Source organism: Mesorhizobium sp. WSM3864 (genome assembly GCF_002294955.1).
In the GTDB taxonomy this organism is placed as follows: Bacteria; Pseudomonadota; Alphaproteobacteria; order Rhizobiales; family Rhizobiaceae; genus Mesorhizobium.
Genome location: NZ_NSGD01000003.1, coordinates 54,103 through 169,077 on the forward strand (window position 1 = coordinate 54,103; position 114,975 = coordinate 169,077).

The window sequence follows — 114,975 nt, forward strand, 5'->3', positions numbered from 1 at the left end:
CTTTCCCGGCTGCTCCAGAGGACTGGATCAGCCGCGCCATCCTTGTGATAGTGCGGCCCGTCCTACAGCGCCGTGCATCCTCCAGGACGCGGGACGCCGTAGCACTTCAATTTGGTGCATGACCCTTACCGAACCGAAGGTCAGCGACGCAAAAATCGATTCTGATTTTCGGATCCCCGCACGAGGAACCGAACCATGTTCTACGCAATCCTTGCCTATCACGTCGAAGAGACCGTCCAGTCCTGGACGCCCGACGAGGATGCAGCCGTCATGAAAGACCTGCTCGAGATCAACGACGGGCTGACCCGCGCCGGCAAGCTGGGCCCGGCGGCAAGGCTGGGCGAGACGGCGAGAGCCGTCACGCTGCGCGGTCCGGGCGACGGCATGGTGATCGACGGCCCCTTTGCCGAGACCAAGGAGCAGTTGCTGGGCCTCTATGTGCTGGATTGCGCCAACCAGGACGAGGCGATAGCGGTGGCGCGCGATCTCAGGCGCGTCAATCCCACCGCCGTCTACGAGATCCGGCCGATTGCGCTTTATCTGCCGGGCGCGCCGCTGGCCTGAATTCCGGGAGAAGCGACGGATTCACCGCAGCGGGCGGCGCCCGGCGGTGCGGCTGCGCGCCGCAGCATCCGCGGGGGCTTCATCGGCCGGATAGCCGAAATCCTTCAGCTCCGAAATGGACAGACCGGCCAAAGCCCTGCGCTGCATGGCGTCCTGATACCGGCGCTGGAACCCGGCGAAGATTAACGCGATCTTGGCGGCGAGCGTGCCGGCAACTCGGGTGCTCGGCTGGCAGGTTCTGATATTGATGTAGGTCATTGTCATTCTCCCTCGTTCGAACTCACGAGGGCAGTGTCTCATCGGCGCGCTTTGGCAACGTTCGTCCAGGCGTGAAACCGCAGGAAAAACCCCGCAAAATCGTCGTTAAGTCGGCGGCGGGACATGGTATTCTGCTTAGCGCTGTTTCACGGGGCCCCGGATGCACATTCGATTGCTTGGCGGCATCGAGGTTGTCTCCGCAGGCGGGCAACCTCTGCACTTCGCGACGCGCAAGACGTCGCTGCTCTTTGCCGCGCTGGTTCTGGCCGGCCCGAAAGGGCTTCGCCGCGAGAAGGTGGCGGCGATGCTGTGGACCGGCAGCGGCGAGCAGCAGGCGCGAAACAGCCTGCGCCAGGCCCTGGTCGACATCAGGCGGCTGTTTCCGTCCACCGGCAACGAGGCCATTCGCATCGAAGGCAATGCCGACACCATCTGGCTGGTGGCGAATGACAACGAGGCCGACATCTGGATTTTCGACCGGAACTGCCAGGCCGATGACGGCGCGAGCCTCGCGGCAGCTGCCGACCTGTACCGGGGCGACCTGCTCGACGGACTGCCATCCCCCGGCGAAATCGACGAATGGCTTGCGCCGCTTCGGGCGAACTACACCCGCAACGCGTTGGACCTGGCCGAACGGCTGAGCCTCCTGCCGGAACTCGGTGAACGCGAGGAGCCGGCCTGCGAAAGACTGGCTGAGCGGCTAGTGACCTCCGACCCATGCGCCGAGCAGGCCCACCGCGCCCTGATCCGCGTCTTCCGCCGCCACGGCCGGACCAACGACGCCTTTCGTCAGTTCCTGGCCTGTAAGGAAGCGCTCAAGCGCGAGCTCGGTGTCGAGCCTGAGGAAGCGACGCGGGCGCTGATCGAACGCATCGAGGCGCCAATGGAGCTGAAGGGTTCGATAGCCGACTATGGCCAGCCCGAGGCCGAACTTTCCCGCCTGGAAGCGAAGGCGCCTCGCCCTGTCGTTTCGGTGCCGGAAAAGCCGTCGATTGCGGTCCTGCCGTTCCAGAACATGAGCGGCGACGCCGAGCAGGAATATTTCACTGACGGCGTTGTCGAGGAGATCACGACGGCGCTGTCGCATGTCAGCTGGCTGTTCGTGATCGCGCGGAATTCTGCCTTCGCCTACAAGGGCCAGGCGGTTGACGTCACCCGCGTGGCACGCGAGCTCGGGGTGCGCTATGTGCTGGAGGGCAGTGTCCGCAAGGCCGGCAGCCGGCTTCGGGTGGCAGGTCAGCTTATCGAGGCGTCGGCGGGAGTAAATCTCTGGGCCGACCGCTTCGAAGGCGATGTCTCGGAGGTGTTCGAACTGCAGGACCTCGTTGCCTCCAGTGTCATCGGCGCAATTTCACCCAGACTCGAACAGGCCGAGATGGCGCGCGCCAAGCGCAAGCCCACCGAGAGCCTCGACGCTTATGACCACTATCTGCGCGGCATGGCGAGCCTTTACCGCTGGACGAGAGAAGGGCTGGAGGAGGCGTTGCCACAGTTCCACAGGGCCATCCAGCTCGACCCCGATTTTGCCGCCGCGGAAGGCGCTGCCGCCTGGTGCTATTTCTGGCGCATGGCGAATGGCTGGATGATCGACCGGCAGAAGGAAACAGCCGAGGTATCCAGGCTGGTCGGCGACGTGGCTATCGCCGGCAAGGACGATGCGGTGGCGCTGGCTTTCAGCGGCCTGGCGCTGGGTTATGTCACCGGCGATTACGAGGCCGGATCGGCACTGGCCGACCGCGCGCTCGTGCTCAACCCGAACTGCGCAGCCGCCTGGAGCGCCAGCGGCTGCCTCAAGGCCTGCCATGACGACCCGGACATCGCAATCGAGCACATGTCGCGGGCAAGGCGGCTGAGCCCGCTCGATCCGCTGACCTTCTTCATGCAGACCTTCACTGCCTTCGCTCACTTCGTCGCCGGCCGCTACGATGCCGCCTGGCCGCTCGCCGAGGCGGCGTCGCGCGCGCAGCCCTATTATCTCACCGGCCTGCGTGTGGCGGCCGCCAGCAACGCCATGGCCGGCAGGCGGGATGCCGCGAGCAGGCACATCGCGCGCTCGCTGGAGCTCGACCCGCAACTGAAGCTTTCCAACCTCAAGCACCGGGTGGGGCAGATCAGGCCAGAATATTTCGCCAAATATGTCGAGGCGCTACGGCTGGCCGGCCTCCCGGAATGACATGTCTTGGCGCTCTCTCGTCAGTCTGGTAGCGCCGCGGTCTTGATTTCCAATCCGATGCGAAGCGTCTCACGCAGCAGGAGATCGAGGTCGTCGCGCCGCGTTCGGTGATTGGTGATCGCGACCCGCAGGCAGTGCTGCCCGTGCACCGTGGTGTCGGACACGGCTGCAATGCCTTCTTCCTGCAGCCTGAGCATGATTTCGGTGTTGAACGCCTTGAGCTGTTCCTCGGAGGCGCCGTCCAGGCGATGGCGGAAGCAGACGATGTTGATGGTGGTCGGCGCCGTCAGCTCGAGCGCCGGCTCGACCCGGATCAGCTCGGTCAGATAGCCGGCCTGGGCGATGTTCTGGTCGATCAGCCGCCCGAATTTCTCGATGCCATGCTCCTTGAGCGACATCCAGATCTTGAGCGCGCGAAAACCGCGCGATGTCTGCAGGCCATAGTCGTGCAGCCATTGCCCTGAGGCGAGGCCACGCGGCGTCGATTCCAGATATTCCGGCGTGACGGCGAAGGCGTTGCGGTGGGCGACGGCGTCGCGAACCAGCGCACAGCCCGCTTCGAAGGGCGCGTGCAGCCATTTGTGCGGGTCGAGCGCGATGGAATGGGCGCGTTCGATGCCGGCGACGAGCGATCTGTTTTCAGGCGCGATGGCGATCAGGGCGCCGATGCAGCCATCGACATGAAACCAGAGGTCTTCCTCTGCCGCCAACACGGCCAACGCCCGCAAGTCGTCGATCGCGCCCGTGTTGACGGTTCCTGCGGTGCCGATGATGCAAGCCGGCTTGAAACCTGCCGCGCGGTCTTCCGCGATGGCGGTCTTGAGCGCATCGACATCGATGCGCAGATCGGCGTCGGTCGAGACCCGCCGCAGCGCCCGGTTGCCGAGGCCGAGCGCTTCCATGGCCTTGCGGTGGCAGGAATGGACCTGGTCCGAGGCATAGAAGCGCAACGGTTTTGGGATCGCCCCGACACCCCTTTCGCGCACGTCGACGCCTGCTTTGGCATTGCGCGCCACGGTCAAACCGATGAGGTTGGCCATCGAGCCGCCGCTGACAAGCGTGCCGCTGGCCGAAGCCGGGAAGCCCACCATCTCCTTGCACCAGTCGACCACCTGGCTGTCCATCAGCCCGGCGGCGTGATTGCCGCCGCCGAGGTTCGAGCCCTGGATCGCCGCCAGGAAATCGCCCAGCGCGCCCGTGAAATTGCTTGACCCCATATACCAGGACCAGAAGCGCGGATGGATGTTGCCCATCGGATAGGCCATGACGTTGCGGGCGACATCGCCATAGACCTCGGCTATCGGTGCCGGCGAGCGCGGCAGCGGCGCCGAGAAGAAGGCGCGAACCTCGACCGGCATTTGGTGCCACACCGGACGGTCCCGGACATCCTTGAGATAAGCGACAGCATCCTCCACGATCCGATGCGACAGGGCCTGCATCTCGGCCCAGTCTGGCGGGTCGAGCGTCTCATCCATCACCGCTGCTTCCTGCAAAGTGTCCATTCGCTGCTCCCCCGCCATCATTCCTGGATCGTCGCGCGGCGCCGCCATCCGAGTGGACAGCAGCGCCGCGATTTGTCCTCAGGCGTCGAACTGGCAGCCTGGTGTGGAGCGCGACAGTGCCGTCTCCTCGGCATCCATCTCAGCCTCGATTCCGTCGAAGAGCGGGGTCGACATGTAGCGCTCGCCGGTGTCGGGCAGCATGCACAGGATCACCGAGCCAGCCGGAGCGGTGCCCGCGATCTGGCGCGCGACGGCGAAGGTGGCGCCGCCTGAAATGCCGGTGAAGATGCCTTCCTGCTGCGCCAGGGCCTTGGCCCATTTAATGCCTTCCGGGCCGGCGATCGGCACCACATCGTCATAGTAGCGCTTGTCGATCGCCTCCTGCAGCACGTTGGGGATGAAGTCCGGCGTCCAGCCCTGGATCGGATGCGGCTCGAAGGCCGGATGGCTGGCGGACGGCGCACCGCCCTGGCCACGCTCCTGCGGCTTGCCGCTGCCGATAAGCTGCGCGTTCGCCGGTTCGGCAAGCACGATGCGGACATCCGGCCGCTCGCGGCGCAGCACCCGGCCGACGCCGGCCACGGTCCCGCCGGTGCCGTAGCCGGTGACCAGCACGTCGAGGCGCGACCCTGCGAAATCGTTGATGATCTCGCGCGCCGTGGTCGCCTCGTGGATGGCGGCATTGGCTTCCGTCTCGAACTGGCGCGCCAGGAACCAGCCGTTGGCGTCGGCGAGTTCCACCGCCTTCTTGTACATCCCGAAACCCTTCTGGGCGCGCGGCGTCAGCACCACCTTGGCGCCAAGCATGCGCATCAGCTTGCGGCGCTCGATCGAGAAGCTGTCGGCCATCGTCACCACCAGCGGGTAGCCCTTCTGCGCGCAGACCATGGCAAGGCCGATGCCGGTGTTGCCACTGGTCGCCTCGACGACGGTCTGGCCCGGCTTCAGCTTGCCGCTGCGCTCGCCTTCCTCGATGATGTTGAGCGCCAGCCGGTCCTTCACCGAGGCCGCCGGATTGAAGAACTCGGCCTTCACATAGATGGTCGCGTGGCCGGGGCCGAGATTGTTGATACGGATGACCGGCGTGTCGCCGACGGTGTCGAGAATGCTATCGAACAGCCGGCCGCGACCGGCAGTGGTCCTGATTTTCAACTTCTGCAACATGGGCTTTTCTCCTCGCGATCTCACGCGCCGGTTACAGACCGGCGACTTGGGCGGCGCGGTTTCGACACCTTGCCGCGTTAGGTTGCTTGACCTGCCGCGAATGCGGCAACGGCGGCATTCCGGCATGGAATTGGGCTGCCGGATGCTTCCTGTCGTCTTTGGTGATAGAACATGGACCAACTGGTGAGCGTTGGAGAAAGCGTGGGAACATACGTGGAATCCAGCCGATCGAGCCCGAACGACACTGCCGCCGCCCTGTCCTTGCGACTGCTTGGGCAACTGACGATCGCGCGTGGCGGCGAGCCGGTTAAATTGCCCTCTTCGCGCAAGTTGCGCGCGCTGCTGGCCTATCTGGCGCTCGCGCCACATCCGGTCAGCCGCAGCCGGCTTTGCGAGCTTCTGTGGGATGTGCCGAACGATCCGCGCGGCGAGCTTCGCTGGTGCCTGAGCAAGCTTCGCGGCGCGCTGGACCAACCGGGCCTGCACCGGATCGAGACCGAGGGCGACACCGTGGCGCTTCGTCTTGCCGATACGAACGTCGATGCCGTCGAAGCCGCCGCAGCGGTCGCCGAAGGGATCGAGACGCTCAGCCTCGGGCGTCTTCGGACGCTTGCGCAGCTCTTCGCCGGCGATTTCCTTGACGGGCTGGAGCTCGATCGGAGCCCGCATTTCACCAGTTGGCTGACCGCGCAACGCCGCCGTTTCAGCTCGTGCCACGTCGCCGTTCTGGAGCACATCATCGGCCTGCTCCCCCAGGGAGCCGATGAAGCGGGCGCCTATCTGGACAGATGGCTGGAACTCGCGCCCTTCGATGGCCGCGCCCATGTGGCGCTGCTGGAAAACCTTGCGCGGCGGGGACAGATCGGCGCCGGTGAGGAGCATATTGCAACCGCGGCGGAACTCTTCCGCTCCGAGGAGCTGGATGTCGCTCCGTTGCGGGAAGCATGGCACGAGATCAAGGCACGCCATTCCAGCGCAACGCCATGCGCGCGATCCGGACTAGCTCTTCCGGCCCCACAAGCACCGATCGTTGCCGTCGAATCCGAACCCGCATCGGTGCGCCGGGCCTCGTTGGCGGTGATGCCGTTCGCGGAAAGCGCCGTCAATTTCCGTGGCGGGCTTGCCGATGGCTTGACCCACGACATCATAACGCGGCTCGCCAAGCTTCGCGATTTCTTCGTCATTGCCCGCGGATCGGTTTTCGCGCTGGCCGAGAAGGACATCGCGCCGGAGGACGCCGGGCGCCGGCTGAATGTCGACTATGTGGCGACAGGCTCGGTCCGCAGCCTTTCGGGCAGGGTGATCGTCTCGGTCGAGCTCGTCGAGGTCCGCACCGCGAGGATCGTATGGGCCGAGACCTTCGAGCACAGGCCGGACGAGATCTTCACGGTGATAGACGACATCGGCAACAGCATCGTCTCTTCGATCGCCGCCGAGATCGCGACCGTCGAGCGAAACCGGGCAATGCTGAAGGCGCCGAATTCGCTGAATGCATGGGAAGCCTATCATCGCGGGCTCTGGCACATGTACCGCTTCACCCGCCAGGAAAACGAACTGGCGCAGCAGTTCTTCAATGACGCCCTGAAGCTCGACCCGACCTTCGCCCGAGCCTATGCAGGCCTCTCCTTCACGCATTGGCAGAATGCCTTTCAGCGTTGGGGCGATCGCGACCGTGAGGCGTCGCTGGCTTTCGCAACCGCGGGTCACAGCCTCCTGGTCGATGACCGCAATCCGGCCGCGCACTGGGCGATGGGCCGCGCCTTGTGGCTGCGCGGCGAGCAGGACAGCTCGCTGCTCGAACTGGCAAAGGCCGTCGACCTCAGTCCGAACTTCGCGCTCGGCCACTATGCCCTGTCCTTTGTCCATTCGCAGTCGGGCGATCCGCAATCGGCGATCGGCTCCTCCGATCACTCGCGCCATCTCAGCCCCTTTGACCCATTGCTGTTCGGCATGATGGGCGCGCGGGCCATGGCCCATGCGCGGCTGGGCGAATACGATGAAGCCGCTGAATGGGCGCTGAAAGCTGCGGCCAGGCCCAACGCCCATGTCATCATCCTGGCGATCGCCGCGCACTGCCTGGCGCTGGCCGGCCGCCAGGACGAGGCACGAAACTTCGCCGCCGCGATCCGCACCACGTGGCCCGACTATCGGGCGGACGATTTCATCGCCACCTTCCGCTTCGACCGGGACGGCGAAGCCCTGTTCCGCAGAGGCGCGATGCTGATCGGATTGAATTGACCGAGGTCTGGCCGAGCCGAGAATGGCGACCAGGAACGCGGCGTTTGCAGGCCGGCATCAACTTGAATATCAATAGACCTTAGTGGATCAGCGGACCGCTGGCCTTCCGCCACGCATCGATGCCGCCCTGGATGTGGCGGGCGCTCGATATTCCGCGATCCTGTGCCGCCTGCACGGCCATCGCCGAGCGCTCGCCGAAGGCGCAATAGAACAGGATCTGCTTGGCTGTCGATTTCGCCAGCTCGTGCAGCATTCCGCCAGCGGCGATATTCTCCTGCAGCCGCGCATAGGGCAGATGGATCGCGCCGGGGATGACGCCGTGACGATCCCGCTCGGATTGCTCGCGCAGGTCGATCAGCGCCACGTCTGGCCGACCGACCAGCGCCAGCGCCTGTTCGGCGGTCACTGCCCAGCCGCGGCTGGCGATGTCGTCCTGATGCAGCCCCACCCGCATGTTGGCCGGCACGGCCACATCCATCATCTTCGGATTGGACAGCTTTAGGTTGTTCATGATGTTCACGTATTCGTCCACCGACTTCACGTGCAGGCGCGGATTGAAGGCCTTTTCCTCGCCGATCGTCGACACGGTTTCGCCCTTGTAGTCGTGTGCCGGAAAGATCAGCGTCTCGTCGGGAAGCTTGAGCAGGCGGCCGAAGATCGATTCGTATTGCTGGCGCGGATCGCCGTTCTGGAAGTCGGTGCGGCCGGTGCCGCGAATGAGCAGCGTGTCGCCGGTGAAGACGCGGTCCGGCAGGACGAAGCTGTAGGAATCGTCGGTGTGGCCGGGCGTATAGACGACGTCCAGCGCCAGTCCCTCGATGGCAAGCTTGTCGCCGTCGGCAAGCCGCATCGACACGACGTCGGCCTTGGTCTGCTCACCCATCACGGTGACGCAATGCGTCCTGTCGCGCAGCGCGCCGAGCCCGGTGATGTGGTCGGCATGAAGATGTGTGTCGACCGCTTTGACCAGTCTGAGGTCGAGCTCGTTGACCAGTTGCAGGTAGCGTTCGACCTTCTCCAGCACCGGATCGATGATCAGTGCCTCGCCGCCGCGGCGGCTGGCGAGGAGATAGGAATAAGTGCCCGAAACGGAATCGAAAAGCTGACGGAAGATCATTTTATCGGCCCCATGCGCGAGCGGCCCACCCCGGCTGCCGACCAAGTCTAGATCAAGCATGAGGTGCCCGCCAGCGAACACTTCATGCTTGAGCTAAGGCCGAGCTCCTACCGCCTGAGCACCGCGCTCAGCACGTCGCGGATGCCGATCGCGCCGACGAAGCGCGAGCCTTCGTCGAACAGCGCCACCGGTGCCGTCTGCGAGCGGTGCATGGCGAGCATCACCGTCTTCAGCGACGTGCCGGGATTGGCCCAGAACACCTGCGCACCCTCCTCCGGCTGCCTCTCGACCTCGGCGCAGGATACCCACACCGCCGGCTTGCCGTCGCGTTCGGCCGCCGCCACCAGGCCATGCTCGTCGATCTTGAAGCGCGTCGTCTTGCGCCGGTCGAGCCAGACCCAGCCATTCTCGCCCTGCTCGAGATCGCGGCGATCGCGCATCACGTTCCAGGCGGTGAGCACCGAGAGCGGATTCACATTGGCGATGAAGTCGCGGACATAGTCGTTGGCCGGCCTGAGCACGATGTCTTCCGGCGCGCCGGTCTGGACGATGCGCCCGCCTTCCATGATGGTGATGTGGCTGCCGATCTTCAGCGCCTCCTCGAGGTCATGGCTGACGAAGATGATGGTCTTCTTCAGCGCCGCCTGGAGCTGCAGGAGCTCGTCCTGCAGCTTGGTGCGGATCAGCGGATCGAGGGCCGAGAACGGCTCGTCCATCAACAGGATCGGCGCCTCGGTGGCGAAGGCGCGGGCGAGGCCGACGCGCTGCTGCATGCCGCCAGAAAGTTCATGCGCGTATTTCTTCGACCACTGGTCGAGATGGACCAGCTGGAGCTGCTTCTGCACCCGTGCCTTGCGCTCGGCCTCCGGCACGCCGGCGAGTTCAAGGCCGAAGCCGACATTCTCCTCGACCGTGCGCCACGGCAGCAGGCCGAACTGTTGGAACACCATCGCCACCTGCTTCTGCCGCAGACGTCTCAGTGTCGGCTCGTCGCAGGTGACGACGTCGACCGTGCGGTCGCCGTCATTGACCAGCACCTGGCCGCGCGACACCACGTTCAATCGGTTGACGGCTCTCAGCAGCGTCGACTTGCCGGAGCCGGAAAGGCCCATCAGCACCGAGATCTCGCCCTCATGCACGGTGAGGTTGGCGCCGGCGCAGCCCAGCACGTTGCCGGTCTTTTCGAGGATTTCGGCGCGGGTTGCGCCCTGGTCGATCAGCGCGAGGGATTTCGCCTGGTCGGCACCGAAGACGATATCGACATTCTTGAAATCGACGGCGACGGTCATTTCTTGCCTCCAACGCCGATGCGGGTCATGCGATCGAGCACGATGGCGAGCACGACGATGGCAAGGCCTGCTTCAAGCCCGAGGTCGATCTTGCGGGAGCCCAGCGCGCGGTTGATTTCGGTGCCGAGACCGCCGGCGCCGATCAGCGCCGCGAACACCACCATGGACAGCGACAGCATGATCGACTGGGTCAGCCCCGCCATGATCGTGGGCAGCGCCGAGGGCAATTCGACCTTCCACAGAAGCTGGTTCTTGGTGGCGCCGAAGGACTCGCCCGCCTCGATGATCGCCTTGGGCACCGAGACGATGCCGAGATGGGTGAGACGCACCGCCGTCGGGATGACGAAGATGATGGTGACGATGAGGCCGGGCGCGTTGCCCAGCCCGAACAGCGTCAGCACCGGGATCAGGTAGACGAAGGTCGGCAGCGTCTGCATCAGGTCAAGCACCGGCAGCATCACGCGGTAGACCTTCGGCTTGTGCGCCGCCCAGATGCCGAGCGGCACGCCGATCGCCATTGCCATGGCGGCGGCGGCCACCACCAGCACCAGTGTCTGCACTGTCTGTTTCCAGAGGTTCTGGTTAATGATGAAGATGAGGCCGATGAAGACGCCGATGGCGAGCGGCCGCGAGCGTTGCAGGAACCAGGCGATGACGGCGACGACCAGCGCCAGCAGAACCGGCGGCAGCATCAGCAGGAGGTCCACCGCCCCGTCGAGGATGAAGTTCAGGCCGTTCGAAAAGGCCCTGAAGACGGTATCGAAATTCTCGGTGAGGAAGCCGAAGAAGGCCTTGCCCCATGGACCTATGGGAATCTTGTAGGCGACCAGAAATTTCGAGATCGGATCCATCTTTCCCCTCTTTGATCCTTGCCGCCCTTGCCGAGCGGTCACCTTCTCACAGCATATGAAAAAGGGCAGCCTTTTCCAGTGGCTGCCCCTTTCCGGAGATCATGCCGGACTCAAAGCCGGCTCAGCTCCCGAGCGCAGTCTTGATGGCCGCAGCCGCATCGCCGCCGTCGAAGGTGGTCACGCCGGCGATCCAGGGCGCGATCGCGTCCGGATGCTTCTTCAGCCAGTCGGTGGCGACCGTCTGGGCATCGCCGCCTTTCAGGATCGCGTCCATCATCTCGCCTTCCATGTCGAGATTGAATTTCAGGTTGGAGATGAACTTGCCGGCATTCGGGCACTCGGTGGTGTAGCCCTTGCGCGTGTTGGTATAGACGGTGGCGGCGCCGAAACCGCTGTCGCCCATCCCGTCGAGATAGGTGATCTTCATGGCGCCCATCACCGGATGCGGCGTCCAGCCGAGGAAGGCGATCCACTCATTGTTCTTCATCGACTGCTCGGCCTGCGTCAGCATGCCGGCTTCCGAGGACTCGACCAGCTCGAAGCCTTCGAGATTGTCCTTCGGGTTCTTGATCATGTCGAGGATGATGCGGTTGCCGTCATTGCCGGCCTCGATGCCGTAGATCTTGCCGTTGAACTTGTCCTTGAACTTGCCGAGATCGGTCAGCGTCTTGACGCCCGCATCTGCGACATAGGTCGGCACGACGATGCCGTAGCCGGCGCCGGTCAGGTTGGTGCTTACCGTCTCGACCGAGCCGTCGGCGGTATAGTCCTTGATGTCATTGGTCATCGACGGCATCCAGTTGCCGAGAAAGACGTCGAGGTCCTTGTTCTTCAGCGACGCATAAGTCACCGGCACCGAAAGCTGGATCACCTGCGGCTCGTAGCCGAGCGCGGTGAGCAGCACCGAAGCCACCCCGGTGGTTGCCTGGATATCGGTCCAGCCGACATCGGACAGTCGCACGGCCTTGCAGCTCGCCGGATCGCCGGCATAGGCCGCGGTCGTGGACAGAAGCGCCGCCAGCCCGAGGCCGGCGACGAAGGATTTCATACGCGACATGAACTTTCTCCCATTGCGGTTTTTTAAAGCGGCGCGAAGTCACGGTTCTTGCGCCCGCCTTGTTTCGCCAGCCAAACACCATTTTGATGCGGTTTCAAGCGGTTCCACACCGCGATCAACGGCGCGCGCTTGCCATTCAGCGACATGCCGCGCTTTCCGGCGGGCCCGCTTTTTTGGTGGAAGGAGCCCGCGGCCCCTTCCCCGCCCCGCAGCAATTGAGCTTAAACACCCATATGGCCAAGCTCTACTTCAACTACGCAACGATGAATGCCGGCAAGACGACGATGCTCCTGCAGGCATCCTACAACTATCGCGAACGCGGCATGACGACGATGCTGTTCGTCGCCGGCCATTATCGCAACGGCGACAAGGGACTGATCTCGTCGCGCATCGGTCTCGAGACCGAGGCCGAGATGTTCCGCGACGGCGACGATCTCTACGCCCGCGTCGCCGAGCATCATGAGCACACCACCGTGCATTGCATATTCGTCGACGAGGCGCAGTTCCTCGAGGAGGAGCAGGTCTGGCAGCTGGCCCGCATCGCCGACCGGCTGAACATCCCGGTCATGTGCTACGGCCTGCGCACCGATTTCCAGGGCAAGTTGTTTTCCGGCTCGCGCGCGCTGCTCGCCATCGCCGACGATCTGCGCGAAGTGCGCACCATCTGCCGCTGCGGCCGCAAGGCGACGATGGTCGTTCGCCTCGGTCCCGACGGCAAGGTGGCAAAGCAAGGCGAGCAGGTGGCGATCGGCAAGGACGTCTATGTCTCGCTCTGCCGCCGGCACTGGGAAGAGGAAATGGGCAGGGCTGCGCCAGACGACTTCATCGGCTTTGCCCGCAACTGAGACGGGGAGCCTCGCGACTTAAGTTGGGCAATCGCTGCCATGCGCCGGCTGATGGCCGCTTGATTGCCACGATCCGGCACAAGAGATTTTGCACACTTCCCAGCGCCGCAGCTTGTCCGCAAAAACAAGAGCTTAAGGCATACCAGCTAAAGCTGCCTGAAGGCGGCGTGCATTACTCTGGCCATGAGCATGCTTGCCTTATCTTTCAAGGACCTGGCCAATTCTTTTGTTTTGCTACGTCTCCCTGTCTTCCTTCTTTCAATCGCTTGAGCCCCCACATATATTCGGCGACGTGCGACACGAAACCGGATGCCGAAGCGGGAGGCCCCTATGGCGACGTTGCAGAATTTCGATGCCGAAATTGCCAAGACCAAGCAGGTCGTCGAGGACATGCGCACCAAGATCGAGCAGTCCGGAACCGTGCTCGACACGCTGGCGCAGGCCGACAGGAAGATCGGCGATGCCAATTTCGACCTCGAGAACGCCCGCATCGAGGACGTCCTGAAACAGCAGAAGGTCATGGAAGGCAATATCGCCGACCTGATCATCGGGCTGGAGGACGCCACCAATGTCTTCGGCGCCGAATTCGAGAGCATGAAGAGCTACACCGGCTGGGAAAATCTCGTCGGCGTCTTCTCCGAGCAGCGCAAACAGCGCATGCGCACCGACCGCGTGCGCAACATGTCGCTCGCCGGCAATTTGCAGGAGCTGCTGGCGAAATCCGACACCATCGTCGGCATCCTGAAAGCCCAGAAGCAAATCCTAGACCAACGCTACAAGACCTCCGAAGCAAGCCTGTCGCAGGTGATCGAGCGCCGCAAGGCGACTATGACCAATCTCGAGGCGGTGCAGAAACGCATCGAGGAACTCAACCCGATGCTGCTCGACATCGAGAACAAGATCGCCGCCTCCACCAGCCAGAAGGAGCGCACCCAGCTCGAGGGCGAACGTTCGAAGATGGCGACCGAGTACAACGAGAAGCAGGCCAAGGAGCAGGAGCTGCTGGCCGAAAGCCAGACGCTGGAGCGCTACACCTCGATGTTTCAGACGTTTGTCGATTCCCTCAACAACCAGATCGCCGCGCAGTCGACGCTGATCAACAAGCTGACAATCGACACCGAGCAGCGCATCGTGCTCTACAAAGCTCTGGAAGACTCGCTGAAGACGGCCGCCCAGCAGGACGTCGCCCACAAGATCAACACGCTGGGCAGCCAGGTCGACAACACGGCCGAGGAGACGATGGCCGGCATCGGCGCCGCTTCGCAGAAGCACATCGGCGATCTCTTGGAGATGCACGAGAAGAATATGGTGGCCACCGCCGACATCCAGCGCCGCAAGAAACTCGCCGACGACGCCTTCGCCCGCCGCTTCGACGAGGTGATGAAGAAGCACAATTCGGCGAACTACGTGCAGCAGTAGGCGGTGTGACGGCATTCTTCGACACGGCGGTGCCATGACCCCCGAAAATGAAGCGGCGGCGCGCTACTTCTTCGCCATCACCGCGGCGCTGAGCGGGCTGGAAGTGTTCATGCGCGACGACCGCTCGCCGCTCTACCGGCACGGCATCATCGCCAAGATCGTCGCCGAATACATCGCCCGCTTGGAAAATTCATTCGACTGCTGGCGCAACCGGCTGGGCTTCATGGATACGTTCCGCATTTCGCGCGCCGACAGCGGCTATCCGGTGTTCCAGAACCTGCTCGAATTGGAGAACGACCGCCGACAGGCGGATAGCCGGCTGGCCAACATTCCGCAGGCCGGCGAGTTGCGCGAGGAGATGGCCGACTTCATCTTGCGCCACAAGGAATTTCCTGTGGCGCTGCAAAGGTCGATGGCTGAGCGGCTCTATCTGGAGGGTGTCAAGAGCGAGACCACCTTCGGTCCGTTCACCCTGGCGCAGACGGCCAAAGTCTCGGTCAATCCCAAGACCATGCGGCCTTACTACCTCGTCCACTGGGCCTCGTTCGACGGCAGCGCCAACCTGCCGCTGATCTATATGTTGACGGTCGAGGACTCCTCCGAGAGCATGGTGCGCCAGCTCGTCGACGCCAACGGCAAGCTGAACGAGAAGATCGACATTCCGCTTCCTGTCGATGGCCTGCTCAACCCCGAGCTTGCCCACCGCTTCGACGATTTCACCGAGAAGAATTCCGCCTACACGCTGTCGCCGGCGACCATCGCGGTCAATCTCGACAAGGATTTCGAGCCGCTGCATCCGAAGCAGTTGCGGCGCGTTGTGCTCGGCCCCTTCTATTCGGCCGGGATCACCGAGAACAATTCGACGGTGACCGAGGTTCTGGCCAAGGTGCGCAAGCCGGAGAACGCCTGGCTGCTCACCTGGACCATCCAGGAAGTCTTTTCCAAGTCCGAGAAGCCCGGCCGCAAGGGGCTGTTCTCCAGCGAAAAGTCTACGCAGGAATTCTTCATCAACACCGACGACCTCGAAGCGGCGCGCCAAGGCGTCTCCAGCTACGAGAACCACGCGCTGATCCCGCACGAGGCCTATCAGGCGCTCTATGCCGCGGGCGAAGCGCAGAAGATCTTTTCCGGCTACAAGGTCCACATCCTGTCCAAAGGGCAGGTCATCAGCGATGTGTGACCGTCGAATCGCGGAGTATCCGTAATGGACACCGGGCTGACCACGATCTCGGAATCGACAATCGAAAAGCATCGCGCCACCGCGCAGAGCTTCATCACCCGCATCGTCGTGCTGGAGGATCCATCGCGCGAGTCCGGCACCGCGCTCGCCGGCACCAACCGGCGCTTCGTCTCGACCGTCTCGGCCGGTTCGGTGCGCCGCACGCGCGAGGTCGAACTGTCGAAAACGGTCGCCGCGATCCATCCCGACGACCAGCTGATGAGCATCCCGCAGCACATGCTTCTCTATCGCGCCCGCCGCGGCCTGGCGATCGCGCTGGCCATATCGGATGTCTTTGCCGAGGGATCCGATCTCGAAAGCCTGCAGGCCAAGAACGCGCGAGCCCCGCTCGAAGGCGAGGAGGCGGCGGGATTCAAGAAGCTGCTGTCGGCCTCCGCCTACGTTTCGGCTTTCAGTTTCGCCTCCTACCTGTTCCAGCTCATCGACAGCGACGGCGAGGCGCCGAACGACAGTCCCGAACCCGACTTCCTGTTCGACACGCCGCAGGACGCGGTGAAGTCGATCGTGGCAGGCCTCGACAAGGCGATTGCCGGCTCCAAGGACGATGCCGATCTGATGACCAGGGCGCGCGCCTTCGCCCGCGTCGCCATTGATGGGCTGCTCGCGCGCAAGGGGCGCTTCGACGGCATCGGTCCGTTCGAGAACGCGCATATCCGCATTGATGCCGACGACTTCACGCTCGACGGCTTCGACGTCGCGCCCGGCAAGCGCTTGAAGCCGCTGGTGATGACCTTCAAGAAGCCGGAAGAGGTCGTCGGCAATCACATTGCCAAATACCAGTCGGTAAAGCTCGCCAAGATGCTGATGGCCTATGATTTCGAACGCGAGCTGAACCCCTTCGTCGAGCTCGGCGGCTTTCTGTTCACCTTCATCGGCGACGGCGCGCCAGGCACAGGCAAGACGACGCTGATCCAGATGATCGCCGGCCTCGTCAACAACTACTGTCAGGTCGCCGGCTATCCCTTCGTCTACGAGAATTTCGGGGTCGACCAGATTTCTTCCTACCAGGGCAAGTCCGGCCAGAACTGCCGGCAGTTCATCAACAATGTGCTCAATCCGCGGGCCATCGGTTTCGGCACCATCGACGACATCGACCAGGTTGCGGCGCGCCGCTCCGATGACCGCGCATCCGCCGGCCAGCAGGAGATCACGGGCGTCCTCATGGACGCATTCGCCGGCGCTTCCACCGTGGTGCGCGGCAACTGCTCCTTCGGCATGTTTTCCAACTACCCCGAAAATGTCGACGATGCGCTGCGCCAGCGCGCCGGCGCCCGCTGGCTGGTCGACGGCCCGCAGAGCCGCGACGACTACATCGATATCTTCGTGCTGCTCGCCGGCAAGAACCACAAGATCCCGCTGGGCAAGCACGAGCTCTATGCCGCGCAGGAAATCCAGCGCGCCGTGACTGCGGCTTATGAGGAGCACGAGAAGCCGCAGGAAGACGGGCTGGTGAAGGTCTATGAACGCTATATGAAGGAGAACGGCGCGCCGAAGACGATGGCCGATATCGGCACCTACCTGCACATGATCAAGGATGCCGAGCCGCGCTTCACCGGCCGCGCCATCAAGAACGTCACCGACGCCATCAAGATGCGCGCCATGGATATCGAGCTGCCGGACGACTGGTTCGAGAAGCCGGAAGCCTTCATGCACAAGAGCTACGACGACAAGAAGGCGATGATCGAGGAGTTGCGCGGGCCGTTCTCGATGGACATGGTCATGCAGGAGATCAACCGCTACGCGGATTCCGAATTCCGCTACTCCGACAAGTCCGACGACGCGGCGGTCGAGAAGCTTTTGCGCGATGCGCGGCTCCGCGAACGCGCCGCGCGCGAGATGGAGGAGTTGAAGAAAAGGGGGCTTTGGAATGCGTAACTTGCGCCAACACCCCCTTCTCCCCTTGCGGGAGAAGGTGTCGCCGCAGGCGACGGTTGAGGGGTGTTCCAGCTTGGCATCGACGGCATTCCGGCCAACACCCCTCATCCGTCTCGGCGCTGCGCGCCGATCCACCTTCTCCCACAAGGGGAGAAGGAGGGTCTGCGTCCCTCGTCCGCCCTTCAGGCACCTTCTCCCCGTGAACGGGGAGAAGGCATAGATGACCCGTCCCGCCAAAAAGCCCGACCTTCTGCGCGACAACGAGCTGATCTATGGTAGGCTGCTCGTGGTCGACGAGCCGCATCTCATCCAGCGCTACAACAAGGCTCTCGTCGCCTTCGGCCTCGAGCCGACCAAGCTGACGAGCTTCCAGATCGACCGCACCGGTTTCTCGCCCGAGGTGGCCGAGGAATGCGGCGATTACGGCTATCTCGATCCCAACGAGGTCAACCGCCGCTTCATCATCCTGACGCCGTCGCAGATCGATTTGCCGGTCGTGCACACCGCCTTCTCCAACACCTCGCAGCTGATGTTCGAGTTCATGTCCAAGAACCAGCGTGCCATCGACGCGCTGACCATCAAGGACGTCATCTACGGCGAGATCGAGGACTCCGTCCCCAAGGTCGACGACATCGAGGACCTGCTGTCGATCAATCAGGTCGAGTTCAAGGTTTTGTCGGCCGAGGACGTGCTCGGCAAGGCGGCCGAGCTCGGCAAGCTGGTCGACCGGCTGAAGCAGGAGCCCGACGCCTGGCGCGACAACGCCATGCTCGAGCGCATGGTCGGCCTGGCCAAGGTCTGCGGCGACATCCGCGAGAACGCGCTGGTGCCCGATCAGGTGATCTTCCGCCACAACGCCTACTGGACCAGCCATTTCGGCGGGCTCTACGTCTTCGTCGACCCCGACATGACGACGGTGATCAGCGATCCGGCAGCGCCCGGCTTCCGCCGCTCGCGGCCCTGGCAGGTGAGCTATCTGTCGATCAACGATGCCGACAAGGTATTCCGCTTCCTCGCCGCCACCGGCCGCCTTGACCTGCCGCGCGCTTCCTGGATCGAGACCTCGGGCTATCTGGAGCACCGCGCCGAGATGGTGGTCCGGGCGCTGATCCGCGATGCCGAGCCCAACCGCAACCTGACGGACGTCGACAAGGTCTGGCTGCAGACCTGGATCCACGGCCATGCCGACCTGATTGCCAGCGACGGCAATTTCCCCTTCCTCAACGCCGCCAAGCGCGAGATCGCCCAGTTCGGCCACCTGAAGCTTGAAGATGTGCCGCCGCGCCAGCGCTTCCTGGTTGTGCGCGCCAAGCCCGATCATCCCGATGCCTGGCTCACCAATCAGTTGATCTCGGATTTCGTGCCGCAGGACTTCGTCTCGCGCTACGTCTTCAATAAACCGGGCTTCTACAAGGACTTCGACGGCTTCAGCGATGCATGGCGATCGCATGTTGTGGACGTTCTGAAAACCACATATTTGAAGGACAAGGCGGCATTCCGCGCGCGCCTTTACGGCTTGACGGACTGAGGGGGAACGAGAGCCATGCTTGATCCGATCGTGAGTTTCTTCACCCGGATTTTCCAGTGGATCGGCCGCGGCATAGGCTTCGTCGTCGGCATTATTCTCTCGCCGTTCATATGGGCCGGCCGCTGGTACGGCCAGCGCGGCTGGATCCTGAAGGCGGTGGTCGGCCTCGCCTTGCTGGTTTTGATCGGCCTTTACGCCAACTTCTTCTACGCCACCCAGTGGTGGAACAATTTCGACCCGAACTATCCCGACAAATACACCTTCGAGAAGCGCAGCGTCTCGGCCGGCGAGCAGGTCTCCGCCGGCGCTGGCACCGACACCGCCAAGACCTGCGGCAACTCAGGGATAGCCCAGGTGGCTGCCGATCTGACGGACTTCAACGTCAACCAGAATGCCTGGGTCTCCTCGATGATCCTTTACAAGCTCGGCTTGCTCGGCATCGACTGGGACCATACGCCGTGGATGGACAACAAGGCCTCTTTTCAGCGCGGCATCAACCAGGCGGTCCGGCGCACCGCCACCGAGCTTGCCGACAATCTCGGCCGCGTGCGCACCACCTCGCAGATCGACGCCGACCTGCAGGATGCACGCGGCAATCTGCAATTCGACGAAGAGACCTGGTATTTCGGCCTCAACCCGTTCGGCCCCAAGACGCCGACGCCGAGCTACTACCGCGACGCCGTGCGCAAGCTGCGCTCCTTCAACGCTCGCCTTGCCAGCTGTCAGGCGACGTTCGATGCCCGCGCCGACAATCTGAAGCAATATATCGACCGCATCGCCAGCGACATCGGCTCGACCTCCGCGATCTTGAAGGAGCGCGCCGAGAACCATAATGACGGCTGGTTCGACTTCCGCGCCGACGACCGCTTCTGGTTCGCCTATGGCCAGCTCTACGCCTATTACGGCCTGATGAAAGCGGCGCAGGCCGACTTCGAGGACGTGATCAAGGAAAAGCACCTGCAGAATTTGTGGGACACCATGGACGCGCAATTCGTCTCGGCACTGCGCATCCAGCCCTTCATCATCGCCAACGGCCGCGAGGACGGCTGGCTGCTGCCAACGCATCTGACGACCATGGGCTTCTATATCCTGCGCGTGCGCTCCAACATGGTCGAGATCAGCAACGTGCTCAGCCAATAGCGCTGCCGCCACAGCAGGAGGGTGGCGGATTTGCGCCGTCGCGTCTGTCGCATTCCGCGCATTGCGCGGCTGTTTTGAGACGGCGGAACGATCCCTGCTCTGGCTTCTATACGCTCGCAACGACCAGGCGCCAAAGACCCTTGGAAGGTCGGCCGGGAACGCAGTAATTTCTTTACAGGAAACATAGTTGCATGAAAGTTGATGCCGTGACAGCGACAGGGTTAGAACATGCCCTTGCGTCCGGGCGGAAACGCAGAACCGCCCTGTTTCCTCGTTTTCACGCAATTCCGGACGGAAGACCGGCTCACACTTTTCCTGGAATTGCTTTAGTGATCGAACCCCTCCCCTCCACCGCCCAATCCAGAGGAAAGCCGTCATGGCCGAAGTGAAGTCCGACATCGAGATCGCGCGCGCCGCCAGGAAGAAACCGATCCAGGAGATCGGCGCCAAGATCGGCATCCCTTACGAGCACCTTTTGCCCTATGGCCACGACAAGGCGAAGGTCTCGGCCGAATTCATCAAATCGGTGAGGGGCAACAAGGACGGCAAGCTGATCCTCGTCACCGCCATCAACCCGACGCCGGCCGGCGAAGGCAAGACGACCACCACGGTCGGCCTCGGCGACGGCCTCAACCGCATCGGCAAGAAGGCGATCGTGTGCATCCGCGAAGCCTCGCTCGGCCCGAACTTCGGCATGAAGGGTGGCGCCGCCGGCGGCGGCCTGGCCCAGGTGGTGCCGATGGACGATATGAACCTCCACTTCACCGGCGACTTCCACGCCATCACCACGGCCCACAACCTGCTTTCGGCGCTGATCGACAACCACATCTACTGGGGCAACGAGCTCGGCATCGATACCCGCCGCGTCGCCTGGCGCCGCGTCATGGACATGAACGACCGGGCGCTGCGCGAGATCATCTGTTCGCTGGGAGGCGTCGCCAACGGCTTCCCCCGTGAAGCAGGCTTCGACATCACCGTCGCTTCGGAAGTCATGGCGATCCTGTGCCTTGCCACCGACCTCAAGGATCTTGAGAAGCGCCTCGGCGACATCATCGTTGCCTACCGCCGCGACAAGTCGCCGGTCTATGCCCGCGATCTCAAGGCCGACGGCGCCATGGCCGTGCTTTTGAAGGACGCCATCCAGCCCAACCTGGTGCAGACGCTGGAGAACAACCCGGCCTTCGTGCATGGCGGCCCGTTCGCCAACATCGCGCATGGCTGCAACTCGGTCGTCGCCACCACGACGGCGCTGAAGCTTGCCGACTACGTCGTGACCGAAGCCGGCTTCGGCGCCGACCTGGGAGCCGAAAAATTCTTCGACATCAAGTGCCGCAAGGCCGGGCTCCAGCCGGCGGCCGCCGTGATCGTCGCCACCGTGCGCGCCATGAAGATGAATGGCGGCATCAAGAAGGAAGATCTCGGCAAGGAAAACATCGAAGCGGTCAAGAAGGGCTGCCTCAACCTCGGCCGTCACATCGAGAACGTGAAGCAGTTCGGCGTGCCGGCGGTGGTGGCGATCAACCACTTCACCACCGACACCGACGCCGAGATCCAGGCGATGAAGGACTTCGTCAAGGCGCAGGGCGCCGAGGCGATCCTGTGCAAGCACTGGGCTCAAGGCTCGGCCGGCATCGAGGACCTGGCGAAGAAGGTCGTCGAGATCGCCGAATCCGGCGCTTCGCAGTTCTCGCCGCTTTACCCGGACGAGATGCCGCTGTTCGAGAAGGTCAACACCATCGTCAAGCGGATCTATCGCGGCGACGAGGCGATCGCCGACAAGTCGATCCGCGACCAGTTGCATGCGTGGGAACAGGCAGGCTACGGCAATCTGCCGGTCTGCATGGCCAAGACCCAGTACTCCTTCTCGACCGACCCGAATCTGCGCGGCGCGCCGACCGGCCATACCGTGCCGGTGCGCGAGGTCAGGCTCTCGGCCGGCGCCGGCTTCGTCGTCATCATCTGCGGCGAGATCATGACCATGCCCGGCCTGCCCAAGTCGCCCTCCTCGGAGAAGATCTTCCTCAATGAGCAGGGCCAGATCGAGGGCCTGTTCTAGGCAGCGTTGGGAGCTGAAACGACCAAGGGCGCCGCACTGCTGCGGCGCCCTTTTTCTTTCGGAGTTGGTGCGGCTAGAGCAGTTCCAGGAAAAGTGTGAGCGGTTTTCCGTCCGGAATTGCGTCAAAAACAAAAAGCCAGAGCATTTCGCCGTTTCCGTGAAACGGTGAATGCTTTAGGCAGCGTTCCGCTTCAGCGCCCGCTGGTTCGACGCATAGATCGTGTCGCGCTCCGGCAGGGCGCCGGTCTTCAGGCAATCGATCCATTCGGCGGTCTTGAGCACCGCGGCGAAGCGCGACTGCAGCACCACGCTCACCACGCGATGGATGTCTTCGGCAGACGCGTAGCCGGCGCTGTTGGCGTAGGGAACCGAGCCGCTGGCATCCGAGAGGAACTCGACGGCAAAGCCCATATGCACCGCATGGATGATGGTCGACAGGTCGCAATTATGCGTCATGTAGCCGACGACCGCGATCGTATCGATGTGGTTGGCGCGTAGCCAGTTCTCGAGGTCGGTGCCTGTGAAGGCGGAGGGCAGCGTCTTCTCGACATAGTGGTCGCGGGCGCGCCCGGCGATCTCGGGATGCAGTTCGCCGCCATGGCTGCCCTTGGCGAAGATCGGCGAAGTCTCCGGCGCCATCTGCTTCACGACAACGACCTTGATGCCGGCAGCAGTGGCGGCGTCCATGGCGCGCGCCACGTTGGCGACGCTGTCGGCGAAGGGCGGATGCTGGATGGCGAGATTGCCGCCATTGTAGTCGTTCTGGACATCGACGACGACGAGTGCGCGGCGTGGCTGGGTGGCTGGTGCTGACATGGCGGTTCCTTTCGAGCGGGTTGATAGGTGGCGAAGCTAGGCCGAACATCTATTCCCAGAATAGTGGCCCAATTGACGTTATTCGAAAAAATTGGGACACTCCTTGCCGTAACCTGGTGATGTCTGCCATGCGCAATCCGATTGTCGCCGTCGTCGCCTTCGACGGCATCAGCCCGTTCCACCTTTCCGTGCCTTGCCTGGTCTTCGGCGCGGATCGCACCAAGCTCGGCCTGCCGCGCTTCGATTTCCGCGTCTGCGCGGCGGAGCAAGGACTTATCCATACCGATGCCGGTTTGAGCATTTCGGTCCCGCACGATCTTTCGGCGCTCGACCAGGCCGACATCGTCATCATCCCAAGCTGGAAAGATCTCGATGCTCCTCTGGCCGCGCCGCTCAAGCATGCGCTCGAACGGGCACATAAGCGCGGCGCGCTGATCGTCGGCCTCTGCCTCGGCACCTTCGCCATCGCCGCCGCCGGACTGCTGGCGGGACGCAAGGCCACCACGCATTGGGCCTATACCGACCAGTTGCAGACGCTGCACCCCGACATCGCCGTCGACGCCGATGTGCTCTATGTCGATGAAGGCGACATCGTCACCTCGGCCGGCGTCGCCGCCGGGCTGGACTGCTGCCTGCACATTGTGCGCGCCCGCTACGGCGCCGAGGCCGCGCTTCGGCTCGCCCGCCACGTCGTGCTGTCGCCGCACCGGCAGGGCGGACAGGCTCAGTTCATCGAGCGCCCGCTTGCACCGACGCCGAACGCCGACCGGTTCACAAAGGCACTTGACGGGGTGCGGGCAACGCTTGGCGAAGCTCACACCCTGGACAGCGTCGCCGAATCAGCTGGCCTCACCCGCCGCACCTTCACGCGTCGCTTCCAGAAGACGACCGGCACCAGCTTCGGTAACTGGCTGGCCGAACAGCGCGTGGCGCTGGCGCAGAGGCTGCTGGAACAGACCGACAAGTCGATGGACATGGTGGCCTTCGAGGCCGGCTTCGGCAGCGCCACGTCGCTGCGCCAGCATTTCGCGGCGCGGCTCAGAACCTCCCCGATGCAGTACCGGCGCGAATTCTCGAAGGGCGGCGCACAGGTCGCCATCAGCAGCGTGTAACCACCCGCGCCGGGTTGCCGACCACGGTCGCATTGGCAGGCACGTCGCGCGTCACCACCGCGCCGGCGCCGACGATGGCGCCTTCGCCGATGCTGACGCCGGCGAGGATCACCGCGCTGCCGCCGATCCACGCGTTGTCGCCGATCGTCACCGATTTGGCGATCTCCAATCCGGCCAGCCGCCCGGCGGCCTCGCGGTGATGCTCGGCGCAATAGATCTGCACATTGGGGCCAAGCAGCGTCCTCCTGCCGATCTTCACCGGAGCGGTATCGAGAATGGTGCAACCGGCGTTCAGGAAGGCGCCCTCGCCGAGGAACAGGTTGAAGCCGTAAGCGCAGTGGAACGGCGCCTCGATGCGCGCGCCCTCGCCTAGGCCGCCGAGCAGCGCTTGCAGGGCCGCGCCGATGTCGCCGCGCTGCCGGGGCGGCATGCTGTTGTGCTCGAACACTGCGTCGCGGGCGGCCACCCGCATCGCCTCCAGCTCCGGGTCGATGCAGCTGTACCATTCACCCGCCGCCATCTTCATGCGCTCGCTTGTCGCCATGGCTGCTCCTCCATTCCCGTCCCGCTGCCAAAGCACAATCCGCCCGACCGGAAAAGCCCATGGCCAAACGCCAGGCCTATGCTAGCTTGCCATCCGCGGAACCGTGCGGGGCTCCGAATTTGAGGGGGTGATGATGCTCTACATTCTGGCATTGCTGATTGGCGTCGTCGCCGGCCTTCGCGCCATGACCGCGCCGGCCGTCGTTGCCTGGGGTTCGTATCTCGGCTGGATCCCGGTTGCCGGCACCTGGGCAAGCTTCATGGGCCACTGGATCGCGGTCGGCATCTTCACCGTCCTGGCGATTGTCGAACTCGTCACCGACCAGTTGCCGTCGACGCCGAGCCGCAAGGTGCCGCAGCAGTTCGGCGCGCGCATCGTCACGGGCGCCTTCTGCGGCGCGGTGATCGGCGCCACGGTCGGCGCCACCATCGGCGGCCTCATCGCCGGCGCGATCGGCGCGGTGATCGGCACGCTGGGCGGCGCGGAAGCACGCGCCAGGATGGCTGCCGCCTTCGGCAAGGATCCGCCCGCCGCCTTCATCGAGGACGCGGTGGCGATCATCGGCGGCCTGCTGATCGTGGCGGCGGTCGCATGAGCGCGAAAAACTTCGACGCCATCGTCATCGGCGCCGGCCAGGCCGGCCCTTCGCTCGCCGGCCGGCTCGACGCCGCCGGCATGAGCGTTGCGCTGATCGAGCGCAAGCTTATTGGCGGAACCTGTGTCAACACCGGCTGCATGCCGACCAAGGCGATGGTGGCGAGCGCCTACGCCGCGCATCTTGCCCGCCGCGCCGCCGACTATGGCGTCGCGGTCTCCGGTCCGGTCGGGGTCGACTATCAAAGGATCAAGGCACGCAAGGACAAGGTGACCAACGATGCCCGCGGCAATCTCGAAAGCTGGATCGCGGGGATGAAGGGCTGCACGCTTTATCGCGGCCATGCCAGGTTCGAATCCGCTAATACAGTGCGCGTCGCCGACGACCTGCTGACCGCGCCAAAAATCTTCCTCAACACCGGCGGCCGCGCCTCCGTGCCGGACCTGCCCGGCGTCAACGACGTCCCCTATCTCACCAACTCCTCGATGATGGATCTCGATGTGCTGCCCAGCCATCTGGTCGTCGTCGGCGGCAGCTATATCTCGCTCGAATTCGCCCAGATGTTCCGCCGTTTCGGCTCCGAGGTCACGGTGATCGAGAAAGCGCCGCGGCTGACGGGCCGCGAGGACGAGGACGTCTCGGCCGCGATCCAATCGATCCTCGAAAACGAAGGCATCACCGTCCATGTCGGCGCCGAGGACATCGGCTTTGCCAGGCAGGGCAACGGTATCGCCGTGACCTTCTCTGCCGGCAAGCCGCCGGCGGTCGGCTCGCATGTGCTGCTGGCGCTCGGCCGCGTCCCCAACACCGACGACCTCGGCCTCGACAAGGCCGGCGTCGAGGTCGACAAGCGCGGCTACATCGTCGTCGACGACCAGTTGCGCACCAATGTGCCCGGCATCTGGGCTATGGGCGACTGCAACGGCAAGGGCGCCTTCACCCACACCTCCTACAACGACTACGAGATCGTCGCCGCCAATCTGCTCGACAACGATCCGCGCAAGGTCAGCGACCGCATCGAGGCCTATGCGCTCTACATCGATCCGCCACTCGGCCGCTGCGGCATGACCGAGACCGCTGTCAAGAAATCCGGCCGCCGCGCGCTTGTCGGCCAGCGGCCGATGACCCGTGTCGGCCGCGCCGTCGAAAAGGGCGAGACGCAAGGTTTCATGAAGATCCTAGCCGACGCCGACACCGGCGAGATCCTCGGCTGTTCGGTGCTCGGACCGGGCGGCGACGAGGCGATCCACTCAGTGCTCGATCTGATGTATGCCAAGGCGCCGATCTCGACGCTGGCGCGCGCCATGCACATTCACCCCAACGTCTCGGAGCTTCTGCCGACCATCGCCCAGGACTTGAAGCCGCTGGCCTAACGCCAGATCGCCGCTCCACGTCGGGGCCTCTCGGTCTTGGCAAACAGTGCTCAAGGCGTCCGACGGTCGGCTTGCGCCTATCGCGCGGGCGGACTGGACCACTGACACCCGGGCCGTAACCATGCATGTCTGGCCACCCACCGGAGGAACCCCATGCAAAAGACCATCGAGCGCATCGCAGGCGACAGCGAAGGCGTTGCTTATGAGTTCCCGGTTTTCCGCTTCGAGGGCACGGACAAGGCGGCGCCCTCGGCCTATCTGCAGGCGGCGCTTCATGCCGGAGAATTGCCGGGTGTCGTTGCCATCGACGCGCTGATGCCGATGCTTGCCAAGGCGGAAGCGGAAGGCCGCATCAGGGGCGCCATCACGTTGGTGCCCTGGGCCAATCCAATCGGTCGGGCGCAATACCATTTCGGCGAGCACCAGGGCCGCTTCAATCTCGGCACCCGCACCAACTTCAACCGTGCCTTCCCGCTGCTTGCCGCGCCGGACGCCAGGCTTTTAGCGGATGTCAACCTCGGCGGCACCGACCGCCGGCTGAAGAAGCGGCTCGTCGAACTCTCGCTCGGCAACGACATCGTGCTCGATCTCCACTGCGACGATGAAGGCCTTGCCTATCTCTACATTCACACCAGCCTGTGGCCGCATATGGCCGACTGCGCGGCTGCGATGGGCATCGATGCCGTCTTGCTGTGGAGCGAGGACAGTAGCGGCACCTTCGAGGGCGCCTCGATCATGCCGTATCAAAATGTGCCTGCGAGCGTCGCGCGCTTCGACCGGCGCGTCGTCACCACGGTCGAATATCGCGGCATGCTGGATGTCGATAGCAGCTTGGCCGCCTCCGATGCCGCGGGCCTCTACCGCTTGCTGGTGACGCGCGGCGTCATCCGGGACCCTTCCGTCCCGAAGGCGAGCAGCTTCTCCGGCGCCGTCGTACCGCTGGAAAACATCGAGATGATGCCTTCGCCCAGGGCCGGCGCCATCCTTTACGACGTCAAGCCCGGCGACCGCGTCAACAAGGGCGACCGGCTGGCGACGATCGTCCATGCGGCGGGCGAAGCCGGCGGCCGCACCGAGGTGTTCGCGCCCCAGTCGGGCTTCATCCTGACCCGTCGTTCGCGCCGCATCATCCGGGCCGGCGAGGATCTTTTGAAGCTTGCCGGCGACAAGAAGAGCGCCGACGCGCGCTCCGGCACGCTGGAGGACTGACGGGCCGGCTTTACCGTTCGCGTGAAATCCAGTTGCGCGGGCCGTCATTCGCCGCTATGGGAGTCGCCATGAACATGCGTTCGAACAAGACCGTTTGGTGGTGGGCTCGCTGACAGCGGCCGGTTCGAACGCGCATGCGTGAAAATGAGGGTGGCCGCAGCGGAATGTCCGGGCGGCCATTTGTTTTTCCAAGCCATTCCCGGGTCCGTTGCCCAAAACGCTGGTGGAGACGGCAATGACGACTACAGTTCTGGACAACGGGGCGGAGCGCTTCGTCACCGCGGGCGGGGTGACGATCACCCGAGAACGCCATGACCGGCCCTATGAAGGCGCGATCGACGCCTATGTCGACGGCCTGAATTCGCGCCGCGGCGCGGTGTTCTCCTCGAACTACGAATATCCGGGCCGTTACACGCGCTGGGACACGGCCATCATCGATCCGCCGCTGGTGATCTCGGCGCGCGGCCGCGCCATGCGCATCGAGGCGCTCAACCAGCGCGGCGAAGTGCTGCTGCCGGTGATCGGCAAGGCGCTTGGCGAGCTGAGCGAGGTGGCGATTGCCGAGAGCTCGAAAAAGCTGATCCGCCTCGATGCCGCCAAGCCCGGCCGCGTCTTCACCGAGGAAGAGCGCAGCCGCGTGCCGTCCGTCTTCACGGTGCTGCGCGCCATCACGGCTTTGTTCAAGACTGCCGAGGACGCCAATCTCGGCCTTTACGGCGCCTTCGGCTACGATCTCGCCTTCCAGTTCGACCCGGTCGACTACAAGCTCGAGCGTAAGCAGAGCCAGCGCGACCTGGTGCTGTTCCTGCCCGACGAGATCCTCGTCGTCGACCACTATTCGACCAAGGCCTGGACCGACCGCTACGACTATTCCGGCGAAGGGTTTTCCACGGAAGGCTTGGTGCGCGATGCTCATGTCGAGCCGTTCAGGACCGCCGACCGTATCCCGCCGCGCGGCGATCACGAACCCGGCGAATATGCCAATTTGGTGCGCCGGGCGATGGAGAGCTTCAAGCGCGGCGACCTGTTCGAGGTTGTGCCTGGACAGATGTTCTACGAGCGCTGCGAGACCCAGCCCTCCGAGATTTCCCGCAAGCTGAAGTCGATCAACCCCTCACCTTATTCCTTCTTCATCAATCTCGGCGAAAACGAGTACCTGATCGGCGCCTCGCCGGAGATGTTCGTGCGCGTCAACGGCCGTCGGGTCGAGACCTGCCCGATCTCCGGCACCATCAAGCGCGGCGACGACGCCATCTCCGACAGCGAGCAGATCCTCAAGCTGCTCAACTCCAAGAAGGACGAGTCCGAGCTCACCATGTGCTCGGACGTCGACCGCAACGACAAGTCGCGCGTCTGCGAGCCGGGCTCGGTGCGCGTCATCGGCCGCCGCCAGATCGAGATGTATTCGCGCCTGATCCACACCGTCGATCACATCGAGGGACGGCTGCGCGAAGGCATGGACGCCTTCGACGCCTTCCTGTCGCACGCCTGGGCGGTCACCGTCACCGGCGCGCCGAAGCTGTGGGCCATGCGCTTCATCGAGCAGAACGAAAAGAGCCCGCGCGCCTGGTATGGCGGGGCGATCGGCATGGTCAATTTCAACGGCGACATGAACACCGGGCTGACGCTGCGCACCATCCGCATCAAGGACGGTATCGCCGAAGTGCGCGCCGGCGCCACATTGCTTTTCGACAGCGTTCCTGAGGAAGAAGAAGCCGAAACCGAACTGAAGGCATCCGCCATGCTCTCCGCCATACGCGACGCCAAGACCGGCAACGCCGCAGGCACCGAACGCACCACCGCGCGCGTCGGCGACGGCGTCAACATCCTGCTCGTCGACCACGAGGACTCGTTCGTCCACACGCTGGCCAACTACTTCCGCCAGACCGGCGCCACTGTTTCCACCGTGCGCACGCCGGTGCCGGAAGAGGTGTTCGAGCGGCTGAAGCCCGATCTCGTCGTGCTCTCCCCCGGCCCGGGTACGCCGAAGGATTTCGATTGCGCCGCGACCATCAGACGAGCGCGCGCCCGCGACCTGCCGGTCTTCGGCGTCTGTCTCGGCCTGCAGGCGCTGGCCGAAGCCTATGGCGGCGAGTTGCGGCAGTTGCACATTCCGATGCACGGCAAGCCCTCGCGCATCCGTGTCTCGAAGCCGGGCATCATCTTCTCGGGGCTGCCCAAGGAAGTGACCGTCGGCCGCTATCATTCGATCTTCGCCGATCCGGTGCGCCTGCCCGAAGGTTTCGTGGTGACGGCCGAGACCGAGGACGGCGTCATCATGGCCTTCGAGCACCGCAAGGAGCCGATCGCCGCCGTTCAGTTCCACCCGGAATCGATCATGACGCTCGGCCACAATGCCGGCATGCGCATCATCGAGAACATCGTTGCGCATCTGCCGCGCAAGGCCAAGGAAAAGGCTGCCTAGCAACGATGGCCGCGGTGGAAGACACGGCGACGGCGGCTGCAAGAGCCGCCGCGAAGCGCAAGATCGCCAGCCTCGCTTTCTGGTCGATCGTCATCGCCTTCCTGGTGATGGGGCTGAAATTCGTTGCCTGGCAGATGACCGGCTCCGTAGCCCTCTATTCCGATGCTTTGGAATCCATCGTCAACGTCATCACTGCGGCAGCCGCTCTCTGGGCGATCCGCATCAGCCATAAGCCGGCCGATAGCGACCATCCCTTCGGCCATCACAAGGCCGAGTATTTTTCTGCTGTGCTCGAGGGTGTTCTGATCGTCGTTGCGGCGCTGCTGATCATCGCCAAGGTGTGGCAGTCGCTGCAGAATCCCGCGTCGCTCGAACAGCCCTGGCAGGGCTTGGCGATCAATGCCGGCGCGGCGCTCGTGAATGCCCTCTGGGCATTCGTGCTGATCCGCAACGGCCGCAGCGAACGGTCGCCGGCCCTGGTCGCCGACGGCCAGCACATCATGACCGACGTGCTTACCTCGGTGGGCGTCATTGTGGGCCTTGTCGCCGCGGTGATGACTGGATGGCATATCCTCGACCCGCTGCTTGCGCTCCTTGTTGCGCTGAACATTCTCTATCAGGGCTGGAAGCTTACCGGAGAGTCGCTGAGCGGACTGATGGATCGTGCCGTCGACACCCAGGAGCACATGCAGATCCGCGATATCATCTCGGCCAATTCGAAGGGTGCGCTGGAGGTGCATGACCTGAAAACCCGCATCGCCGGGCGAGCGACCTTCATCGAGTTCCACCTCGTCGTTGACGCCGACATGACGGTCGGCGCCAGCCATGTCATTTGCGACCGCATCGAGGACGCGCTGAAGGCCGAGATCCCCTCGGTGCGCGTCACCATCCATGTCGAGCCGGACGACGAGGCGAAGCTGCCGAAAGGCACAACGGCGGTGCCTTTCGCCTGAAGCGATTTCCAGGCACGCCTTGGAAAATTGGCCGGGCCTCCGCGGTGTCGTCATCCCTGGACGAAGCAGGAGCGAAGCTCCATCGCCGAGCCCCCTGGGATCCATGCCGTGGCCTTGGCCGAAGCATGCAGCGAAGCAGAATTCTGCACCGTTTCAACGCCTTAGCATAACGGCATGGATCCTATGGCTGCGCCGCGTCGCTTCCCTCCTTGCTCCGCCATAGGATGACGAAGCGCCACACTTTAGAGTGACGAAGTGGCACACTCACGGCGTGCAGGCCGACTGCGGCATCGGATTGAGCCTATACACCTTGTCGTCGGACTTGGTCTTGCCGCCCGCCATCTTCGAGCAGAGGTCGACGATGGCGAGCGCATTGTTGGGGTTGGCCAGCAGCATCGTGCCGCTGGCGCCGCGCTTGAGAAAAATCTCCTTCTGCGAGATGTCGCAGGCAAAGTCGCTCATCTTGGAGCTGGCCGAGCAGCGCCACTGATCGGCCTCGCCCTGGCAGGAATAGGTCTGCGTAACCTTGGCCTCTTTCTGCTGGTCGTCACCGAGATGGCGATGTCGGCGCCGTCTGACCAGTTGGCGGCATCGCCACCGGCGGCGAAAGAAGCGAGCTCGATCGGCCCGCGGAAGACGCGGATCGACTGCGTCATCTGGTCCGGATGGGATTTCAGATGCGCGTCGTCATAGTCGCGGCCGTAGCAGAAGGGCTGGTCCGGCTTCAGCCGCTCGCGCAGCGGGGCCCCGATCGCCGGGTCGATCGGATCGATGCGCGCGAACTCCGCCTTGCAGGTGTCGGCCGGCATCGGATCGAGACGGAAATTATCGTCTTCGCTGCCCAGCGCCGGCTCGTTGTATTTCGCCTTGCCGAGATCCTCCTCCGCGCCGGCGTCGAGATAGACGTCACGCTGCACGTTGGAGAGGATCAGCCGGCCCTTGTCGTCGACTTTCAGCGAGGCGAGCGTGCGGTCGCATTCCATGCCGCAGCGAATGCCGCTCGCCTTGTCGCTCGGATCCTCCTTGTTGCACCAGCCAGCCGCCCATTCCGGCTTCTTGGCGCCGCGCACCGTGGTGGTGAGAAAGCCGTTATAGGCAGCGTCGGACATCGAGCTCGGCTCCTCGTTCGGCCGGCTGACCGGATCGTGGCCATGGTAGAAGAAGATGCGCGCCACCTTCTGGTGCGGATGCGCCTTGAGATGGGCGGCATCATAGACCCGGCCGAAGCAGACGTCGGCGCCGTTCGGGCTGAGTTCGGTCAGCTTGGGGGCATCATCTGCGAGCGCCGCGCCGGCAAAGAACAGCGCGGCACCCAGCACCGCACCTGCCACCATCCTCGACGTCATGTGATCCTCTCCTCGCACCGACAGGACGTGATTGCGATTCATGCTAGTCTAGGCACGAAGGCTGGGCCACGCAAACTTGCGAGGGCCGCCGGATCGAGGAGGATGCGATGCTGCGCCGTGACGTTTTCCGCGCCGGTCTTGCCGGAGTGGGCGGTTTCTTCGGTCTGCGACAGGCGAGCGCCGCCGCCGGCGAAGACAGGCTGAAGGTCGCCTACCATCTCAGCGACGCCGACAAGGTCAACTTCGTCCTCGGCAACATCAAGAACCACTATGAGGGCACCGGCGGCAATGTCGAGGTCGTGCTGGTCGTCCACGGGCCGGCGCTTGCGGCCTTCAAGGCAAAGAGCGCTTCCGGAGCGACCTCCAGCCGCTTTGCCGGCCTCGTCCAGCAGGGACTTGTTCCGCAGGCCTGCGGCAACACAATGCATGGCATGGACATCGCACTGACCGACCTGCTTGCCGGCTTCCAGGTCGCGGAGAGAGGCGGCGTGGTCAAGCTCGCGGAGCTGCAGCGCCAGGGCTATGTCTATCTGCGGCCCTGAATTCGCGCCCTGATCTTGCCTTGACTTGAACACCTGGCCGGGAAGCGTCTACCAATTGCCAGCGCAATCCTGGAGATATCGACGTGCCAACTGACCCGACCACGCTTGTCATTCCCGATCTTGCCGGCAAGGCGGTGCTGGTCACCGGCGCGTCGACCGGGATCGGAGCAGCCCTCGCCCTCGCCTATGCCCGGCAGAAATGCCGCGTTGCACTGCATTACAATTCAAGCCGGGAAGCCGCCGAAGAGGTCGCCAAAACCATCCGCGACGACGGCGGCGAGGTGTTTTTGACGCAGGGCGATTTTTCGGTTCCCGCCGACGTCGAGCGTGTGGTCGAGGAGAGCGCTGAACATTTCGGCCGGCTCGACGGGCTGGTCAACAATGCCGGCGGCATGCTCGGCCGCGTTGCCTATGCCGACCAGACCGAGGCGCATTACGATGCGGTGATGGATCTCAACGCGCGCTCGGTGCTGACGGCCTCGCGCAGAGCGATCCCATGGCTGAAGCGCCAGGGCGGCTTCATCATCAACACCACCTCGATCGCCGCCCGCAACGGCGCCGGCGGCGGCGCCGGCCTCTATGGCTCGTCCAAGGCCTTCGTCTCCAACGTGACGCGCGGCATGGCCAAGGAGTTGATCGGCTTCGGCATCCGCGTCAACGCCGTGGCGCCCGGCACCATCCTGACCCCGTTCCACGAGCGCTATTCCACCGCCGAGCAGATGAAGGGCATGGTCGCCACCATTCCGCAGGGTCGCGCCGGAACGGCCGAAGATTGCGTCGGCGCTTACCTGTTCCTGTCTTCCGACCGCTTGAGCGGCTACATCATCGGCCAGGTGATCGAGGTCAATGGTGGCCAGTTGATGCCGTGAGCTGGCGATTGCATACTCAGCTCAGCGTGCAACCTGGAGGGAGAGGAAGGGAATGTTCGGACTGATCGGCAAGATGCGGGCGGCACGCGGCCAGCGCGATGCAGTCATGGACGTGCTGCGTGAGACGACCGGTGCCCTGCCCGGCTGCCTGAGCTACATCATCGCCACCGATCCGGCCGATGCCGACGCGATCTGGGTCACCGAAGTGTGGACCGATCAGGCAAGCCATAAGGCGTCCCTGCAATTGCCTGAAGTCCAGGCGGCAATCGCCAAGGCGCGTCCTTTCATCGCCGGCTTCGAATTCCAGGTCGAGACCCATCCTGTCGGCGGCTTCGGCCTTCCGGCCTCCGAGAAGGGCAGCTGAGCACGAGACCGGCGCGAACGGCACTTCCGGGGGAAAATGGGTTCGCATTTGTCCGTGCCCGGGCTAAGAGCCGGATATGGACGCTTCATCAGAAGGACCGTCACTGGAGCAACCGTCTGTTCAACGCATGACGCGATTGCGCCCGCTGCAGCAGTGGCTGGCGCTGGTGGTGCTCTCGCTGCTCTTTGCCGGCGCGCTGGAATTGGCAGCCTTGCCTGCGGCGCTGCTGATCGGCCCGATGCTTGCCGCGATCCTGGCCGGCACCAACGGCGCCACGGTGCGCGTACCCCGCGCGCTGTTCAGTTCCGCTCAGGCCGTGGTCGGCTGCCTGGTGGCGAATTCGATCTCGGTCGACATATTTCCGGTCTTCTACGCCGAATGGGCGCTCTTCTTCGGAACGGTGGTGGCGACGCTCACCGCCTCCAGCCTGCTAGGCTGGCTGATCAGCCGCTGGCGCATCCTGCCCGGCACCACGGCGGTCTGGGGTTCCTCGCCGGGCGCCGCCACCGCCATGGTGCTGATGGCCGGCGCCTTCGGTGCCGACCAGCGCCTCGTCGCCTTCATGCAATATCTGCGCGTCATCTTCGTTTCGGTGACGGCGGCGCTCGTCGCCAAGATGTGGGTCGACACGTCGGGCGTCGAAGTGCCGCCCATCATCTGGTTTCCGCCGATCGATCCATTGGCCTTTGGCGCCACCCTTGGCATCGCGGTCGTCGGCGGCCTGCTCGGCAAGCTGCTCAGGCTGCCCTCGCCCTTCTTCCTTGGCACCTTCATCTTTGGCGCGGTAATCCATCTCGGCTTCAGCGTGCCGATGCAATTGCCGCCCTGGCTGCTGGCCGTCAGCTACGCCATGGTCGGCTGGTCGATCGGGCTGAACTTCACCCGGCCGATCCTGCGCCACGCGGCACGCGCCCTGCCGCAGATCATCGCCTCGATCGTAGCGCTGATCGCCTTCTGCGGCGGCATGGCTTTCGTCATCAGCCGCGTGCTCGGGATCGATCCGCTGACCGCCTATCTGGCGACCAGCCCCGGCGGCATGGACAGCGTCGCCATCATCGCCGCCGCCGCGCAGAACGTCGACATCTCCTTCGTCATGGCGCTGCAATCGGCCCGTTTCCTCGTCGTGCTGCTTGTTGGGCCAAGCGTCGCCAAGCTTGTGGCGCGAAACGTCATAGACTGATCCGCGCTACCAAGTGCATGGAGAAGCAGAGGAAATGGCCATGAACCGTCGTTTGAATGCTGTCGATCTCTCTGGCCGCGTCGGGGTCGTGACGGGCGGCGCGCAAGGCATCGGCCTTGCGGTCGCCCGACGCCTGCTGTCGTCGGGCGCAAGCGTCGCCATCTGGGACATCGACCAGGCCGCGATGGCGAGCGCTGTGGCCGAGCTTGCTCCCTTGGGCCGGGTCGAAGCCTTGCTTTGCGACCAGTCGCAGATCGAGGCCGTCGACCGCGCCGCCATCCAGACCGAGCAGGCGCTCGGGCCTGTCGATCTCCTTGTCAACAATGCCGGCATTGCCGGGCCGGCCGCGACCGTGGTGGACTATGACCCCGCCGCCTGGCGGCAGATCATCGAAATCGACCTCAACGGCGTCTTTTACTGCTGCCGACGCCTGGTGCCCGGCATGATCGCGCGCAACTACGGCCGCATCGTCAATGTCGCTTCGGTGGCCGGCAAGGAAGGCAATCCCAACGCCGCCGCTTATTCGGCCGCCAAAGCCGGCGTGCTTGCGCTGACCAAGTCGCTCGGCAAGGAACTCGCCGGCCGCGACATCGCCGTCAACGCGCTGACCCCCTCGCCCGCCCGCACCCGCATCCTCGAACAGCTCACCGAGGCCCAGGTGACCTATATGCTCAGCAAGGTGCCGCGCGGTCGATTCGTCGAGGTAGAGGAGGCTGCGGCTATGGTCGCCTTCATGCTGTCGGACGAGAATTCCTTCACCACTGGCGCCACCTTCGATCTGTCCGGCGGGCGCGCGACCTACTGAGCGAGGATCGCGACAGCGCGCCCACGCCGCCATTCCACATGACCCGAGGTGGCGGCCAACCCCGCGACGCGCATCAAAAGGGATTGTACGCCGATACTGTCGGATTGGTTCCAGCGCGCGATCTCTTGCGTCCGCGGAAGGAACGGCCCCAATCGGTGAGCAAGGCATCGGCGGTGAGGGTTCGAGAAAGGCCCCGGGTCGCCGGCATTGGTGGCTTCGACAAGCGGCGGATCGGGTCGGGCGCGGTCATCAGTCGAGCCTGTGCATCAGGTCGTCATCCAGCCAGCGGCCAAAGAAATAGACGAGTTGCTTGTGCCACCACGGCCAGTCGTGGCTGACGTCGCCGCCCCAATAGTCGACCCAGGCCGCAATGGATTTCTCGCGCAGCACCTGCTCCAGTTCGCGCGTTTCGACGAGCATTCGTTCTTCCCAGGCGCCCTGCCCGCAGCAGAAGATCAGCCTCAGCGCCCTCAGCCGCCCGAGCAGCTTCTGGTCGACGATGCCCGGCAGATAGTCGAGCGGCGAATTGTAGAAGATGCTGCCCTCCAGCACCCGACCGAAAAAGTCGCGGGTCGAATAGACGCCGGATAGCGAGATCACGCCGCTCGCCAGCTCCGGAAAGCGGAACACGAAATTCGACGAGTGGTAGCCGCCCATCGAGCAGCCGCAGAACAGCGGCTTGAGGGCGCGTCCGCCATTGGCCTTGGCGGCAACCGCCTGCAGCTCCGGCAGCGCCTCCTCGCGCACATAGCGGAAATAGGCTTCGTGGCGGGCGATGCGACTGACGGGATCGCCATGCTTGTCGAAGAAGGATTCCGAATCGATGCCGTCGAGCGTGAACAGCTGGATGCGGCCGGTGTCGACGAATTCGGCGAGTGCTGCGACGCCTCCCGAATCCTCGAACTGGTAAAAACGCCCCTGCGAGGTCGGAAACACCACCACCGGCCGCCCGGCATGGCCGTAGCGCTTGTATTCCATGTCGCGGCCGAGATTGCGGGCATGGGCCTTGTGATAGGAGACGTCCATCGGCTCACGCCTTTTCCGCGTGGATATAGTCGACCGCCTGACGCAGCGCCTTCTGGTCCTTCGAGCGCATCTGGTAGGCGTAGTTCCCCATGGCGCGGCTGAAAACCTCTTCGATGGCCTGATGGTGGACGATCTTGTCGCCGTGGGCGGCTAGCACGTCCTCATGGCTGTGCAAATAGTGGAGGTGGCGTTTGCGGCTGGCATAGGCCGTGAAATACTTGCCCTTGTAGGGCCCGCCGGCCGCGTCCTTCACCACCATGTTGGCCCATTCGGCATAGACGTCGATGTCGAAAGTGTAGTTGATTGCATCCGTCATCCAGGCGCCTGGCGGCCGCATGTTGACCTCCAGCGCAATGATGCGCTTGCCCCTGGTCTCGAACAGTTCGATGTGGAAGAAGCGCTCGCGAACGTCGAACGCCATGAGGATCTTGCGGCCTGCCTCCTCGACCGCGGGCATGATCTCGGGGAAGCAGGTGTAGCTCATATGGCGGTCGCGGTTGACCACTTCCATGACGCTCTGGTCGTAGCGGTGGCTCGCCGCCAGCACCACCTCGCCGTCGCGGTTGACCAGCCCGTCGAAGGTCACCACCAGCCCCTCGATGAACTGCTCCATGACGAAGGTCACGCCTTCGGGCTTGTCCTTGAAGAATTGGTCGAGCTCCTTCGCGTTGGAGATCTTGAACGTGTTCGAGGCGCCGGAGCCCGAATCCGGTTTCACCACCACCGGATAGCCGACCCGGCGGATGAAGGTCATGGCGCCGGCGCGATCGGAGCATTTGCGTTGCGGGATTGTCTCGACGCCGCTCTTGCGGAAGAAGGCCCGCATGCGGCTCTTGCGCTTCAAGTTCTTCACGAAGTCGAGCTTGGTGCCGAAGATGTTGAAGTCGGTGCGGATATTGGCCTCGAGCTCCAGCCAGTGCTCGTTCAACGACTCGAAGCGGTCGATGCGGCCCCATTTGTGGATGAAATGGCCCATCGCCCGGAATACGGCATCGTAGTTCTCCATGTCCGCGACCCGATAATATTCCGAAAGCGCCGCCTTGAGCTTGCTGCTCAGCGTCTCATAGGGCGCGTCGCCGATGCCGAGCACGGTAGCGCCGGCCTTCCTCAGCCGGTCGCAGAAATCGGCGCCGTTGCCCGGAAAATGCGGCGAGAAGAACACGAAATTCATGCACGACCTCCCCCTCGGATTAGGTCCTCCGGAGGCGAGTGTGGCGCATTTGCCTGATGCGGGGAAGAGCCGCGCCAAAGCATGTCGACCAAAACTGTGCAGCGGTCTTGGGAAGACGATATGCATGAAACCAAAGACTTAAAGCCGGGCCGGCACTTGCCTCCGGATGGCCGCTCCTGTAAGAGAGCCGGCATGACCACGCGCACCCGCTCCGTCGCTTCTTCTCGCCCCGGCTTTGCCGGCGAGACCGTGCGCGCGCTTGCTTCCACCCTGCTCCTTCTCGGCCTTATCGGCGATCGCCGGGTTCGCTGAAGGAGCGCCCGGCGGTCGAAAACCGCCGCTTTGGGCGCCTGCTCCTTGGCTAGATTGGCAAGTCACATCAAGCGAACGAAACTCTTTGGTAAAGGCGCCGCTCGGCACCGATCCGCCTGAAAGCGGTCCCACGAGCCGCCGGGAGAAACGACGATGAATAGAAGAGAAGCAATCCGCGCCGGCGAGGCCGAAACGCGCGTGCAAGCGCCCGGCCACATGGCCGATGCCGCCCGCAAATATCAGCCCTACCCGACCGTCAACCTCGCCGATCGCACCTGGCCGTCCAAGGTGATCGACAAGGCGCCGATCTGGTGCTCGGTCGACCTGCGCGACGGCAACCAGGCGCTGATCGACCCGATGGGCCATGAGCGCAAGGCGCGCATGTTCGCGCTGCTGCTCGACATGGGCTTCAAGGAGATCGAGATCGGCTTCCCGTCGGCCTCGCAGACCGACTTCGACTTTGCCCGCTGGTGCGTCGAGGAGGGCGGCGTACCCAAGGACGTGTCGCTGCAGGTTCTGGTGCAGTGCCGGCCCGAGCTGATCACGCGGACCTTCGAGGCGCTCGAGGGCGCCCACCGCCCGATCGTGCATTTCTACAACTCGACCAGCGAGCTGCAGCGCCGCGTCGTCTTCGAAAAGGACGTCGCCGGCATCAAGCGCATCGCCACGGATGCCGCCAAGATGATCACCGACATGGCCGCCAAGGCCGGCGGCGGCTTCCGTTTCGAATATTCGCCGGAGAGCTTCACCGGTACCGAGCTCGAGGTCGCGCTGGAGATCTGCAACGCCGTCACCGAGATCGTGAAGCCGACGGCCGACAACAAGCTGATCGTCAACCTGCCGTCGACGGTCGAGATGTCGACGCCCAACGTTTACGCCGACCGCATCGAGTGGATGTGCCGCAATCTCGACAACCGCGACAAGCTGATCATCTCGCTGCATCCGCACAACGACCGCGGCACCGGCATCGCCACCACCGAGCTTGGCCTGATGGCCGGCGCCGACCGCGTCGAGGGCACGCTGTTCGGCAATGGCGAGCGGACCGGCAATGTCGACATCGTGACGCTGGCGCTCAACATGTACACGCAAGGCGTCGATCCCGAGCTGGACTGCTCCGACATCAACCGGATGAAGGACGTCTACGAATATTCGAACCAGCTGAAGATCCCGGAACGCCATCCCTATGTCGGCGAGCTCGTCTACACCGCTTTCTCCGGTTCGCACCAGGATGCCATCAACAAGGGCATGAAGGCGCTGCGCAAAGCCAACACGCCGGTGTGGGAAGTGCCCTACCTGCCGATCGACCCCGCCGATGTTGGCCGCACCTATGAGGCGATCATCCGCATCAACTCGCAGTCGGGCAAGGGCGGCATCGCCTACGTGCTGCAGGCCGACTATGGCCTCAATCTGCCGCGCAACCTGCAGATAGAGTTCAGCCAGGACATCCAGGCGATCACCGACGCCGAAGGCAAGGAAGTGCCGGCCAAGCGCATCCACGAGCGCTTCCTCGAAGCCTATGTCGACCAGCCCGGCGCCAGGCTGAAATTCCTCGACCATCGCACCTATCCGGACACCGCGGTAAAGGGCCGTCGCGTGGTCGAGGCCGAAATCCTCGACAACGGCAAGGAAGTCACCATCACCGGCACCGGTACCGGCCCGATCGACGGCTTCGTCGATGCGCTTTCGCGCCATATCGGCGTCGACATGTCGGTGCTCGACTATTCCGAACATTCCTTGCAGCGCGGCTCGAACGCCTCGGCCATTTCCTATGTCGAGATGGAATATCCGGGCGGCAAGCTGTTCGGCGCAGGCATAAACACCAACATCGTCGCCGCCTCGCTGGAGGCCGTGGTCTCGGCCGCCAACCGCATCCTGGGCCGCAAGCCCGCCTGATTGTTCGATTGATAAAGCGTGGCCCGTTCATCGGACGTGCCACGCTTCATGGCAGGCGCGAGCCGCGTTCAAATTCGTTAACCGGCCGGTAAATTTCCCGTGGCTTACGCGATCACATAACAGAAGGTTCCTTGTGCGCTGGAGCGCGCGCTATATTATCGCGCCCTAACCTGTGCCGACTCTGAAAGGTCCGACACTTGGAGCCTGCCACGCCTGCCGCCCCCGCAGTGCGCGAGACATTGGAGCGACTGCTTGCCAGCGAAACGTTCGGACGATCCGAGCGGGCCCGCAGGCTGTTACGCTATCTCGTCGAACGTGAGCAGGCAGGCGAAGCCGACCGGCTGAAGGGTGTATCCATTGCCATGGATGTCTTCGGCAAGGACGGCGATTTCGACGGATCGACCGACGCGGTCGTCAGGGTCCAGGCGGGGCGGCTGCGCGAGCTTTTGGATCAATATTTCGCCAGCGAAGGTATTGGCGAGCCGGTGCGCATCGCCATTCCGCGCGGCGGCTATGTGCCTTCCTACGAGCTGAACGCCATACGGCTCCCAGCCGACGCCGAACCCGCGGATGCCGCCCCGATCGCCCGGCCATCCAAGCATTTCGAGAAGCCCGAGGCCGCCGCCGCTCCGGTCGACGCCGTGCCGCTGACGACGACCCCGGCACCGACCGAATCCGCGTCATTGCTGACGCGCCAGTTGCGGTTCTTCTGGGCCGCCATGGTGCTGGTCATCGCCATGCTGGGTATCCTTGTCGTCCGCCAGGGTAACGCCTTTCTTCATGGTGACGACGCGGCCGCGCCGGTCGAAGTCGAAACGGCAGGCGCGACCGGCAGCGTCGCTTCCCAAACGTTCGACGGCCTGCCTTTGATCTACTTGGCCATCAAAGCCGACGGACCCGAGGCGGCCCGTGTTGCTTCCTCGCTGCGCGCCGGTCTGGCCGGCTTCGATACGATAGACTTCATCGGACGCGACGCCGACGCTACGCGCAATCGTTCCGCCGATCCGATCAGCTTCGTTTTCGATCTTATCCCCGGGACAGCCGCCGGCGACGTCATGATTGAGCTGCAGAGCGTCGCGACGGGACGGGTTCTCCTGTCACGCAACCTGACACCGGCCGAAAGCACGCCTGGTGCGGTCGAAAGCAACATCGCCAATCTCCTGACCTCTACCGTCCCCGCTTCGGGCGCGATCTACAGCTATATCGACCAGAGCGATATCCGGACCAGCCAGATAGGATGTCTGGTGCTCGACGACCTCTACTATCTCGACCAGAGCGCCAAGGCGCACGAAGCTGCGTATCGCTGTCTGGAGAAGCTGGTCAGGGAAAGCACCAAATCATCGCTCGTCTACTCGGAACTAGCTTCCCTGCAACTGGAAGCCGTCAACAACCGCTACGCCTATCCGCCCGGCGCAACGGTCGAGCAGGCCATGTCGTTTGCCCACCGCGCCATTCAGATGGCACCGATGAGCCCGCACGCGCATCGCGCCTATGGCTACCTCAACTCGCGCCTCGGCAACACCGACGAAGCGATCCGCTGGATGCGCAAGGCTTATGAGCTCAACCCCTACGATCTCGGCATGGCCGCCGCTTATGGCTATGGCCTGATCTTCGCTGGCAGATACCAGGAAGGGACGCCGATCCTGGGCCATGCCGTCGAGGCCTTCGGCGGTCATCCGACCTGGTGGGACTATGGCCTGTTTGTCGGAGCCTTCATGCAAGGCGACACCCAGAGGGCAGCGATTGCCAGCGAGTCGCTGCGGACCACCGCGTCCAAATCGCATTACCTGGCGGCACGCCTGATCGGCGCCAAGATCTCAGGCCGCGACAAGCTCGCAAACGAATTGGCGAACGAGCTCACGGCCGAATTCCCGAAATTCGCCGCCAATCCGCGCGCGACTTTTGTTGACAGGAAGTACCCCGCCGATCTCATCGACCGGCTGGTGCAATCCTTGCGCTCTGCGGGCATCGGCAATCCGAGCTGAGCGAACGTGGAGCATTCGCTGACGCGTGCGGGCCTGTTGAATTCGCTCGCCGGATCTGCTCGGCACCGCAGGCGTCGACACTCAACGAGAATTAGGCCTGCTTGCGCGTTCGATTGAGGCGCGCACGGCGAATTCGCGAAGATTTTACTGGCTATCGACCTGCTCAGGGAGCAATTCAGCCACAATCTTGAATTGCCCCTCATACTGCTTCACACCAACAATCTTGATGTTTAACTCTCTTCACGTCGCCGAAAGCGGTGCTGGCTCGAAGACGATCGTCTTCCTGCACGGCTTCGGCGCTTGCCATTCGATCTGGCGCGACGTGATTGCGGGATTGACGCCCGATGTGAGGACATTGGCCTACGATCTGCCGGGCCACGGAAACTCTCTGGAGTGCCAGGCGGCAGGCGTCAAGCAGACCGCCGGCGTCATCCTGGCCGATCTGGGCAAGCGCCGCCTGGGCAAAGTTCACGTCGTCGGCCATTCCATGGGCGGCGCGATCGCGACATTGATGGCATCTGCCGATCCCGAAAGGGTGGCCTCGCTGACCTTGCTGGCGCCCGGCGGCTTCGGCCCTGAGATCAACGGTCCGCTGCTGCGGCGCTATGCGGCCGCGGCCGATCGAGATGAGATCCGCGCCTGTCTTGCCGCCATGTCGGGGCCGCAAAGTTCTCCTCCTGAACACGTGGTGGAGGCGCTGTGCGGCATGCGCAAACGGCCGGGCCAGTTGCGGACCCTCGTCGGTGCTGCAGCCGTGATCACCAGGGAAGACCGACAAGGTATCATCCCGAGCGAACGGCTGGAAACCCTGAGCATGCCGGTGATGGTGCTTTGGGGAACGGACGATCCCGTCCTGCCCGTCGCCCAGGCCGAGGACTTGCCGCCGCATTTCCACCTGCACCACGTGCTGGAGGCGGGCCACATGCTGGTCGAGGAGGCGCCTGACCTGATTGCAGAGGCCGTGCGCCGCAACACGCGTCGCCGCAGCAGAATCCAGAGACCGGTGTTCAGCGCAGCCGCAAGCTGAGCCCATCTCGCAGTGCATTTTGCCGGCGACTGTGTTAACTCGCTGTTTACCAACAGCGAGGCAGCGCCATGAAGGATGCAGGCGACAAAATCACCCCGATCGAGCCATCGCGAAAGCTCGCGGACGCGATCCGCGACGTCAAGAACGCCTTCGCCGACCGCGATGATGTGGTGGTCGACATGCGCGAGGCGCACCGCATGCGGCTCGAGTTGCTGGCCGCGGAGCTCGCCCCCGTTTTCGCCGACGTGCCGGCGGATATCGACAATTTCGACTTCGCCGTCTCCTCCGGCCTGCAGCCGCGGCTGTGGGTCGATGCCGTGAGCCATGTCGCCATGGGGCGGGATCGCCGCACCTTCCGCTTCCTTAAGGACACGCGCATCGGCCGCGTGGTGCTGGCCGAATCGACCGACATGAAGCCCGTCGCCGATGCCGTTACGCGATACGTGGCCGAGCGTGTCGTCGAGCGGCAGCGGATGATGGAAGGCGCGGTCGAGAGCGCGGTGACTGGCCTGCATCGAGCCGAGGTCCGGGAAGCCGAGCCGCCCTTGCAGGCTGCAACGCGCCGCAACGGCTGGACGACCTTCTTTGCCGGCCTTGGCTTGATCGCCGCCGGCGCCCTGGTCGGCCTGGCGGTATCGCTGGTGCTGTTCTGGGACCGCATCGCCCAGATGAAGATCAGCTTCTGACGACGGGCTCGCGCACCACCGGCATATCGGCACCGAGCTCGATCACCTGAATGTCCGACGGCGGCAGTGCCGGACCGGTCAGGCCGCGCCGTGTCAGGCGGATGGTCCAACCACCTTTTTTTCCGCCGATCTCGAACAGATTGTACTGAGCGGCGGGATGATCGCCGCCCGGCGCCTGGCCGGCGGCGGCCACGCCGACCACCGGCACCTTGACGCCGCGCGGACCGATGGTGAACAGCGAAGGCAAGTGCGAGTGGCCGTGCAGCACAAGCTCGGCGCCATACCGGCGAATGACTTTGTGGAAGCGCGCGATACCGAACAGCCGCTTATGCTGCGAGACCGCGCCACGCACCGGCGGATGATGGATCATGATGGCGCGAAACAGCCCCTGTCTGGCCGTCGCGTCGAGGATGTTGCCGAGCCGCTCCGCCTGGCCCTCCATGAAGAAGCCGTTGGCCATGAAGGGCGCCGTGGCCCGCGCCGTCGTGACGCCGATCAGAGCGACATCACCGCGAACCCGCAAATAGGGAAAGGAATTGCGGTCGATTGGGCTGTTGATGCCGTCGCCCGTCATCCACGGCGCCCATGACCGGCAGACCTTGTCGAAGGCGCCCGGCACATAGGCATCGTGATTGCCCGGCACCACGGATACGTCATTCGCAGAGCCCAGCGTCTCCAGCCAATGTTTCGCCATCTCGATCTCGCCATCGAGCGCCAGGTTGACGAGATCGCCGGTGACCGCGAGGTGGTCGGGGGCGTTGGCTTTGATATCGCCGACAATCGTGTCGATCACCGCATCGTGCATATGACGGCGGCGGTTGCGTTGCCAGTTGACGTAACCCAGCACGCGCTTGGACGCGAGATCGCGATAGGTTACATCGGGCAGCGGCCCCAGATGGACATCGGAAATATGTGCAAGCCTGAGCATAGCCCCTTCTTAAGCGACCCGGTCCGGGCTTTCTACTCAACGTTTCCTGTCCGCTCGCGGTTTCGTGGATGACTGGCGCCGATCCGGAACAGGCGTTCCGCCAGACCGGCTGGGCGGGACTGCGGGCAAGGCTGTTCCATCTCTATTTCCTGCTGCGGCGCCCGATGACGCTTGGCGTGCGCGGCTTGATCTACGACCGCGCATCCAACTCCATCTTCCTCATCCGCCACACCTATGTTCCGGGCTGGCAGTTGCCTGGCGGCGGCGTCGAGGTCGGCGAGACGCTTGTCGAGGCGCTGGCGCGCGAGCTCGCCGAGGAGGGCAACATCGCGTTGACGGCTCCGCCGGTGCTGAGATCGATGCACTTCAACCGTCGCGCCAGCACACGCGACCACGTCGGCCTATATCTGGTCGAAGCCTTCAACCAGACGGCGCCGAAATCGGCGGACCATGAGATCGCCGAGGCGGCGTTCTTTCCGCTCGACCGTTTGCCGGCAGATGCGACGCCGGCGACGCGACGTCGGATTGCCGAAATTTTCGGCGGCGAGCAGGTCTCGGTCTACTGGTAACTCATGCTGCCTTCCTGAACCGGCCGCGATCATGTGGTGCGGCATAGTCGAGTTCAGGTCCCGCCGGGATTATCCCCGTCGGATTGATCGATTTGTGACTGCCGTAGTAGTGCGACTTGATGTGATGCAGGCTGACCGTGCCTGACACGCCGGGCACCTGGTAGAGGTCGCGCAGATAGTTCGACAGGTTCGGATAGTCGGCGATCCGGCGCAGATTGCATTTGAAGTGGCCGACATAGACCGGATCGAAGCGCACCAGCGTGGTGAATAGACGCCAGTCAGCTTCGGTGATCCGCTCGCCGACAAGATAGCGCTGCTTTGACAGCCGCTCTTCCAACGTGTCGAGTGCTGCGAAGAGCTCGCCGAACGCTTCCTCATAGGCTTCCTGCGAGGTGGCGAAGCCGGCGCGATAGACGCCGTTGTTGATCGCCGGATAGACCGGCGCATTGATCCTGTCGATCTCGGAACGCAACGCCGGCGGATAGAAGTCCAGGCTCGCATCACCCCATTCGTCGAAGCCGGAATTGAGCATGCGGATGATTTCTGACGACTCGTTGCTGACGATGGTTTCCTGTCTTTTGTCCCACAGCACCGGTACGGACGCGCGGCCCGAATAGCCGCGATCGGCCTTGGCATAGATCTGGTGCAGGAAGTCGAGGCCGTAGAGCGTGTCGCCGGTTGCGCCGTCCTCGGCTGTGAAGGTCCAGCCGTTCTCGCCCATGAAATGGTGCACCACGGAGACGGAGATGATGTCTTCCAGCTTCTTCAAGACGCGGAAGATCAAGGTCCGGTGCGCCCAGGGGCAGGCGAGCGAGACGTAAAGGTGATAGCGCCTGGGCTCCCCCTTGAAACCGCGTTTGCGCCCTTGCGCCGGCGCACCGTCGCGCGTCACCCAGTCGCGCCATTGCGCTTCGGCACGCACGAACCTGCCGCTGCTGTCGGCAACGGTCGAGCGGTCCTGCCATTTGCCTTAATCTCCCTGCGGTTCCAACAGACATCTAGGCGCTTACCCGAAATGTCGAAGCCCCCAGGCGCTGAACAGTTCGTCAAACGGCGAAAAGAAAGGTGAAAAGCGCCGATTGCAGCCGGGAACAATTGATGCTAGCGGAAGCGCCCATGTTTGACTTTGCCACGATCCGGTTCGACCGACGACGAAAGGACGCCCGCGCTTGATGAAGCGCTGACTGGCGAACGCTGCCGCTTGCAGCAAACCTTTCCTCGCATACCGGAACGCAAAGACCATGAGCCTTGCCGACGTGAAATATCTGCCGGAGACCCCGGCGCACGATCCTGAAATCGAAGCCATCAACGACGAGGCCTTCGGGCCGGGCCGTTTCGTGCTGGCCGCCTATAAGATCCGCGAGGCCGGCGGGCACGACCGCTCGATGTCCTTTGTCGCCGTCGAGGACGAGACGGTGATCGCCTCGGTGCGCATGACGCGCGTGGCGGCAGGCGCCGGACGCGCCATGATGCTCGGCCCGCTTGCCGTCCGGCCCGCCTTCAAGAATCTCGGTATAGGCCGCAGGCTGGTCGCGATCGCGCTCGAAGCCGCCGCGAAGGCCGGCGTGCCGGCCGTCATGCTGGTCGGTGACGAGCCCTACTACGGGCCGCTCGGCTTCAAGCGCTTCCCGCGTGGGCAGATCACCATGCCGCGTCCGGTCGATCTCGACCGGCTGCTCCATCACGAAATCAGGCCTGGCGCGGTGGCCCGGTTCGTCGGTGAGGTCTGTCATGCGGATACGGCGCGGGTTGCCGACCTGGCCCAGGTCGCGGTCCGCGCCTCGGCCAATCCGCAGTCCTCGATCGATCCGGTCATTCAGGTTGCGCCGCAGCAGCGCGCTTCGTAGCATGATCCGAAATTCTGGGAGGACGCCACCATGACCCCGAACGGCCAGATCGCGATCGTCACTGGCGGTGGCTCCGGCCTTGGCGAAGCGACGGCGCGCGCCCTTGCCACCAAGGGCGCCAAGATAGCGATACTCGATATCGGTATCGATCGCGCGGCCAAGGTTGCCGCCGATATCGGCGGCATCGCGGTTCAATGCGATGTCAGCAGCGCAGACAGCGGCATCGCGGCGATCGCCGAAGTGGCGGCAAAGCTCGGCGAACCGCGCATCCTGGTCAATTGCGCCGGCATTGCCATTGGAGTGAAGACGGTCGGCAAGGATGGCCCGCACCCGCTGGATCAATACCGCAAGGTGATCGAGATCAACCTGATCGGCACCTTCAACATGATCCGCCTGGTCGCCGACCGGGCGGCGAAACTCGACCCGCTCGCCGGCGGCGAACGCGGCGTCATCGTCAACACGGCGTCGGTCGCCGCCTATGACGGCCAGATCGGCCAGGCTGCCTATTCGGCGTCCAAGGGCGGCGTCGTCGGCATGACATTGCCGGTGGCGCGCGACCTGGCGCGCTCAGGCATTCGCGTCTGCACCATCGCCCCAGGGATCTTCAAGACCCCGATGATGGCCGGCATGCCGCAAGAGGTGCAGGATTCGCTCGGCGCTTCGGTGCCCTTCCCGCCTCGCCTCGGCGAGCCCTCGGAATATGCAGCACTCGCGCTCCACATCATCGAGAACCAGATGCTGAACGGCGAGACCATCCGCCTCGACGGCGCGATCCGCATGGCGCCCAAATAAAAGCGAATGAGCACGCAGCCGACAGCCGCCGACAAGACAGGGCCGTTGGCTGGCCTCAGGCTGATCGAGATGGCGGGCCTCGGCCCGGTGCCGCTCGCCGCCTTGATGCTATCGGAGATGGGCGCAGACGTCCTGCGCATCGAGCGGGCGGACGCCAAAGAGCCGCTTCTGTCCTTGCCCGAGGCCCACGACCTCGACCGCCACGGCCGCTCCATCCTCAGGCTCGACCTGAAGCGGCCGGACGGCGCGGAGCTTCTGCTGCGCCTTGCGGAAAAGGCCGACGTTCTCATCGAAGGTTTTCGCCCAGGCGTCATGGAGCGGCTGGGCCTCGGGCCTGATGTCGTGCTGGAAGGCAATCCTGCGCTGATCTACGGCCGCCTCACGGGTTTCGGCCAGGACGGGCCGCTATCGCGCCGCGCCGGTCATGACATCACCTACCTCGCCTATGCCGGCCTGCTGCATGCCGTCGGCCGGCAGGGAGCGCCGCCCGTGCCGCCGCTGAACCTTGTCGCCGACCAGGGCGGCGGCGCCATGATGCTGATCGCCGGCGTGCTGGCGGCCCTGTTCCAGCGCTCGCGCACCGGCAAAGGTCAGGTGATCGATGCCGCCATGGTCGAGGGTGCATCGATGCTCGCGGCTCCGATCCATGCCTTCATGGCGGCCGGCCTCTGGAGCGAGCGACGCGGTGAGAACCTGCTCGATTCCGGGGCCCCCTTCTACGACGTTTACGAGGCGGCGGACGGACGGCATGTCGCCATCGGCTGCCTCGAACCGCAATTCTTTGCCGAGTTCGCCCGATTGTTGCCGCTCGACCGGCGTTTTGTCGGCGGTCAATATGACAGGACATCGTGGCCCGACATGCGCGCTGCCATTGCCGCGAGAATCAGAGCGAAGACACGCGACGAGTGGGCCGAGGTGTTTGGACCGACCGACGCGTGCGTCGCTCCGGTCCTGTCGCTGACCGAAGCCAGGGATCATCCGCAGAGCCGCGCCCGGCGAAATTTTGCAAGATCGGGCGAGCTCGAACGTCCGACGCCGGCGCCGCGCTTCTCCAACGCCGCGTCGCCGCTCGCCGCGGCGCCCACGGTCGCCGACCGCCCGCATTCGGCTGTGCTGGCACGCTTCGGCATCGACGACGCTGAAATTGAAGCCCTTGTCAGGTCCGGCCTGTTTGGCCGATAGCCGGAGAGTAGAAATCAACTTATCGCGGTGAGCGCTGTGACCGAGACCAGGAAGGATGTCATCCGCGAGACCGACACCGAGGCCGTCAGGCTGGCGAAGACTCTGGTCCGCTCGGCCCGCTTCGGCGCGCTTGCTGCGATCGAGCCCGGCACCGGGGCGCCGCTGGCAAGCCGGGTCGGCGTGGCGACCGACATCGACGGCGCGCCGCTGATCCTGGTCTCGATGCTGTCGGCGCATACCGGCGCGCTTCTCGCCGACCCGCGCTGCTCGCTGCTCGTCGGCGAACCCGGCAAGGGCGATCCGCTCGCGCATCCCCGCATCTCGCTTGTATGCCAGGCGCTGCGGTTGGAGCGCGGATCGGCGGGTCACGCCCGCGCCGAACGGCGCTATCTCAACCGCAATCCGAAGGCGAAACTCTATGCCGGGCTCGGCGACTTCTCGATATTCCGGCTCGAGCCTGAACGCGCCAGTCTCAATGGCGGCTTCGGCAAAGCCTATCTTCTGGATCGCGCCGACCTGATCGCCGGCGGCCCGATCGTCGAGGAGCTGGCGGCCAGCGAACAGTCGGCCCTGGACCACATGAATGCCGACCATCGCGATGCGCTTTGCATTTATGCGCGCCATTTCGGCCGGGCCGAAGGCGATGGCTGGATCGCTACGGGTTTCGATGCGGACGGCATGGATCTGGCTTCTCCGGATGCCAGCTGCAGGGTCTTCTTCCCTCGGCCTCTCGGCACTGCCGGCGAGTTGCGGTCCGTGCTGGTCGAGATGGCAAAGGCAGGGCGCGCCGCAGGCCGGGCACAGTAGCGAAAGTTAATCGTCCCGGATCGAAAGCAACTCTTGAGATTTAGGTAAAATGATCTACCTTTTGTTGCAGCGCCGATTCAGCGGCGCTCCCTGACCTGAATATCGTGGAAATCAGCCGCCATTGCCCCCATGGCAGCTGGATGAGCCAGAAAACATGGGGGATCCATGATCTCAAGCAAGCTAGTCGCCAACGCCGAATCGGCTGCCGCGTTTCTGACGCTCATGGGCAATGAAAAGCGGCTGCTGATCGTCAGCTATCTGATCGAGGGCGAAATGTCCGTCGGCGCCATCGCCGAGAAAGTCCAGTTGAGCCAGTCCGCTCTGTCGCAGCATTTGGCCAAGCTGAGAGCGCTTGATATCGTCGAGACGCGTCGCGATCGCCAGATGATCTATTATTCCTGCAACTCCGACGCGGTGCGCGAGCTGCTTCGCACGCTGGAAGGCATTTTCGGCGACGGCGTCCTGTCTCAGATGGCCTACAGGATGCGCCGCGCCGGGACTTGACCCGGGCTCTGCAAAGCCCCTTACCTTGCTGACGACCGTTCGCCGGCGAGATTTCTATGAACCTCATCCCTGTCGACGACCCGCAGGATCCGCGTGTCGCCGCCTATCTCGATATCCGCGAGCGCGATCTCGTCGGACGACATGGGCGCTTCGTCGCCGAAGGCAAGGTCGTGCTGGATCTTCTGCTGTCGGCCGGACGCTTCGCGGCGGAATCGGCCCTCATTCTGGAGAACAGGCGGGCAGGCCTTGCAGGTGTCTTGCGCAAGGCGCCAGCCGACTTCCCGATCTATGTCGTCAACGGCGACGTCATGGACCGGATCGCCGGCTTCCACATGCATCGCGGCGTATTGGCGATTGGCGTTCGGGGCTCTCCTCAACCGGCCGAGGTGCTGCTCGAAACCTTGCCGGCAAGCGCGTTGGTCGTGGTTCTGGTCGGCATATCCAATCACGACAATATGGGCTCGATCTTCCGCAACGCCGCGGCCTTCGCCGCGGACGCCGTGCTTCTCGATCCCACCTGCTGTGATCCGCTTTACCGCAAGGCGATCCGCGTTTCGGTCGGCGCGGCGCTGAAGGTGCCCTTCGGCTCCTTCGACAATGCGATGAGCTTGACCGCAACGCTTGACCGGATGGGCTTCGGCCAGTTCGCGCTCTCGCCGCGCGGCGAAACGGACATCCGTGCTGCGGAAAGAACGTCTCGGCTGGCCCTCTATCTCGGGACGGAAGGCGAAGGCCTGCCCGAAGCCCTGCTCAGTCGCCTGCGGACCGTACGGATCGGCATGGCGGAGGGATTCGACAGCCTGAACGTTGCAGCCGCATCGGCCATTGCCCTGCATCACTTCTCGAAACGATAGCGGCGCAGCGACCAAGACGCTCCGCTCGCCACGGCATTCGGATCAGTTGCTTGCGTTGGCCTTCTGCAAGGCCCTGACACGGTCCGCGAGGCTGATGCCGCGCTCGCCAATATCTTGCCGCTCGTCGCGAGGGGTCGCCAAGGCCTTGGCGATCGGAGAATCCGGCCCTTCCAGCCTCATCGTCAGGTTGACGACCTCGGCGGCCAGTTCGTTCATTTGTTCGCGAAGCGCCGCACCGGCGCGCGGTGCCTCGGCTGCCTGTTCGGGCTGTGCCGTTTCGAGCGCGGCAAGATCGGTCTTGAGCCGCTTGTTCTCCCGCGCAAGCGCCGTCAGCCGCGCCTCCAGCCGCTCGCGATCGCCTTCGAGCTTGGCGATGGCATTGTCGATCCCTTGGACTTCGTCGGCCTTGTGCGTTCCTCCATTTACCGCATGATCTTTGCTTGGACGTTCGCGCATCCGCGCAAGCTCCTTCTCGCGCCTGTCCAGCTTTTCCTCGCGGTCGGCAAGGGTTGCAAGCAGCCGTTCGACCTTCTTGTCCAGCTCGGCTGTCCGCTTCTTCTCCGCCTTGAGCGCGTCCCTGGCGGCTTTGCTTTCCGCTGCCAGGTCCTGATTGCGCCGGTCCGCTTCCTTGCGCTGGCTGCGCAGCACCGCAATGTCATTGGCGAGCTTGTCCAGTTCCGATTCGCGGGCCACGAGCTCGATCTGGCGGTTTGAGGAAGAAAAGCTGGCTTCGTCATACATCTGCTCCAGCTTTTGCAGCTCCAGCGCGCGCTTCTCCAGCGAGCGTTCCGCCTGCGCCAGCTTTTCCGTCAGCTTGTGTAGCTCTTCCTCGCGCAGCCTGAGCTCCGCGTTCTTGGCCTGCAGATCGGAAAGCGCCTGTGTCTTGTCCTTCTTCTCGACCGCCAGTCCCTTCAGGGCCTCCTGGGCGCGGCCGATCTCGACCAATTGCTCGGCCACCTTTTCCTTCAGACTTTTGATGTTCATCTCGAGCCGGCGCGTGTTCATGGCGAACTCGGCGCGGATCCGGTCCTTCTCGGCCAGCATCTCGGCAGGCGTCAGCGGCATCGACGCCTCGAGGCGCCGGCGTGTCAGGACGACGGCCCGCCGCCAGACGGCCGGCGCGACCAGCGACACCAGAAAGGCCGCGCAGAGGAAGCCGAGTGCGAAGAACAGGATCGACTGGACCAAGGTGGACTATCCGTATGCGAGGCGGCAACCCGCCATGCCGACTGTGCCACCTTGGCATGGCGGAAATCCAGCGCCGCGGCAAGAGCACGCCGCGGCACGATCAGTCTTATCCGAGCGGCTGTGGCAATCCTGTCCGGTCAGAACGGATTCCACGTCGCCCGCTCGGTCAGCTTCAGATAGCCGAGATTGACGCCGAGCCGGGCACCGACCCCGGTGCGGATCGGAACGAGCAGCACTCTGTTGCTCTGCAGCACGTTGAAGCCGACGCCCGCCACGACATAAGCCGATCCGGCGACGCCGCCGAAGCGGTTGTAGAGGCTGCTGATATCGTCGAGATTGTAGACCAGCATCATCACGCGCGAGCCTTCGCCGCCGAAATCCCAGCCGAGCGATGGGCCTTGCCAGAACACCTTATGGTCGCCGGCGTTCTTGGTGTACAGCGTGCCCTCGCCATAGGTCAGGCCGCCGATCAGCGCGCCGGAACCCTCCTCGCCGAGCAGATAACCGTTTGGCAGGCCGTAGGACGCGAACACCTTTTCGACCACGGTGGCGAGGCCTCCCGACGTCGCGCCGAAGAACTTGTGGCCGGAATCGACAATCTCTTGCGCGGTGTATTCCTGGGCCCGCGACGCCGAGGTTGAGAGGATGAGAGCACCCGAGAGGGCGATCGTCATGGTGAGGACGCGGACGAACATCCGGTCAAAGAATCGGGAAAACATGCTTCCAATCTCCGTCAGGGAGCACTTTCGCCGACGCCTCGTATCCCTACGGCTCTTGGCGGCCGTTTCGAGATGACTGTTACGGGCAAACTATGCCGTAATCCTTTTTCAACCATTAAGCTGGCGCAGGAAGATGGCGGTTCGAGGGCTGAAGAGCCTGACACGATCTCTATCAGCCTCAATTTCGCGGCATCACGCACCATTTTCGCTGTCCGCAGCTGTGGATTTGTTGATGCATGGACGGGCGCTGTGTATTCAGAAGGCCTTGGAAAAGAGCGTGATTCGCGTAGCGGGCGCGACAACGTTCGGCCATGACATGTGAACCAGCAGGGATTTCTCCGATGGCCGAGCTCTTCACCCTCTCCGCCCCCGATCTGGCTGCGCTTTTGTGCAGCCGCGTATGCCACGACATCATTTCGCCGGTCGGCGCCATAAACAACGGCCTCGAACTGCTCGATGAAGGCGGCGCCGACGAAGACGCCATGAAGCTGATTCGCCAGAGCGCCAGGAACGCCTCGGCGCGGCTGCAGTTTGCCCGCATCGCCTTCGGCGCCGCGGGCTCCGCCGGCATGATGATCGATACCGGCGACGCCGAGGCCGTGGCCATTGCCTTCCTGAAGAACGAGAAGCCGGAACTTGTCTGGAACGGCGCCCGCGCGCTGCTGCCCAAGAACAAGGTCAAGCTTCTGCTCAATCTCATTCTTGTCGCCAATGCCGCCATACCGCGTGGCGGCAGGCTGGTTGTCACGTTGGAGAACCTCGAGACCGAACCGCGTTTCTCGCTGTCGGCGAGCGGCCCCATGCTGCGGGTGCCGCCGAAATTCCTCGAGCTGCATTCGGGCCACAAGCCCGAGGAGCTGATCGACGCCCACTCGGTCCAGCCTTATTACACGCTGCTTCTGGCGCGCGAGGCGAACATGACGATCTCGATCCATGCAACGGCCGATGAGATCGTGTTGTCGGCAGCCTGAGGCTACAGCCAAGAACAGGTCAAGTATCCATTGTCACTGATCTTGCAGCTGGCAGTGCGATCGAAGCATTGCCTGCCGCCTGGCACTGTAGTGCATCGCAGGCCAAAATCGCGCAAAGCGGTTCTTTGGAAAAACTTTACCTAACCGCTTTTCGGCTTCTTTACCAGATTGTTCTAGGGTGCCTCACGGTTACCGGATTGCCGGTTCGGCAGTTGGCAAAGAGGACCCGGAAATGAAACGCTGCCTGTTCGTGGACGACTCGAGTGTCATCAGGAAGGTCGCGAAGCGTATCCTTGGCGGCTCGGACATCGTGGTCTTCGAGGCGGCCAGCGGGCTTGATGCGATCGAGATCTGCTCCGGCGACATGCCCGATGTCATTGTTGTCGACGGCGGCCTGCCGGATATGCAGGCGGTCGACCTCATTCGCCGCATCCGTGCCATCGAAAACCCCGTCAAGCCGCAGATCCTGGTCTCGCTCGTCGAAGTCGATGTCGGCTCGATCATGCGGGCGAAACGTGCCGGCGCCCAGGGTTACCTGCTGAAGCCCTTCAACCGCGCGCAGTTGCTCGAGAGCTTCCGCTTCCTGAAAATCGCGGCCTGAGCTTTTCGACACCCCAAACAAAAACCCGGCCTGAGCCGGGTTTTGTGTGAATTGGCAGAGGATCAGGCGCTGACGCGGATGTCTTCCGGCTCACGCAGCACATAGCCGCGGCCCCACACCGTCTCGATGTAATTCTGGCCGCCGGACGCTGCGTCGAGCTTCTTGCGCAGCTTGCAGATGAAGACGTCGATGATCTTCAGTTCCGGCTCGTCCATGCCGCCATAGAGGTGGTTGAGGAACATTTCCTTGGTAAGGGTCGTGCCCTTGCGCAGCGAGAGCAGCTCAAGCATCTGATATTCCTTGCCGGTCAGGTGCACGCGCTGGCCGCCCACCTCGACCGTCTTGGCGTCGAGATTGACCACCAGGTCGCCGGTGGTGATGACCGACTGGGCGTGGCCCTTGGAGCGGCGCACGATGGCGTGGATGCGCGCCACCAGCTCGTCCTTGTGGAAAGGCTTGGTCATATAGTCGTCGGCGCCGAAGCCGAGGCCGCGCACCTTATCCTCGATGCCGGCCATGCCGGAGAGGATCAGGATCGGCGTCTTGACCTTGGAGAGGCGAAGTGTGCGGAGCACCTCGTAGCCCGACATGTCGGGAAGGTTAAGATCGAGGAGTATGATGTCGTAATCGTAAAGCTTGCCGAGATCGACCCCTTCTTCGCCGAGGTCGGTCGTATAGACGTTGAAGCTTTCCGATTTCAGCATCAACTCGATGCTCTGTGCGGTTGCACTGTCGTCTTCAATCAGCAGAACACGCATTTCATTCCCCTTTTCTGCCGCCGGGTCGCGTCACGACCCGTCCCGAACCCGGAGCAGTGATTGCCTGAACAGAAGGTGCCACCGACTGGTTAACAAATCCTAATTTCGTGTCGGTCACGATATCAGATTTTTTAACCCCTTTCTACACCCACTTGAATCTAATAACGAATCGTAGACCCAAATCGCTCATGTACCACATTAATAAGCAAGCCTAAGTGACTCCAGAGACTCGCAGGCCGCGCTTCCTGCCGCTGTCCGGAATTTTTACCCGGCCTTAAGTCCTCGCCCGTATGATTAACAATGCCCGTAAACGAATGGTTACCGCCGGCAAAAATCTTTAGGGCTTTGTTTCCCATAGAGCGGGGAAAGCCGGTGGAAACGGGCGACGCGTAGGCCTTTCGAGGTCGATGGGACGATATGCAGGTGTGCGTTTTGCGGAGTACCGAGTCATGAAGTCACGTGAAAACCTCGTTCGGCTGAAGCAGTTTCAGGTGAATGAGAAGCGGCGCCAGCTGTTGCAGCTGGACATGATGATCGCCGAATTCGAACGCATGGCCGTCGAGTTGGAGGCGCAAATCGTCGCCGAAGAGAAAAAAGCCGGCATCACCGACATCAATCATTTTGCCTATCCGACCTTCGCCAAGGCGGCACGCCTGCGCCGCGACAACCTCAGGAACTCGCAGAACGATCTTGCCCAGCAGCGAACCATGGCCGAATCATTACTCGGCGAAGCTGAAGCGGAGCTTTCCAAGGCGGAGATGCTGGAATCGCGCGACAGCAAGATCCGCGACACGGAAGTGGGCGGCCGCAGCGCCATGATCGGCTGACCGCCGAACGCAATTGATGCCTCGGAGGACTGCCGGCATCGCCGTGTCGAATCCCGAGCCGAAAAAGCCCAGCCTCCGGCCTAGGGCAGCATCGCCGTCTCATCATCCTGATGGTCCGCCGACGCCCGCGCACGGGCATCCTTGATGTCGGGCGCATGCTCTTCCGCCCAGGACCTGATTTGGCTGAGCAGTCCCGCAAGGTTCTGGCCGAGTTCCGTCAATTCATACTCGACCCTCGGCGGTATGACCGGATAGACCTCGCGCCGGACGAGCCCGTCGCGCTCCAGGACGCGCAGCGTCTGCGTCAGCATTTTCGGCGTGATGCCTTCCAGCTTGCGGGCGAGCTCGCCATTGCGCAGGCGGCCGCGCCGCAACGCGCAAACCGTCAGATAGACCCATTTGCTGGCCAGCATCTCGAGCACCGTATGCGACGGGCATGTGCGCCGGAATGCGTCGTAGCCAAAGGAACCGCTGTCTTCACTATCCATGAGGTATCTATATATCCGAAAGGTGCATACTAGACAAGAGATTGTTACTATCCAAATGATAGCGGCAGCAATCAAGCAGGAGACCATCCAATGCGTGCCGTTACCCAGAATTCCGTTGGCGAACCCGACGTCCTCTTCGTCGCCCAACAGCCGGCCCCCTCGCCCAAGGCCAGCGAAGTTCTGGTCCGCGTCAAGGCCGCGGGCATCAACCCGGTCGATGGCGCGGTGCGCGCCGGCTACTTCCCTCTCATCGGCGAGCCACCTTTCATTCTCGGCTGGGATATCTCGGGCACCGTCGAGGCGCTGGGCACCGGCGTGACCGCCTTCAAGGTCGGCGATGCGGTCTTTGGCATGCCGCGCTTCCCCAAGCAGGCCGCCGCCTATGCCGAGTTCGTCGCCACGCCGGTGGACGAGATCGCAGCCAAGCCTGCCGCCATCGACCATGCCCAAGCCGCGGCGCTGCCGCTGGCCGGGCTGACCGCCTGGCAGGGTCTCGTCCGCCACGGCGGCCTGCAATCCGGCCAGCGCGTCCTGATCCACGCCGGCGCCGGCGGCGTCGGCCATCTCGCTGTGCAGATAGCCAAGGCGCGCGGCGCCTGGGTCATCGCCACTGCGAGCCCGGACAAGCTTGATTACGTCCGCTCGATCGGCGCCGATGAGGTCGTCGACTACACCAACGGCGATTTCACCGAACGGGTCCGCGATATCGACCTGGTGCTGGACGCAATGGGCGGTGACCATGCCGACCGGTCGCTGAAAGTGCTGCGCGAAGGCGGCGTGCTGGTGTCGTTGCTCAACGTCCATGATGCGACAAGGGCCAAGGCCGGGGAGCGCAACATCCGCGTCGAGCGCATGTCGGTGGTGCCGGATCGCGAGGGGCTGGTGGAACTCGCCAGGCTAGTCGATGCCAGGAAGCTCGCCGTGCACGTGGCGAAGGCTTTTCCGCTGAACCAGGCAGGTGCCGCCCATGCCTTCCTCGCCACCCGACCGATCGGCAAGGTTGTGCTGACGGTTTGATCAGCGCAGATCCCGGAAGCAAAAGGGCGCGGAGTTCCGCGCCCTTGGCTGTTTCCGGCAGTCGGAGCCTAGTGGCGATATTGCTGGATCCGCGTCGTGCGCAGCCCGGCAAGGCCATATTCGTCGATCGATGCCTGCCAGGAGAGAAACTCCTCGGTGGTCAGCTTGTAGCGCTGGCAGGCCTCTTCCAGGCTGAGCAGTCCGCCGCGGACCGCCGCGACCACTTCCGCCTTGCGCCGGATAACCCAGCGCCGTGTATTCGTCGGCGGTAGATCGGCTATCGTGAGAGGGCTGCCGTCGGGCCCGATAACATATTTGACTCTAGGTCTAACCAGATCGGTCATCGTACTCTCTACTAAAAACTCAAAGACCCAATCCCCGCCACCGTACCGCCACAGCTTTAAAAATTGCCTAAGCGAAGCCTAATGACTAGGTAAGGATCGTGAACGTCGCGTTAGGTTTTCGTTCGGCATTTGAGATAATCGCGGTCCGGCCCTGATTTTGCCCGGAAATATCGCCGATAAAATCGCTTGAGGAGCCAAGCTGGCGCCGCCGGGATGCTTGACCTATATTCCGGTCATTGGCAGCCAGCGCCACGCAGATTGAAAGAACCATGAACAGCCTCGATCTTCCCGGACGCCCAGAAGACACCCGCGTCGTCGTCGCGATGTCGGGCGGCGTCGATTCATCGGTCGTTGCCGGCATCCTGAAGCGCGAAGGCTATGATGTCGTCGGCGTCACCCTGCAACTTTACGACCACGGCGCGGCAACGCACCGCGCCGGTTCCTGCTGCGCCGGCCAGGACATCGACGATGCCCGCCGCGTTTCCGAGACGCTCGGGATCCCGCATTACGTGCTCGACTATGAAGAGCGCTTCCGTAAGGCGGTCATCGATCCCTTCGCCGAGAGCTACGTCGCCGGCGAGACGCCCATCCCCTGCGTGTCCTGCAACCAAACGGTCAAGTTCGCGGACCTTCTGGCCACCGCCCAGGATCTCGGCGCCGATGCTTTGGCCACGGGCCATTACATCCGCTCGCGCGCCAATGGCGCGCATCGCGCGCTCTACAGGCCGGTCGATGCAGACCGCGACCAGAGCTATTTCCTGTTCGCCACGACCCAGGCGCAGATCGACTATCTGCGCTTCCCGCTCGGCGGACTTCCCAAGCCGCAGGTGCGGGCGATCGCCGAGGAGATGGGGCTGACGGTTGCCGCCAAGCAGGACAGCCAGGACATCTGCTTCGTGCCGCAGGGCAAGTACTCCGACATTATCGCCAAGCTGAAGCCGGCGGCCGCCAATCCGGGCGATATTGTCCATATCGACGGTCGCGTGCTCGGGCGTCACGAAGGTATTTTGCGCTTCACGATCGGCCAGCGCCGCGGCATCGGCATCGCTTCGGGCGAGCCGCTCTATGTCGTCCATCTCGACGCCGACCGCGCCCGCGTCATTGTCGGCCCGCGCGAGGCTCTGGAGACGCACAGGATCTACCTGCGCGCCATGAACTGGCTCGGCGACGGCCCGCTTTCCGACGTTCCGGCCGGCGGGATCGAGCTTTTCGCAAAAGTCCGTTCGACCCGGCCGCCGCGCCCGGCCGTGCTGCATCACCGCGACGGCGTGACCTCGGTCGAGCTGGTCGACGGCGAATCAGGCATCGCGCCCGGACAGGCCTGCGTGCTCTATTCCGATGACGGCGATGAGGCGCGAGTCTATGGCGGCGGCTTTATCGAGCGCTCCGAGCGCGGCGCCGAGGCCGAGGCGATGCTGTCCAGGCTTGCGCAACAGCCCGCGCACGTCCCCGCCGAGTAACCCACGCCTTCAATCGGGCGCTTTGCCTCAGGATTCCCTTTTGTGAACGCGCCTTAAGCGGGCGACCCGCTATGCGCCACCGTCCCAGCCGTCAGGATGCGCAGCACCCGGATCGCTTCCTCGCCGTCGGTGCGGGGTTCGGCGCGCGTCTCGATGCACTGCATGAAGTGGGCGAGCTCGCGCGTCAGCGGCATGCCTTCGCCGACCGCAACGTAGGAAGGCTCGTTGGCGGTGAACGCCCACTGGCCGCTGTCCTGCCAGACAGCGTGCCTGTAGACGGCAAGCTTGCGCTCCCAGGGCTCGACATCGTCGAACACCGCCATCGCCTTGGTTCCGACCACGGTCAGCCGGCGCTCGCGATAGGGATTGAGACGAGAAGCGAACAGATGGCTGCGCACGCCGTTCGGAAAGCGCATGTGCAGATGCGCGAAGTCGCTGAGGTTGTCGAGCAGTGCCGCGCCCTCGCCCCTGACCTCGATCGGCTCGGTGCCGGTGATGGCGAGGATCATCGAGAGGTCATGCGGCGCAAGGTCCCAGAGCGCGTCGTTCTCGGTGTGGAACTTGCCAAGGCCGAGCCGGTGCGAGTGGATGTAGCGCACCTCACCAAGCTCGCCATTGTCGATCAGCGCCTTCAGCGTCTCGAAGGCGGGGTGGAAGCGCAGCACGTGACCCACCATGAAGACGCAGCCATTGTTCCTGGCCGCCTGCACCGAACGCTCGGCGTCCGCGACCGTCAGCGCGATCGGCTTCTCCACCAGCACGTCCTTGCCGCCCTCGATGGCGCGCAGCGCCATGTCGGCATGGAACTGCGGCGGCAGCGCCATGACAATGGCGTCGACATCGGCGCGCTCGAACAACTGGTCCGGCCCGATCGCCAGGCAGTCCTGCTCGCTGGCAAAGCCTTCGGCGCGGGCACGGTTGACGTCGGAAACGGCATGGAGCGCGCCAAGCGCCTTGAGGGTGCGGATGTGGTTGCTGCCCCAGTATCCGCAACCGAGGACGGCGATGCGCGGCTTCATTCGCTCAAACTCTAGAATTTCGTGGCCGAGACATAGCGACGTGCCCCGTCGAACTCAACCCCGATGCATGCGCTTCAGCGTCTGCCCGGCGCGGCTTTTCCAGGATGAGATTATGCTGATGCGTGCGGCTTGACAGCTTTGCCCTGCCAACCTTATATCCGCGCGACCTTGGCGAACGCCTCGAATTGCCCACGACCGGTGTGGTTCTTCGAGCCTCTTCGCCGCTCCTGGCGGAGTAGCTCAGTTGGTTAGAGCACGGGAATCATAATCCTGGGGTCGGGGGTTCAAGTCCCTCCTCCGCTACCACCTCAACCCATGTTCGGCCCGGATACATAGGCGTGACTTGCTCGGACGCGGCTTCGGTGATTTGCCGGCAGGCGCGGCGCCCAACTCCTACTGCCCGGGCTTGTGGGAAAGCCGGTCCAGCGCGTCTCGAAGCGCACTGGCGGCACCGCCACGCTCATCGGCGGACATCAGCCCCGGTTCAAGTTCCAGCCTGAAGTGCGGCAGCTCGGTTCGAACAACGCGACAGGCGCCCGCTAGATTGGCCTTGATGACGCGGTAGGTGGCGACGGGATAGGCGATGCCCTTGACCTGGACGTGCCCCATCTCCTCACAATCGATCGTGTCCTTCACTTGCGCAAACGTCTCGTAGGAAATGAGGATGGTCCCCGGAGCCGCCTCTTGTTCCAGGCGCGAGGCGAGATTCACGGCGCCGCCGATTATCGTGTAATCCATCCGGTCCTCGCTGCCGAAGTTGCCGACGGTGCAGTAGTCGGTATGGATGCCGATGCGGCAGCGCAGCGGTGTTTCGATCCCCATGTCCCGCCAGACTTCGGCAAGCTCGCTGATCCGCTTTTGCATGGCAAGCGCCATCTGCACGCAAGCCAGCGCGTCCTGCTTGACGCCGCGCGTCTCAGGGTCGCCGAAAAACATCAGGATCGCGTCGCCGACGTACTTGTCGATCGTGGCACCATGATCCAACGCGATTTTCGACATTTCCGTCAGGTAGTGATTGAGGAGCTGGGTGAGATCCTCGGATTCCATCTTGTCGGTGGTCTCGGTAAAGCCGGCGATATCGGAGAAGCATATGGTCAGCTTCTTACGCTGGCTGGCGATTCTAACGTCTTGGCGGCCGGTGAATATCGAGCTGTACACTTGGGGCGCCAGATATTTGGCCAGCTTGCTGGAAAGCGCTTCCAGGGCAGCGGACTTCTCGGCGAGGTTCTCCTCCCTTTGCTTCAGCTCGGTGATGTCCGAATAGACGGCGACCGTGCCGCCGGCGCTGATCCGCCGCTCGCTTATCATGATCCATCGTCCGTCGCCCCGCCGCTGCACCCATGGTTCGCCGGGGTTACGGTGCCGCCACAGGCGCTCCGCGACCCACTCATCGACCCGACCCTCGGCATCCCTGATGTAGCCACGCTCCGCGGATCGGCGAATGATCTCCTCGAATGCCATGCCGGGGGTTAGCTCTGCCTCCAGACCGGCGTATAGCAGTTCGCGGTAGCGGCTGTTGCTAAGGACAAGCCAGTCCTCTTTGTCATAGAGAGCGAAACCTTCGGAAATGCTTTCGATGGCATCGACTAGCCGCTGACGCGCTTCTGCAACGTCGCGCAGGTTCTTTTCCTCGACCTCGACAGCGGTATCCCGGAAGAGGCTCAGCGCCTCGGCCATGCGCCCGATTTCGTCGCTGCCCGCCGCCGGCAGCGGCGCACGAAGGTCGCCGCCCGCGATCGCGAGCATGCCCTGACTCACCGCTCCCAGACGGGCGAGTAGGCTGCGGTCGACATAGAGCCAGACGACCAGAACCGAGCTCAACAGGCTGAGAAACGCAGAGCCGAGGACAACTCCGGTGCCGTAGCGCTGGACGAGCGCGGCTTCGCGACCGGAGGCAGCGATCTCGCGGTCCGCTGCGGCGACAAGACGGTCGACGGCTGCGGTCAGACTGCGCGACAGCCGATTGTTTTCAGCCAGAAGCTTTTCGCCCTGCGCGAGGACCGCAAGCTCCTCCTCCCGTGCCTTCGGGATGCTGCTCTCACCATCGGTGAGTGCCTCGAACTCGTCCACCCGCAGCCGAAAACGGGTTTGCAGCTTTTCGTCGATCTCCGAGGAAGCCGTTTCCAGAGCGGCGAGCGAGCGGTGCAGCGGAAACAGGATCAACGCCAGGTCGCCCCGCGTCGGTGCGGTCGCGGCCTTCACCAGCGCGTCGTTGACTGCCGAGATCTCCAGCAGCGCCTTCTGCTGGGGGATGTAAGCCGCAATCGCATGGACCATGTCGGCCATTGCCGCTGCGCGTCGATCGGGCGACAGCGACGTATCGGCCGCGACCGCCCGCCATTGCGGGAGCCTGGAATCCATCACCACGATGCCGGTGGCCAGAAGGCGTTGGCTGCCGGTCGTCGTCGCGGCGAGGCGGTTCAGAAGCTCCTCCTTGCGGGCGACGACATCGAGGCGGGCGACAACAAGAGAGTCGAGCTCCTTCAGGTTGCGCCTCAGGACAACCGCAGCTTCCTCGATCTCAGCTAAAGGCACTGTGCCCAGTGTAGCATCTCTGAGATCCGTACGCAGGGCCTCGAGGCGGGACATCTCGAGCGCGACGGCCGCCGAGACCTTGCTGTGCTGAGCCCTGCTTGTCGCCGCCAGCACCGATGGCGCGGCAGCGGCGACCCGTTCGGCCTGGCGCGACAGCTGGAGGGAGGCCAGCGCCGACGGCACCCGATCCCTGGTGATTCGGTCGACGACGTCGCCGACTTCGAGGAAGGCATAAAGCGCCGCGGCGGTAGCCAGCACCGCAAGGCCGCTGATCCCGAAAAAGGCGAGCAACAGCCGACCGCGTATGCCGAGGCGTTCAAGCATCGTGGGGAGTCGGAACAATCCAGCCACACTGGTCTGCATCAGACTAGACGTCTCAGCGTCACGCCGGCGTTCGGCGCACCCTATTCAACCGGCACGTACTCCCCGCCCCGCCAGACGTACCAAACCCAGCTCTGCCTCGTGAGGTCGCCCTTGGCGTCGAAATCGACCCTGCCAATGACGGTGTCGAATTGCTGTTCGCGCAGTGCCGCTATGACCGCCTTTGGCGCCAGCGAACCTGCCTTCGCCACCGCCTGGGCCCAGACCTGCACCGCGCAGTAGCTCAACAGCGTATAGCCCGCGGGCTCGAAGTTGTCCGCACGGAACTGCTCCACGATCGCGGCCGCGCCGGCATTTCGCCGCGGGTCCGCCGGGAAGGTGAACAGGGTCCCCTCCGCCGCTGAGCCTGCGATCAGGGCGAATTCCTCGGTAGCCAAAGCATCTCCGGATATGAGCTGAAGCGTGTAGTCCCGGTCGCCTGCAGCGCGAGCGATCAGCGCAACGTCGGCATGATACCCGCCCACATACAAGGCCGAAATGCCGGCGGTCTGCAACGCAGCGACCTCGGCTGAATAGTCGTCCTTCCCAGGCCTGTATGCGTCGTAAAAAACTTCAGTCACGCCCCGTTTGTTCAGCTGCTTCCTGGTCTCGTCGGCGAGACCCTTCCCATAGGTCGAATTGTCGTGAAGGATTGCGATCTTCTTGTCGCCCCAATGATCGGCAAGGTAGTTGCCGGCGATGAAACCCTGCGCGTCGTCGCGGCCTATGGTGCGGAAGACGTTGCCACGGCCCTGTTCGGTCAGCTGCGGATTGGTCGAGCCTGGGGATATTTGCACGACGCTCGCCGCCTCATACACTTTTGATGCGGGGATCGAGGCTCCAGAGCAATAATGCCCGACGACGAGCACCACCCCGTCGGCCACCAGCTTCTGGGCGGCCGCGACCGCCTGCTCGGGATCGCAGAAATCGTCGACCGAGATCAGCCTCACCTTCTGGCCGAGCACGCCACCCGCCGCGTTGAGGTCGGCCACCGCCCTCTCCGCGCCGCGTTGCCCCTGCTCGCCAATCCAGGCAAGCCGCCCTGTCATCGCAGACGAGACCCCGATCAGCACTTCAGCCCTCGCGGAACTGAACACGGCCGCCAGAATTACGATCGCTAGGGCGATGACACGGTGCATGTTTGCACCCCTTGTGGACAGTAGCTTACGCTAATCCAGTCTGCCCCGACAGCCCCTTCGGCATGCGCGAGTGTCTCGGATGTGACGCGAGAAGAGCGTCCCGGCGCATCGGCCCTAACGCTAGACCAAATCGTGGGGCATGAGCGCGCTGGGCCATTCAAGCCTGTTTTCAAGTCTTGTTTGCGTGCAGGAAATCGCGGGCTATGGTTTGGGACTTTTGTTCTACCTTCGAAGCAGGCGCGGGTAAGACGGCGTGGCGCATAATCCTCTGGTTTCAATCGTGGTTCCTGCGCACAACGCCGAGGCAACGCTGGCGCGCGCACTCGATTGCCTTCTCGATCAGGATATAGCGGATTGGGAGGCGATCATCGTCGATGACGCCTCTACGGATCGCACCCCCGCGATCATCGCCGGTTATGTTGAGCACGATGCCCGATTTCGCACGTTGAGGTCTTGCGCATATAGCGCCGCCGGTGCGCGCAACAGCGGGATTTCGGTCGCGCGCGGCCAATGGCTCATGTTTCTGGATGCGGACGATTGGGTGGATGCCAGCTTCCTTGCAAAAATGCTGACCGCTCTGAAAACCGCTCCCGATGCGGTGGCCGCCTATTGCGGTTCTCGGCGCGTGATGCCCGACGGCGAACTGACCCCGTCGAGCATCTCAACAGAGGTTGCGATCGAGCCCTTCGAAACTTTCGCGCGCCGGCGCGCCATTCGCACTCACGCGCTGCTGGTCGATCGGAAGACAATTGTCGAGTTGGGCGGTTTCGATGTGTCGCTGCGCACCTGCGAGGACTGGGACCTGTGGCAGCGTCTCGCACGTCTGGGCAAACGTTGGGTGATGGTCGACGAGCCTCTCGCTTTCCATCGGGTCAGCCCCAACTCGCTCTCCTGCAATTCGACGCAGATGCTGGCAGATGCGGCAATCGTGATCGTCCGCGGCTTTTCTCCTGATCCCAGGGTCGAACACCCGGCATCGGTTCACGCCAATGGAGCGATCGACGCGAACGGCTGCTCCGCTGCCGAAGCACTCGCGTGGTTCGAGCTGTGGAACGCCGCGTCGGATTGCGGCCGCGGCGCCTGCTCAATCGACGCGCAGTCCCTGCGCGCGGTCCCGGCAGCACGCAAATGGGCGCGTGAGATCGCCAGGGTGGTCTTCGATGGCCTTATGGTAGGAAGCCTGTCGGTGCCAGCGCAATTGGCTGCCAGGTGGGACAGGTTCGGTGGCCCCCTCACCGAGTTGATCGTCGAACTCGGCAGGGTCTGGGACGATCCCGCAGCGGGTCGCCGCGTCCAGTATCACCTTGAGCAAATGCTTCTCGACTCCGACGATCTCGCCGCGCCGCGCAGATTGGCGCGGACACTCGGAATTCGCGTCGACGCCGGAAATCCGGCCTCCACCGAACTTCCGGAAGGAATCGATCGAATTTATGCCTATCTGATGATGGACGGCCGGATCGAGGCTCGCGTGCAGTTCGGCGCGCTCGGGAAAGTGACAAGGAGCCATTGGATCGAGTTGGCCTCGCAGAGCGGCGTTGCCGACAAGTCAAACATGTCTGAAGCCGGGGCATCGTTGTCCATGGCGGAGCCTCCGTCCGATCCGGACAGCCACTTCGGCAAGCTGGCGCGATTGGCCGCGAAAGCGCAGGAACTGGTTCGGTCGAGCGCCGAACCTGCAGCGCCATTTGCGGCACCGCGCCGTAAACCGGCCGCGGATGACAACGGTACTGATCGCACGTCGTTCTGGAATCGCCGTTTCGCGACCGAGGATCCCTGGAACTATCGTTCGCCCTATGAGCAGGAAAAGTATGAGCGGCAGCTCGAAATTCTGCCTGCCGGTCTCATCGGACGGGCGCTTGAGCTGGCCTGCGCGGAGGGCCACTTCACGCGGCAGCTGGCGCCGCGTGTCGGCCATTTGACCGCAACTGACATCTCCAGCGTAGCCGTCGAGCGGGCGCGCGCGCGATGCAGCGATCAGCCGAATGTCGACTTCGGCGTACTGGATTTCTCCGCGGAAACGCTTCCGGGCAAGATGGATCTGATCGTCTGTTCGGAAGTGCTCTACTACCTGGACGATCTCGCTGAGTTGCGGCGCATCGCCAAGAAATTTGTTGAGGCGTTGAAGCCTGGCGGCAGTCTCGTCAGCGCACACGCATTCGTGCTCCGAGACAATGTTGAAAGGACGGGCTTCGACTGGAACACATTCGGTGCACAAGCCATCTCGGAGACGCTGGCGGCGACCGAAGGCTTCGTCCTCGAGCGGTCGATCCAGACCGAGCTCTATCGCATAGACCGCTTCCGGCGTCTGTCGCCAGACGATGTGGCGACGGAACCGGCGATTGATCATGTGCCAATCCAGGCGTCCATCGGTGTTGGAGTCGCGCGAAACATCGTCTGGGGCGGGGCACGGGCCTTGCGCCGCGACGTCGCGCGCAGCGAACGGCGGCAGCATGCCCCTGTCCTCATGTATCACGGCGTCGCCGAGGATGGTCCGGCCGCGCTCGCTCGTTTTCGGCTCACGCCCGCCGCATTCGACAGCCAGATGGCATGGCTGCGCGCCAATGGCTTTCACGCCATCACGTCCGAGCAGCTGGGATGGTCCATCGCCAACCGTGAACCTTTCGTTGGCCGCCCGGTGCTCATCACCTTCGATGACGGCTTCCAGAATTTTGCCGACCATGCCTGGCCGACCTTGCGTGCGAACGACCTGACCGCGGAAGTGTTCCTGGTAACCGACTTGGTAGGGGAAAGTGCACGGTGGGACATCGACAGCGGTCCGCCGGCGCAGCTCATGGACGCAGGGACGGTGCGACGTCTCGCCGGCGAAGGTGCGTTCTTCGGAAGCCATCTGGCGACGCATCGCGCGATCGATGGTCTGTCGAGTTCTGATTTGGCCGCCGAGCTCCTGCGCTCTCGCATGTTCGTCGAACGGTGGACCGGTCGGCCGACCACGGCGTTCGCGGCACCCTTCTCTGTCACCGACCGACGGCTTGGCCGGCTGGCCAAGGAGTGCGGCTATCGGATCGGCTTCGGCGGCAAACACGGGCCGGCGGGCCTCGATTGCGATCCCATCGACCTTCCGCGCATCGAGGTTCGCGGGGATCGCTCGCTCGATGACTTTGTTGCACGTCTCGAGGCCGTGCTCGGATGAATTGTGAACAAACCGCTTCTGCCTTTTTGTCGGTGTCCCGCGCGACTACCTTGTTCGCAAGTCTATTGAACGACCTGGGACACGGCTGACATCAGCTCCTGCGGGTTTGGCGCCCCAAACATGTATCGCCCACCCTCTGGAACCTCCGTGAAGCTCCAGCGGACCACCCCCTGCCGGTCCAGCAGGAATTGACCGATCAGTTGTCCGTGTCCCGTTGCCATCATCTGCTGGTCGGCCTCGGTCACTTCGTAGTGGTCCTTCTTGTCGAGGAATTCGCTGGCCGCAAAAGGATCCATGGGAGCGGGCAACTCGCCTGGTATGTCGACCCGCATATCCTTTGCCGCTGCCATCGAGACCTTGTACGGCCAGTTCGTGTCGTCTTGGGTGAATTCGAGATTGGGCAGTCCAAAAGCACGATGCGAAGCGCGTTCAGGGTCGGAAGCCGCAAGCAGATTCGGCATCGGGTGGTAGCGGAAATAGAGGCGCGCCCGTTCGATCGGCGTGTTGACCACCGTCAGGCTTTCCACTCCCTTTTCGCGCAGTTCCGGATCAAGCCGCGCCTGGGCGGCGATATGGCGCCGGCAAAACGCACAATGCAGACCTCGAAACAGGCCAACCAGCACTGGTTTTTGTCCGCGGAAGTCGTCAAGCGCGATCTTGCCTTCCTGGGTAATGGCGTCGAGCACCACGTTCGGCGCACGATCGCCCGGTTGAAGCGGTACCAAGTCAATACGCGCGGACATTGTTCAACCTCCCACCCGGCTAGTCGAGAAAAGGCAGCACCACAAGCGCTTCCGGGTCTAGCCCGTGCTGGGCGCATACACCCTGCGCCAGGGAAAAGTAGCGTTCGGCCTCGGCCAGATTGTCGAGGTCGAGATTAAGCGTTGCCAGACCATCATAGCACGGAAACAGCAGTTGGGGTTCACTCGTTTCGCGCGCTACGCCCAGTGCTTCGTGGAACAAGCCAACCGCCAGTTCCGGACGACCGTTGCACTGGTGGATCTGCGCAAGCACGATCAACGGCACCGGCAGATGCTCGCGCTGGTCGAGTGCCCGGTCGATCTCGATGGCCTTCTCGGCAGCAGGCACGCCCTCCGTTGGGCAGCGATCCGTGAAAGTACAACAAGCAACCGCCAGGTTCGCGAGGAGGCGCGCCTGAAAACCCAAATCACCAATATGGCGCGCCACTTCAAGGCCGCGCCGACAGACCTTTATGGCCTGTGCCGGATCGATGGTCGTGTAAAGCACGCCGAGATTGGTGTAGCCGCGGCAGGCCGCGCCCAGCAGGCCGGCGGCTTCGGCCAATTCAATGCTACGCTCAATCTGGCGTACCGCTTCAAGGTTTCGCCCAAGGCGAGCCAGCGCGACAGCCTTGGTGTTGAGTGCCTCGGCGGTCACAAGCGTGGCGTCACGCCCTTCCTCGGAGACATGCTCCGTTGTCAGAGTGCGTACGCCGTCCAGCGCCGCGTCTGCCCATTTTGCTGCGCGAGTGTGATCTCCGCTACGGAACGCCTGTCGGCCACGTTCTTGCCACAGCTGCGCCTGCTCGATCGGGGCATCCGCTCCTTCGAGGAGCGCCGCGGCTTCAGCATAGCGGGTTTCTGCGTTGTCCCGCTTGCCGACGTCCCAGAGCAGCCGACCGATCTTGCGCAAAACTCGTGCCGACGCGACGGGATTGCCTGACTCGCGATATGCCTGCAGCACCGTTTCGTAGTGCTGGTGCGCGACCTCGCGGCGGCCTACCGGGCCGCTCAAATCGGCAATGCGCTCCGCGATTGCCAATTTGAGCGGCGTTTGCCCGATCGCGCCCAACGCAGTCAACGCTCGCTCGTAGAAACGAAGGGCGTCGTCGTTGGCGTATATCATGCGAGCGCGATCGCCCGCCGCCTGCAAATAATGCGCGCCTTTCTCCCGCTCCGCGCTCTGCGCGAAATGATGACCGAGCACGGTCAAATCCTCGAGCCGTTCCGGCTTGTCGCCACACAGTTGCTCCAAGGCGGCACCGACCCGCCCGTGGATATCGGTCCGGCGTTGCAACAGCAGATTTTGGTAGATCACGTCCTGCAGCAACGTTTGCGTAAAGCGGTAGCTTGGCGACGAGATCGAGCCTGATCCGGCGACCTCCTCGATGATTTCGGCATCGCAAAGCAGTTCGCAGCCGGCTTCCAAGCGGCCGGGTTCGGCTGTCACGGCTTTCAAAAGTGTGGCATCGAAGCGCGGGCCGATCACCGCGGCTTCCTGGGCCAACCGGCGCACCTCCTGGGGCAGCCGGTCGACCCGGGCAAGCAGCATTGCCTGGATAGTGGCGGGAATGCCGGTTGCGACTTCGCCTGCCGCAGTCCGCCATCGCTGGCCCTCGCGCATCAGCACACCGCGATCGATCAGGCCGCGAACGATCTCCTCTATAAAAAGCGGGTTGCCGCCGGCGCGCTCGAGGATCTGGTCGACAAGCCTGCCTGCGGACTTTACCCAGCTCTCACCGAACAGCGCCGCCAGCAGCCCGCGTCCGTCATCAGTGTTGAGCGGCGAAAGCCTGAGCGCTGTGTGACTGACCCGGCTTGAGTCGAGCTGGTCGTTGTCCGGCGCCGGACGATGCGTGACCAGCAACATCAACCGCGTGCGTTCCAACCTGTCCATCACGAAACGCAGCGCCTCGAGCGACACGGCGTCGGCCCAGTGCAGATCTTCGACGACAATCAACAGCGGCGACAAGGCAAGCCGCCTTTCGATGATCGTGCGGACTGCGTAGAGGATTTGCCGCCGCAGCTGCTCGGGCTCGACATGCTGCAAGGTGGCATCGGGGTCGCCAAGGCCAAGCACATGGTAGAGCAAAGGCATCAGCCGCTTCGCCTCCTCGCCCTGCAGGCCGAGGTCGGTCAGCAAGCCTGCGAGCTTCGCCCGCATTTCGTCCCCAGTATCGCTTTGCATCATCCCGGCAGCGCTGCGCACCACTGCGCCCAAGGCGCCAAAAGATTGTTCGCCCAGCGGGGAGCATGTGGCCTGCCGCACGGCGACGCTACGAAAACGATCCTCGTCGCCGACGCGGGCGACGAACTCCTTCACCAGCCGCGATTTCCCGATACCGGCCTCTCCGACGAGACGCACAAGTTGGGCCGAGCCGCCGCACGCCTGGTCAAGGCTGGCCAGCATTCTATGGAGCTCCGCACCACGACCTATGATCGGCGCGCTGAGGCCGAGCGCCTCGAGCCCACGCGCTGCGCGCGGCAACGCAAGCGGTGCGTCCAGTCGATGGACGAGCACACTGCCTGCTTTGCCGCGAAGCACAACATCACCCAGCGGCTCAAAAGAGAAGGCATGCCGGGTCAGCCTGTGAGTGAGTTCGCCTACCAGAACCTCACCCGGTGCGGCCAGCGATTGCAAGCGTTGCGCCGTATTCACTGTGTCGCCGGTCACCGAATAGGATTTGGCGGTGCCGATGCCCAATCCGCCAGTGACGACCGGACCAGTGTTTATGCCGATGTGGAGCAACAGAGGCGAGCCGGAGTGGGGAGCGCTTTCGCCGAGCCGCGTCGTCCGGGCCATCATGTCGAGAGCGGCGCGAAGCGCACGTTCCGGATCGTCCTCATGCGCGACCGGCGCACCGAACAAGGCAAGCAATGCATCGCCGATGAATTTGTCGACGAAACCGCCAAAGTTTCGCACGGCTGCCGTCAATTCCTTGAACAGTTGGTTCTGCAGCGCTTGCATCACCTCGGGGTCGAGCTGCTCGCTCAGTGTCGTGAAGCCGCAAAGGTCGGCGAACAGGACCGTCACCGTCCTGCGATCGGCTTCAGAGACGGGATGCAACCCATCATCTTCGCTTTCGATGTTCGCGAGCAGCGACGGAGTTCGAGAAGGCGGCACAATGGTCCGGCTTGATGTCGGAGCAGGCCGTTCGACGGCTTTTACCGTCGCACCGACGCTTGCCCCACATTTCGGACAGAACTCGAAATCGGGTGCGCACAGGTAGCCGCAGTTGGCGCATGGCACGGGCTGGCGCCTGCCACACTTCGGACAGAAAGCGAAACCGCCCTCAACCTCGAAACCGCAGCCCGAGCAGTCCATCGAGCAAGACCTCACTGGAGCCATGACGGCGTGATCTCGCCACGCACTTCACGGCCGGGTATTCAGACAAGAATGAACCGATAGTCGTCGGCCAGCAAGCGGCAGCGCAAATGGGGCATCGAGCGATCGGTCCAGGCCCGGTGGCAGAGCGCTGCCGACTCGCGCGTCTGCGTAGCCGTCGTCCACGAAAATTCCCTCTTAGCCTCCGCCTTCCTGCTATTATGGAGCCGAGGACACGTGCCCATGAGCGAAAACCGGAAGCTGGCCGCAATCCTCGCTGCAGATGTGGTTGGATACAGCCGGCTCGCGAGCGAGGACGAAGATCGTACTTTGGCGAGGTTGCGGGCACTGCGCAGCGACCTGATTGATCCAATCATCGCAGTGCACAACGGGCGGGTGATCAAGCGCACGGGGGATGGAGCGCTGGTCGAGTTCCGCAGCGTGGTGGATGCCGTGCGCTGCGCCGTTGAGGTTCAGAACGGCATGGTCGAGCGCAATACCGGCGTGCCGCAGGACCGCCGCATCGAGTTCAGGATCGGCATCCATCTGGGCGATGTGGTCGAAGAGAGCGACGGCGACCTGATGGGCGACGGCGTCAACATCGCCTCGCGTTTGGAGGGCGTCGCGGCGCCCGGCGCCATCTGCCTGTCCGAGGATGCCTATCGCCAGGTCAAGGCGCGGCTCGACCTCTCGGTCAGCGATCTCGGCAGCACACAGCTCAAGAACATCGCCGAGCCGATCCGGGTCTATTCGCTGCAAGTCGGCAGCGCCGGGACCAAGTCGGCCGCGACCCCGGAAAGCGCGGCGAGCCGGCCCGCGACGGCAGCGCCGCCGAAACTGTCGATCGCCGTCCTGCCGTTCGCCAACATGAGCGGTGACGCCGAACAGGATTACTTCGCCGACGGCATTTCTGAGGACATCATCACGGCGCTGTCCAAACTGTCGCAGCTCTTCGTCATCGCACGCAATTCGTCGTTCACCTTCAAGGGCCAGAACGTCCATGTGCAGGAGGTGGGCTCGAAGCTCGGCGTGCGGCATGTACTCGAGGGCAGCGTACGCAAGTCGGGGAACAGGGTGCGCATCACCGCGCAGCTCATCGATGCAACCTCGGGCGGCCATCTTTGGGCAGAGCGGTTCGATCGCGACCTGACCGACATATTCGCCGTGCAGGACGACGTGACGCAGCAGATCGTCGGGGCGTTGGCGCTTAATCTGACTGAGGGCGACCGTCAGCGGCTGGCGCCCGAGTATGCGCGCAACACGCAGGCATATGACTATTTCATGCGGGGCCGGGAGCTGTGGCACCGGCTGACGAAGGAGACAAACGTCGCAGCCCGCGACCTCTTGCAACGTGCGATCGAACTGGACCCGAAGTTTGCCTCTGCCCACGCATTCCTCGCCCTCACGCACGGGCTCGATTACCTGAACAGGTGGAGTGCGTCGCCGCCGGAATCGATGGCGCAAGCGGAAGAGGCTGCAACGCGAGCGGTGACGCTGGATGACAGCGATCCCTGGGCCCACTGGGCGCTGGCTATCGTGAAGCTGTATACACGACGGCACGATGAGGCCATCGACGAGGCCGAGCACGCGATAGCTCTCAACCCGAACTTCGCCGAAGGGCACGTGATCCTCGGCGAGGCGCTGCACTATTCGGGCAGATCCGAAGAGGCGCTCGAGAGTTACGCCCGGGGCAAGACCTTGAATCCATACTTTCCGGATGTGCTTCTGCATTTCCAGGCTTTGGCATCGTTTCAACTCGGAAGGTACGAAGAGGCCGTTGACCTCTTGCTGCAGCGGCTGGCTCGCAACGCTGTCACCGATGTCTCGCGCGCGCTTCTGGCCGCCAGCTACGGCCATCTGGGCCGTTTCGCCGAGGCCCGCGAGGCATGGCAGGAGGTGCTTCGCGTCAATCCCGACTATTCGCTGGACTACCGACGCAAGGTCTTGCCCTACAAGAACCCTGCCGATTTCGAACTCATCGTCGACGGGCTCCGCAAGGCCGGTATCGTGCAATGACAGGTGAGGCCATGTCAGGCAGGCCTTGAACTGCGGCCGATCGCGATGGACTCTCCGCGAATAAAACCTGATGCGAACCTCAGGTCGCCTTGATCTCTGCCTGGCCGATCTTGCGCCATCGGGCGTCTTCTCGAACCAGTTTCAGGTCGTCGGTCGTCTCGGCAAGTGTTTGCAAGCGATACTGCCGCAACAGATTCGGGAAGAGCGCCCCTTCCGGCAGGCCAGCAAGCTGCTCGCGGACCGAAATCTTTTCATCGATGACCCGCACGCCCCAGGCATTTTCCCGAACCTGCAGCTCCTGAGCCAGATCGCGCTCTTCCGGCGCGTTCTCGTCCAGCACCGCCAGCAGGATCGAGTGGAAAAGCGCCACATAGCCAATCTGTCTCAGGCCGCCCACCACCCGCACGCGCGGCAGTATGGCAAGAACCAGGAACGTCAGGAACAAGTTCGGCAGCAGCACGCCTTCCAGTAGCGCCTGCTTGAGATGTACTCGCTCAAACGGGATGGAAAGACCATGCGGCCTGTCGGGCTCGATCAGGTGGCCCTTCTCGAGGACGAGCTTGCGCACGCGCTCGTCGCGGATGCCCCAGAAATAGGCTGTGGCATTGGGCAGGAATCTGCCAAATGGGCTCGCTGCGGTCTCTTGCAAGGCACGTTCGAGACGCTGGCGCCTCGCGGGCTCAAAGAGCAGCCTGGAAAGAAGGCTGCCGTCATATTCCAGATGCCGAGCCATGGCGGCCGCGGCCAGCCGATCATCGTTGAAAACCGGCCGGGCCATGTCGGAACCATCCCAATTGGCGACCAGATCCTCGTTGAGGGCTGTGACCGCGTCGGCCGCGGTTGCAAACCTCTTGTCGCGGCTGGCAAGCAGTGTGCCCAGCCAGCGGCTGGCATCCGTTTCATCACCCATCGCTTCGAGCGCGCGTTTGTTGAGGAAGACGGGACCGGCCGCGCAGGCGCTTTTGCGGCACAGCTTGTGGCGTCCCATGCCAAACAGGTTGACCTTGTCGTCGCCGACATCGAGCCATCCGGGCCCCTCCCGGCCGATTGTCTCCATGGTCATCGTCGTTCCCATGAAGCAGAAGAAGGCCGAGAGCCCGCTTTCGACCGCGCCGAGCCAGGCAAGCAGGAGGGCGTCGAAGGTGATCCGGTCCATCAGAAGCAGACAGTGCAGGCCGGACTGAATGACCGGTCTGTGCTCGAACTCGTCGAGGGCCTTCCCGACCTCTTCAGGCTGCATGATCGCACCAAGACGCTGATGCAGCACGTCGCGCAGGATCGAGCGGGCAGCGATCGCCGGGCCCGATGCAGGCCTTGCCACCGGCCGCCACAGATGGCGGGCATAATCGGAAACCGGTGCATTCCAGTTCTGCTCGATGTCACGCACGACCTCCGGGCAGAGCAGCGACAGCACAGCCAGAATTTCCGCCGGAGGCGCAGGGATTGGGTCAGCCACGGCGGTCATATGTCCCGTCTGGCGGCTCGCGGTGCAAACGCCAAGGGAGACCAGACTTCCTGGATGCCGGCCCACACATGGATCGTCAACTCGATCAGAACGGTGTGAGATGAAATTATCCTACAGAGTTCTCCATCGGCAACCACCAGTTCGCCAACTCGGCTTGATTTGTAGATCGGCTAAACAGTTATGACCGAACAGCGGATTTCAGAATCGCAGCCGGGCCATGCTGAGGAGGTCGTGGTACTGGCCGTCGGTAAAGCCGGCTTTCACATGCCGACCTTCGACCTCGAAGCCGTGGCTTTTGTAGAGGCGCATGGCCGGTTCGTTGTCGGCATAGACGGTCAATTCGACCCGCTTCAGAGCGCGCCAGTTGTCGGCCACGTCGAGCAGCGCGCCAAGTATGGCAGAGCCGATGCCTTTGCCGACAAAGGCATCGTCAAGACCGATATTGATCTCACCGATATGCGAACGGCGCGGCGAACCCTGCACGACCAGGCTGCCATGGCCGACGACCTTGCCCTCCAGCTCCGCAACGATCCAGGTGGTTTCCTGGCCGGACTTGGCGATGCGCCGCTCCACCTGCTCCACCATCTCGAAAGGCATCCTGAGCGTGCCCCAGCGGAAGCCCGGCATGTTGAAGATGGCGCAAAGCGCCTCCGCATCGCTTAGCCGAACGGATCGGAGCTGCGGCTGGATTTTCTCGGGGGATGGCGAGGTTGTGCTGGTCATAACGTTCCCTGCGAAGGCGATCGGCACGGTACGATGCACCCTACGTCACCTGAAAATCCAGCCGTCTCTGCAACTATGATGCCGATTGCGAGCTAAAATACCGAGTGGCGGCGAAAAGTTTGAAGACGCCGCTGATGCCGATCCAGGCGAAAAGGGCGAGCCAGCACAATGTCCCGGTCGCCGTCCAGTCGATCCGGTGCACGGCAGCGTCGGTGATGACGAGTCCAACAATGGCAAGCAGGCCAACCAGCAACTGCGCCAAGCCCAGCACCAGCAGTTCCTCGCGCGGCGCGCTTCTCCAGACGACATATATGCCGCCCGCCCCCGCGAGGAAGATGGCGCTGTAGACCTGAGCGTGGAAGCCATCGACCGGCCATGGCCAGAAGCTGCCGAATGTCAGGGGGAACAGCAACAGGCCGACGCCATAGAGCCCAAGGACTGCCGATTCCACCGGCATGTAGCGGCGCCATGCGGGCCTTAAGGTCACGCCTTTTGCAGAAGGACGGGCCCTGGCCCGCCATAGGAACAGCCCGGATACCGCGACCGAACCAAGATAGACCAGAAACCAGAGCCAGGGCGCTTTGCGCCCGAAGTTGAAATAGCCGAGATTGATGAACGACGCCACCGACACGAAGACGGTGAAGATGAGCGCCATGACGAGCACGAGCCTGCCAGGCGACCAGCGATTCCAGAACAGCAGCGCCGCCATCACGACCATTTCGGCGGTGTAGAAGCCACCAAGGAAGCGGGCATTGAACGGGGTGACGGCCCACGGCCAGCGGGGCTTCACCAGCACGGGCGCGAAGAACAGGCCGGCGCCTACGACCAGGACGATAATGACCACCAAGGAAAAGAGGCGCAGGGTGGCGGGAAACGGCGGATTGTCGGATGTCGGCATCGGAGAGCCCGCGTAGATAAATGGCCATGGATCATCATAGTGCCGCTTGCGGCCGGCGAAAATCCGCCAAACGGACTTGAGCTATCGCCCGGCTTGTCTATTCGAATGGCCGTAGGGTCCGTTTCGAAGTAAAATGGCGCATTCGGACCAAGACCGGTCCGGTCAACACGTTTCGGCGGCGCACTTCTTCCGGAGCCTGCACGATGAACGAAGCTCAGGATCTGTTCTCGCTTCTGCGGCAATCGACCGATGTCGATCCGGCGGCAATCGATGCGATCAAGCGAACCATCGCGGAGGGCAAGGACCGCGAGCTTTGCCGCATCAATGCTCTAGCCTTCGCCAGCAAGCATGGCCTCGATGAGGAACGCGCCATAGGCGCCTTTCTGCATGCGGCGCGCGTGGGCCTCTTCGACATTTCCTGGAATGTTCTATGCCCCGGCTGTGGCGGCGTGCTCGACAGCAACGCCACGCTGAAAACCCTGCAGAAGGACGAATATACCTGCGCGCTGTGTTCCGAAGGCTATTCACCGACCCTCGACGAGATGGTCGAGGTGACATTCACGGTCAGTCCTCGCGTGCGCAAGATTGCCGCCCACAATCCACACGAACTGCCGTTGGTGGAATATTTCCGCCAGATCTACTGGGCGTCCGGCGTCGACCTGCCGGAAGAGGATTTCGCCAAGACGATGGAAGCGTTCTCGCTGGAGGATATCGAGCTTGCGCCCGGTGAAAAGGCTGTTCTGCCCGTACAGCTTCCGTCCGAATTCATCATCGTCTTCGAGCCGGTCACCCATTCAGTGCAGTTCATCGACGTCAAGGGCGAACCGACAAGAGAGCGCCGAAGCCTCTCATTGGTCTTCGACCGCGAGCATGTCCAGAACCAGACGCTGGAGATGCAACCCGGCCCGTTGCGCATTTCGCTGGAAAACAGGACCGACACCCGCGTGCTGCCGACGGTCTTCATCGCCGGCCAGGAATTGCATGATCTCCTGGGCAAACGCCGGCCGTTCCTGACAGCCAAGCGCCTGCTCACCAACCAGACCTTCCGCGATCTCTATCGCACCGATACGCTCGACATCAACCAGCGCCTGAAGATCACTAGCCTCACCTTCCTGTTCACCGACCTGCGCGGATCGACCGAGCTTTACGAGCGGGTGGGCGATCTTTCAGCCTTCGATCTCGTGCGCGTGCATTTTCAGGTCCTGCACGAGATCGTCGCGTCCGAGGCAGGCGCGGTGGTGAAGACGATCGGCGATGCGGTGATGGCGACCTTCGCGACGCCGGATCGTGCGATTGCCGCGGCCCTGAGGATGCGCGATGCCATGCGTGCGCTCAATGAGAAGAGCGGGCGCGAGGATCTGCTGCTCAAGATCGGAGTCCATGCCGGCCCGTGCATTGCCGTGTCTATGAACGAGCGACAGGACTATTTCGGCCAGACGGTCAACATTGCTTCGCGGGTTCAGAACCTTGCCAACGCACAGGCGATCTTCGCCACGCGCGCGGTGGTCGACGACAATCTCACCGCCGATCTGTTGCACAGGAACGCGCTGACGCCCGTGCCACACGAGGTCTCGCTGCGCGGCATCGAGAGGGAGATAGCGGTATACACGATCCCCTGAAGACTTGGGCCGTTGCGGACCTCAGACGCGCCTGCAGACAAAATAGCGATCGGCGGGTACCGAAGGCGGCAGTGGAAGGCGTTGCAACTGCGGGTGATCGAGCGGCGTGCCGCTGACCGCAATGCCTCCGACGCGAAGCAGGCGCGCGGTCAGTTCGGGGAGCCAGGTAGAGGTCACTGCATCGCGATCTTCATAGCCGGTGCCGATGTCGGCATGAACAAGAGCGGCCTCGATGCCGATGAACCTGCTCGCCGTCTCGCGGATTTCGCCGAGCACGAGGTTTTCAGCTTCGGGAATTGAGCTGGCGTGTGCGGCAAGTGCGCGGTCGAACGCCACGATCCGTCGGCCGGGCAGACGCTCGCGCAGATGGTGGAACGTCCGGCCATTGCCGAGGCCGAGCTCAAGGATGGGACCCTCGATCTTCGCCACCTCCGCGCAGACTTGATCGAGAATGTCGCGCTGTGCGGTCAGCCTGCGGATGAAACTTTCGAGGCGACTCATATGCGTTTGTGTGTCCTGAACCAGCTCAAGAGACCGGCAATGCCTGCGACCAGGATGAAGTCCGAGAGCAACGTGTTAGCCCGATCCGGCGTCGCCGCATATAGAGGCGAACGGTCAACACAGCAACAGAACAGGCCCCCGACGAACCGGGCGGAGTCTGCGCCTTGAAGCGCGGCGGACTGGCGATGTCATTTGTAGGGGTCCGCCGCGTCCCGCAAGCCGTCGCCCAGGAAATTGAACGCCAGAATGACGAGAATGACGGGGAGGATCGGCAAAAGTAGCCATGGATAAAACGCGATCACGCTGACGCTGCGCGCCTCGGTGAGCAGGATGCCCCAACTGGTTATCGGCGCCCGCAGGCCGAGCCCGAGGAAGCTCAGCGCCGTCTCGCCCAGGATCATGCCGGGTATGGAGATCGTCGCCGTCGCGATCAGATGCGACATGAAGCCCGGAATGAGGTGCCGCCGGATAATGCGGCCGCTGCTGGCGCCCATCAATTGCGCGGCCAGAACGTAATCCTCCTCGCGCAACGCTAAAAGCTTTGAACGCACGGCCCGCGCCAATCCGGTCCAGTCGAGCAGCCCGAGGATGACGGTGATGCCGAAATAGATCAGGATCGGACTCCAGGTTATCGGCATGATCGCTGCCAGAGCCAGCCATAGCGGAATGCTGGGGATCGATTGCAGAACTTCGATTATCCGTTGAACGATCAGATCGAAGATGCCGCCGTGATAGCCGGCCAGTCCGCCGATGACTATACCGAGCAGGAAGCTGAAACTGATGCCGACGAGGCCGATCGTCAGGGAAATGCGTGCACCATAGATGATGCGCGAGAGCACATCGCGCCCCAGCCTGTCAGTGCCGGCCAGGAAGAGCTGGCCGTTTTCGGCAGGGCAGACAAAATGCCTGTCACCTTCGATCAGGCCCCAGAACCGGTAGCTGTCGCCCTTGCAGAAGAAACGGATCCGCTGAACATCGTCCTGTTTGTCGATGTAGTTTCGCTTCAGCGTGTCCATATCAAGCGTCATCTGGCGGCCATAGACGAACGGCCCGACGAACTGGCCGTTGTGGAACAGGTGCACCCGCTGCGGCGGCGCATAGATGTAGTCCATGTTGCGCGTGTGCAGATTGTAGGGCGCCAGGAACTCGCAGATCAGTATCGCGAAATAGAGCACCGCCAGGAATATGCCGGACACAAGAGCAAGCCGGTGCCGTCGGAATTTCCACCACATCAGCCGCAACTGCGACGCCTGAAAGACCTTCGACTGCTCCGGCGTCATTGCCTCGACCGACTGCAGGTCAAAGGGCGCGATGGAAACATAGTGTTGCAGCGGAGCACCCGGAGCGGGAAGTGGCGATTGCGTGTTCATTTGGTACTGCCGCCCTGCAAACGAATTCGTGGATCAAGCAGTGCCAGCGCCAGATCGGAAATCAGCACGCCGATGACCGTCAGGAAGGCAAGGAACATCAGGAACGACCCTGCCAGATACATGTCCTGGCTTTGCAGCGCCTTGATCAGCATCGGCCCGGTCGTTTCCAAAGACAGCACGATCGCCGTGATTTCGGCACCGGAAATGATGGCCGGCAGGATAGAGCCGATGTCCGAAATGAAGAAATTGAGCGCCATGCGCAGCGGGTATTTGACCAGGGTCCTGAAGGGATGAAGGCCCTTGGCGCGCGCCGTCACGACATATTGCTTGTGAAGCTCATCGAGCAGATTGGCGCGCAGCCGCCGGATCATGCTTGCCGTGCCCCCGGTGCCGATGATCAAGACCGGGATCCAGAGATGGGCGAGGATCGACTTCGCCTTGGCCCAGCTCATCGGCTCGCCGAGATATTGCTGGTCCATGAGATGGCCGACGGACGTGCCGAACCAGATATTGGCGAAATACATCAGGATCAGCGCCAGCATGAAGTTCGGGATGGCAAGGCCGAGAAGGCCGAAGAAAGTCAGGCCGTAGTCGCCCCAGCTGTATTGATGCGTGGCCGAGTACATGCCGATCGGAAAGGCGATGAGCCAGGTGAAGAGGATTGTCACGAAGGAAACCAGCACGGTCAGCCACATTCGGTCCCCGATCACGTCGCGAACCGGCAGCTCATATTCGAAGGAATAGCCGAAATCGCCGTGCAGCATCCCGCCGACCCAGTAGAAGTAGCGAATGACCGGCGGCTTGTCGAAACCATAGTCCTTCCGCATCATCTCGATGCGGTCGGAATCCACCGCTTCGCCCTGAGCCCGAAGCTCGGCAACATAGCTGTCGAAATAGTCGCCTGGGGGAAGTTCGATGATCGTGAACACAAGCGCCGATATGATCAGCAGCGTTGGAACCATTACGGCGAGGCGCCAGACAATATATCGAAGCACGCTCAGGACTCTCCAAGCCAAAATGTATCGGGCATGTAGACACCGAAATAGGCGGTCGGGTCGTAGCCGTAGAGCGCCTTGTCAGGCAGATTGCGCAGCCGCGAGGAGGCCAGAACCGGCTGATATGTTCCGTTCACCGTGCCGATCGAAAACACCTGATCGGTGTAGATCGACAGCATTGAATTCCAGATTTCAGCGCGCTCCGTGGCTTCGGTCGATGCGTTCCAGCGCTTGAGTAAGGTCATCAACTCGACCACAGGCGGAAGATCGGGCGCCTCGCCGAGCCTGCCACGAGACAAGTAGTGAGCACCCCAGAGCGGCCATTGCAGTTGGTCGTCAATGGTGGGGGCCAGCTGGTACGGGTTCATATCGGCGGTCGGCACGCCATTGTCGATGCCCGACCACATCGACATCATGATCTGGCCGCCAAGCGCGCGACTGCGAAAGATGTCGCGCTGCGAAGTCCGGATGAACAGGGCGATACCGATCTGGCGCCAGTGATCGCTGATGAGCTCGAGCGCATCCGTTTCCAGCGTGCTTTCGCCGGCCGTTTCCACGACGATCTGCGCCGGGCGTCCATCGGGAAGTATCCGCAGGCCGTCATTGTCACGCGTCTGAAGCCCGACTTCGTCGAGTAGGGCATTGGCCTGATCAGGATCGTAGGTAACCCAGGCTTTCGCGAATTCGGGCCGGTAGAGCGGGCTCTCCGGCAGGACCGTATCGGCACTTTCCTGCGCCAATCCATAGAACACGGCCATATTGATCTCGCGCCTGTGCACAGCGAGCGACAGTGCTCGACGCACGCGCACGTCGCGAAAAAGGCCACGCCAGACCTGGTCGGCACAATTCAGATTGGGCAGCAGCGCCAGTCGCGAACCCTGTGTGCGTTTCCAGAGATGCATCTTGACCGGGTAGCGCTTCTCCGCGTCCTTCAGGAAGGAGTAATCGCTGAAATCAATTCCCATGCATTGCAGGTCGCTCTCGCCCGCGCCGGTCTTGGCGGAAATAATCGCCGACGAGCTCACATTCATGACAATCCGGTCAACATAGGGCAGTTGCCGGCCATTCTCGTCTATGCGGTGAAAGAACGGATTGCGCTCGAAGACGAACTGCTCAGCCGGCGGCTTGGTCCGGTTCCGCCAGGGATCGAGCGTCGGCAGTTCCGGGTTCTCCGGGCGATACTGCCGCGACATGCGGATATGCAGGAGCGTCCATTTCTTGGCCCTGTTCTCCTCCATCAGGCCGGCGAGCCGGAATGGATCCTGGTATTTCTTGTGGAACTGCTTGAGATAGGCGGCCGGCAGAACAAGCGATAGCGGCGAAGCAGCAGCGAGCTTGGGCAGGAAGTCGGGATTCGGCGCATCCCAGGTATAACGGACCGTCAACGGATCGACGATCTCGAAGCGTGGCGGTTTGCCGTCGGCCAGCAGGGCCGGGGCGAGCCCGCCTTGCGAAAGTTCGTCGTTCAGCCAGACATCTTCCCAGCAATAGCGAAAATCCTCCGGCGTCAGCAGGCTACCGTCAGACCATTTATGTCCTTCCCGTATCTTGAAGGTGAAGACGCGATCGTCTGCCACCTCGAAACTTTCAAGAATGTCGGCTTGCAAGTTGAGCTTTTCGTCATAGCCGACGAGGCGAGCATATCCGTAGATCGTCATCATCCGGATATCTTTCTGACTGCCGATGATCGTGCGCAGCGTGCCGCCATACTGGCCGGGCTGCCGCCCCATCGCAGCGAGATTCAACACGCGCGGGCTCTTGGGCAAGCGCTCGGAGAGTGCCGGCAGGGCCAGGGCCTTCAGAAGCGGCTGAAGAAATTCCGGCTCCAGATCGCCTGCGCGCAACGTGCCCGGCACAAACGCCGAAGCCATGAGTCCAAGGACGGTGCGCCGGCTGATCAATGGCGTAGCTCGCTGGCATCGGCCGAACGTCGGGCCAGCACGAGGTGACCGCCACCAAGATCGAGCGGCGACAGTACATCCTCGTCGCCCTCGTCGCGGAATTGCGGTCCCCATGCGCTGGTGTCGGAAGCGCCGCTGAGCTTCAGCGTCTTGAAATCCATCGGCCTGTCGAGGTCGGGGAAAGGTACTGCGGCGACGAGTGAGCGCGTGTAGGGGTGGATCGGTTTCCTCAGCAGAGTTTCGCGTGGCGCAAGCTCGACGATACGCCCGCCGCACATCACTGCGATTCGGTCTGCCATGTAGTCCACCACCGCCAGATTGTGCGATATGAACAGGTAGGTCAGGCCCAGTTCCTTCTGCAGGTCCTTCAGCAGGTTCAAGATCTGCGCCTGGACAGAGACGTCGAGCGCCGAAACCGGCTCGTCGCAGATCAGCAGTTCAGGGCCCAGCGCCAACGCGCGCGCGATGCCGATACGCTGACGCTGCCCGCCGGAGAAACTGTGGGGATAGCGCTTGATGAAGCGCGGATCGAGCCCGATCGCCTGCATCAGGCTCTTGACAGTGGCGAGTCGGGACGCGGCATCGCCACGTTGATGGATCTCCAGCGGCTCGCTCAGGATGTTCTCCACCGTCATGCGAGGTGACAGCGATGAAACCGGATCCTGGAAGACCATCTGGATTTTGGCGCGCAGCATGCGCAGGGCGTCTCCCTCGCCTTGCAAGACGTCGATCGCTCCATCGCGGCCGTTGAACGTCACTGAGCCGCCGCTAGGGGTGATAGCCCGCATAAGGATCTTGCTGACCGTGGTTTTGCCGGAGCCGCTTTCGCCGACCAGCCCCAGGCACTCGCCGCGCCTGATATCGAAGCTCACGCCGCCCACGGCGCGAACCGTGGTTTGATGATCCCCGCCAAACAATCCGGACTTGCGGATTGTGAAGGTCTTTTTCAGATCCCTGACCGACAACAGGATATCGTCTGGCCCCTTCGACGGCGGCGCCGTCTGCTTGCCGAGCAGGCTCTCGACATTCACCGGCACCTCGCGCAACGCCTTTAGCCTTTCGCCAGGCTTCAGGTCGAAATGCGGAACGGCTGCCATCAGGCCCTTCAGGTAGGGGTGACCTGGTCGGCGGAATATCGCCTCGACAGGTCCCGCTTCCATGATCTCGCCATGGTACATGACCACGACCTCGTCGGCGACGTTGGCGACCACGCCGAGGTCGTGGGTGATCAGCAACATCGCCATGTTCAGCTTGGTCTGAAGGCCGCGCAGCAAATGGAGGATTTGCGCCTGGATGGTGACGTCCAACGCCGTCGTCGGCTCGTCGGCGATCAACAGGGCGGGCCGGCAGATAAGCGCCATGGCGATCATGGCGCGCTGACGCAATCCTCCTGAAAGCTCAAAGGGATACATATCATAGGCGCGTTTGGGACTCGGAAAGCCGACAAGACCGAGCATTTCCTCGGTCCGCGCCTTGCGCTCCGCCCGAGCCATGGGGGTATGAATCTGCAAGGATTCGCTGACCTGGTTGCCGATCGTGTGCAGCGGCGACAGCGATGTCATCGGCTCCTGAAAGATCTTGCCGATGCGGCTGCCTCTCAATGCCCGGATTTCGGGTCCGTCACGTGGCATCTTCAGGATATCTTGCGTGGTGCCGGGCCTTTCAGGATCGGAGAACAGGATACGGCCGCGAACATGGGCTGATCCCGGCAGAATGCCCATCACTGCCTGGCTGAGAACCGATTTTCCGGAGCCGGACTCGCCCACAAGCGCGGTAACCTTGCCGGGCAGGACGCGAAGATTTGCGCGCCTGACGGCATGCAACGGTCCGCCGATGATGGCAAAAGAGATGCCAACATCCTCGATCCGCAGCAGATCAACACCCGAATTCATTCCACACCAGCCCCAATCTGGCAGGTTCGGAAGCGAGACTAACCTATTGCCAGCTTAGAGCAACTTGGATTCGGAACGGTCGCCAGCGGCGGAACCGGCGAGCGGACTGTCTATCTGGGGCCCTTCGGATCAGGTCGTGGCGGTTACTGGAGCTTGCTCGGGTCGCCCGCCGACAGCCGCGCGGCATCGCGGTGAAGCAGCATGACCTGCTCGGCGTCCGATCTTCGGTCATAAACCGGCTCCAGCGTACCGTCTTCATCGACTGCGAGAGCACCCGACAGATCGGGTGAGAGCACCGTCAGTTTCTGCTTGATGCCAGCCAGTTCCTCGCTGCCGAGCGTCAGCCAGTTGCTGGCGCCGCAATAGCTGGCGAAGTCCTTGCTGGCGAGAATGCTGTGCGGATATTTCTTGGTCAGTACCTGGAGGCGCTGGACCTCGTTTACAGCCGAGCCGAAGACGGAGAATGTGAGCCGGTCGGTAAGCCCGACATTGCCGAACATCACATTGCCGACATGTAGGCCGATACCAAATTTTATGTCGGTTAGCCCCTTTTCCTTTCTGCGCAGATTGAGATCCGTCACGCGCGCTGTGGCGCTGCGCGCTGCCGCAAGAGCAGCCTGGCAGGCGATCTCGGACTGCGAGCGATGCCTTTCGCAAGGGTAAACGGCGATGAAGCCATCCCCGATGAAACTCATGATCTGCCCACCTTTGCGATTGAAAGGTGCTGCAACGGCGTCGAAAAACTGGTTCAGCGTATCGATATAGATTTCACGGCCGGAGGTTTCGGCAAGCCTTGACGACCCGCGCATGTCGCCCATGACCAGCGCGGCCCGGATTGTATCGCCCTCGCCGCGCTTGATCTGACCGTCAAGCACGCGCCTGCCGGCGTCGCCGCCGAGATAAGTGGTCATCATGTTGTCGGCGAGCTTGGTGAGCACCGCCATCTTGGTTGCCATAGCGAGATGGCTCTGGATGCGCAGCAGCGCCGAAATCATGCTGTCGCTGAACCCTGCGGCACTGTCGGTGGACCAGGACCCCATCATGCCCTGACTGGCGTTGCCGTTGAAGGAATGCACGAAAGCCAAATAGTCGGTGACGCCTATAAGCCTGAGATCATCGAAAACAGGAAACTCTGAAGGCAGCGACGGGTCGAGCCGGCGTCGCAGGTGGTCGAGCTTATTGCTGAGCAGATGATAGTATGGGCTGGTCAGGAACCTGTCGGACGGCGCGCCGGGCTCATTGCGGAAGCTTTCGATTTCTAAGCCTCGGCCGCGAACCCAGGTGAAGCCAAGCGCATCATAAAGCGGATGAAGCATCGAAAAGCTCAAATGCACCCGCTTCAACGGCAGGCCGGCAGCAGCCAGCCGTTCGCAAAAGCCTTTTACCAATGTTTCCAGGTCGTTGCCGGCAAGTACCGATTGGTTCAGCCAATCGGCTACCTTATCCATGAGAATGGTGGAAATTTCTGCTTGCGTTGTGCTCATGCTATCTCGAAACTCCTCGAAGACGAGGCATTGTCCTTTGATCCGCCCACAACACAGTTCGCCAACGACCCCAAGAAGAGATCCCCGAAGTCAATGAAGCCAGCTTTGGCAGGAAAAGCCGGCGAAGAACTTCGCAACTGGCTGTCCGTGCGGGCGAGCGACAGGCGTAACTGTATCTATTAACTGGGGCATTATGTGTCGACGCTGCCGGCCGAGTGCAACCACGATCCTGACATCGAGCAAAGAATTGGCCGGCTCAGACCGCCGTCAGGCCTTCACCACCGTTTCTCGGGCTAGCCCGAGGCGGCCAAAAACATTGCGCGTGTCGACGATCAGAAGGGCGTGATCGGCGATCGCCTGATAGTCGATCGCGTCGTGGTCGGTTGCAACGACGACAGCATCGAAATCCTTCAAGGTTGCCTCGCTCAATTCGACAGACCGACGCCCCTTGATCGCCATATGCTCCCGTGTCGTCGGAATTTCTCTGACGTGCGGATCGTGGAATTCGGCCTTGCCGCCCCATTCCTCGATGAGTTCAATGAGCCGCAATGAAGGGCTCTCGCGGATGTCCGGAACATTCTTCTTATAGGCGAGCCCAATGATGAGAATGCGCGAGCGGCTGAGCGCCTTGCCGCAACGCTGGTCCAGCGCCCTGGCCAGTTCATCGACCACATGACGCGGCATAGCCGTGTTGATCTCTGCCGCCAGCTCGATGAAGCGGGTCGGCAGTTCGTATTCGCGCGCCTTCCACGTCAGGTAGAAAGGATCGATGGGGACGCAGTGCCCGCCAAGTCCGGGCCCAGGATAGAAAGGCATGTAGCCGAAGGGCTTGCTCTTTGCCGCCTCGATCACCTCCCAGATGTCGATGCCCATCGCACCGAGCACGACCTTCAACTCGTTGACCAGGGCTATGTTGACCGAGCGAAAGATGTTTTCCGTCAGCTTGACCGCCTCGGCGGTCGCCGTGGTGGAAACCGGAACGACGGTCTTGACCACACCCTGGTAGAAAGCCTTCACGAGCGCCGCGGCTTCAATGCCGTCGCCTGCCACGACCTTGGGGATCGTCGCGACTTCAAAGCTGCGGTTGCCGGGATCCTCGCGTTCGGGCGAGAAGCCAAGGAAGAAGTCTATCTTCGACTGCAAGCCGGTTTGTTCCAGGATGGGCTTGATCACGTCGTCGGTGGTGCCGGGATAGGTGGTCGATTCCAGCACGACCAGCTGGCCGAGACGCAGATGCTTCGCGATGGTGCCTGCCGTGTTCCTGACAAAAGAGAGGTCTGGCTCGCGGTTTTTCGTCAGCGGCGTCGGAACGCAGATGACGATGACATCGCAGGCGGCCAGTTCGGTAAAATCCGCAGTGGCGCGAAACCGTCCGCTCGCCACCTCGACGGCAAGGGCAGTGGACGTCACCGCCTCGATATATGATTGCCCGCTGTTCAGATTCTCGACCTTCTGGGCTTCAATGTCGAAGCCGAAAACCGGGAAGCCGGCGCGTGCTACCGCGACGGCCAGTGGCAATCCGACATAACCCAGTCCGATCACCCCGACTTGCGCGGTGCGCGTCGAAATCCGGTTCAGCAGACTGTCATATGTCGATCGTGAGGCGTCCAAAAATCTGTTTTCCTCAATGTGGACAGACTGCCCGCTTCCACGGCGAGGCTCATGTGGGCCCAACAACCCCGAGGCATATTGCGGAAAATGGATCTCCGCAAGCCGTCGTCAGGCCGACACCTTCGCCTTCAGGCTTGCGGCAGCCATCGCATAACCGCCGGCGGCGCCGTCGATGAAATGAACGTGATCGCGCTGCAGCGGCGAGGCGACGAGGCACGTCATCAAGGCCGATTGCTGGCGGTGCAGGCCATAGGTGCAAATGCCCGCCTCTTCGGCCTGCTGCAGCCGGTTCTCGATCCGCTGCAACAAATCCGCATCTACGTCGACGGTCATCTTCAAGCCGTCATCGAACTTCCGGAAATCCGAATTGCTGGCCACGTCGCGTTTGTAGATCTTCGGATCGAACCTCCCGATCGTCCAGCCATATCGATCGGTGACAGCCGCAAGCGACAACAGGAACACTATCCACAGCTTCGACAACCACCGCCTTCCCGCCGGCGCGACGGCCCGGGCCTCGAGATCGAGGCCGGCGGGCGAAAAACCGTAGGCCGGCCCGTTCACCGGCACCGGATGGCCATCGCGTTCCTGTCGACCGACAAGGGCGATGATGTCGGAAGCCAGAACCTGAAAACCGCGCACATCGCGCGAGGCCCCCGGAATGGCTATGATCGAGACGATTTCGCCATGCCGGGCTTCGATCGGGCTCCAGCGGCAGGAGAGACCGGTCAAATCCGGCCGCGCGTTGGCCGGCGCAGGATCGATCAGGTAGCGCCCCGCTTTCATCTCGGCTTCCGCCCAACTGCCGCCGCCGCCGGCAAACATGGCATAGAACACCGCTTCGGAGGCCCGGAACCTCGCTACCCGAACGTCGAGGCCTTGCGCTCTTATATCCTCTATCGGCACGATTGCGGCGCGCAAGGTCAGGGCCAACTCGTCCGCCACCCATCGCTGGACGGCCGCCAGGGCGTTGCGCGTGATCTCCAGCGCCGAACTCGGAAACGCCACGAGCGCGCCGTCGCCGCCGAAGACAAAGGGAAGATCTTGCCGACCCAGGGCATTGAGCAGCGCCGAAATGACGCTGGCGCCGGCCATATTCACGGTTTTATAGCGCCCGGCCCCGATCGCCTTGGTCGAGCCGACGATGTCGGCGGTGGCCAGCGCCCAGCCATCGGGGAGCGGCCGATAGTTGTCGATATCGGCAACGCTTTCGAACTTCGCGAACACCGGCAAGGAAGCGACGAACGGGTCGGACGCTGCGGCTGTTTCCATGAGCATGCAATAGCACATTCCACTGCTTGAAGGTGAAACTCGATCATGCTTCGAAATTGACTTGCGCAGGCTTTCCAATGATAGGCTCCGGCGATGCGAATTGCCTTCTACGCGCCGCTGAAGTCGCCCAATCATGCCGTTGCCTCTGGCGACCGTCAGATGGCACGGATGTTGATCAAGGCGCTTGAGCATGGAGGGCATCGCGTCGATCTGGCATCCGAATTGCGCTTCTATCTACGCGAACCGGAGTCGAAAAGTTTCGATGCGCTCAAGGTCGAAGCCCGACAGGAAGTCGCGCGGCTGACAGAGCTTTGGCAGCGTGACGGCAAGCCCGACCTCTGGTTCTCCTATCATCTCTATTACAAGGCGCCCGACCTGATCGGGCCCGAGCTGGCGTCGGCCTTTGCCATCCCCTATGTGACCGCGGAAGCCTCCTATTCGAAGCGGCGCAACGTCGGTTTTTGGGCCGATATGCAAGCCTTGGTGGCGCGAGCCGTCGAACAGGCGGCGCTGAACATCTGCTTCACGCAAAGGGATCGTCGGGGACTGACAGACGCTCTTCCAGACGCCGTTTTCGGCATGCTTTCGCCCTTCATCGACACATCGGTATTCCGGGAACTGCCGGCGCGTGGTTGTCCGACGCGTCTCGTTACCGTCGCCATGATGCGACCGGGCGACAAGGTCGATAGCTATCGCATGCTCGCGCACGCCCTCGCTCCGATCGGCCACCTGCCCTGGACCATGTCGGTCGTCGGGGACGGGCCTGCCCGTGACGAGGTCAAAGCGCAATTCGCCGGCCTGCCCGCCGACCGGATCGAATGGCTTGGCGCGATCGAGCCAGCCGCCGTGCCGGATGTCCTCTACAGTGGAGGGATTTACGTCTGGCCGGGTTGCGGCGAAGCTTATGGCGTTGCCTATCTTGAAGCACAAGCTGCCGGCCTTCCGGTGGTGGCGCAGGACATCGCCGGCGTGCCGGAGGTCGTGCGGGATGGCCAGACCGGATTTCTCACCCCGCCGGGCGATGTGGCAGCGTTCACGTCTGCCATTGAAAGGCTTCTGGTCCGTGACGACGAAAGAACCACCATGGCCGGCAACGCCAGACGTTTCATCCTCGAAGAACGCTCTCTCGGTACTGCAGCGGCGCGGCTTTCCGAACTTCTTGCGAAGATCGCGGTTGCATGACATTCGATCAGATCTGGCAGCCCTTGGTGGAAGAACTGGCGTGCTGGCGACGGGCGGACCGCAAGGCGGAGTTCTGGTTGCGCGACGACGACGCTGTGGATCCGACGGCTGCGCTTGATCGGCTGCTGGAACTCACCCGTGCATTCGAGGTTCCGCTCACTCTGGCCGTCATTCCGGCGCTGACCGACGAGAGGCTTGTCGTCCGGCTTGACGAGGCGCCGCATGCCTCGGTCGCCATCCATGGCTGGGCGCACCGAAACTATGCGCCGCAGGACCAGAAAAAGCAGGAACTCGGCGCCCATCGGCCACGCCAGGCGGTGCTCGATGAGATGGCCCGCGGGCTGTCGCGCCTAACCGGGTTGCACGGCGCGCGTGCCGTTCCGATGCTGGTGCCACCCTGGAACAGAATCGACGCCGGCTTGGTATCGGAGCTTGGATCGGTAGGATTTGCGGCATTGTCGGTCTTTGGGCCGCCGAAGCCGGCCCCAGTGCCGGTCATCAACAGCAATGTCGACATCATCGATTGGCATGGCACGCGCGGCTGTCGCGATCATGGGTCCTTGGTTCAGGCCATCATTGCGCAATTGCGGCATGCATTCGACGGTGGCGAACCGGTCGGCCTGCTCACCCATCATCTCGTCCACGATGAATCGGCCTGGCTTTTTCTCGAACGGCTGTTCACAGTCGCCGCACAGACTGAAGCCTGCGCATGGCTTCCGATCAGGACATTGATCGGGCGTAGCGGCGGTAGAGCAATTCCAGGAAAAGTGTGAGCGATTTTCCTCCGGAATTGCATCAAAACAATAAGATAGAGCAAAATAGCTCAGCGCTTTTTGTGCAATGAGACTGGAAATTTGAGCGTCTGGCCGTCCCGCGCGGCAAAAGCGCCGGCAAACCTGGCTTTGGCCAGTTTCTCGATCTCGTCCAATTGGTCGTCGGTGCGTGTCGGATCGTGGTGGAACAGCCCAAGCCCTCGGGCACCGGCTGCCTCACACAGTTTGACGCCCTGCTGCCATGTCGAGTGCCCGTTGCCACGGCGGTCTTCCATTTCGTCCTCGGTGTAGGTGCAATCGTAGATGACGAGGTCGGCGTCTTCGATCAGGTCGAGCACCGCCTGATCGAGCTTACCCGGCTCGTGCTCAGTGTCTGTGATCACCGCCACGATGCGGCCGCCCCATTCGACGCGGTAACCTATGCAGCCTCCCGGATGGTTGAGACTGCCGGTCCGGACGACCACTCCTTCGCGCGGCCTTAGAACGTCTCCGGATACGAAATCGCGGCAGTCGATGCTTGCCTTGCAGATGTCGAGCTTGGCCGGAAACCACGGCGGCCGCATGAATTCATCGACCATCTGACGGGTCGTCATGCGTCCTGCAAGATGGCCGGACCAAAGCCTGACCTTGACGCTCCGGTCATAGATCGGTTTGAAAGCCGGCAGCCCGATGATGTGATCGTAATGGCAATGGGTGAAAAACAGCTCGAAATCGGTCACGCCCGAGGCCCGAAACGCTCTGCCGGCAAGCCCTAGGCCAGAGCCGGCGTCGAACAGAAGCCTATGCTTGCCGCATCGCATCTCAATGCAGCTCGTGTTGCCGCCATAGCGAGAGAATTCTGGTCCCGATACCGAAATGCTGCCCCGCACGCCCCAAAACCTGACCAGGAAATCCATGCTGCTCCTTCGTCCGTCGTGGCCAAACAACTGCTGCTAGGCGTTTCGTGCGTCGATCAGGTCCGCGGTCGTATGGCTTAGACGATCGGCAAGAACCCGCAATATCTCAATGGTCATCTCCGGGAACTCCTTCATAAGCCTCAGGAAATGATCCTTGCTGATTTTCAAGGCTTCCAGCGGACTTGCCGCTCTGACGGTGGCAGTGCGGGAGCTGTTGCACAAGATGGCGATCTCGCCAACGATCGAATTTGGCAGCAGTTCGGCAACTTTTATCGGCCCGCTGTCGGAATCGACCAGAACATCCGCCCTGCCTGAGAGGATGACATAGGCGGCGTCTCCCTCGTCGCCCTGCCGGAAAAGGATCTGGCCGGCGCTGTAGCTCACGCGATCGGATGTGAACGCAAGCAGCTTGAGCTTTGTCGGTTCGATGCCGGAGAACAAGGGAACGCGTTGCAGCATTCCAACTTCATCCTTGAGCAGCATTGTCGCAAACCTTCTCAAAATTCGCGTTTGCCAGGCGCCGTATCCCGTGGCCTTGCAGCCAATTCCCACCGACAGAACGATCCCATCTCAATGCCCGTTGGTCTAAGACAGCAGTTCCTTGAAGATACCCTTCCCTGCCAAAAGTGTCTCGAGCGTTCCGTCTTCCACCAATTTACCCGAGTCGAAGACGATAACGCGATCGAACATCATCCCCATTGCCGGATTCGTCACGACCCACACAATTGCCGGCGAATGGCCGTCGCACCTGGCTTCGTCGAGCACGTTTCGCAGCACCTTGTCCTGCGCACGCTGGTCGAGCGCCGACAGCGGCCGGTTGAGAATGAGAAAATCGGGACGCTTGAGCAGGGCCCGGGCAACATCGAGCTTCTGCCGCTGTCCAGCGGTCAGCCGCCTGCCGCCGGCGCCGACGTTGAAGTCCAGGCCAACATCCAGAAGTTCGGCATAAAGCCCCAATTCGTCGAGAATGTCATAGACGATGGAGCGGATGCGATCCGGCGCGTCGGGATGGTTGTTGCCCACACGCCCGAACAGGACATTATCCATGACGCTGGCCGCGGCAATGTATTTGGCAGGATCATAGCGTTCGATCGCATTTTGCAGCTCGGACGGCAGGGTTTCATAGAACCGGTTGCGTGCAGCGACGATCTTGCTCATCAGATCCTCGCTCAGCAGGCCGAAGCGGTGCCGGGGCTCGATATAGGCAAAGCTCAGTGTAACGATCATGGCGCGATCGTTCTCCGAAACTGCCTCGTAGGGACGGTTCTTGAGCCGTTGTAGCAAGGTTTCGTAGGCGGGTATCTCTTCGGCGCCCATGAAGGCGAGCTGCTGGAAGAACTGGTGATCGGGCGGCAGGTCGGCAAACAGCTCGATCGCCTGTTCGGCGATCTCCATGCCCATTTCGAAAAGCGTGCGGTCGAGCCCGGCTTGTCTCAGCACAGAAGCAAAATAGGGATTGGCCGCTAGCGCCTTGTCGGCCAGTTCGGGGCCGGCGGCCGCGCCGAAGAGCAGGTTTTGGCCGATCGATGCTTCCTTGTTGTAGGCGCCTGGTTCGAAAGGAACCACCAGTCCGCTCAGCCCTTCCTGTTCCAGCCTGGTTCGCAGCGCCGCACGCAATTCGACGATACGCCTGGCGAGTTCCGTGTGACGCGTCAGGTCAGCCGAGGAGCGCAAGCCGAGATCCAGAATGTCGCGCGACAGAAGAACCGCGTCGAGCACCCGGCGCACTGCCTCAAAGAGGTCGTGCGGGCCGGTGGCCCCGGCGGAAGCATAGTCGATCCAGTCGCTCCGGATATCGAGGTCCGAATTGCCCGACCGCCGCGCCTCGTGAATGTTCCAGCGCTGCTGGTCTGCCGCAGCACCCTCATAAGGCACCGATGTCAGCGGCGCATGCTTCAACCCGTAGAGCAGGTTATCGCGGAGGCTTGCATGGAACAGGAAAACATCCGACGAGGCGTAGGACATGCGCCGGCCGGTCACCGCTTCGGGAAGTTCAAGCAGGTCGTCGGCGCCCGAAGCGATCTTTCCGCTGTCCGGCCAGTTCAACCGCGCAAAGGCTTCCGCAAGCGCCTCCGCTCCACCTGTTGCGGTGCTGACCAGCGCCACCGTCTCACCCGGCTTGACCTGGAGCGAGATCCGGTCGAGGAGCATTCCACCGCCATCGTCCGCTATGGACAGATTGATCGCCGACAGGGGGTTGGTCATCGGACCGGGAGCGTCGATCGTCAACGCTCCAATTCTCGGCGCAATGAGACCCTCGACGGTGAATTGCTCAACGACCTGCTGGTATTTGACCTGGACGTCCTGCCGAGCCTGATCCCAGTCGATCAGTTCCTTCATCGGTCCGGGCAGGTCCTTGTAGGCGCTGATCACGGCCACCAGCTGGCCGACGTCCAGCCGCCCCCGGATGACCAGGTAGCCGCCGATCATGTAGAACAGAAAGGGCGTGAGCTGCGCCAGAAAATTGTTGAGGAACTTCACCATGAATTTCCATTGGTAAAGATCGAAGCGGATCTTGAAGATGAGGCCGAGCCGAGCAGCTATGTCGGCGCGCTCGTAGTTTGAGGTGTCGTGGACGTGAACGGCGCCGATGCCGTCGACGATTTCGCCGACCCGGCCCGAGAGCGCGCGCGCCGTTAACTGCCGTTCGCGCCCGAGCACGATCAGCCGCCGCCGCATGCGCGGGATGAGCACGATCTGGATCACCACGATCACGACCGCAATCGTTCCGAGCCAGAAGTTTTGCACCATGATGAACAGCATGGCCGTCAGCGCCTGACCGCCGAGCAGCACCGGCTGCAGGAAGGCATCGCCGATGAAGCCCCCCAGCGGCTCCACCTCGTCCTTCACCATGGTCGCCACTTCGGCGGATTTCACGCGTTTGAAGTAAATCGGCGGAAACCGCAGCACGCGATCGATCAGATCGAATCGGATACGCCGCAGCATACGCTCGCCAAGTCGGCCTTTGTAAGTGTTGATGTAGAGTTTGAACAGGCCGTTGATGATGACTAGCAAAAGGAAAACAATACTCAGCGCAAACAGCGTCTCCGTGCGGTCGAGCTGAAAGCCGGAGAAGAACTGCACCTCACCAATGAATGGCAGGTCATAGTGCAGCCTCATGAACGGCTGGGTCGCACCGGGTTCTCCGAAACCCTTACCTTGGATGGGGCCGTTGACGATCAGCTTCGGCAGATCGAAGGATATGAAATACGGGATCATCGAAAGCACGACGATCATCAATATCCAGACCTGCTGCTTCTTGGTGTGCGTCCAGATATAGCGGGCTAAACTGGGTTCCATCCGACCATGGACCGTTCAATTGGAAGGCTGCAGGACATAGAAGCACCTGCTGGCTAATGGCGCATCGGCAATTTCTTCGTCGCCAACGACATGCTTCGAGCCACAGTGCACCGTGATTGTCCTGCGCTCAACGATGAAAGGACGCTGCGAGGCGGCGCGATCCAGTTCAGGCGCATGGTCGATGACCGCAACACGGGCATTGTTGATCAGCGAAGAAAGCAGCTGGCCAAACGATTGACGGCTGCCGTGGCGTTTTGGCGAACGGCCGCCACAGCTGCGCTGCTGATGCTGGCGCATGAACGCCGATGGTCCGGACTGATGCGACAGCCCCTCTCCGGCACGGGGCAATGGCGAAGCGGCGTGCACCATGATCAACGTCCGCGAACCAACCAGCCTTGCCGGGGCAAGATTGCGTTGTGTCGCCCGAAATCCCAACCTACAAGACGAGTATGATGGATGTCACGCAACCACGCAATGCGGGCATGGACGGGCACGAACAGGCCTTGGACCTCACGCGGGGAATTGCCGCCTATGTCAACCACCCTCTCGTGGCAGGGCTGGCGCGCGTCATCGCCAAGCATCCGCACGCCGATATCGCCAACGCCTTCAACCACAAGCAGGTCGCCTGCAAGATGTGGGCGCTCGACAGGCTGTTCGACAGCTGCGGCGGCCGGTTCGGCCGCATATGGGTTCTGGGTGGATGGTACGGCGTATTGCCGGCAATGCTTTTCAACGATGCTCGCTTCGACATCGGGGCGATTGATAGCATCGACATCGATCCCGAAGTTGCGCCGGTCGCCCGGACCCTCAACCGGGATGCCGTTGACCGGTTCCGGGCGCTGACGGCAGATATGTACGCCGTTGACTATGCGGCCGCGCAGCCCGACCTGGTGGTCAATACGAGCTGCGAACACATAGTCGATCTGCGCGCCTGGCTTGCCCTGCTTCCGCGGGGCACGAATGTATTGCTGCAATCGAACGATTATTTCAGCGAGCCGACCCACATCAACTGCGTGGCTTCACTGGCAGCCTTCGAAGCAATGGCGGCGCTACGGGAGGTGCGGTTCTCGGGCGAACTGCCGACAAAAAATTATACGCGCTTCATGCTGATTGGAACTGTTTAACGCATTTCGCTCAAAGCGTGACGGCTGTCGGATAACGACGTCGCGCGAATCTCACCGGGGCGACGCGCGTCAGCTAGAGTTCCGTTTTCAGGGACCATGTTCGATGTCGCTCGCGCAGGATTTGCGCTGAGCGACGCGCGCCTTCCAGATCGAGACGATGCGCGGACGGCCTCGGTCCAGCAAGCGCCTGTTCGATCGCTCGCGCCAAACCTTCAGGCGTTAGGTCCTTTTCCGTCAGCACCGTTGCAAGACCGAGTTCTTCGAGCATCAGGGCGCGAACCGTCTGTTCGGTTTCCGCACCCGCTGCAAACGGAACGAGCAGGGAGCGACAACCCGCGCGCAGGACGTCGCAGACCGTGTTGTAACCCGCCTGCGAGACCGAGAGGCGGGCGCCGGTCAGCAGGCTGGCGAAATCCTCGCGGAACCGGAAGACGGACAGGCCCGGCGTGGTATCGCGTGCGATCGCGTCGAACTCGCCTTTCGGCAGGTTGGGACCGGTGATCAAACACCATTTCCAAGCGCTGTTGGCATTCCGCGCCGCTGCGATAGTGGCACTGACGAGGCTCTTTCCGGCAGCCCCGCCGCCAACCGACACCAGAACGTCGAAGCGCTCGGAGACCGCGGACGGTGGCGGCGCGGCAACGAGCCCAGTGTAGACAACCTTGGCCCTGATCGCCCCAGCCAGTGGAAATGTCTTGTCGATGGTTGCGAAAGCCGGATCGCCGTGGACCATGACAAGGTCGAAATGCCTGTTGATGAGATCGACCGTTTCCTCGTTTCGGCCCGGCTTGACGCGCTCCTGAAGGATATCACGGACGGACGTCGCCAGGAGCGGTCTGCGGGATGTCGCCTCGATGGCCTCGATCAGCGGCAGGAGTTCGAAACGCATCTGCCGACGTCCAAATGGAAACGCCTCGACAATGACGATATCGGGCCCGCAATCCCGGTAGGCCTGCAACAGCATCTCCGAACGCCATTTCTTGAAATCATCGTCGATGGGTTTGCCCTGCAGGTCGACAAGTCCGGAAAATCCTTCATAGCCGGAGGTTACGGGTGGCAGAGATACAGATTTTACCCCCGATCCTGGAAACCCCGCGATCGGCGCGCCGCCGGTCACGACGGTGACGTCAAACCCGTCATCGACCAGAGCCGCCGCAATACGGCTGGCGCGCGCAAGATGGCCGATACCCAGGAGGTGCTGGACATAGAAGAAGGCGCGCAGTCGCTTCATTCGGCGGCCCGCCACTCCCGCTCGAACAGTTCCTTGAGCTGCCCAATGCTTGTCATATGATCGAAATTGGCGCGTACGCGCCACTCTGCAGCGTCACCGAGGCGGGCGCGCAGCAGGGGATCACGGATAAGGCGCTCCAGCGCCTGTGCCAGGGCAATTGGATTTTCTGTCGGGACCAGCAGCCCGGTTTCATCCGGAGATAAAAGCTCCGGCACGCCGGAAATATCGGTCGACACGCAGGCAAGCCGCTGGCTGGCCGCTTCAACCAGAACATTCGGCAGACCGTCCCGGTCGCCATTTGCGGTGATCCTGCAGGCCAGGGCGAAGATGTCGGCGCGGCGGTAGTGCTCAAGCACCTCCTCCTGAGCAAGCGCGCCTTTCCAAGAGACGCGACCATCCAGTCCGAGCTTTTGCGCCAGCGCCTTGAGCCGTTCCAGTTCCTCGCCGCCGCCGACATGCTCGAAACGCCAGCCCAAATCACCAGGCAGGAGGGCAAGCGCCTCCAGCAACGTATCGTAACCTTTCTTTTCAACGGCGCGCCCGACACTCAGAACGACAACCGGTTCGTCCGGTGCCGAGCCGTCATGCGGTTTCCGCGCCCCGCGGAAGCTGCCGAAGCGATCAAGGTCGAGCCCATGATAGCTCAGATGTAATGACGAGTTGCCGTTAGCGAGTTTTTTCAGACGGTCGAAGCCGGTTTTCGTGCAGGTGACCGTCCAGCGCGCCGAGGAAAGCTTGCCGGCCAGATCCCAGTCAGCCGAAGTCCAAATGTCCTTGGCATGGGCCGAGCAGCTCCAGGGCAGACCGCGAAGCTGGCTGGCATAGCGTGTCACCGATGCCGGTGTGTGCGCGAAATGCGCATGCAGCCAGCCCGCATCTTCCGGCCATTCGGCCGCCAGCACGAGTGCTTGCCCGAAGCGGCGCACGCGATTGCGCGTAAAGTCGCGGGGGATGTCGGCAGCCAGCGATCCGAGCGCGCGCCAGAAGCCTGGCCGCAGCAGACAAGCAAACAGCGAGCGAGCCACGCGCAGCGGTTCTTCATGCAGGTATTCCGGCAGATAATGGACGGGCGCTTTGATCTCGTTATGCACCGGATGGCGTTTTGCGTCGGTTGGCCGCCTCAGCGCAACGAGTATCAGGTCGAACCCTGCTCGCTCCAACCCGAGCAGTTCCTGCGCGATGAAGGTTTCCGACAGCCGCGGATAACCCTTCAGAACCACGACGATCTTGCGATGTTGCAACTCAGTTGATGCCTTCAATGACCGAAAGATGATGGCCGGCCCGCCTGTCGAGCAGTTCCGCGACGATCGCGGAAATATGAGGCAGCCCTTCCAGCCTCAGATGCGGATTGCTCTGCGATGGGCGGGGCCGATCCGGCAGCACCTTCAGTGTATCGGCAAACCGCTGGGAATCCTCGGCTTCTTCCGGCGAAAGCATCTTGATGAGACCGAGTTCGGCTGCTCGCCGTGCGCGGATCAGTTGCTCCTCGCGCGGCTTGACGCGCGGCACGATCAGCGCCGGCTTGTCGAAAGACAGTATCTCGCAATAGGTGTTGTAACCGCCCATCGCCACTACCGCCTTGGCGCCGGCAATCAGCTCTTCCATGCGGTTGTCGAATTCGATGATCTTGATATACGGGATTTTGGACCCCTTCTTAAGAAACTTGTTGCGCTTGCGCGCCGGCATGTAGGGCCCAAGCACGATCAACGCCCTATGCTGCAATTGCGGATCCTGCTGATAGGCATCGATAACGTTGTGGATCAGATCGGCGCCGTCGCCGCCGCCACCGGTCGTAACGAGGATATAGTCGCCCTCGGGGCGGTGGCCGGGCAACTCGTTCTTCTGCAGGCTCCGTTGCAGGAAACCGACGAACTTCATCCTTGCCCTGATAGCCGGCGGCACATCCAGGCCGGTCAACGGATCGTAAAAATCCGGCGGACCGTAGGCCCAGACCTTGTCGTAGAACAGGCCTATCTTGCGCATCACATCCCTGCGTTCCCACTCTGCTTCCAGCAGATGCGGCGCATCCATCACCTCGCGCAGGCCAAGCACCAGCGTAGTGCCTCGCGTCTTGAGGTAGGACAGCGTGTCCTCGATCTCACCGCGCAGCCCGAGCGGTTCCTTGTCGACGATGAAGATATCCGGCCGAAACGTCTCGGCTGTGTGGCGAATGATCGACTGGCGCATTCTTAGCGTCTCATGCAGATCGATATCCTTTTCCAGCGAGGTGTATTCGCCGTTGCGCAACTTGATGACGCTCGGGATCTTCACGAAGTCGACGCGGGCGCGGTAGTCGAAGGCGCCGGCGATAGGCGCGCCCGAAATGATAAGCACCTGAAGTCCGTGGAAATCCTCGACCAGGGAATGCGCGATCGTGCGGCAGCGCTGCAAGTGGCCGAGCCCGAACGTGTCGTGGCTGTACATGAGAATTCGAGCATCTTGTACGTGCTGGGTCATTGTCGAACCTCTTTAGAATTCTCGCCTGAGGACCGCGGGCCCCCGCAGGATTCGAACCCATTTCTCGCGGGTCTATCGACCTGTTTTGAACATGAGGGAGCAATTTTTTCAAATTATATTACCCAAGAGGGTTCATATGCTGAGCAGCGTCTGCTCAGCTGCTATGCACATTGGATCCGATGCCCAGCCTATTTGCCTTGTCGGCCTCGTGCGCTGCAGATAGATCACGGCGGATACATGCACTCGTATCGAGACGGGTCGCGGGCTGGCCGATTGCTTGCTTTCAGAAATGCGGCCAGGGCGATGGCGCTCCTCCCTCGTGGCCGACGCGGCTAAACTGCCCAAGAATGGGCTGAAGATCTGCAAAGACAGCGCGCCGACTCAAACCATGATCGATGCCCCAGATGCGGGCGCTCTCGCGCCGCCCACGCAGAACATCGCCTTGTCCCTCAGCCAGACGAATTCAGTAACAGCATTGGCGTTATCCCACCTCCGACCCGATGAGCGAGGGGGCAACCCGCGCGGCCCACCCAAGCGCAGGACCTAACGTCGACAATTGTGCCTTCGAGCGTCGCCCGAGCGAAAGAGCCATGTCCTACTCAAATTGAGGTATGACTCCGCGGGGACAGCCTTTCAAGCATGTGCTAATAAAGGCGTTTCGGGGAGGATGCCATGCCGTCCTTGAGGTGGGCTGCAGTTGTCGCGCTTGCCGCGAATCTCATCAATGCGCCGACCATAGCCGCCGAAGCAGTGGGCCGGGCAGTCGTGATCAAGACTGCCGTTACCGGCGCAACCGGACCACTGGTGGTCAGCGCACCCGTTCATCGGGACGAACGTATCAGGACATCCAACACCGGGCTTGGCCAATTCGTGTTCCGGGATGGCACCAAGCTGGCGGTGGGGTGGGGTTCTTCCGTCGTCCTCGACAAATACGTCTTCAACGATGATAATTCGGTGAAGAAGCTCACCATCCGCGCTGCCAAGGGAACGTTTCGCTGGATAAGCGGGAACTCGCCTTCGTCCGCCTACCAGATTGTGACGCCCGCAGGCACAATAGGCGTGCGGGGAACAGCATTCGATGTCCACATCGCGCCCAACGGCAAAACCGCCGTCGTGCTGCTGAAGGGGTCGGCCCGATTCTGCAGCGGCGGCGGATGCAGGGAACTGAAGCGGCGCTGCGATTGTGTGGTCGCGACGCCGTCAGGCTCAATGACCGACGTTGTCAAGGTCAATCGATCTGTGCTCACCACACTCGGGACCTCGCGGGCATTGCCGTTTCTGACCGGCAATCAGCAGCTCTCGGGAGGCTTTGACGCAATCGGCGGAAATTGCGGGCTTACGGCTGCCATTCAGCAGGAGCATACGGCGCGGCCGCAGCGGCGCAACTCACCGGCACCACCCGGTCCGGGCACCCCCGATCCGCCGAGCCCGCCGCGGGGCGACAAAGATGACGGCAACAACGGCCATGGAAATGATCCGGGCAAGCACGATCCCAGCAATCCCGGAAAATCCAAGGGTCCTGGCAAAAAGTAGCGACGACGGCGGTGGCCGGCAGCGGCAAGAGCAACGGATAGCCGCTCTTTTTCTCGGCGCGTCCGTATCCGCACTTCGCCAACCGGTCTGGGCCAACTCGCCTCTACGTCGGGGTGGACGAAATTGTTGCCCTTGAACACCACCGAGTCGAGCGGTCGACCGCCCTGCATGAATGAAGGTCAGGAACCGGAGCCGAATTGTTGCTCCGCATAGCCGGCATTCGTTTCCATCGCCGCTCCCGCCCGTTTGCCAGCAAAATCATCCGCTCTGCGCGAGATCCGGCCATAGAATTCCTGCAATCCTGCCGGTAGCCCCGCGCTTTTGGCTTTGGCCGCCGCGATCATCTTTCGGCTGCCTGGCAAGCGCGATTGCAACGCCTCCACGAGCTTGCCGTGGAGAAGCCGCAATTCGGCAAAATCCGGCGACGACCCAACGTTTTCATCGCCTACGACGGCATTGATTCTGGTCCTCGTGCTCTTTCCCTTGAGTTCCAGCGATCCCGCGTCGAGCAAGGCCCAGCCTTGCAGCGATCTTACTGTGTCGTCGGACGCGAGGATATCGAAACTCACCGTCTTGCACGTTGTCTCGATACGCGCTGCGATGTTCACCGCGTCGCCAACGGCCGAATAGTTGAAACGCGACTCCGCGCCCATATTTCCGACACAGGCGACGCCGGTATGGATTCCGATACCGATGCGAACCGTCTGCCCGGCCCCGAATCCGAATGCATCGCTTTCGTTGAGGCGGGCAATCGTCTCGCGCATCGCCAATGCCGCGCGAGCGGCTTTGCGGGGATGATCGGTGACGTCGACCGGGGCATTCCAAAAGGCCATGATCGAATCGCCGATGAACTTGTCGAGCGTGCCTTCATTGGCGGTGACATGACGGCTGAGCGCGTCGAGAAGCGTGTTCAAAAACCGCACGACGGCGGTGGGCGGCAGTCTTTCGCTGATCTCCGTGAAGTTTCGCACATCGACAAACATCACGGTCAGCTCTCGGTCGTCGCCGCCAAGACGAAGCGCGTCGCGCGTGTGCTCGATCCGGTAGAGAAGCGATGGCGACAAATACTGACCGAAGGCCCGCCGGATCGCGCGCCGCTCTCGATCAGTCACCAGGAAGCGGAAAGAGGTTGTCGCGAAATGCGTGATCGTGCCCATGAGGATCGGCGCAAACGGGTCGAACAGCAGTCCCGCAAGCGAAAAGGCAAACCATGATGCGACGAGCGCCAGTCCCGTGATCGCAAGGCCGCAGGCGAGCGCAATCGCGGGGCTTACGAAAATCGTCAGAATCACCAGGAGGCTGCCGAGCATCGCGATCGACGCGATTTCCAGCCCGTTTGCCCAATCGGGCCGAGACAGATAGTGGCCGGACAGCACCTGTTCAACGATCTGCGCGTGGATCGAGACGCCCGGCACGTTCTCACCGAGCGCGGTGACACGAATGTCCTGCAGCCCGGCGGCCGAAGTGCCGACAAACACGATGCTGCCTTCGATCGCGGCCCTCGTTTCGGACGAGACGCCGCCGGGTGCAAGCACGTCCTTCGCCGAAACATAACGCTCGGCCCTGTCGGGACTGACATAGAGCCAGAGTTCGCCGGCCGAGGTCACCGGGATAACGAAGTCGCCGATCTTGACGGAGGTCATTATGCCCTGCCGATCCGGCGCGCCGGCAATGAGGTAGGTGGAGGCCCCCTGCGCTACTCTTATGGCTTCGAGGGCAAGATCCGGATAAAGCTGCTCGCCATCAGTCAGAAAGAGTGGGGCTGTCCTCACCACAGCGGTCGATCTGCCGGGATTGAGGCTGATGTGTCCGATGCCGGGTGAATTGGCCTCAAGCTGCGGCCGCAGCGGCGTGGCTGCCTTGATAGGCGGAGGAGCAGCGATCGGGCTCTCGCCCGTAAAGGCAATGCCAGCCTTGATTTGCGGCCGATAGTTCCCTTCGTTGGAGATGCCGTAGCCCAGGATAACTGGCTTGCCGGCGATCGACCCGGCGAAGATCTCGTCATTGTCGGGCAGGCGGTCGAGCAGGGCCGGATCGATGCCCGGCACGTCGCGGAGGACAGTGCGAGGCGACAGCCGGTCGGGCTCGGCGAAAAGAATGTCAAACGCGATGGCTGCCGCACCAAGCTCCGTCAGCTTTTCGACCAGGGCCGCCATGCGATCCCTGGGCCACGGCCACTGCCCGAACTGCTGCAATGAGACCTCGTCGATGTCCACCACGCGGACGGGCATCGACTCGAAGCGGCGAGGTGCCAGCCTCTGATACTGGTCGAACGTCGCTTCGCGGGCGAGTCTCAACGGCTGCGGGTCGCTCGCCCGGACAATGGTAAGCGCTGCGACCAGCGACAGACCCAGGATGACGCCGGCCAACTGGGCGCGTGTCATGACATCTGCACCAGTAACTGTGCCGCGTATCCTGCCTGCATGGCCCGCTCCGGGAGGCAGCTTTCGAGCCTCGAAGCTAGGCTGCATTGTTCCCGGCAAATGTGCAATCGCCAACCTTACGCCCAACGGAGCAGCGCGGGCCCAGCGCTGGCGATTTGCGTAGCGACGAAGTTGTCAATCGGCTCCAGCGCTAGACAGTCGAGGAGCAAGAGCGCTAGCGGAGGCCGCCGGCCATTTTCACGCTCTCCGGCAAGTTTCGCAACCACAGCATAGCGGCCGCCCCGAGAAGCGGGCCCGGCACCAGCAGCAGGAAGGCCCAGCGCCAGCCGCCGATGAAGTCGGCGAAGCGCGGCGTCAGCCAGATAGCGAGCACCGTCAGCGCAAAGCCGGAGCCAAGCTGCACCGACAGCGCCGTGCCGACGAAGCGGCGATCGCCAAGCTCGGTCACTGCGGCGGAGAATTGCGCCGAATCGCCGATCACCGAAATACCCCAGACGACGGCGACCAGCATGAAGAGCCAAAGCGGCCCGGCAAACAGGAAGCCCATCAGCAGCGCACAGCTTCCCGAGACGATCATCATGCCGGCGGTGGTCGCGGTTCTGCCGATGCGGTCCGACAGATAGCCGCCCAACAGGCAGCCAATGATGCCGGAGGCGACGACGAAGAAGGTCGAAAGCGAGGCGGCAGCGGCCGATCCGATCGCCTGCGCCTCGAATGCCGAGCGCGTATAGGCAAGCAGCCACGCCCACATGGCGTAGAGTTCCCACATATGGCCGAGATAGCTGAGATTGGCCAGGAGCAGCGGCCGCTCGCGAAACACCTGCCCGATGCGCGATGGCTCGAACACCGCCTTGCCGAAAGGATAGGGCCCCTCCCTTGCGAACAAGAGAAACAGGAGCGCGCCGACCGTCGTTGCTACACTGGCGGCCGCGACCACCGGCCGCCAGTCGAGCGCGGTCAGGACAGCGCGAAAAAGATGCGGCAGCGCCGAGCCGATGGTGAGCGCGCCTATGACTGCGCCGAGCGCCAGCCCCCGGTGGCGCGTGAACCAGGTGGCGACGAGCTTCAGCGCCGGCGGATAGAGGCCGGCAAGTGCTGCGCCGGTGACAATACGCGCGGCGATCACGCCGCCTGGTCCGGGATGAAGCAGCAGGCTCGCATTGGCGAGCGCGGCGACAAAAGCGGCGGCCGCCATCAGCCGGCTGAGCCGCACCAAATCGGGAAGATTGACCAGGCTCGCCCCCAGCGCACCGATCACGAAGCCGACCTGAACGCCGTTGGTCAGCCAGGCCTCCCCGCCGGCGCCGAGCGCAAGCTCCTGCCTCAGTTCGGGCAGGATGGCCGTCGCCGAAAACCAGGTGGTCAGCGACAGAACGACCGCCAGGCAAAGCAGCGACAGCACACGCCAGCGGCCGCGGTCAGCGGCCATGCCAAGCGGGCTGCCGCTCACCGCGCTCATGCGCCTTGCAGCGGGACGGTCAACACGGCCACCGCGCCGGTGGGACAAAGCTCCCCCTGGCCGTTGCGCAGGCTGGTCTCGATCTTGCAGATCGGCTTGTCGGGGCGCAACTTCTTGACCTCCACGCGTCCGGTGATCGCCTCGTCAACGCCGACCGCCTTGACGAACTTCCATGCGATTTCAAGAAAGACCGTCCCGGCCCCAGGCAAATCCTCCGCGACCAGGTATTGAGAGTACCAGAACTGACGCGGCCGTGGAGGATCAGCTTGCCGAACACCGATTGGTCGGCCGGCACGCGGTCATCCTGCATCGGATTTCGCTCGCCGGTAGCGTCGGTGGAAGGCTTCGATTCTTATGCCAGCCCGAACCGTTCGACGGCCCGCATGATGCCGCGCAGTTCGGCGAGGCCCTTCAGCCTGCCGATCAGCGAATAACCGGGATTGATCCTGGTCTTGCCGATGTCGTCGGCAAGCAGATGTCCGTGATCGGGCCGCATCGGAATGCGCCAGTCGGCGCGGCCTTCCTTCCGACGGCGCGCTTCCTCCTGCATCAGGGCGAGGATGACATGCGCCATGTCGGTGCCGCCCTCGAGATGCTCGGCCTCATAGAAGGAGCCGTCATCCTCGATGGTGACGTTGCGCAGATGGACGAAATGGATGCGGCCGGCGAACTCCTTGACCATGGCGACGATGTCGTTGTCGGCACGCGTGCCGTAGGAGCCTGTGCAGAATGTCAGGCCGTTTGCCGGGCTGTCCACGGCATTGAGAATGAACCGCGCATCTTCGGCTGTCGAAACGATGCGCGGCAGGCCGTAGAGCGAGAAGGGCGGATCGTCGGGATGGATGCACATGCGCACCCCTTCCTGTTCGGCGACCGGAATAATCTCGCGCAGGAACCAGGCGAGATTGTCGCGCAATTCCCTTGGCCCAATCGAATCGTACTCGGCCAAGGCCTCGCGAAAAGTGTCCCGGTTGTAGCTGCGCTCGGTGGCGGGCAGTCCGGCGATAAGGTTACGCTCGATCCGGTCGATTTTCTCGTCGCTGATCTCTTTCAATCGCGCTTCCGCTTCGGCAATGCGCGCGGCGCTGTAGCCGGCCTCGGCATTCCGTCGCTTCAGCACGAACAGGTCGTAGGCCGCGAAATCGATCGCGTCGAAACGCAATGCATAACCCGTCGTCGGAAGGCGATACGCCAGATCGGTGCGGGTCCAGTCGACCACAGGCATGAAATTGTAGCAGATCGTCGCCATGCCGGCCTTCGCCAGCGCTCGGATCGTATCCTTGTAAAAGCCGACATAGCGCAGCCGTTCCGGCGAGCCGATCTTGATCGAGTTGTGGACGGGGATGCTCTCGACGACCGACCAGGTCAGCCCCGCCGCCTCGATGATCCGCTTGCGCTCCAGGATGTTTTCCAGCGGCCAGGCGCGCCCGTCATAGATGTAGTGCAGCGCCGAGACGACGCCCGTCGCCCCGGCCTGCTTGACGTGATCCAGCGTCACCGGATCGTCCGGGCCATACCAACGCCAGCACTGCTCCATTTGCTGCCTTCCTTTGAGAGAGAGCGGAAACTTATTGTTGGACCAGGATGAGAGTCAATCGACAATTTCGGCTTTCTCGAACGCCTGACGGCCGACAGGTAGCGCGGTAAACTGATCGAGACGGCGTCCAACTCGATTGTTTTCCCGGAATCTTGGGATATCCTGGTCCAACAATTTGGGAGATTCGTCATTGGAAAATTCTCACGCCGCGCGCGAGAGCGGCGCCCGCCGCCACCCCGGCGGCAGCTCGGCGGTCGATGCCGCGGCCGGGCGGATCCTCGATCTCATCCGCTCGCGGCAGCTCAATGTCGGCGACGTGCTGCCGACAGAGCGCGAGCTCAGCGAGATCACCGGCGCCAGTCGCAACACCGTGCGCGAGGCTTTGCGCGCTATCCGTACCTACGGGCTGATCGAACCGAAACCCCGCGTCGGGGCTGTGCTCGCCGACGGGCATGGCATCGCCATCCAGAATTTCTTTGCCGCGCATATGGATGTCTCGCGCTCCTCCTTCGCCGACATTCAGGGCTTCAGGCGCATCATCGAAGTCGGCATCGGCGACCACATCGTGCTCAACGCCACCAACGAGCAGATCGAAGCGCTCGACGCGGTCAACGCGCGGATCGTCGAGAGCCGCTCGATCGAGGAAGCCGCCGAGAATGATTTCGACTTCCACATGGCGTTGATCGGGCTGGCGGACAACCGCATGCTGTCGGACATGTATTCCTTCCTTTCCCCGGTGATCCTGCGGATCATGACCATCGGCAAGGAGATGCGCCCGGTCCTGGCCGACACCCGCGCCGCGCATGGCGAGATCGTCGCCGCCCTGCGCGCGCGCGACAGGGTGGCCTACGCCTACCTGATGAGCCGCCATCTGGATTTCGCCCTGCGATTCCTGCCGGAAGAGCCGGGTTCCGACACGTGACTGAAGGAGTTCCCGCAATGAAGGATTTTGTTGGCAAGGTCGCCCTGGTGACGGGGACGACGGGAATCGGTCTGGCAACCGCCAGGCGCCTCGCCGCGGGGGGTGCTGCGATCATCGCCTGCGGCATCGACCGCTCGGCCAATGCGGCAATGAGAGCGGAGCTGGAAAGCTCCGAAGCCGGCGCGCTGGTCGTCGACACCGACGTCTCCGTGGCGGACCAGGTCCGCGATGCCGTCGCTGCCGGGGTGGCACGGTTCTGCGGCCTCGACGTGATCGTCAATTCGGCGGCCGTCCATCCCTACGGAACCGCGACCACGACCGACTGGGAAACATGGAACAAGGCCATGACGGTCAATGTCGGCTCGATCTACCTGACGGCGCATTTCGGCATCCCCGAAATGATCCGCCGCGGTGGCGGCGCCATCGTCAATGTCGCCTCGGTGCAGGGTTTCGCCTGCCAGCAGAACGTCGCCGCCTATGCCACGACCAAGGGCGCCATCCACACGCTGACGCGTTCGCTGGCGCTCGATTACGCGGCGGCCGGCATCCGGGTCAATTCGGTCAGCCCAGGCTCGATCCGCACACCGATCCTGGAGAAGGCCGCGCGTGGCGAAACCGGCAGCGATGCCGATGTCGAGGAAGCGTACAGGCGCTTCGGTGCGGCGCATCCGCTTGGCCGCATCGGCGAACCGGAAGAAGTGGCCGAACTCATCGCCTTTCTGTGCTCCTCCAGAGCGAGCTTCTGCACCGGCGCGGATTACAAGATAGACGGCGGCCTGACCGCCGGCATCGGTGTGAAATAGAGCCATGAAGATCGGTCTTGGCCTTTGCCGGAGTAGCTGACGCCGGACGATTTCCGCTTTGCCCGTCTGGCGGGCGCCATGCATGTCGCTGCCCGCCTCACCAACTATTTCGTGGCCCAGGATCACCCAGGATAGATCAGGAGCTCGTTGGCATTGCAATGTGGTCGCACCAGTGGCGATCGCATCGCATTCGTGTTGAAAACGCAGCTTCAAAATCACCCAAAAAGCAAGTGAAGTCGAGGTCAAAAGGTTAAACTGATTTATATTTCGATACAAATTGTCCATATTAACTAACTATTAACATGTCGCTTAATTTTTTGATTTTTTTACGTATGGTGCCATGAAGGAGGTAGTTTGAACTACCGGAGAGCGGGGCGACTTCTCCTATGCGAAAAGTTTTAGAAACTTCAAAAAGAGATTTTGAACAACACAGCGTTACGACCGGCGGATCGGATCCGCTCCACTCCAGCCAACATCTGACGTCCGCGAACCATGAGACCCCTCGTTTTCCCCGGTTGCAGCACCAGACTTCGACCGGACGTCCAAGCGTGACCGCCGTGGCAGCGCTGGAAGCAGCCCCTTCCCGGCAGGACCTGCCTGCATTGCCGACGGTGCAGCTTGGCGGGCTGCCTGTCACCGTGATCGACCGGCAGGGCGCCGCCCGCCTGATGCTCGCGGCGGCGCGGCAGCACCGCCTTGGCAGCCGTCCCTACTACTTCACCTCCGCCAACGGCGACGTCATCGCCCAGGTTCGCGCGAAATCTGAGATCGCCGCCCTCTTCCGCGAAGCCGACCAGATCTTCGCCGACGGCCAGCCGCTTGTTCTCGCCTCGCGCCTATTGTGCCGCACGCGGTTGCCGGAACGGGTGGCCACCACCGATCTGTTCCACGATGTCGCAAAGCTCGCCGAGAACGAGGCCGCGACCTTCTACCTGCTTGGATCGACAGAGGCCGGGAACGCCAAGGCCGTGGCCGCCATCAAAGCCAGCTATCCGCGCCTGCGCATCGTCGGCCACAGCCACGGCTACCTGACCGGCGAAGCACTCGAGAAAAAGCTCGAAGAGATCGACGCGCTTGCACCGGACATTTTGTGGCTCGGCCTCGGCGTGCCTCGCGAGCAGATCTTTGTCCGCGATTTTGGCTCGCGGCTCTCGAATGTCGGTGTGATCAAAACTTCCGGAGGGCTGTTCGACCATATTGCCGGCAAGGTCCGGCGCGCCCCGCTCTGGGTCCAGAAGGCGGGTTTCGAATGGCTGTGGCGCATGTTGATGGAGCCGCGCCGGCTGTTCTGGCGCTACTTCACCACCAATCCCCGTGCCCTTTATGCCCTGTTGAGGTATTCCCAATGACAGCCGAACATTCGCTGCGTCCGCTGCCGGAGGGAACCGACACGGAGATCGCTGTCGTCGGCGGCGGGCTCTCCGGGACACTTGCCGCGACTCTCCTCGGCCGGTCGGGCTACCGTGTCTCATTGATCGACCGCCACCCCGTTTTTCCGCGCGAGTTCCGTGTCGAGAAGATCGCCGGCGACCAAATCGACAAGCTGCGCCGGATCGGCCTCCTCGACAGTCTTTCCACGGCGGCCGCGGCATTCGACGAGATCGTCAACGTGCGCAAGGGGCGAGTGCTCGACCGCACGCGAGCCCGCCACTACGGCATTTTTTACGACGACCTCGTCGCGGCGATGCGGGCCGAACTGCCCAAGGCCGTACGCTTCGTCGCCGGCAGGGTGAGCGCTGTGGAGGCCGGCCCGGAGCGGCAGCGTGTGTCGATCATCGGGCAGCCGGATGTGACGGCTCGCCTGCTTGTGCTCGCCACCGGCATGGGCGACATCCTGCGGCGCGACGTCGGCATCGAGCGCCGGTTCGTCCACCAGCGCCAATCGCTGACTTTCGGTTTCAATGTCCGGCCGGCGGGAGCAAGCGCGTTCAAGCATCCGGCGCTGACCTATTACGGCGAACGCGTTTCGGACGGCATCGATTACCTCAACTTCTTCCCGGCCGGCGGCGTTACCCGCGCCAACCTCTTTGTTTTCCGGGAGCATACCGACCCGTGGGTCAAGGCGCTGCGCGACCGCCCGCGCGAAACGCTCATTGAAACGCTTCCGGGACTCCTCAAGACCTTTGGCGATTTCGAGGTCATCGACCGCGTCTCGAGCTGGCTCACCGACATCACCGTAGCCGAAAATTGCAAGCGCGACGGCGTCGTCCTGATCGGAGACGCCTATCAGACATCCTGTCCGGCCGCCGGAACAGGTGTCAGCCGCCTCCTCACCGATGTGGAGCGCCTGTGCATGGTGCACGTGCCGCAGTGGATGGCCTCGCCCGGCATGGCGGCGGCGAAGATCGCCACCTTTTATGATGATCCCATGAAGCAGGCGATGGATGAACGGGGGCTCGAGTTGGCGAATTTCCGCCGCAGTCTGACCATCGACACGGACCTGCGCTGGCGCGCGCGCCGGCAGGTTCATTTCAGCCGTCGCCGCATCCTGCACGAGATCGACAAGTTCAGCCCGAGCTTTGCCGCGCGGCTGCGCGGTCTCAAGCGGCCGCAAGTGGAAGCCGTGACCTGATTGCGGGTAAGCCGGCGCATTTCGTTCAAAGTACGCTTCGGCATAGGCGTGCGCGACCGCCTGAAGCTTGCGTAAGGCGTCCGAACCGACCCGCTTCAACTAGGGCGACTCGGCGGCCTCATCGGCAGCCGGCGGCATGATGACAGCTGAAGGCTTGGCCTTCTTGACATGCGCGGCCTCAAGGATATGCCGCGCCAGCGCCTTGGCCGCCGGCAATTTCTGCACCGTCAGATGCGCCGCATAGCCGAGCGGACTCCCTGCGCGGTAGATTTGCCACATCGGTGAAGGCCGGCCGCCGAACACGCGCTTGTAGGGCTCGTCGCCGATGGTGAAATCGAGGTGTTGATCGCCGCGCTCGATGCAATCGCGGGCGATCTGCTCGAACATCAGGCTGCCGATCGACTGCTTCCGGTAGCCGGCCTCGTCGAAACCGCCGAGGATGACTAGAAGCGAGCCGCGGTGCTCGAGCCCGAGCGCGCCGGCGATCGGCTGGCCGTTCATCCAGAATGCATAGGTGCGGGCGAAGCCGCCGCACCCTTCATTGGCCACGGCCAGGTAGAAATCGAAATAGGAAGGCAGCTGCAAAAGGTCGGCCGGACCGTTGCTGCCGTCGAAGCGTTTGCCGCGATAGAGCTTGAGGGCATCGAATGTCGTGCGGACCGCGGCCGGGCCGTCAACGCATTCGAAGCGCGCCTCCCCGATGCGGTTGAGCTGCCGGGATTTCTTGTCCAGCTCCTTGCGATAGGACTGGTCCAGCCGCTGCTCGCGCCAGCCGGCGAATGTCGGCTCCAGCTTGCTGGAATAGGCGCTCATGCCCATGCTGTCGCGCTTGTCGACGCCAAGCAGGCGCTCCATCGCCAGGGAGCGGTCCGCCAGCTTGCCTATGCGCAGGAGATCGTATGGCCGCAGATGCTTGCGGATGGCGGCGACGGTGCGGGCGTCGGCAAGAATGCGGGAGAAGGTCTCCTCGTCGGCGACGGGCGAGACATAGTCCGAAACCCGCAAATCCGCGAATTCCACGACCTTCAGCAGCGTGTAGCGGCGCCTCACCAGCGGCAGGACCATCGCGAGCCTTCCGCTCGCACGCACGCGGACGACGATGATCAGTGGCGTGGCGGCGCCTTGCCGCACGAGCCTCTCATAAAGTTGCGCGAGCCAAATCGGATGCTGAAAAGCGGTTGCCGCCGAGCTGGCGAAGAGCTCGGCGTACTCCGTCGAACGGAAATCGAACGCATCCTCGGCAGTGACTTCAAACATGTGATCCGAACCGGCAGGGACAGCGGCTATCCACGACTTCTTACGTTCCAGGTCAAGACCGGTCGCCGCGATTGTTGGAATCTTGGTATATGCCGAAACCGCTAATCTTGCGTTGCATGGCAGGCCGGGCGGACGACCACAACCGCTTCGGGATCGCAAGTCGAAAATCATGCCGAAAAGTAGAAATCCGGTTTTGCGTGTAACGCCGATGTAAGTATTTTCGGCCAGTCTCTCGTTCCTCATTGTTGGAAATCCGAGCAGGACATAGCCGCCCAAAACATGCTGGCGATCGAGGTCATCGTTCCGCAATCGGCGCCCCGCCATTGGCAGCGGCTCGCCATAGAGCGGCTGGAGGCGGACGGCCACGATGTCGCGGTGGCGCATCAGCCCGGGCCGGCGACCTGGCCGGCCGCGGCAAAAGCCGCCTTCCAGTTCGAGCAACGTCTTTTCCGCCGGCGCGGACCCCTTCTCGGCTCCGCGGTGCAAGCAATCCCGGCACGGCCCGGCAATCGCCCCGCCGCGCTGAGGCTCGATCTTGCCGGCGATGCGGCCTTGTCGAATGTTCCCACCATCGGCCTTCGCTTCGACGGATCCAGCGCCGATCTCTCGGCTGCAATTGCCGTCGCGGCCGGCAGGCTCCCGGTGATCGAGGCCGTGCTCGACAGGAAGACGGTGGTCGGCCAAGCGCGGCCCATGGTCGACAAGCGGGAATCCAGCGCACTCGGCACCGAGGACGTGTTCGCCCGCGCCATTACTCTGGTTCAGTCGGTCACCCGCGCGTTCGCGGCGGACCGGCTGCCACGAGAGGCAGTTGCTGAAATCCATGGTCGTGGCGAGCGAGGCGGGTTCACATCCGCCTATCTTGGCGCGGCGCTGCCGCGGCTCGGCCGGGAAGCGCTTCGGCGCGCGCGCTTCCGCCACGCGCATTGGCGTGTCGGCTATCGCTTTACCGATGCGCCGGGTGTCGCCGATACCGGCAAGCTCGGCACCGGCTGGTCGGTGCTGCCGGACCCGGGCAATCATTTCTATGCCGACCCGTTCCCCTTCTGGTGGCAGGGTCAGCCCTTCGTGTTCGTCGAGGACTATCCGCACGCGACCGGAAAGGCGGTCATTTCCGTTGTTCCGTT

100 protein-coding genes and 1 tRNA gene (1 of these 101 only partly in view) are annotated in these 114,975 nt (G+C 62.9%); 51 read left to right on the forward strand and 50 right to left on the reverse strand.

Features of this window, described 5'->3' with window-relative positions:
• Positions 1-195 precede the first annotated feature (195 nt).
• Complete coding sequence (locus tag CK215_RS08145; protein WP_095830643.1) at positions 196-564, forward strand: YciI family protein; 369 nt, start codon at positions 196-198, stop codon at positions 562-564.
• A 21-nt stretch (positions 565-585) separates the two neighbouring features.
• Here the strand turns inward: CK215_RS08145 and CK215_RS08150 are convergent, their stop codons facing one another.
• Entirely contained in the window at positions 586-822 is a 237-nt protein-coding gene (locus tag CK215_RS08150; RefSeq protein WP_040996927.1) for a hypothetical protein, read from the reverse strand.
• 160 nt (positions 823-982) lie between these two features.
• Here CK215_RS08150 and CK215_RS08155 point away from each other — a divergent pair, with 160 nt between their 5' ends.
• Entirely contained in the window at positions 983-2,995 is a 2,013-nt protein-coding gene (locus CK215_RS08155; protein ID WP_095830644.1) for a BTAD domain-containing putative transcriptional regulator, read from the forward strand.
• 20 nt (positions 2,996-3,015) lie between these two features.
• Here the strand turns inward: CK215_RS08155 and CK215_RS08160 are convergent, their stop codons facing one another.
• Together CK215_RS08160 and CK215_RS08165 are read right to left on the reverse strand one after the other, a co-directional pair.
• A complete protein-coding gene (locus CK215_RS08160) occupies positions 3,016-4,497 on the reverse strand; it encodes an aspartate aminotransferase family protein (RefSeq protein ID WP_095830844.1) in 1,482 nt (493 codons plus the stop codon).
• A gap of 78 nt (positions 4,498-4,575) precedes the next feature.
• Positions 4,576-5,661, reverse strand: a complete 1,086-nt coding sequence (locus CK215_RS08165) for a pyridoxal-phosphate dependent enzyme (RefSeq protein ID WP_066994265.1) — start codon at positions 5,659-5,661, stop codon at positions 4,576-4,578.
• A gap of 171 nt (positions 5,662-5,832) precedes the next feature.
• Between CK215_RS08165 and CK215_RS08170 the strand changes: the two genes are divergently transcribed.
• Positions 5,833-7,899 carry a BTAD domain-containing putative transcriptional regulator gene (locus CK215_RS08170; RefSeq protein WP_095830645.1) on the forward strand — a complete coding sequence of 689 codons (2,067 nt, stop codon included), beginning with the start codon at positions 5,833-5,835 and terminating at the stop codon, positions 7,897-7,899.
• Positions 7,900-7,978: 79 nt separating this feature from the next.
• On the opposite strand, the gene CK215_RS08175 is transcribed toward CK215_RS08170, so the two are convergent.
• From CK215_RS08175 to CK215_RS32250, 5 genes are all read right to left on the reverse strand, one after another.
• Positions 7,979-9,016, reverse strand: coding sequence for an MBL fold metallo-hydrolase (locus tag CK215_RS08175; protein WP_095830646.1), 1,038 nt, complete (start codon positions 9,014-9,016; stop codon positions 7,979-7,981).
• Positions 9,017-9,123: 107 nt separating this feature from the next.
• Positions 9,124-10,305: a choline ABC transporter ATP-binding protein gene (choV, locus tag CK215_RS08180; protein ID WP_095823289.1), complete on the reverse strand. Its 1,182-nt coding sequence runs from the start codon at positions 10,303-10,305 to the stop codon at positions 9,124-9,126.
• Positions 10,302-11,156, reverse strand: a complete 855-nt coding sequence (gene choW / locus CK215_RS08185) for a choline ABC transporter permease subunit (protein WP_066994259.1) — start codon at positions 11,154-11,156, stop codon at positions 10,302-10,304. The genes choV and choW overlap by 4 nt, the downstream gene beginning before the upstream one ends.
• A gap of 121 nt (positions 11,157-11,277) precedes the next feature.
• Positions 11,278-12,213 carry a choline ABC transporter substrate-binding protein gene (locus CK215_RS08190; protein WP_066994256.1) on the reverse strand — a complete coding sequence of 312 codons (936 nt, stop codon included), beginning with the start codon at positions 12,211-12,213 and terminating at the stop codon, positions 11,278-11,280.
• A gap of 23 nt (positions 12,214-12,236) precedes the next feature.
• Positions 12,237-12,359, reverse strand: coding sequence for a hypothetical protein (locus CK215_RS32250; protein ID WP_259979959.1), 123 nt, complete (start codon positions 12,357-12,359; stop codon positions 12,237-12,239).
• An 87-nt stretch (positions 12,360-12,446) separates the two neighbouring features.
• On the opposite strand from CK215_RS32250, the gene CK215_RS08195 reads away from it, so the two are divergent.
• From CK215_RS08195 to CK215_RS08225, 7 genes are all read left to right on the forward strand, one after another.
• Complete coding sequence (locus CK215_RS08195) at positions 12,447-13,058, forward strand: thymidine kinase (RefSeq protein ID WP_066994253.1); 612 nt, start codon at positions 12,447-12,449, stop codon at positions 13,056-13,058.
• A 330-nt stretch (positions 13,059-13,388) separates the two neighbouring features.
• Positions 13,389-14,477 carry a hypothetical protein gene (locus CK215_RS08200; RefSeq protein ID WP_095801837.1) on the forward strand — a complete coding sequence of 363 codons (1,089 nt, stop codon included), beginning with the start codon at positions 13,389-13,391 and terminating at the stop codon, positions 14,475-14,477.
• Positions 14,478-14,511: 34 nt separating this feature from the next.
• Entirely contained in the window at positions 14,512-15,657 is a 1,146-nt protein-coding gene (locus CK215_RS08205; protein WP_095830647.1) for a hypothetical protein, read from the forward strand.
• A gap of 24 nt (positions 15,658-15,681) precedes the next feature.
• On the forward strand, positions 15,682-17,592 hold the full coding sequence (locus tag CK215_RS08210) for an ATP-binding protein (RefSeq protein ID WP_095830648.1): 1,911 nt from the start codon (positions 15,682-15,684) through the stop codon (positions 17,590-17,592).
• A 220-nt stretch (positions 17,593-17,812) separates the two neighbouring features.
• Positions 17,813-19,120 (forward strand): DUF6638 family protein, encoded by a 1,308-nt coding sequence (locus tag CK215_RS08215; protein WP_095830649.1) that lies wholly within the window; start codon positions 17,813-17,815, stop codon positions 19,118-19,120.
• 15 nt (positions 19,121-19,135) lie between these two features.
• Complete coding sequence (locus tag CK215_RS08220) at positions 19,136-20,260, forward strand: DUF2333 family protein (RefSeq protein WP_095830650.1); 1,125 nt, start codon at positions 19,136-19,138, stop codon at positions 20,258-20,260.
• 376 nt (positions 20,261-20,636) lie between these two features.
• Positions 20,637-22,316, forward strand: a complete 1,680-nt coding sequence (locus tag CK215_RS08225) for a formate--tetrahydrofolate ligase (protein ID WP_095781256.1) — start codon at positions 20,637-20,639, stop codon at positions 22,314-22,316.
• A 174-nt stretch (positions 22,317-22,490) separates the two neighbouring features.
• On the opposite strand, the gene CK215_RS08230 is transcribed toward CK215_RS08225, so the two are convergent.
• Positions 22,491-23,132, reverse strand: a complete 642-nt coding sequence (locus CK215_RS08230) for a cysteine hydrolase family protein (RefSeq protein WP_066994232.1) — start codon at positions 23,130-23,132, stop codon at positions 22,491-22,493.
• Positions 23,133-23,260: 128 nt separating this feature from the next.
• Between CK215_RS08230 and CK215_RS08235 the strand changes: the two genes are divergently transcribed.
• Complete coding sequence (locus CK215_RS08235) at positions 23,261-24,244, forward strand: helix-turn-helix domain-containing protein (protein ID WP_095830651.1); 984 nt, start codon at positions 23,261-23,263, stop codon at positions 24,242-24,244.
• Here the strand turns inward: CK215_RS08235 and CK215_RS08240 are convergent.
• On the reverse strand, positions 24,231-24,788 hold the full coding sequence (locus tag CK215_RS08240; RefSeq protein WP_095830652.1) for a sugar O-acetyltransferase: 558 nt from the start codon (positions 24,786-24,788) through the stop codon (positions 24,231-24,233). The genes CK215_RS08235 and CK215_RS08240 overlap by 14 nt on opposite strands.
• Before the next feature lie 133 nt (positions 24,789-24,921).
• Between CK215_RS08240 and CK215_RS08245 the strand changes: the two genes are divergently transcribed.
• The 5 genes from CK215_RS08245 (at position 24,922) to CK215_RS08265 (ending at position 31,343) form a co-directional block, all read left to right on the forward strand.
• Positions 24,922-25,383, forward strand: a complete 462-nt coding sequence (locus CK215_RS08245) for a DUF4126 family protein (protein WP_095830845.1) — start codon at positions 24,922-24,924, stop codon at positions 25,381-25,383.
• Positions 25,380-26,756: an FAD-containing oxidoreductase gene (locus CK215_RS08250; RefSeq protein WP_095830653.1), complete on the forward strand. Its 1,377-nt coding sequence runs from the start codon at positions 25,380-25,382 to the stop codon at positions 26,754-26,756. Before CK215_RS08245 ends, CK215_RS08250 begins: the two co-directional genes overlap by 4 nt.
• 153 nt (positions 26,757-26,909) lie before the next feature.
• Complete coding sequence (locus tag CK215_RS08255) at positions 26,910-27,965, forward strand: succinylglutamate desuccinylase/aspartoacylase family protein (protein ID WP_095830654.1); 1,056 nt, start codon at positions 26,910-26,912, stop codon at positions 27,963-27,965.
• 235 nt (positions 27,966-28,200) lie between these two features.
• Positions 28,201-30,390 carry an anthranilate synthase gene (locus CK215_RS08260; RefSeq protein ID WP_095830655.1) on the forward strand — a complete coding sequence of 730 codons (2,190 nt, stop codon included), beginning with the start codon at positions 28,201-28,203 and terminating at the stop codon, positions 30,388-30,390.
• Between the two features lie 5 nt (positions 30,391-30,395).
• Entirely contained in the window at positions 30,396-31,343 is a 948-nt protein-coding gene (locus tag CK215_RS08265) for a cation diffusion facilitator family transporter (protein ID WP_095830656.1), read from the forward strand.
• A gap of 264 nt (positions 31,344-31,607) precedes the next feature.
• On the opposite strand, the gene CK215_RS31750 is transcribed toward CK215_RS08265, so the two are convergent.
• Entirely contained in the window at positions 31,608-31,805 is a 198-nt protein-coding gene (locus CK215_RS31750; RefSeq protein ID WP_245418643.1) for a hypothetical protein, read from the reverse strand.
• Positions 31,802-32,689, reverse strand: coding sequence for a hypothetical protein (locus tag CK215_RS08270; protein WP_245418644.1), 888 nt, complete (start codon positions 32,687-32,689; stop codon positions 31,802-31,804). The genes CK215_RS31750 and CK215_RS08270 overlap by 4 nt, the downstream gene beginning before the upstream one ends.
• A 107-nt stretch (positions 32,690-32,796) precedes the next feature.
• On the opposite strand from CK215_RS08270, the gene CK215_RS08275 reads away from it, so the two are divergent.
• From CK215_RS08275 to CK215_RS08295, 5 genes are all read left to right on the forward strand, one after another.
• Positions 32,797-33,231 carry a DsrE family protein gene (locus tag CK215_RS08275; RefSeq protein WP_095830657.1) on the forward strand — a complete coding sequence of 145 codons (435 nt, stop codon included), beginning with the start codon at positions 32,797-32,799 and terminating at the stop codon, positions 33,229-33,231.
• An 83-nt stretch (positions 33,232-33,314) separates the two neighbouring features.
• The gene (locus CK215_RS08280) at positions 33,315-34,100 is read left to right on the forward strand and encodes an SDR family oxidoreductase (RefSeq protein WP_082980440.1); all 786 of its coding nucleotides are present in this window, start codon (positions 33,315-33,317) and stop codon (positions 34,098-34,100) included.
• 52 nt (positions 34,101-34,152) lie between these two features.
• Positions 34,153-34,464 carry a putative quinol monooxygenase gene (locus CK215_RS08285; protein WP_066994206.1) on the forward strand — a complete coding sequence of 104 codons (312 nt, stop codon included), beginning with the start codon at positions 34,153-34,155 and terminating at the stop codon, positions 34,462-34,464.
• A gap of 76 nt (positions 34,465-34,540) precedes the next feature.
• The gene (locus CK215_RS08290) at positions 34,541-35,644 is read left to right on the forward strand and encodes an AbrB family transcriptional regulator (RefSeq protein ID WP_095830658.1); all 1,104 of its coding nucleotides are present in this window, start codon (positions 34,541-34,543) and stop codon (positions 35,642-35,644) included.
• A 52-nt stretch (positions 35,645-35,696) separates the two neighbouring features.
• On the forward strand, positions 35,697-36,449 hold the full coding sequence (locus CK215_RS08295) for an SDR family NAD(P)-dependent oxidoreductase (RefSeq protein WP_095830846.1): 753 nt from the start codon (positions 35,697-35,699) through the stop codon (positions 36,447-36,449).
• A gap of 249 nt (positions 36,450-36,698) precedes the next feature.
• Here CK215_RS08295 and CK215_RS08300 read toward each other — a convergent pair whose 3' ends face one another.
• Positions 36,699-37,475 carry an alpha/beta hydrolase-fold protein gene (locus CK215_RS08300; protein ID WP_095830659.1) on the reverse strand — a complete coding sequence of 259 codons (777 nt, stop codon included), beginning with the start codon at positions 37,473-37,475 and terminating at the stop codon, positions 36,699-36,701.
• 4 nt (positions 37,476-37,479) lie between these two features.
• The gene (locus CK215_RS08305) at positions 37,480-38,646 is read right to left on the reverse strand and encodes an ATP-grasp domain-containing protein (protein WP_095830660.1); all 1,167 of its coding nucleotides are present in this window, start codon (positions 38,644-38,646) and stop codon (positions 37,480-37,482) included.
• Between the two features lie 528 nt (positions 38,647-39,174).
• Here CK215_RS08305 and leuA point away from each other — a divergent pair.
• The 4 genes from leuA to CK215_RS08330 all read left to right on the forward strand — a co-directional run bounded on the left by leuA (position 39,175) and on the right by CK215_RS08330 (position 44,549).
• Complete coding sequence (leuA, locus tag CK215_RS08315; RefSeq protein ID WP_170950267.1) at positions 39,175-40,851, forward strand: 2-isopropylmalate synthase; 1,677 nt, start codon at positions 39,175-39,177, stop codon at positions 40,849-40,851.
• Positions 40,852-41,048: 197 nt separating this feature from the next.
• Positions 41,049-42,836, forward strand: coding sequence for a tetratricopeptide repeat protein (locus CK215_RS08320; RefSeq protein ID WP_095830662.1), 1,788 nt, complete (start codon positions 41,049-41,051; stop codon positions 42,834-42,836).
• A 226-nt stretch (positions 42,837-43,062) separates the two neighbouring features.
• Positions 43,063-43,863 (forward strand): alpha/beta fold hydrolase, encoded by an 801-nt coding sequence (locus tag CK215_RS08325; RefSeq protein ID WP_095830663.1) that lies wholly within the window; start codon positions 43,063-43,065, stop codon positions 43,861-43,863.
• Positions 43,864-43,931: 68 nt separating this feature from the next.
• Positions 43,932-44,549, forward strand: coding sequence for a hypothetical protein (locus CK215_RS08330; protein WP_095801707.1), 618 nt, complete (start codon positions 43,932-43,934; stop codon positions 44,547-44,549).
• Here CK215_RS08330 and CK215_RS08335 read toward each other — a convergent pair.
• Positions 44,539-45,477: a metallophosphoesterase gene (locus CK215_RS08335; RefSeq protein WP_066994187.1), complete on the reverse strand. Its 939-nt coding sequence runs from the start codon at positions 45,475-45,477 to the stop codon at positions 44,539-44,541. The two genes, CK215_RS08330 and CK215_RS08335, sit on opposite strands and share 11 nt — an antisense overlap.
• 68 nt (positions 45,478-45,545) lie before the next feature.
• On the opposite strand from CK215_RS08335, the gene CK215_RS08340 reads away from it, so the two are divergent.
• Positions 45,546-46,046, forward strand: coding sequence for an NUDIX domain-containing protein (locus tag CK215_RS08340; protein WP_095830664.1), 501 nt, complete (start codon positions 45,546-45,548; stop codon positions 46,044-46,046).
• Position 46,047: 1 nt separating this feature from the next.
• Here the strand turns inward: CK215_RS08340 and CK215_RS08345 are convergent, their stop codons facing one another.
• Entirely contained in the window at positions 46,048-46,968 is a 921-nt protein-coding gene (locus CK215_RS08345; protein WP_095830665.1) for a glutathione S-transferase family protein, read from the reverse strand.
• A 319-nt stretch (positions 46,969-47,287) separates the two neighbouring features.
• Here CK215_RS08345 and CK215_RS08350 point away from each other — a divergent pair, with 319 nt between their 5' ends.
• The 6 genes from CK215_RS08350 to CK215_RS08375 all read left to right on the forward strand — a co-directional run bounded on the left by CK215_RS08350 (position 47,288) and on the right by CK215_RS08375 (position 52,032).
• Positions 47,288-47,893, forward strand: coding sequence for an N-acetyltransferase (locus CK215_RS08350; protein ID WP_095830666.1), 606 nt, complete (start codon positions 47,288-47,290; stop codon positions 47,891-47,893).
• A gap of 30 nt (positions 47,894-47,923) precedes the next feature.
• On the forward strand, positions 47,924-48,685 hold the full coding sequence (locus CK215_RS08355) for a 3-hydroxyacyl-CoA dehydrogenase (RefSeq protein ID WP_095830667.1): 762 nt from the start codon (positions 47,924-47,926) through the stop codon (positions 48,683-48,685).
• A gap of 6 nt (positions 48,686-48,691) precedes the next feature.
• On the forward strand, positions 48,692-49,867 hold the full coding sequence (locus CK215_RS08360; protein ID WP_095830668.1) for a CaiB/BaiF CoA-transferase family protein: 1,176 nt from the start codon (positions 48,692-48,694) through the stop codon (positions 49,865-49,867).
• A gap of 36 nt (positions 49,868-49,903) precedes the next feature.
• Positions 49,904-50,674: a HugZ family protein gene (locus CK215_RS08365; RefSeq protein WP_095830847.1), complete on the forward strand. Its 771-nt coding sequence runs from the start codon at positions 49,904-49,906 to the stop codon at positions 50,672-50,674.
• A gap of 165 nt (positions 50,675-50,839) precedes the next feature.
• Positions 50,840-51,178 (forward strand): metalloregulator ArsR/SmtB family transcription factor, encoded by a 339-nt coding sequence (locus CK215_RS08370; RefSeq protein WP_095830669.1) that lies wholly within the window; start codon positions 50,840-50,842, stop codon positions 51,176-51,178.
• A 56-nt stretch (positions 51,179-51,234) separates the two neighbouring features.
• A complete protein-coding gene (locus tag CK215_RS08375; protein ID WP_095830670.1) occupies positions 51,235-52,032 on the forward strand; it encodes an RNA methyltransferase in 798 nt (265 codons plus the stop codon).
• 42 nt (positions 52,033-52,074) lie between these two features.
• On the opposite strand, the gene CK215_RS08380 is transcribed toward CK215_RS08375, so the two are convergent.
• Together CK215_RS08380 and CK215_RS08385 are read right to left on the reverse strand one after the other, a co-directional pair.
• Positions 52,075-53,220 (reverse strand): hypothetical protein, encoded by a 1,146-nt coding sequence (locus CK215_RS08380; RefSeq protein WP_066994162.1) that lies wholly within the window; start codon positions 53,218-53,220, stop codon positions 52,075-52,077.
• Between the two features lie 137 nt (positions 53,221-53,357).
• Positions 53,358-53,894, reverse strand: a complete 537-nt coding sequence (locus CK215_RS08385; protein WP_245299591.1) for an EipA family protein — start codon at positions 53,892-53,894, stop codon at positions 53,358-53,360.
• 117 nt (positions 53,895-54,011) lie between these two features.
• Here CK215_RS08385 and CK215_RS30675 point away from each other — a divergent pair, with 117 nt between their 5' ends.
• The 3 genes from CK215_RS30675 (at position 54,012) to CK215_RS08395 (ending at position 55,511) form a co-directional block, all read left to right on the forward strand.
• Positions 54,012-54,254, forward strand: coding sequence for a hypothetical protein (locus CK215_RS30675; protein ID WP_127847863.1), 243 nt, complete (start codon positions 54,012-54,014; stop codon positions 54,252-54,254).
• Positions 54,255-54,280: 26 nt separating this feature from the next.
• Positions 54,281-54,910, forward strand: coding sequence for a histidine phosphotransferase family protein (locus CK215_RS08390; protein ID WP_095830671.1), 630 nt, complete (start codon positions 54,281-54,283; stop codon positions 54,908-54,910).
• 232 nt (positions 54,911-55,142) lie between these two features.
• Positions 55,143-55,511, forward strand: coding sequence for a response regulator (locus tag CK215_RS08395; RefSeq protein WP_066994154.1), 369 nt, complete (start codon positions 55,143-55,145; stop codon positions 55,509-55,511).
• A 62-nt stretch (positions 55,512-55,573) separates the two neighbouring features.
• Here the strand turns inward: CK215_RS08395 and ctrA are convergent, their stop codons facing one another.
• Positions 55,574-56,269, reverse strand: coding sequence for a cell cycle two-component system response regulator CtrA (gene ctrA / locus CK215_RS08400; RefSeq protein ID WP_006203583.1), 696 nt, complete (start codon positions 56,267-56,269; stop codon positions 55,574-55,576).
• A gap of 449 nt (positions 56,270-56,718) precedes the next feature.
• Between ctrA and CK215_RS08405 the strand changes: the two genes are divergently transcribed.
• Positions 56,719-57,096 carry a flagellar export protein FliJ gene (locus CK215_RS08405; RefSeq protein ID WP_066994149.1) on the forward strand — a complete coding sequence of 126 codons (378 nt, stop codon included), beginning with the start codon at positions 56,719-56,721 and terminating at the stop codon, positions 57,094-57,096.
• An 80-nt stretch (positions 57,097-57,176) separates the two neighbouring features.
• Here the strand turns inward: CK215_RS08405 and CK215_RS08410 are convergent, their stop codons facing one another.
• Positions 57,177-57,584 (reverse strand): helix-turn-helix domain-containing protein, encoded by a 408-nt coding sequence (locus CK215_RS08410; protein WP_066994146.1) that lies wholly within the window; start codon positions 57,582-57,584, stop codon positions 57,177-57,179.
• Positions 57,585-57,674: 90 nt separating this feature from the next.
• Here CK215_RS08410 and CK215_RS08415 point away from each other — a divergent pair, with 90 nt between their 5' ends.
• Positions 57,675-58,601, forward strand: a complete 927-nt coding sequence (locus CK215_RS08415; protein WP_095830672.1) for an NADP-dependent oxidoreductase — start codon at positions 57,675-57,677, stop codon at positions 58,599-58,601.
• Positions 58,602-58,669: 68 nt separating this feature from the next.
• Here CK215_RS08415 and CK215_RS08420 read toward each other — a convergent pair whose 3' ends face one another.
• A complete protein-coding gene (locus CK215_RS08420; protein ID WP_006203587.1) occupies positions 58,670-58,945 on the reverse strand; it encodes a DUF1153 domain-containing protein in 276 nt (91 codons plus the stop codon).
• Positions 58,946-59,030: 85 nt separating this feature from the next.
• On the reverse strand, positions 59,031-59,216 hold the full coding sequence (locus CK215_RS30680; protein ID WP_141245461.1) for a hypothetical protein: 186 nt from the start codon (positions 59,214-59,216) through the stop codon (positions 59,031-59,033).
• Between CK215_RS30680 and mnmA the strand changes: the two genes are divergently transcribed.
• Positions 59,215-60,405: a tRNA 2-thiouridine(34) synthase MnmA gene (gene mnmA, locus CK215_RS08425; protein ID WP_095830673.1), complete on the forward strand. Its 1,191-nt coding sequence runs from the start codon at positions 59,215-59,217 to the stop codon at positions 60,403-60,405. The genes CK215_RS30680 and mnmA overlap by 2 nt on opposite strands.
• A gap of 53 nt (positions 60,406-60,458) precedes the next feature.
• Here the strand turns inward: mnmA and CK215_RS08430 are convergent, their stop codons facing one another.
• Positions 60,459-61,424, reverse strand: a complete 966-nt coding sequence (locus tag CK215_RS08430; RefSeq protein ID WP_066994138.1) for a Gfo/Idh/MocA family oxidoreductase — start codon at positions 61,422-61,424, stop codon at positions 60,459-60,461.
• A 229-nt stretch (positions 61,425-61,653) separates the two neighbouring features.
• Here CK215_RS08430 and CK215_RS08435 point away from each other — a divergent pair.
• Positions 61,654-61,730, forward strand: a tRNA-Met gene (locus CK215_RS08435).
• Positions 61,731-61,817: 87 nt separating this feature from the next.
• On the opposite strand, the gene CK215_RS08440 is transcribed toward CK215_RS08435, so the two are convergent.
• The gene (locus CK215_RS08440; RefSeq protein WP_095830674.1) at positions 61,818-64,283 is read right to left on the reverse strand and encodes an adenylate/guanylate cyclase domain-containing protein; all 2,466 of its coding nucleotides are present in this window, start codon (positions 64,281-64,283) and stop codon (positions 61,818-61,820) included.
• Positions 64,284-64,363: 80 nt separating this feature from the next.
• Positions 64,364-65,458 (reverse strand): branched-chain amino acid ABC transporter substrate-binding protein, encoded by a 1,095-nt coding sequence (locus CK215_RS08445; RefSeq protein WP_095830675.1) that lies wholly within the window; start codon positions 65,456-65,458, stop codon positions 64,364-64,366.
• A 253-nt stretch (positions 65,459-65,711) separates the two neighbouring features.
• Here CK215_RS08445 and CK215_RS08450 point away from each other — a divergent pair, with 253 nt between their 5' ends.
• Positions 65,712-68,609 (forward strand): trifunctional glycosyltransferase/class I SAM-dependent methyltransferase/polysaccharide deacetylase, encoded by a 2,898-nt coding sequence (locus tag CK215_RS08450; protein WP_095830676.1) that lies wholly within the window; start codon positions 65,712-65,714, stop codon positions 68,607-68,609.
• 62 nt (positions 68,610-68,671) lie between these two features.
• On the opposite strand, the gene CK215_RS08455 is transcribed toward CK215_RS08450, so the two are convergent.
• Positions 68,672-69,352, reverse strand: a complete 681-nt coding sequence (locus CK215_RS08455; protein WP_066994127.1) for a redoxin domain-containing protein — start codon at positions 69,350-69,352, stop codon at positions 68,672-68,674.
• Between the two features lie 19 nt (positions 69,353-69,371).
• Positions 69,372-72,674, reverse strand: a complete 3,303-nt coding sequence (locus tag CK215_RS08460; RefSeq protein WP_141245462.1) for an adenylate/guanylate cyclase domain-containing protein — start codon at positions 72,672-72,674, stop codon at positions 69,372-69,374.
• 243 nt (positions 72,675-72,917) lie between these two features.
• On the opposite strand from CK215_RS08460, the gene CK215_RS08470 reads away from it, so the two are divergent.
• On the forward strand, positions 72,918-74,690 hold the full coding sequence (locus CK215_RS08470; protein ID WP_095830678.1) for an adenylate/guanylate cyclase domain-containing protein: 1,773 nt from the start codon (positions 72,918-72,920) through the stop codon (positions 74,688-74,690).
• Between the two features lie 79 nt (positions 74,691-74,769).
• On the opposite strand, the gene CK215_RS08475 is transcribed toward CK215_RS08470, so the two are convergent.
• The 3 genes from CK215_RS08475 to CK215_RS08485 all read right to left on the reverse strand — a co-directional run bounded on the left by CK215_RS08475 (position 74,770) and on the right by CK215_RS08485 (position 77,776).
• Complete coding sequence (locus tag CK215_RS08475; protein ID WP_095830679.1) at positions 74,770-76,155, reverse strand: hypothetical protein; 1,386 nt, start codon at positions 76,153-76,155, stop codon at positions 74,770-74,772.
• A 198-nt stretch (positions 76,156-76,353) separates the two neighbouring features.
• A complete protein-coding gene (locus CK215_RS08480) occupies positions 76,354-76,878 on the reverse strand; it encodes a GNAT family N-acetyltransferase (RefSeq protein WP_095777247.1) in 525 nt (174 codons plus the stop codon).
• A gap of 73 nt (positions 76,879-76,951) precedes the next feature.
• Positions 76,952-77,776 carry a hypothetical protein gene (locus CK215_RS08485; RefSeq protein WP_095777246.1) on the reverse strand — a complete coding sequence of 275 codons (825 nt, stop codon included), beginning with the start codon at positions 77,774-77,776 and terminating at the stop codon, positions 76,952-76,954.
• Positions 77,777-77,979: 203 nt separating this feature from the next.
• On the opposite strand from CK215_RS08485, the gene CK215_RS08490 reads away from it, so the two are divergent.
• The gene (locus CK215_RS08490; protein WP_066994105.1) at positions 77,980-79,395 is read left to right on the forward strand and encodes an adenylate/guanylate cyclase domain-containing protein; all 1,416 of its coding nucleotides are present in this window, start codon (positions 77,980-77,982) and stop codon (positions 79,393-79,395) included.
• A 21-nt stretch (positions 79,396-79,416) separates the two neighbouring features.
• Here CK215_RS08490 and CK215_RS08495 read toward each other — a convergent pair whose 3' ends face one another.
• From CK215_RS08495 to CK215_RS08530, 8 genes are all read right to left on the reverse strand, one after another.
• The gene (locus CK215_RS08495; protein WP_067326330.1) at positions 79,417-79,896 is read right to left on the reverse strand and encodes a class I SAM-dependent methyltransferase; all 480 of its coding nucleotides are present in this window, start codon (positions 79,894-79,896) and stop codon (positions 79,417-79,419) included.
• A gap of 188 nt (positions 79,897-80,084) precedes the next feature.
• Complete coding sequence (locus tag CK215_RS08500) at positions 80,085-81,266, reverse strand: ABC transporter permease (RefSeq protein WP_095830680.1); 1,182 nt, start codon at positions 81,264-81,266, stop codon at positions 80,085-80,087.
• Positions 81,263-82,261, reverse strand: coding sequence for an ABC transporter permease (locus CK215_RS08505; protein WP_066994096.1), 999 nt, complete (start codon positions 82,259-82,261; stop codon positions 81,263-81,265). The genes CK215_RS08500 and CK215_RS08505 overlap by 4 nt, the downstream gene beginning before the upstream one ends.
• Before the next feature lie 2 nt (positions 82,262-82,263).
• Positions 82,264-84,162 (reverse strand): ABC transporter substrate-binding protein, encoded by a 1,899-nt coding sequence (locus CK215_RS08510; protein ID WP_095830681.1) that lies wholly within the window; start codon positions 84,160-84,162, stop codon positions 82,264-82,266.
• Positions 84,159-86,054, reverse strand: a complete 1,896-nt coding sequence (locus CK215_RS08515; protein ID WP_066994090.1) for an ABC transporter ATP-binding protein — start codon at positions 86,052-86,054, stop codon at positions 84,159-84,161. The genes CK215_RS08510 and CK215_RS08515 overlap by 4 nt, the downstream gene beginning before the upstream one ends.
• Positions 86,055-86,197: 143 nt before the next feature.
• On the reverse strand, positions 86,198-87,538 hold the full coding sequence (locus CK215_RS08520) for an adenylate/guanylate cyclase domain-containing protein (protein ID WP_095830682.1): 1,341 nt from the start codon (positions 87,536-87,538) through the stop codon (positions 86,198-86,200).
• 267 nt (positions 87,539-87,805) lie between these two features.
• On the reverse strand, positions 87,806-89,149 hold the full coding sequence (locus tag CK215_RS08525) for a nucleotide sugar dehydrogenase (RefSeq protein ID WP_095830683.1): 1,344 nt from the start codon (positions 89,147-89,149) through the stop codon (positions 87,806-87,808).
• 108 nt (positions 89,150-89,257) lie between these two features.
• Positions 89,258-90,418, reverse strand: a complete 1,161-nt coding sequence (locus CK215_RS08530) for a DUF3095 domain-containing protein (protein WP_095826851.1) — start codon at positions 90,416-90,418, stop codon at positions 89,258-89,260.
• A 93-nt stretch (positions 90,419-90,511) separates the two neighbouring features.
• Here CK215_RS08530 and CK215_RS08535 point away from each other — a divergent pair, with 93 nt between their 5' ends.
• Entirely contained in the window at positions 90,512-91,600 is a 1,089-nt protein-coding gene (locus tag CK215_RS08535; protein ID WP_095830684.1) for a glycosyltransferase family 4 protein, read from the forward strand.
• Positions 91,597-92,373, forward strand: a complete 777-nt coding sequence (locus CK215_RS08540) for a polysaccharide deacetylase family protein (protein WP_095830685.1) — start codon at positions 91,597-91,599, stop codon at positions 92,371-92,373. Before CK215_RS08535 ends, CK215_RS08540 begins: the two co-directional genes overlap by 4 nt.
• A gap of 50 nt (positions 92,374-92,423) precedes the next feature.
• Here CK215_RS08540 and CK215_RS08545 read toward each other — a convergent pair whose 3' ends face one another.
• The 4 genes from CK215_RS08545 to CK215_RS08560 form a co-directional block, all read right to left on the reverse strand.
• The gene (locus CK215_RS08545) at positions 92,424-93,269 is read right to left on the reverse strand and encodes an MBL fold metallo-hydrolase (RefSeq protein ID WP_095830686.1); all 846 of its coding nucleotides are present in this window, start codon (positions 93,267-93,269) and stop codon (positions 92,424-92,426) included.
• A 36-nt stretch (positions 93,270-93,305) separates the two neighbouring features.
• A complete protein-coding gene (locus CK215_RS08550) occupies positions 93,306-93,752 on the reverse strand; it encodes a cyclic nucleotide-binding domain-containing protein (RefSeq protein WP_095777238.1) in 447 nt (148 codons plus the stop codon).
• Between the two features lie 102 nt (positions 93,753-93,854).
• Complete coding sequence (locus tag CK215_RS08555; RefSeq protein ID WP_095781213.1) at positions 93,855-96,569, reverse strand: ABC transporter ATP-binding protein; 2,715 nt, start codon at positions 96,567-96,569, stop codon at positions 93,855-93,857.
• Between the two features lie 15 nt (positions 96,570-96,584).
• Positions 96,585-96,938, reverse strand: a complete 354-nt coding sequence (locus CK215_RS08560; RefSeq protein ID WP_141245463.1) for a hypothetical protein — start codon at positions 96,936-96,938, stop codon at positions 96,585-96,587.
• 83 nt (positions 96,939-97,021) lie between these two features.
• Here CK215_RS08560 and CK215_RS08565 point away from each other — a divergent pair, with 83 nt between their 5' ends.
• A complete protein-coding gene (locus CK215_RS08565; RefSeq protein ID WP_095830848.1) occupies positions 97,022-97,693 on the forward strand; it encodes a class I SAM-dependent methyltransferase in 672 nt (223 codons plus the stop codon).
• Positions 97,694-97,766: 73 nt separating this feature from the next.
• On the opposite strand, the gene CK215_RS08570 is transcribed toward CK215_RS08565, so the two are convergent.
• The 3 genes from CK215_RS08570 to CK215_RS08580 are packed head-to-tail and all read right to left on the reverse strand — an operon-like array spanning position 97,767 to position 101,381.
• Positions 97,767-98,924 carry a glycosyltransferase family protein gene (locus tag CK215_RS08570; protein WP_095830688.1) on the reverse strand — a complete coding sequence of 386 codons (1,158 nt, stop codon included), beginning with the start codon at positions 98,922-98,924 and terminating at the stop codon, positions 97,767-97,769.
• A complete protein-coding gene (locus tag CK215_RS08575) occupies positions 98,921-100,165 on the reverse strand; it encodes a glycosyltransferase (RefSeq protein ID WP_095830689.1) in 1,245 nt (414 codons plus the stop codon). The genes CK215_RS08570 and CK215_RS08575 overlap by 4 nt, the downstream gene beginning before the upstream one ends.
• Before the next feature lies 1 nt (position 100,166).
• Positions 100,167-101,381 carry a glycosyltransferase family protein gene (locus CK215_RS08580; protein WP_095830690.1) on the reverse strand — a complete coding sequence of 405 codons (1,215 nt, stop codon included), beginning with the start codon at positions 101,379-101,381 and terminating at the stop codon, positions 100,167-100,169.
• A gap of 672 nt (positions 101,382-102,053) precedes the next feature.
• On the opposite strand from CK215_RS08580, the gene CK215_RS08585 reads away from it, so the two are divergent.
• Positions 102,054-102,914, forward strand: a complete 861-nt coding sequence (locus tag CK215_RS08585) for a FecR domain-containing protein (protein ID WP_066994044.1) — start codon at positions 102,054-102,056, stop codon at positions 102,912-102,914.
• A gap of 179 nt (positions 102,915-103,093) precedes the next feature.
• Here CK215_RS08585 and CK215_RS08590 read toward each other — a convergent pair whose 3' ends face one another.
• From CK215_RS08590 to uxuA, 4 genes are all read right to left on the reverse strand, one after another.
• The gene (locus CK215_RS08590) at positions 103,094-105,298 is read right to left on the reverse strand and encodes an adenylate/guanylate cyclase domain-containing protein (RefSeq protein ID WP_095830691.1); all 2,205 of its coding nucleotides are present in this window, start codon (positions 105,296-105,298) and stop codon (positions 103,094-103,096) included.
• A 214-nt stretch (positions 105,299-105,512) separates the two neighbouring features.
• Positions 105,513-106,757 carry an MFS transporter gene (locus CK215_RS08595; RefSeq protein ID WP_095830692.1) on the reverse strand — a complete coding sequence of 415 codons (1,245 nt, stop codon included), beginning with the start codon at positions 106,755-106,757 and terminating at the stop codon, positions 105,513-105,515.
• The gene (locus CK215_RS08600) at positions 106,754-106,966 is read right to left on the reverse strand and encodes a hypothetical protein (protein ID WP_095830693.1); all 213 of its coding nucleotides are present in this window, start codon (positions 106,964-106,966) and stop codon (positions 106,754-106,756) included. The genes CK215_RS08595 and CK215_RS08600 overlap by 4 nt, the downstream gene beginning before the upstream one ends.
• 143 nt (positions 106,967-107,109) lie before the next feature.
• Positions 107,110-108,294, reverse strand: coding sequence for a mannonate dehydratase (uxuA, locus tag CK215_RS08605; protein ID WP_095830694.1), 1,185 nt, complete (start codon positions 108,292-108,294; stop codon positions 107,110-107,112).
• A gap of 190 nt (positions 108,295-108,484) precedes the next feature.
• On the opposite strand from uxuA, the gene CK215_RS08610 reads away from it, so the two are divergent.
• From CK215_RS08610 to CK215_RS08625, 4 genes are all read left to right on the forward strand, one after another.
• Complete coding sequence (locus tag CK215_RS08610; RefSeq protein WP_095830695.1) at positions 108,485-109,216, forward strand: FCD domain-containing protein; 732 nt, start codon at positions 108,485-108,487, stop codon at positions 109,214-109,216.
• Between the two features lie 17 nt (positions 109,217-109,233).
• Positions 109,234-110,019, forward strand: coding sequence for an SDR family oxidoreductase (locus CK215_RS08615; protein ID WP_066994025.1), 786 nt, complete (start codon positions 109,234-109,236; stop codon positions 110,017-110,019).
• Between the two features lie 557 nt (positions 110,020-110,576).
• Entirely contained in the window at positions 110,577-111,368 is a 792-nt protein-coding gene (locus CK215_RS08620) for a WecB/TagA/CpsF family glycosyltransferase (RefSeq protein ID WP_245418646.1), read from the forward strand.
• Entirely contained in the window at positions 111,365-112,591 is a 1,227-nt protein-coding gene (locus tag CK215_RS08625) for an NAD(P)/FAD-dependent oxidoreductase (protein ID WP_095830696.1), read from the forward strand. Before CK215_RS08620 ends, CK215_RS08625 begins: the two co-directional genes overlap by 4 nt.
• 99 nt (positions 112,592-112,690) lie before the next feature.
• On the opposite strand, the gene CK215_RS08630 is transcribed toward CK215_RS08625, so the two are convergent.
• Positions 112,691-113,848, reverse strand: a complete 1,158-nt coding sequence (locus CK215_RS08630; RefSeq protein WP_095830697.1) for a GNAT family N-acetyltransferase — start codon at positions 113,846-113,848, stop codon at positions 112,691-112,693.
• A gap of 279 nt (positions 113,849-114,127) precedes the next feature.
• On the opposite strand from CK215_RS08630, the gene CK215_RS08635 reads away from it, so the two are divergent.
• Positions 114,128-114,975, forward strand: partial view of a hypothetical protein gene (locus CK215_RS08635; RefSeq protein ID WP_095830698.1) — the 5' portion only. 628 nt of this gene lie beyond the right edge of the window; 848 of the gene's 1,476 nt are visible here — the first part of the coding sequence; the start codon lies at positions 114,128-114,130; its stop codon lies beyond the right edge, outside the window.

Excerpts from the sequence above, each read along its gene's own strand:
- CK215_RS08570 (WP_095830688.1), bottom strand. The coding sequence starts at position 98,924 with ATGAAGCGACTGCGCGCCTTCTTCTATGTCCAGCACCTCCTGGGTATC.
- CK215_RS08495 (WP_067326330.1), bottom strand. The coding sequence starts at position 79,896 with ATGAGTCGCCTCGAAAGTTTCATCCGCAGGCTGACCGCACAGCGCGAC.
- CK215_RS08195 (WP_066994253.1), top strand. The coding sequence starts at position 12,447 with ATGGCCAAGCTCTACTTCAACTACGCAACGATGAATGCCGGCAAGACG.
- CK215_RS08390 (WP_095830671.1), top strand. The coding sequence starts at position 54,281 with ATGGCCGAGCTCTTCACCCTCTCCGCCCCCGATCTGGCTGCGCTTTTG.
- CK215_RS08520 (WP_095830682.1), bottom strand. The coding sequence starts at position 87,538 with ATGAGCACAACGCAAGCAGAAATTTCCACCATTCTCATGGATAAGGTA.
- CK215_RS08485 (WP_095777246.1), bottom strand. The coding sequence starts at position 77,776 with ATGCCGACATCCGACAATCCGCCGTTTCCCGCCACCCTGCGCCTCTTT.
- CK215_RS08200 (WP_095801837.1), top strand. The coding sequence starts at position 13,389 with ATGGCGACGTTGCAGAATTTCGATGCCGAAATTGCCAAGACCAAGCAG.
- CK215_RS08470 (WP_095830678.1), top strand. The coding sequence starts at position 72,918 with ATGAGCGAAAACCGGAAGCTGGCCGCAATCCTCGCTGCAGATGTGGTT.
- CK215_RS08335 (WP_066994187.1), bottom strand. The coding sequence starts at position 45,477 with ATGCTCAGGCTTGCACATATTTCCGATGTCCATCTGGGGCCGCTGCCC.
- CK215_RS08370 (WP_095830669.1), top strand. The coding sequence starts at position 50,840 with ATGATCTCAAGCAAGCTAGTCGCCAACGCCGAATCGGCTGCCGCGTTT.
- CK215_RS08265 (WP_095830656.1), top strand. The coding sequence starts at position 30,396 with ATGGCCGCGGTGGAAGACACGGCGACGGCGGCTGCAAGAGCCGCCGCG.
- CK215_RS08330 (WP_095801707.1), top strand. The coding sequence starts at position 43,932 with ATGAAGGATGCAGGCGACAAAATCACCCCGATCGAGCCATCGCGAAAG.
- CK215_RS08625 (WP_095830696.1), top strand. The coding sequence starts at position 111,365 with ATGACAGCCGAACATTCGCTGCGTCCGCTGCCGGAGGGAACCGACACG.
- CK215_RS08275 (WP_095830657.1), top strand. The coding sequence starts at position 32,797 with ATGCTGCGCCGTGACGTTTTCCGCGCCGGTCTTGCCGGAGTGGGCGGT.
- CK215_RS08325 (WP_095830663.1), top strand. The coding sequence starts at position 43,063 with ATGTTTAACTCTCTTCACGTCGCCGAAAGCGGTGCTGGCTCGAAGACG.
- mnmA (WP_095830673.1), top strand. The coding sequence starts at position 59,215 with ATGAACAGCCTCGATCTTCCCGGACGCCCAGAAGACACCCGCGTCGTC.
- CK215_RS08150 (WP_040996927.1), bottom strand. The coding sequence starts at position 822 with ATGACCTACATCAATATCAGAACCTGCCAGCCGAGCACCCGAGTTGCC.
- CK215_RS30675 (WP_127847863.1), top strand. The coding sequence starts at position 54,012 with ATGACTGTTACGGGCAAACTATGCCGTAATCCTTTTTCAACCATTAAG.
- CK215_RS08175 (WP_095830646.1), bottom strand. The coding sequence starts at position 9,016 with ATGATCTTCCGTCAGCTTTTCGATTCCGTTTCGGGCACTTATTCCTAT.
- uxuA (WP_095830694.1), bottom strand. The coding sequence starts at position 108,294 with ATGGAGCAGTGCTGGCGTTGGTATGGCCCGGACGATCCGGTGACGCTG.
- leuA (WP_170950267.1), top strand. The coding sequence starts at position 39,175 with ATGGCCGATGCCGCCCGCAAATATCAGCCCTACCCGACCGTCAACCTC.
- CK215_RS08145 (WP_095830643.1), top strand. The coding sequence starts at position 196 with ATGTTCTACGCAATCCTTGCCTATCACGTCGAAGAGACCGTCCAGTCC.
- CK215_RS30680 (WP_141245461.1), bottom strand. The coding sequence starts at position 59,216 with ATGGTTCTTTCAATCTGCGTGGCGCTGGCTGCCAATGACCGGAATATA.
- CK215_RS08160 (WP_095830844.1), bottom strand. The coding sequence starts at position 4,497 with ATGGACACTTTGCAGGAAGCAGCGGTGATGGATGAGACGCTCGACCCG.
- CK215_RS08270 (WP_245418644.1), bottom strand. The coding sequence starts at position 32,689 with ATGACGTCGAGGATGGTGGCAGGTGCGGTGCTGGGTGCCGCGCTGTTC.
- CK215_RS08615 (WP_066994025.1), top strand. The coding sequence starts at position 109,234 with ATGAAGGATTTTGTTGGCAAGGTCGCCCTGGTGACGGGGACGACGGGA.
- CK215_RS08340 (WP_095830664.1), top strand. The coding sequence starts at position 45,546 with ATGACTGGCGCCGATCCGGAACAGGCGTTCCGCCAGACCGGCTGGGCG.
- choV (WP_095823289.1), bottom strand. The coding sequence starts at position 10,305 with ATGACCGTCGCCGTCGATTTCAAGAATGTCGATATCGTCTTCGGTGCC.
- CK215_RS08445 (WP_095830675.1), bottom strand. The coding sequence starts at position 65,458 with ATGCACCGTGTCATCGCCCTAGCGATCGTAATTCTGGCGGCCGTGTTC.
- CK215_RS08460 (WP_141245462.1), bottom strand. The coding sequence starts at position 72,674 with ATGGACTGCTCGGGCTGCGGTTTCGAGGTTGAGGGCGGTTTCGCTTTC.
- CK215_RS08540 (WP_095830685.1), top strand. The coding sequence starts at position 91,597 with ATGACATTCGATCAGATCTGGCAGCCCTTGGTGGAAGAACTGGCGTGC.
- CK215_RS08375 (WP_095830670.1), top strand. The coding sequence starts at position 51,235 with ATGAACCTCATCCCTGTCGACGACCCGCAGGATCCGCGTGTCGCCGCC.
- CK215_RS08230 (WP_066994232.1), bottom strand. The coding sequence starts at position 23,132 with ATGTCAGCACCAGCCACCCAGCCACGCCGCGCACTCGTCGTCGTCGAT.
- CK215_RS08585 (WP_066994044.1), top strand. The coding sequence starts at position 102,054 with ATGCCGTCCTTGAGGTGGGCTGCAGTTGTCGCGCTTGCCGCGAATCTC.
- CK215_RS08550 (WP_095777238.1), bottom strand. The coding sequence starts at position 93,752 with ATGCTGCTCAAGGATGAAGTTGGAATGCTGCAACGCGTTCCCTTGTTC.
- CK215_RS08260 (WP_095830655.1), top strand. The coding sequence starts at position 28,201 with ATGACGACTACAGTTCTGGACAACGGGGCGGAGCGCTTCGTCACCGCG.
- CK215_RS08290 (WP_095830658.1), top strand. The coding sequence starts at position 34,541 with ATGGACGCTTCATCAGAAGGACCGTCACTGGAGCAACCGTCTGTTCAA.
- CK215_RS08565 (WP_095830848.1), top strand. The coding sequence starts at position 97,022 with ATGGATGTCACGCAACCACGCAATGCGGGCATGGACGGGCACGAACAG.
- CK215_RS08155 (WP_095830644.1), top strand. The coding sequence starts at position 983 with ATGCACATTCGATTGCTTGGCGGCATCGAGGTTGTCTCCGCAGGCGGG.
- CK215_RS08480 (WP_095777247.1), bottom strand. The coding sequence starts at position 76,878 with ATGACCAGCACAACCTCGCCATCCCCCGAGAAAATCCAGCCGCAGCTC.
- CK215_RS08555 (WP_095781213.1), bottom strand. The coding sequence starts at position 96,569 with ATGGAACCCAGTTTAGCCCGCTATATCTGGACGCACACCAAGAAGCAG.
- CK215_RS08245 (WP_095830845.1), top strand. The coding sequence starts at position 24,922 with ATGCTCTACATTCTGGCATTGCTGATTGGCGTCGTCGCCGGCCTTCGC.
- CK215_RS08415 (WP_095830672.1), top strand. The coding sequence starts at position 57,675 with ATGCGTGCCGTTACCCAGAATTCCGTTGGCGAACCCGACGTCCTCTTC.
- CK215_RS31750 (WP_245418643.1), bottom strand. The coding sequence starts at position 31,805 with ATGAGCGACTTTGCCTGCGACATCTCGCAGAAGGAGATTTTTCTCAAG.
- CK215_RS08285 (WP_066994206.1), top strand. The coding sequence starts at position 34,153 with ATGTTCGGACTGATCGGCAAGATGCGGGCGGCACGCGGCCAGCGCGAT.
- CK215_RS08500 (WP_095830680.1), bottom strand. The coding sequence starts at position 81,266 with ATGAACACGCAATCGCCACTTCCCGCTCCGGGTGCTCCGCTGCAACAC.
- CK215_RS08190 (WP_066994256.1), bottom strand. The coding sequence starts at position 12,213 with ATGTCGCGTATGAAATCCTTCGTCGCCGGCCTCGGGCTGGCGGCGCTT.
- CK215_RS08215 (WP_095830649.1), top strand. The coding sequence starts at position 17,813 with ATGACCCGTCCCGCCAAAAAGCCCGACCTTCTGCGCGACAACGAGCTG.
- CK215_RS08490 (WP_066994105.1), top strand. The coding sequence starts at position 77,980 with ATGAACGAAGCTCAGGATCTGTTCTCGCTTCTGCGGCAATCGACCGAT.
- CK215_RS08420 (WP_006203587.1), bottom strand. The coding sequence starts at position 58,945 with ATGACCGATCTGGTTAGACCTAGAGTCAAATATGTTATCGGGCCCGAC.
- ctrA (WP_006203583.1), bottom strand. The coding sequence starts at position 56,269 with ATGCGTGTTCTGCTGATTGAAGACGACAGTGCAACCGCACAGAGCATC.
- CK215_RS08350 (WP_095830666.1), top strand. The coding sequence starts at position 47,288 with ATGAGCCTTGCCGACGTGAAATATCTGCCGGAGACCCCGGCGCACGAT.
- CK215_RS32250 (WP_259979959.1), bottom strand. The coding sequence starts at position 12,359 with ATGTCGCTGAATGGCAAGCGCGCGCCGTTGATCGCGGTGTGGAACCGC.
- CK215_RS08545 (WP_095830686.1), bottom strand. The coding sequence starts at position 93,269 with ATGGATTTCCTGGTCAGGTTTTGGGGCGTGCGGGGCAGCATTTCGGTA.
- CK215_RS08170 (WP_095830645.1), top strand. The coding sequence starts at position 5,833 with ATGGACCAACTGGTGAGCGTTGGAGAAAGCGTGGGAACATACGTGGAA.
- CK215_RS08515 (WP_066994090.1), bottom strand. The coding sequence starts at position 86,054 with ATGAATTCGGGTGTTGATCTGCTGCGGATCGAGGATGTTGGCATCTCT.
- CK215_RS08165 (WP_066994265.1), bottom strand. The coding sequence starts at position 5,661 with ATGTTGCAGAAGTTGAAAATCAGGACCACTGCCGGTCGCGGCCGGCTG.
- CK215_RS08240 (WP_095830652.1), bottom strand. The coding sequence starts at position 24,788 with ATGGCGACAAGCGAGCGCATGAAGATGGCGGCGGGTGAATGGTACAGC.
- CK215_RS08395 (WP_066994154.1), top strand. The coding sequence starts at position 55,143 with ATGAAACGCTGCCTGTTCGTGGACGACTCGAGTGTCATCAGGAAGGTC.
- CK215_RS08590 (WP_095830691.1), bottom strand. The coding sequence starts at position 105,298 with ATGACACGCGCCCAGTTGGCCGGCGTCATCCTGGGTCTGTCGCTGGTC.
- CK215_RS08430 (WP_066994138.1), bottom strand. The coding sequence starts at position 61,424 with ATGAAGCCGCGCATCGCCGTCCTCGGTTGCGGATACTGGGGCAGCAAC.
- CK215_RS08580 (WP_095830690.1), bottom strand. The coding sequence starts at position 101,381 with ATGACCCAGCACGTACAAGATGCTCGAATTCTCATGTACAGCCACGAC.
- CK215_RS08225 (WP_095781256.1), top strand. The coding sequence starts at position 20,637 with ATGGCCGAAGTGAAGTCCGACATCGAGATCGCGCGCGCCGCCAGGAAG.
- CK215_RS08595 (WP_095830692.1), bottom strand. The coding sequence starts at position 106,757 with ATGAGCGCGGTGAGCGGCAGCCCGCTTGGCATGGCCGCTGACCGCGGC.
- CK215_RS08250 (WP_095830653.1), top strand. The coding sequence starts at position 25,380 with ATGAGCGCGAAAAACTTCGACGCCATCGTCATCGGCGCCGGCCAGGCC.
- CK215_RS08405 (WP_066994149.1), top strand. The coding sequence starts at position 56,719 with ATGAAGTCACGTGAAAACCTCGTTCGGCTGAAGCAGTTTCAGGTGAAT.
- CK215_RS08300 (WP_095830659.1), bottom strand. The coding sequence starts at position 37,475 with ATGGACGTCTCCTATCACAAGGCCCATGCCCGCAATCTCGGCCGCGAC.
- CK215_RS08440 (WP_095830674.1), bottom strand. The coding sequence starts at position 64,283 with ATGCTTGAACGCCTCGGCATACGCGGTCGGCTGTTGCTCGCCTTTTTC.
- CK215_RS08455 (WP_066994127.1), bottom strand. The coding sequence starts at position 69,352 with ATGTCCGCGCGTATTGACTTGGTACCGCTTCAACCGGGCGATCGTGCG.
- CK215_RS08210 (WP_095830648.1), top strand. The coding sequence starts at position 15,682 with ATGGACACCGGGCTGACCACGATCTCGGAATCGACAATCGAAAAGCAT.
- CK215_RS08560 (WP_141245463.1), bottom strand. The coding sequence starts at position 96,938 with ATGGTGCACGCCGCTTCGCCATTGCCCCGTGCCGGAGAGGGGCTGTCG.
- CK215_RS08630 (WP_095830697.1), bottom strand. The coding sequence starts at position 113,848 with ATGTTTGAAGTCACTGCCGAGGATGCGTTCGATTTCCGTTCGACGGAG.
- CK215_RS08220 (WP_095830650.1), top strand. The coding sequence starts at position 19,136 with ATGCTTGATCCGATCGTGAGTTTCTTCACCCGGATTTTCCAGTGGATC.
- CK215_RS08305 (WP_095830660.1), bottom strand. The coding sequence starts at position 38,646 with ATGAATTTCGTGTTCTTCTCGCCGCATTTTCCGGGCAACGGCGCCGAT.
- CK215_RS08205 (WP_095830647.1), top strand. The coding sequence starts at position 14,512 with ATGACCCCCGAAAATGAAGCGGCGGCGCGCTACTTCTTCGCCATCACC.
- choW (WP_066994259.1), bottom strand. The coding sequence starts at position 11,156 with ATGGATCCGATCTCGAAATTTCTGGTCGCCTACAAGATTCCCATAGGT.
- CK215_RS08355 (WP_095830667.1), top strand. The coding sequence starts at position 47,924 with ATGACCCCGAACGGCCAGATCGCGATCGTCACTGGCGGTGGCTCCGGC.
- CK215_RS08410 (WP_066994146.1), bottom strand. The coding sequence starts at position 57,584 with ATGGATAGTGAAGACAGCGGTTCCTTTGGCTACGACGCATTCCGGCGC.
- CK215_RS08235 (WP_095830651.1), top strand. The coding sequence starts at position 23,261 with ATGCGCAATCCGATTGTCGCCGTCGTCGCCTTCGACGGCATCAGCCCG.
- CK215_RS08255 (WP_095830654.1), top strand. The coding sequence starts at position 26,910 with ATGCAAAAGACCATCGAGCGCATCGCAGGCGACAGCGAAGGCGTTGCT.
- CK215_RS08360 (WP_095830668.1), top strand. The coding sequence starts at position 48,692 with ATGAGCACGCAGCCGACAGCCGCCGACAAGACAGGGCCGTTGGCTGGC.
- CK215_RS08530 (WP_095826851.1), bottom strand. The coding sequence starts at position 90,418 with ATGGAAACAGCCGCAGCGTCCGACCCGTTCGTCGCTTCCTTGCCGGTG.
- CK215_RS08475 (WP_095830679.1), bottom strand. The coding sequence starts at position 76,155 with ATGACCGCCGTGGCTGACCCAATCCCTGCGCCTCCGGCGGAAATTCTG.
- CK215_RS08385 (WP_245299591.1), bottom strand. The coding sequence starts at position 53,894 with ATGACGATCGCCCTCTCGGGTGCTCTCATCCTCTCAACCTCGGCGTCG.
- CK215_RS08535 (WP_095830684.1), top strand. The coding sequence starts at position 90,512 with ATGCGAATTGCCTTCTACGCGCCGCTGAAGTCGCCCAATCATGCCGTT.